This window comes from Mycobacterium sp. NGS56 (assembly GCF_059812425.1).
Genome location: NZ_JCALCQ010000017.1, coordinates 1 through 96181, shown reverse-complemented (window position 1 = coordinate 96181; position 96181 = coordinate 1). Strand labels below are relative to the sequence as shown.

The 96181-nt window shown below is 66.4% G+C and carries 75 protein-coding genes, 2 tRNA genes and 3 pseudogenes; 40 read left to right on the top strand and 40 right to left on the bottom strand.

Annotation, left to right across the window (positions count from 1 at the left end):
* Window positions 1-43: 43 nt before the first annotated feature.
* From AC5Y4F_RS25355 to dnaA, 9 genes are all read right to left on the bottom strand, one after another.
* Window positions 44-116: transfer RNA gene (locus tag AC5Y4F_RS25355), tRNA-Ala, on the bottom strand.
* A gap of 145 nt (window positions 117-261) precedes the next feature.
* A tRNA-Ile gene (locus AC5Y4F_RS25350) sits at window positions 262-338 on the bottom strand.
* A 71-nt stretch (window positions 339-409) separates the two neighbouring features.
* Complete coding sequence (locus AC5Y4F_RS25345; RefSeq protein WP_499999337.1) at window positions 410-1303, bottom strand: DUF3566 domain-containing protein; 894 nt, start codon at window positions 1301-1303, stop codon at window positions 410-412.
* A gap of 89 nt (window positions 1304-1392) precedes the next feature.
* Window positions 1393-3909 (bottom strand): DNA gyrase subunit A, encoded by a 2517-nt coding sequence (gene gyrA, locus AC5Y4F_RS25340; protein ID WP_067930760.1) that lies wholly within the window; start codon window positions 3907-3909, stop codon window positions 1393-1395.
* A gap of 42 nt (window positions 3910-3951) precedes the next feature.
* Window positions 3952-5985 carry a DNA topoisomerase (ATP-hydrolyzing) subunit B gene (gene gyrB, locus AC5Y4F_RS25335; RefSeq protein WP_067930757.1) on the bottom strand — a complete coding sequence of 678 codons (2034 nt, stop codon included), beginning with the start codon at window positions 5983-5985 and terminating at the stop codon, window positions 3952-3954.
* A gap of 257 nt (window positions 5986-6242) precedes the next feature.
* Window positions 6243-6800, bottom strand: a complete 558-nt coding sequence (locus AC5Y4F_RS25330) for a DUF721 family protein (RefSeq protein ID WP_499999333.1) — start codon at window positions 6798-6800, stop codon at window positions 6243-6245.
* The gene (gene recF / locus AC5Y4F_RS25325) at window positions 6797-7954 is read right to left on the bottom strand and encodes a DNA replication/repair protein RecF (RefSeq protein ID WP_499999331.1); all 1158 of its coding nucleotides are present in this window, start codon (window positions 7952-7954) and stop codon (window positions 6797-6799) included. The genes AC5Y4F_RS25330 and recF overlap by 4 nt, the downstream gene beginning before the upstream one ends.
* Window positions 7955-9154 (bottom strand): DNA polymerase III subunit beta, encoded by a 1200-nt coding sequence (dnaN, locus tag AC5Y4F_RS25320; RefSeq protein WP_499999328.1) that lies wholly within the window; start codon window positions 9152-9154, stop codon window positions 7955-7957.
* Between the two features lie 567 nt (window positions 9155-9721).
* On the bottom strand, window positions 9722-11257 hold the full coding sequence (dnaA, locus tag AC5Y4F_RS25315; RefSeq protein ID WP_499999326.1) for a chromosomal replication initiator protein DnaA: 1536 nt from the start codon (window positions 11255-11257) through the stop codon (window positions 9722-9724).
* A gap of 594 nt (window positions 11258-11851) precedes the next feature.
* On the opposite strand from dnaA, the gene rpmH reads away from it, so the two are divergent.
* The 9 genes from rpmH to AC5Y4F_RS25270 all read left to right on the top strand — a co-directional run bounded on the left by rpmH (window position 11852) and on the right by AC5Y4F_RS25270 (window position 18321).
* Window positions 11852-11995: a 50S ribosomal protein L34 gene (gene rpmH, locus AC5Y4F_RS25310; RefSeq protein WP_003874369.1), complete on the top strand. Its 144-nt coding sequence runs from the start codon at window positions 11852-11854 to the stop codon at window positions 11993-11995.
* 23 nt (window positions 11996-12018) lie between these two features.
* Window positions 12019-12378, top strand: a complete 360-nt coding sequence (rnpA, locus tag AC5Y4F_RS25305; RefSeq protein WP_499999324.1) for a ribonuclease P protein component — start codon at window positions 12019-12021, stop codon at window positions 12376-12378.
* 32 nt (window positions 12379-12410) lie between these two features.
* Window positions 12411-12722, top strand: a complete 312-nt coding sequence (gene yidD, locus AC5Y4F_RS25300) for a membrane protein insertion efficiency factor YidD (RefSeq protein ID WP_082947443.1) — start codon at window positions 12411-12413, stop codon at window positions 12720-12722.
* On the top strand, window positions 12706-13800 hold the full coding sequence (gene yidC / locus AC5Y4F_RS25295) for a membrane protein insertase YidC (RefSeq protein WP_156749912.1): 1095 nt from the start codon (window positions 12706-12708) through the stop codon (window positions 13798-13800). The genes yidD and yidC overlap by 17 nt, the downstream gene beginning before the upstream one ends.
* Window positions 13801-13879: 79 nt before the next feature.
* Window positions 13880-14437: a Jag family protein gene (locus AC5Y4F_RS25290; RefSeq protein ID WP_499999321.1), complete on the top strand. Its 558-nt coding sequence runs from the start codon at window positions 13880-13882 to the stop codon at window positions 14435-14437.
* A gap of 77 nt (window positions 14438-14514) precedes the next feature.
* Complete coding sequence (rsmG, locus tag AC5Y4F_RS25285; RefSeq protein WP_067930728.1) at window positions 14515-15252, top strand: 16S rRNA (guanine(527)-N(7))-methyltransferase RsmG; 738 nt, start codon at window positions 14515-14517, stop codon at window positions 15250-15252.
* A complete protein-coding gene (locus tag AC5Y4F_RS25280) occupies window positions 15249-16265 on the top strand; it encodes a ParA family protein (RefSeq protein WP_082947439.1) in 1017 nt (338 codons plus the stop codon). Before rsmG ends, AC5Y4F_RS25280 begins: the two co-directional genes overlap by 4 nt.
* A 23-nt stretch (window positions 16266-16288) precedes the next feature.
* Complete coding sequence (locus tag AC5Y4F_RS25275; protein ID WP_067930722.1) at window positions 16289-17275, top strand: ParB/RepB/Spo0J family partition protein; 987 nt, start codon at window positions 16289-16291, stop codon at window positions 17273-17275.
* Between the two features lie 266 nt (window positions 17276-17541).
* Window positions 17542-18321: an acetyltransferase gene (locus AC5Y4F_RS25270; protein ID WP_067930719.1), complete on the top strand. Its 780-nt coding sequence runs from the start codon at window positions 17542-17544 to the stop codon at window positions 18319-18321.
* Here the strand turns inward: AC5Y4F_RS25270 and AC5Y4F_RS25265 are convergent.
* From AC5Y4F_RS25265 to AC5Y4F_RS25215, 11 genes are all read right to left on the bottom strand, one after another.
* Complete coding sequence (locus AC5Y4F_RS25265) at window positions 18318-19538, bottom strand: N-acetylmuramoyl-L-alanine amidase (protein WP_499999316.1); 1221 nt, start codon at window positions 19536-19538, stop codon at window positions 18318-18320. The two genes, AC5Y4F_RS25270 and AC5Y4F_RS25265, sit on opposite strands and share 4 nt — an antisense overlap.
* 131 nt (window positions 19539-19669) lie before the next feature.
* Window positions 19670-20023, bottom strand: a complete 354-nt coding sequence (gene trxA / locus AC5Y4F_RS25260; protein WP_067930713.1) for a thioredoxin — start codon at window positions 20021-20023, stop codon at window positions 19670-19672.
* Window positions 20020-21030, bottom strand: a complete 1011-nt coding sequence (trxB, locus tag AC5Y4F_RS25255; RefSeq protein ID WP_499999314.1) for a thioredoxin-disulfide reductase — start codon at window positions 21028-21030, stop codon at window positions 20020-20022. The genes trxA and trxB overlap by 4 nt, the downstream gene beginning before the upstream one ends.
* 93 nt (window positions 21031-21123) lie before the next feature.
* Window positions 21124-21894 carry an RsmA family anti-sigma factor gene (locus tag AC5Y4F_RS25250; protein ID WP_499999312.1) on the bottom strand — a complete coding sequence of 257 codons (771 nt, stop codon included), beginning with the start codon at window positions 21892-21894 and terminating at the stop codon, window positions 21124-21126.
* 72 nt (window positions 21895-21966) lie between these two features.
* Complete coding sequence (gene sigM, locus AC5Y4F_RS25245) at window positions 21967-22554, bottom strand: RNA polymerase sigma factor SigM (protein WP_067930704.1); 588 nt, start codon at window positions 22552-22554, stop codon at window positions 21967-21969.
* A 79-nt stretch (window positions 22555-22633) separates the two neighbouring features.
* Window positions 22634-26278 (bottom strand): murein biosynthesis integral membrane protein MurJ, encoded by a 3645-nt coding sequence (locus AC5Y4F_RS25240; RefSeq protein ID WP_499999308.1) that lies wholly within the window; start codon window positions 26276-26278, stop codon window positions 22634-22636.
* On the bottom strand, window positions 26275-28674 hold the full coding sequence (locus AC5Y4F_RS25235; protein ID WP_499999306.1) for a hypothetical protein: 2400 nt from the start codon (window positions 28672-28674) through the stop codon (window positions 26275-26277). Before AC5Y4F_RS25235 ends, AC5Y4F_RS25240 begins: the two co-directional genes overlap by 4 nt.
* Window positions 28671-29405 (bottom strand): NUDIX hydrolase, encoded by a 735-nt coding sequence (locus AC5Y4F_RS25230; RefSeq protein ID WP_067930701.1) that lies wholly within the window; start codon window positions 29403-29405, stop codon window positions 28671-28673. The genes AC5Y4F_RS25235 and AC5Y4F_RS25230 overlap by 4 nt, the downstream gene beginning before the upstream one ends.
* 85 nt (window positions 29406-29490) lie before the next feature.
* Window positions 29491-29790 carry a hypothetical protein gene (locus AC5Y4F_RS25225; protein WP_197520458.1) on the bottom strand — a complete coding sequence of 100 codons (300 nt, stop codon included), beginning with the start codon at window positions 29788-29790 and terminating at the stop codon, window positions 29491-29493.
* 11 nt (window positions 29791-29801) lie between these two features.
* Entirely contained in the window at window positions 29802-30134 is a 333-nt protein-coding gene (locus AC5Y4F_RS25220) for a hypothetical protein (protein WP_231986262.1), read from the bottom strand.
* Window positions 30135-30160: 26 nt separating this feature from the next.
* A complete protein-coding gene (locus AC5Y4F_RS25215) occupies window positions 30161-31690 on the bottom strand; it encodes a putative alpha/beta hydrolase (RefSeq protein WP_499999302.1) in 1530 nt (509 codons plus the stop codon).
* Between the two features lie 132 nt (window positions 31691-31822).
* Here AC5Y4F_RS25215 and AC5Y4F_RS25210 point away from each other — a divergent pair, with 132 nt between their 5' ends.
* The 11 genes and pseudogenes from AC5Y4F_RS25210 to eccCa all read left to right on the top strand — a co-directional run bounded on the left by AC5Y4F_RS25210 (window position 31823) and on the right by eccCa (window position 47523).
* Window positions 31823-33265, top strand: coding sequence for a CCA tRNA nucleotidyltransferase (locus AC5Y4F_RS25210; protein ID WP_499999299.1), 1443 nt, complete (start codon window positions 31823-31825; stop codon window positions 33263-33265).
* 24 nt (window positions 33266-33289) lie between these two features.
* Complete coding sequence (locus tag AC5Y4F_RS25205) at window positions 33290-33802, top strand: pullulanase (RefSeq protein ID WP_499999297.1); 513 nt, start codon at window positions 33290-33292, stop codon at window positions 33800-33802.
* Between the two features lie 39 nt (window positions 33803-33841).
* The gene (locus AC5Y4F_RS25200; protein WP_499999295.1) at window positions 33842-35821 is read left to right on the top strand and encodes a putative alpha/beta hydrolase; all 1980 of its coding nucleotides are present in this window, start codon (window positions 33842-33844) and stop codon (window positions 35819-35821) included.
* 121 nt (window positions 35822-35942) lie between these two features.
* The gene (locus AC5Y4F_RS25195) at window positions 35943-36278 is read left to right on the top strand and encodes a DUF2563 family protein (protein ID WP_499999293.1); all 336 of its coding nucleotides are present in this window, start codon (window positions 35943-35945) and stop codon (window positions 36276-36278) included.
* Window positions 36279-36686: 408 nt separating this feature from the next.
* The gene (locus AC5Y4F_RS25190; protein ID WP_499999291.1) at window positions 36687-37100 is read left to right on the top strand and encodes a hypothetical protein; all 414 of its coding nucleotides are present in this window, start codon (window positions 36687-36689) and stop codon (window positions 37098-37100) included.
* Between the two features lie 411 nt (window positions 37101-37511).
* Window positions 37512-37614 (top strand): annotated as a pseudogene (locus AC5Y4F_RS25185) (hypothetical protein); the annotation flags it as partial.
* A 1346-nt stretch (window positions 37615-38960) separates the two neighbouring features.
* On the top strand, window positions 38961-39680 hold the full coding sequence (locus AC5Y4F_RS25180) for a DUF5631 domain-containing protein (RefSeq protein ID WP_499999341.1): 720 nt from the start codon (window positions 38961-38963) through the stop codon (window positions 39678-39680).
* Between the two features lie 92 nt (window positions 39681-39772).
* Complete coding sequence (locus AC5Y4F_RS25175; RefSeq protein WP_499999289.1) at window positions 39773-40681, top strand: hypothetical protein; 909 nt, start codon at window positions 39773-39775, stop codon at window positions 40679-40681.
* Window positions 40682-40966: 285 nt separating this feature from the next.
* The gene (locus AC5Y4F_RS25170) at window positions 40967-41815 is read left to right on the top strand and encodes a transglycosylase SLT domain-containing protein (protein WP_499999339.1); all 849 of its coding nucleotides are present in this window, start codon (window positions 40967-40969) and stop codon (window positions 41813-41815) included.
* A 2-nt stretch (window positions 41816-41817) separates the two neighbouring features.
* A complete protein-coding gene (eccB, locus tag AC5Y4F_RS25165) occupies window positions 41818-43305 on the top strand; it encodes a type VII secretion protein EccB (protein ID WP_499999287.1) in 1488 nt (495 codons plus the stop codon).
* 3 nt (window positions 43306-43308) lie between these two features.
* Window positions 43309-47523, top strand: a complete 4215-nt coding sequence (eccCa, locus tag AC5Y4F_RS25160) for a type VII secretion protein EccCa (RefSeq protein ID WP_499999285.1) — start codon at window positions 43309-43311, stop codon at window positions 47521-47523.
* Here eccCa and AC5Y4F_RS25155 read toward each other — a convergent pair.
* Window positions 47504-50359 (bottom strand): MMPL/RND family transporter, encoded by a 2856-nt coding sequence (locus AC5Y4F_RS25155; protein WP_499999284.1) that lies wholly within the window; start codon window positions 50357-50359, stop codon window positions 47504-47506. The genes eccCa and AC5Y4F_RS25155 overlap by 20 nt on opposite strands.
* Complete coding sequence (locus tag AC5Y4F_RS25150) at window positions 50352-50732, bottom strand: hypothetical protein (RefSeq protein ID WP_067930667.1); 381 nt, start codon at window positions 50730-50732, stop codon at window positions 50352-50354. The genes AC5Y4F_RS25155 and AC5Y4F_RS25150 overlap by 8 nt, the downstream gene beginning before the upstream one ends.
* Before the next feature lie 133 nt (window positions 50733-50865).
* Here AC5Y4F_RS25150 and AC5Y4F_RS25145 point away from each other — a divergent pair, with 133 nt between their 5' ends.
* A complete protein-coding gene (locus AC5Y4F_RS25145) occupies window positions 50866-52083 on the top strand; it encodes a sensor histidine kinase (protein ID WP_067930664.1) in 1218 nt (405 codons plus the stop codon).
* Window positions 52080-52736 carry a response regulator transcription factor gene (locus tag AC5Y4F_RS25140; RefSeq protein WP_067930769.1) on the top strand — a complete coding sequence of 219 codons (657 nt, stop codon included), beginning with the start codon at window positions 52080-52082 and terminating at the stop codon, window positions 52734-52736. Before AC5Y4F_RS25145 ends, AC5Y4F_RS25140 begins: the two co-directional genes overlap by 4 nt.
* A gap of 4 nt (window positions 52737-52740) precedes the next feature.
* Here the strand turns inward: AC5Y4F_RS25140 and AC5Y4F_RS25135 are convergent, their stop codons facing one another.
* Complete coding sequence (locus AC5Y4F_RS25135; RefSeq protein WP_067930661.1) at window positions 52741-52998, bottom strand: hypothetical protein; 258 nt, start codon at window positions 52996-52998, stop codon at window positions 52741-52743.
* Between the two features lie 553 nt (window positions 52999-53551).
* Between AC5Y4F_RS25135 and AC5Y4F_RS25130 the strand changes: the two genes are divergently transcribed.
* Window positions 53552-56836, top strand: a complete 3285-nt coding sequence (locus tag AC5Y4F_RS25130) for a helix-turn-helix transcriptional regulator (protein ID WP_499999283.1) — start codon at window positions 53552-53554, stop codon at window positions 56834-56836.
* Between the two features lie 147 nt (window positions 56837-56983).
* Complete coding sequence (locus AC5Y4F_RS25125) at window positions 56984-58240, top strand: HNH endonuclease signature motif containing protein (RefSeq protein ID WP_499999282.1); 1257 nt, start codon at window positions 56984-56986, stop codon at window positions 58238-58240.
* 137 nt (window positions 58241-58377) lie between these two features.
* Here the strand turns inward: AC5Y4F_RS25125 and AC5Y4F_RS25120 are convergent, their stop codons facing one another.
* From AC5Y4F_RS25120 to AC5Y4F_RS25100, 5 genes are all read right to left on the bottom strand, one after another.
* Window positions 58378-59706, bottom strand: a complete 1329-nt coding sequence (locus tag AC5Y4F_RS25120; RefSeq protein WP_067930791.1) for an aromatic ring-hydroxylating oxygenase subunit alpha — start codon at window positions 59704-59706, stop codon at window positions 58378-58380.
* Between the two features lie 10 nt (window positions 59707-59716).
* Window positions 59717-61477, bottom strand: a complete 1761-nt coding sequence (locus AC5Y4F_RS25115; RefSeq protein ID WP_499999280.1) for an N-acyl-D-amino-acid deacylase family protein — start codon at window positions 61475-61477, stop codon at window positions 59717-59719.
* Between the two features lie 129 nt (window positions 61478-61606).
* Complete coding sequence (locus AC5Y4F_RS25110) at window positions 61607-62743, bottom strand: phosphotransferase (RefSeq protein WP_499999277.1); 1137 nt, start codon at window positions 62741-62743, stop codon at window positions 61607-61609.
* A 216-nt stretch (window positions 62744-62959) separates the two neighbouring features.
* On the bottom strand, window positions 62960-63403 hold the full coding sequence (locus AC5Y4F_RS25105) for an ATP-binding protein (RefSeq protein ID WP_082947447.1): 444 nt from the start codon (window positions 63401-63403) through the stop codon (window positions 62960-62962).
* A gap of 59 nt (window positions 63404-63462) precedes the next feature.
* On the bottom strand, window positions 63463-63840 hold the full coding sequence (locus AC5Y4F_RS25100; protein ID WP_067930796.1) for an STAS domain-containing protein: 378 nt from the start codon (window positions 63838-63840) through the stop codon (window positions 63463-63465).
* A 354-nt stretch (window positions 63841-64194) separates the two neighbouring features.
* On the opposite strand from AC5Y4F_RS25100, the gene AC5Y4F_RS25095 reads away from it, so the two are divergent.
* The 3 genes from AC5Y4F_RS25095 to AC5Y4F_RS25085 all read left to right on the top strand — a co-directional run bounded on the left by AC5Y4F_RS25095 (window position 64195) and on the right by AC5Y4F_RS25085 (window position 66941).
* Window positions 64195-65346: a catalase family peroxidase gene (locus tag AC5Y4F_RS25095; protein WP_369829666.1), complete on the top strand. Its 1152-nt coding sequence runs from the start codon at window positions 64195-64197 to the stop codon at window positions 65344-65346.
* On the top strand, window positions 65343-65909 hold the full coding sequence (locus tag AC5Y4F_RS25090) for a cytochrome b (protein WP_067930802.1): 567 nt from the start codon (window positions 65343-65345) through the stop codon (window positions 65907-65909). Before AC5Y4F_RS25095 ends, AC5Y4F_RS25090 begins: the two co-directional genes overlap by 4 nt.
* A gap of 138 nt (window positions 65910-66047) precedes the next feature.
* Window positions 66048-66941, top strand: coding sequence for a fructose bisphosphate aldolase (locus tag AC5Y4F_RS25085; protein WP_067930889.1), 894 nt, complete (start codon window positions 66048-66050; stop codon window positions 66939-66941).
* Window position 66942: 1 nt separating this feature from the next.
* Here AC5Y4F_RS25085 and AC5Y4F_RS25080 read toward each other — a convergent pair whose 3' ends face one another.
* From AC5Y4F_RS25080 to AC5Y4F_RS25070, 3 genes and pseudogenes are all read right to left on the bottom strand, one after another.
* A complete protein-coding gene (locus tag AC5Y4F_RS25080) occupies window positions 66943-68016 on the bottom strand; it encodes a DUF190 domain-containing protein (RefSeq protein WP_499999273.1) in 1074 nt (357 codons plus the stop codon).
* Window positions 68017-68099: 83 nt separating this feature from the next.
* Window positions 68100-68282 (bottom strand): annotated as a pseudogene (locus AC5Y4F_RS25075) (sulfotransferase family protein); the annotation flags it as partial.
* 92 nt (window positions 68283-68374) lie between these two features.
* Window positions 68375-68971: a TetR/AcrR family transcriptional regulator gene (locus AC5Y4F_RS25070; RefSeq protein ID WP_499999268.1), complete on the bottom strand. Its 597-nt coding sequence runs from the start codon at window positions 68969-68971 to the stop codon at window positions 68375-68377.
* Between the two features lie 224 nt (window positions 68972-69195).
* On the opposite strand from AC5Y4F_RS25070, the gene AC5Y4F_RS25065 reads away from it, so the two are divergent.
* The 3 genes from AC5Y4F_RS25065 to AC5Y4F_RS25055 are packed head-to-tail and all read left to right on the top strand — an operon-like array spanning window position 69196 to window position 73061.
* Window positions 69196-71430, top strand: coding sequence for an acyl-CoA dehydrogenase family protein (locus AC5Y4F_RS25065; protein ID WP_499999266.1), 2235 nt, complete (start codon window positions 69196-69198; stop codon window positions 71428-71430).
* Between the two features lie 8 nt (window positions 71431-71438).
* On the top strand, window positions 71439-72647 hold the full coding sequence (locus AC5Y4F_RS25060) for a thiolase family protein (protein ID WP_067930815.1): 1209 nt from the start codon (window positions 71439-71441) through the stop codon (window positions 72645-72647).
* 3 nt (window positions 72648-72650) lie between these two features.
* Window positions 72651-73061, top strand: coding sequence for a Zn-ribbon domain-containing OB-fold protein (locus tag AC5Y4F_RS25055; protein ID WP_499999264.1), 411 nt, complete (start codon window positions 72651-72653; stop codon window positions 73059-73061).
* A 1-nt stretch (window position 73062) separates the two neighbouring features.
* Here AC5Y4F_RS25055 and AC5Y4F_RS25050 read toward each other — a convergent pair whose 3' ends face one another.
* Window positions 73063-74040, bottom strand: a complete 978-nt coding sequence (locus tag AC5Y4F_RS25050) for a LacI family DNA-binding transcriptional regulator (RefSeq protein ID WP_067930823.1) — start codon at window positions 74038-74040, stop codon at window positions 73063-73065.
* 294 nt (window positions 74041-74334) lie between these two features.
* On the opposite strand from AC5Y4F_RS25050, the gene AC5Y4F_RS25045 reads away from it, so the two are divergent.
* From AC5Y4F_RS25045 to AC5Y4F_RS25020, 6 genes are read left to right on the top strand one after another with little or no spacing between them, the layout of a single operon-like run.
* On the top strand, window positions 74335-75690 hold the full coding sequence (locus AC5Y4F_RS25045; protein WP_499999259.1) for an amidohydrolase family protein: 1356 nt from the start codon (window positions 74335-74337) through the stop codon (window positions 75688-75690).
* Window positions 75691-75692: 2 nt separating this feature from the next.
* Window positions 75693-78026 (top strand): CaiB/BaiF CoA-transferase family protein, encoded by a 2334-nt coding sequence (locus tag AC5Y4F_RS25040; protein WP_499999257.1) that lies wholly within the window; start codon window positions 75693-75695, stop codon window positions 78024-78026.
* 1 nt (window position 78027) lies between these two features.
* The gene (locus tag AC5Y4F_RS25035; protein WP_067930830.1) at window positions 78028-78369 is read left to right on the top strand and encodes a hypothetical protein; all 342 of its coding nucleotides are present in this window, start codon (window positions 78028-78030) and stop codon (window positions 78367-78369) included.
* Between the two features lie 19 nt (window positions 78370-78388).
* Window positions 78389-79555: a thiolase family protein gene (locus AC5Y4F_RS25030; RefSeq protein WP_067930833.1), complete on the top strand. Its 1167-nt coding sequence runs from the start codon at window positions 78389-78391 to the stop codon at window positions 79553-79555.
* Window positions 79552-79986, top strand: coding sequence for a Zn-ribbon domain-containing OB-fold protein (locus AC5Y4F_RS25025; protein ID WP_499999254.1), 435 nt, complete (start codon window positions 79552-79554; stop codon window positions 79984-79986). The genes AC5Y4F_RS25030 and AC5Y4F_RS25025 overlap by 4 nt, the downstream gene beginning before the upstream one ends.
* Window positions 79983-80633: a PadR family transcriptional regulator gene (locus AC5Y4F_RS25020; protein WP_067930838.1), complete on the top strand. Its 651-nt coding sequence runs from the start codon at window positions 79983-79985 to the stop codon at window positions 80631-80633. Before AC5Y4F_RS25025 ends, AC5Y4F_RS25020 begins: the two co-directional genes overlap by 4 nt.
* A 154-nt stretch (window positions 80634-80787) precedes the next feature.
* Here the strand turns inward: AC5Y4F_RS25020 and fadD1 are convergent.
* The 3 genes and pseudogenes from fadD1 to AC5Y4F_RS25005 all read right to left on the bottom strand — a co-directional run.
* Window positions 80788-82368 (bottom strand): annotated as a pseudogene (gene fadD1, locus AC5Y4F_RS25015) (fatty-acid--CoA ligase FadD1); the annotation flags it as partial.
* 435 nt (window positions 82369-82803) lie between these two features.
* The gene (locus AC5Y4F_RS25010) at window positions 82804-83574 is read right to left on the bottom strand and encodes an SDR family NAD(P)-dependent oxidoreductase (RefSeq protein ID WP_499999251.1); all 771 of its coding nucleotides are present in this window, start codon (window positions 83572-83574) and stop codon (window positions 82804-82806) included.
* A gap of 57 nt (window positions 83575-83631) precedes the next feature.
* Window positions 83632-84462, bottom strand: a complete 831-nt coding sequence (locus tag AC5Y4F_RS25005) for an alpha/beta fold hydrolase (protein ID WP_067930846.1) — start codon at window positions 84460-84462, stop codon at window positions 83632-83634.
* A 67-nt stretch (window positions 84463-84529) separates the two neighbouring features.
* Between AC5Y4F_RS25005 and AC5Y4F_RS25000 the strand changes: the two genes are divergently transcribed.
* Entirely contained in the window at window positions 84530-85138 is a 609-nt protein-coding gene (locus AC5Y4F_RS25000; RefSeq protein WP_067930849.1) for a TetR/AcrR family transcriptional regulator, read from the top strand.
* 135 nt (window positions 85139-85273) lie between these two features.
* Here AC5Y4F_RS25000 and AC5Y4F_RS24995 read toward each other — a convergent pair whose 3' ends face one another.
* On the bottom strand, window positions 85274-86221 hold the full coding sequence (locus AC5Y4F_RS24995) for an extracellular catalytic domain type 1 short-chain-length polyhydroxyalkanoate depolymerase (protein WP_499999246.1): 948 nt from the start codon (window positions 86219-86221) through the stop codon (window positions 85274-85276).
* A 74-nt stretch (window positions 86222-86295) separates the two neighbouring features.
* Here AC5Y4F_RS24995 and AC5Y4F_RS24990 point away from each other — a divergent pair, with 74 nt between their 5' ends.
* Both AC5Y4F_RS24990 and AC5Y4F_RS24985 read left to right on the top strand, forming a co-directional pair.
* The gene (locus tag AC5Y4F_RS24990) at window positions 86296-86754 is read left to right on the top strand and encodes a MarR family winged helix-turn-helix transcriptional regulator (protein ID WP_499999244.1); all 459 of its coding nucleotides are present in this window, start codon (window positions 86296-86298) and stop codon (window positions 86752-86754) included.
* 76 nt (window positions 86755-86830) lie between these two features.
* The gene (locus tag AC5Y4F_RS24985; protein WP_067930856.1) at window positions 86831-87100 is read left to right on the top strand and encodes a DUF4242 domain-containing protein; all 270 of its coding nucleotides are present in this window, start codon (window positions 86831-86833) and stop codon (window positions 87098-87100) included.
* A 7-nt stretch (window positions 87101-87107) separates the two neighbouring features.
* Here the strand turns inward: AC5Y4F_RS24985 and AC5Y4F_RS24980 are convergent, their stop codons facing one another.
* On the bottom strand, window positions 87108-90008 hold the full coding sequence (locus tag AC5Y4F_RS24980) for a helix-turn-helix transcriptional regulator (RefSeq protein ID WP_067930859.1): 2901 nt from the start codon (window positions 90006-90008) through the stop codon (window positions 87108-87110).
* A gap of 155 nt (window positions 90009-90163) precedes the next feature.
* On the opposite strand from AC5Y4F_RS24980, the gene AC5Y4F_RS24975 reads away from it, so the two are divergent.
* Window positions 90164-91540, top strand: a complete 1377-nt coding sequence (locus AC5Y4F_RS24975) for an FAD-binding oxidoreductase (protein WP_499999241.1) — start codon at window positions 90164-90166, stop codon at window positions 91538-91540.
* A 12-nt stretch (window positions 91541-91552) separates the two neighbouring features.
* Here AC5Y4F_RS24975 and AC5Y4F_RS24970 read toward each other — a convergent pair whose 3' ends face one another.
* From AC5Y4F_RS24970 to AC5Y4F_RS24960, 3 genes are all read right to left on the bottom strand, one after another.
* Window positions 91553-92362 carry a polysaccharide deacetylase family protein gene (locus AC5Y4F_RS24970; RefSeq protein WP_067930865.1) on the bottom strand — a complete coding sequence of 270 codons (810 nt, stop codon included), beginning with the start codon at window positions 92360-92362 and terminating at the stop codon, window positions 91553-91555.
* Window positions 92363-92614: 252 nt separating this feature from the next.
* Window positions 92615-94015, bottom strand: coding sequence for an alpha/beta hydrolase (locus AC5Y4F_RS24965; protein WP_499999234.1), 1401 nt, complete (start codon window positions 94013-94015; stop codon window positions 92615-92617).
* Between the two features lie 173 nt (window positions 94016-94188).
* Window positions 94189-96181: copper-translocating P-type ATPase (locus AC5Y4F_RS24960; RefSeq protein WP_499999232.1), on the bottom strand; the 1993-nt coding region annotated here is incomplete at its 5' end.

Genomic DNA, 96181 nt, shown 5'->3' with positions numbered 1-96181 from the left:
GACGCGACTCATCTGTCACCTATGACTCGACTCATCACATTTGTGGAGCCTAGGGGAATCGAACCCCTGACACCCGCCTTGCAAAGGCGGTGCTCTACCAACTGAGCTAAGGCCCCTCATCGTGATTGAGTGGCTGACCTTGGTCATCCACGGCCACGTGCCAGACCTCGACTCCACGTCGTGACCACACCACCGCTGCCAATCCGGCGATAAGTCCCAGCGGCAGTGCGAGTCTTACGCAACGTCTTGACGGGCACATGGTGGTGGGCCTAGGAGGACTCGAACCTCCGACCTCTTCGTTATCAGCGAAGCGCTCTAACCGCCTGAGCTATAGGCCCGTACTCGCGTACGGCCGAGCGACGAGATTACCGCAATCCCCGCCCGACTCCCAAAAATCGCAGCACCCACGCTAGTCGCGGTCCGCCAGCGTGACCTCGATGCCGCCGATCAGATCGGTCGTCAAGTTGTAGACGAACGCGGCGATGGTGGCCGCCGCGGTCAGCAGCACGATGTTCACCAAGCCGATCAGAACGGCACCGCCGAAAATCGTGCCGCTGGACACCAGTTCGCCGCTGCTGCCGCTGGTGTTGTTCAGCAGGTCACCGACGTTGCTGTTCAACTTCGACCACACGCCCATGCCGCCGAGCACCAGGTACAGAAACGCGACGGCGATCATCCAGACGAAGAACAGCGCCACGGAGAGCAGCAGCGACACCTTCAAGGTGCTCCACGGATCAATGCGGCGGATCTGCATGCTGGCACGCACCGGACCGCGCGTCCGGCGTGACACCTGCACCCGGTTGTCGCGATTTTCGCGGCCTTCCCGGCTTTCGGCGCTCGCCGGACGTCCGCCGGCCGATGAGGTCGACGACTCCGCCGGCCGCTCGGGGGCGGGCTTGCGATGCGGGCCGCGCGGCACCGGGCCAGACAGGTCCGGTAATTCGCTGGCGTAGGCCTCGGTCGGCGAAGTCTCACCACGGGAGGTCGCAGGCTCCGGCTCTTTGGCATGGGACGGGGCGCCGGCCCCTGGCGCCGCCGTGCCCGAGATGAAGCGGTTCAACCGCGCCTCGACGCCACCGGCCTGCCCCGATGGTCGTTTCTCGGGGAAAGGCTCGTTCTGTCGAGGCCCCGGGTCCTGTGGCCGGGGGCCACCGCGCTGCCAGGGTGGTCCCTCCCCACCCTCTTGGGCGCGGCCACCCTGTGCGGGCGGCACCCCGTGGCGCGCACCGGCGCGTTCGACCGAACCATCCCCATTGGGGCCATCCCCCTGCTTGGGGGCGCCCGGCTCGTTCGGTGAGGTCACCCCGACTCCTTAGGTCTCCTACCCTGGCCGCCCAAGCGGTGGCAGTCGCATTATGTCTGGTCGGGCTGAGTCTAGTGGCTCGGTTCCGACTAGCTGTCTGACTCCGCACCGTCGCTTTGTTCGGTGACTTCGTCCGCGTTTTCCTCGGCGTTGCGGGCAATGGCCAACAGCGTGTTCTCCTCACCCAGGTTCATCAGACGCACGCCCTTGGTCTGCCGTCCCGCCTTACGAACCTGGCGCGCTGCGGTCCGGATGACGCCGCCTCCCGAGGTGATTGCGTAGAGTTCGCTGTCCTCATCGACAATCAACGCACCAACCAGCCTGCCACGCCGACGGTCGTACATCACCGTCAGGACTCCCTTGCCGCCGCGTCCCTGCACCGGATACTCCTCGATCGCGGTCCGCTTCGCGTATCCGCCCGACGTCGCCACCAGCAGGTAGGTGTCTGCGCGGACGACGTTGAGTGACAACAGGTAGTCGTCGGCGTTGAACCGCATGCCCTGCACGCCGGAGGTCGCGCGGCCCATCGGGCGCAGCGCTTCGTCGGTCGCCGAGAACCGGATGGATTGGCCGTTGGCGGAGACCAGCAGCAGATCCTCGTCCGCGGAGCACAGCACCGCACCGACCAGCTCGTCGTTGTCGCGCAGGTTGATCGCCACGATGCCGCCCGACCGGTTGGAATCGAAATCAGTCAGCTTGGTCTTCTTCACCAAACCGTTGCGGGTAGCCAGGACCAGGTACGGGGCGTCCTCGTAGCTCTTGATCTGGATGACCTGGGCGATGCGCTCCTCCGGTTGGAACGCCAACAGGTTCGCGACGTGCTGACCGCGAGCGGTCCTCGAGGCCTCCGGCAGTTCGTAGGCCTTGGCCCGATACACCCGGCCCTGCGTGGTGAAGAACAGGATCCAATCGTGCGTGGAGCACACGAAGAAGTGCCGCACGATGTCGTCCTGTTTCAGGCCGGCACCCTGCACGCCCTTGCCGCCCCGTTTCTGACTGCGGTACAGGTCGGTTTTGGTGCGCTTGGCATATCCGGTTTCGGTGATCGTGACGACGACGTCCTCGCGCGCGATCAGGTCCTCATCGTTGACGTCGCCGTCTGCGGCGATGATCCGGGTACGACGCTCGTCGCCGTGCTTGTCGACGATCTCGGCGAGTTCGTCGTGCACGATCCGGCGTTGCCGCTCGGGCTTGGCCAGGATGTCTTCCAGGTCCGCGATCTCGGCTTCGATCTTGGCCAGGTCGTCGATGATGCGCTGGCGCTCGAGGGCCGCCAACCGGCGCAGCTGCATGTCCAGGATCGCCTGGGCCTGGATCTCGTCGATATCCAGCAGCTCGATCAGGCCGGCCCGCGCGATATCCACGGTCTCCGACGCGCGGATCAAGGCGATGACCTCGTCGAGCGCGTCGAGCGCTTTGACCAGACCGCGCAAGATGTGAGCGCGCTCGTTCGCCTTCCGCAACCGATAGGTGGTGCGCCGGACGATGACGTCGAGCTGATGCGCGACGTAGTGACGGATCATCTGGTCGAGGCGCAGCGTGCGCGGCACCCCGTCGACGATCGACAACATGTTCGCGCCGAAGCTGGTCTGCAGCTGGGTGTGCTTGTAGAGGTTGTTCAGCACCACCTTGGCCACGGCGTCGCGCTTGATCTCCACCACGATGCGCAGACCCACGCGGTCGCTCGACTGGTCTTCGATGTTCGAGATGCCGGCCAGCTTGCCATCGCGGACCTGCTCGGCGATCGAGGTGATGAAGTTGTCGTGGTTCACCTGGTACGGCAGCTCGGTGATCACCAGCGAGGTGCGCCCGCGTGAATCTTCTTCCACCTCAACGACTCCGCGCATCCGGATGGATCCACGGCCGGTGTTGTACGCGTCGTGGATGCCCTGGGATCCGACGATCAGACCGTGGGTGGGGAAGTCCGGGCCCTTGACCCGCTCGCAGACCGCGGCCAGCGTGGCCTCTTCATCGGCCTCGTGGTTGTCCAGGCACCAATAGACCGCTTCGGCCAACTCGCGCAGGTTGTGCGGCGGGATGTTGGTCGCCATGCCGACCGCGATACCGCCGGAGCCGTTGGCCAGCAGGTTGGGGAAGCGGCTGGGCAGCACGGTCGGCTCTTGGACGCGACCGTCATAATTGGGGGTGAAATCGACTGTCTCCTCGTCGATTTCGCGAAGCATCTCCATTGCGAGCGGGGTCAGCCGCGCTTCGGTGTACCGCATGGCGGCTGGCGGGTCATTACCCGGTGAACCGAAGTTGCCCTGTCCATCGACGAGTGGATAACGCAGCGACCATGGCTGCGCCATTCGCACCAGGGTGTCGTAGATCGACGCGTCGCCGTGGGGGTGGTAGTTACCCATCGTCTCGGCGACCGAGCGCGCCGACTTGGCGTGGCTGCGGTCTGGGCGGAACCCGGAGTCATACATCGCATAGAGCACCCGGCGGTGCACCGGCTTGAGGCCGTCGCGCACCTCGGGCAGGGCGCGGCCGACGATGACGCTCATCGCGTAATCGATGTAGCTGCGCTGCATCTCCTGCTGAATGTCCACCGGCTGGATCCGGTCGACAGAGTCGTCACCTGGCGGCAGCGTGGTGTCAGTCATGTATTCCTCGTTGGTTGGTCAACTCCTGGCGGGTCCGGTCTCTCAGACGTCCAGGAAGCGAACGTCCTTGGCGTTACGGGTGATAAAGCTGCGGCGCGCGTCGACATCCTCGCCCATCAGGATGGAGAACAGCTCGTCGGCGGCCGCGGCGTCGTCGAGCGTGACTTGACGCAGCACCCGGACGGTGGGATCCATTGTGGTCTCCCACAGTTCTTTGGCGTCCATCTCGCCGAGACCCTTGTAACGCTGGATGCCGTCGTCCTTGTTGATCTTCTTGCCCGCCTTCTGGCCGGCCTCGAGCAAGCCGTCGCGCTCGCGATCGGAGTAGGCGAATTCGGGATCGCTGCGCTGCCACTTCAGCTTGTACAGCGGCGGCTGCGCCAAGAACACATGCCCGTGTTCGATCAGCGGCCGCATGAACCGGAACAGCAGCGTGAGCAACAACGTCGAGATGTGCTGACCGTCAACGTCCGCATCGGCCATCAGCACGATCTTGTGATAGCGAAGCTTGGTGATGTCGAACTCGTCGTGAATGCCGGTGCCCAGCGCGGTGATGATCGCCTGGACTTCGGTGTTCTTCAGAACCCGGTCGATGCGGGCTTTCTCCACGTTGATGATCTTGCCGCGCAGCGGAAGGATGGCCTGGAACATCGAGTCGCGGCCGCTCTTGGCCGAGCCCCCGGCCGAATCGCCCTCCACCACATACAGTTCCGACTTGCGTGGGTCGGTGGAGCGGCAGTCGGCGAGCTTGCCGGGCAACCCGCCGAGGTCGGTGGCGCTCTTGCGACGCACCAGCTCTCGCGCTTTGCGCGCGGCGATTCTGGCCTGGGCAGACGACACCGCCTTGTTGACCACGACCTTGGCGTCCGCGGGGTTGGCTTCGAACCAGTGCGTGAGTTGTTCGTTGCAGACCTTCTGCACGAACGACTTGACTTCGGTGTTGCCCAGTTTGGTCTTGGTCTGGCCCTCGAATTGCGGTTCGCTGACCTTGACCGAGATCACCGCAGCCAGGCCCTCGCGGATGTCGTCACCGGTGAGGTTCGGATCCTTGTCCTTCAGCAGCTTCTTGTCTTTGGCGTACTTGTTGACCACCGTCGTCAGCGCGCTGCGGAAGCCTTCTTCGTGGGTACCACCCTCGTGGGTGTTGATGGTGTTGGCAAAGGTGTGCACCGATTCCGAGTAGCCGCCGTTCCATTGCATTGCGATTTCAACCTCGTGGCCGGGGCCCTTGCCGTCGAAGTCGATGATGCTCTGCTGAATGGGGCTTTTGGTGCGGTTGATGTGCTTGACGAAGTCGACGAGCCCACCCGGATAGTGGAAGGTGCGGTGTTTGACCTTATGTGGCGCAGTCGATTCCGCGGCTTTTTCTTCTGCCGACTTCGGGGCCTCCGCGGTGTCGCTGACGACCTCGTCAACGACCTCCTCGTTGCTCACCCGTTCGTCGGTGAGATTGATCGTCAACCCCTTGTTGAGAAAAGCCATCTCCTGCAACCGGCGCGCGACGGTCTCGAAGTCGTATTCGGTGGTCTCGAAGATCTCGGGATCGGCCCAGAATCGGATCGTGGTGCCGGTGCGCTTGGTGGCCTCACCCTGTTTGAGGGTGCCGGGCACGGCACGGTCGTAATACTGCGACCATTCGTGGCCGTCGCGGGCGATGTCCACCTCGAGACGGGTCGAGAGCGCGTTGACCACTGACACACCGACCCCGTGCAGGCCGCCGCTGACGTTGTAGCCACTGTTCTCCCCGCCGAACTTGCCGCCGGCATGCAGTTGCGTCATCACCACGTCGACGGTGGGGGCGCCGGTGGCGTGCATGGCCACCGGGATGCCCCGGCCGTTATCGGAAACTTCGACGCTGCCGTCGTCAAGAATGCGGACATCGACCCGGTCGGCGTAGCCGGCCATCGCTTCATCGACCGAGTTGTCGACCACCTCCCAGATGAGGTGGTGCAAGCCCCGCTCACCAGTGGACCCGATGTACATACCGGGACGTTTGCGGACGGCCTCGAGACCTTCCAGCACGGTGATCGCTGAAGCGCCGTATTCGTCTTGCGCCTTCTTCTTCTGGGCAGCCACGGTCGGAATGCTCTCCTTGGGGTTTCATGCGGGCGGTTCTAGTCACCGCAACAGTCGCATCCCACCAGTCTAGCCTGATCGGCCATCCGCACCGATATTCTGGCCGCGTTTCTACCCAGCTAACTGCGCCGTGCGCACGATTTCTTTATTCTGGCCGCGTCCCGACGTACGTCGAGGGGGTCCGCCTCGTCCTGGCGGATTTCAGGGGCCTGTGAACGAACTCCCGGCTAGGGATTCGTGGGCCGGTGTCAAACTCCCTAACCGTAGGTGTCGCGCGGACCCCTGCCAGCGATATGACGCGGCCCCTTGCGCCACGAGGGCGCGGCCGGTCCGGTGATCTTCAACGACGTCACTACCCCATTGCCGACGGCAGTGGCGATCTTGGCCAGTAACTGTGACTGGATCATCCGCAGCTGGGTGGCCCATGCCGTCGATTCGGCGGCCACGCTCAGCACACCCTCGTTCAGGGCGGTCGGCGCCGCGTGGTCGGCGATCTGTTGGCCGACGACCGTCGCCCAGTTGCCCAGCACAGTGCCCTCGGCGACTTGCGCCGACCAACCCCGTTTCTTCGCCAGATCGCGCGCCAGCCTGCCCAGGGGTTGCGGGTCGCGGGCATCGGGTCCTGGTCCCGACCAGTTCCGCCGGGCACCCGCCACCCGCCGCGGCGCAGGGCCCGCCGCTCGCCCGCGGCCGGCGTCTTTGCCGTGAGCCCGGGCCGCGGCTCGGGCTTCCTCGAGGGTGCGCCGCACCAAATCGAGCCCGCTCAGGGCATTTGGTGGCTCGATCGGCCGCGGACTCTCTTCGCTACCGGTCATGAGTGCATCTTCGATACCCGCCCGGCGTCGCCGTCGCGTAAGTCGACATGAACCTCACGGGCCGCCCAATCCGTCGGGATGTCGTCGAGCACTGCGGCCGTGACCAACACTTGTTCGGCCGATTCGGCCACGGTGGCGAGCGCGCGGCGACGGGCGGTGTCGAGTTCGGCGAACACGTCGTCGAGCAACAACACGGGTTCACTTTCTTGCGTTCGCAGTAATTCGTAGGCGGCCAGCCGCAGCGACAACGCGAACGACCACGACTCCCCGTGGCTGGCAAAGCCTTTCGCGGGCTGGTCTCCGAGCCACAATTCCAAGTCGTCGCGGTGTGGTCCGACGAGACACACGCCGCGTTCCAGCTCCGCGTCGCGGCGTGCCGACAATGCCGCCAGCAAGGCGGCTTCCAGGAACTCGCGGTCGGCGCCAGCGATATCCGCCGCCGCCTCGGCGCGCAGGCTGGATCGATAGCCGATGGAAGCGGCACGTGATCCGGGGGCCAACAACTGATAGGCCTTCTCCACCTCCGGTGCCAACTGATTCACCAAATCGACACGAGCGGCCATCAATTCGGCGCCGTGCTCAGCGAGACGACTGTCCCAGACGTCGAGCGTGTCCAGTGCGCTCTGGTCGCCGCGATAGCGGGCGCCGGACAGGGATTTCAACAGCGCCGTGCGTTGCCGCAAAACTTTCTCGTAGTCCGAGCGCACCGCGGCCACCGCCGGGCGGCGCACCGTCGCCAAATCGTCGAGGTAGCGGCGCCGGTCGGATGGATCGCCGCGGACCAGGGACAGATCTTCGGGAGCGAACAACACCGCTCGCAGGACACCGATGACCTCCCGTGTGCTGCGCACCGGTGATCGGTTCAGTCGTGCCTTGTTCGCCCGGCCGGCCGCGATTTCCAGATCGACCGCGCACTCCCTGCCCTCGTTGACCACGATCGTCGACACCACCGCTCGGTCGGCGCCCGCGCGTATCAACGGCGCGTCCGTTCCCACCCGATGGGATCCCAGGGTGCTCGAATACCACAGCGCCTCAAGGAGATTCGTCTTACCAAACCCGTTGGAGCCGATGAATACCGTCCGACCAGGCTGCAATTCGAGGTCGGCGTGTGCCCAGGACCGGAAGTCGCGCAGTCCTAAATGCCGGACGTACACCTAGCCAGGCAACCGGACGGGCATCAACAAGTAGACGTAATCGGTCGGTAGGGCGCTATAGGGGCCGGTGCCGGTCGGGTGGCTGTCATCATTCAACGCCGGACGCAGCAACGCCGGCTTGCCCGGGGTCGTGAAACCAAACGACACTCGCTCCGAGTGGACCGATCCCAGCCCGTCGGTCAAATAGGTCGGGTTGAAGGCGATCGTCAACGGCTGGCCGGCGAAGTCGACCGCCAGATCTTCCTCAGCCCGGCCCACGTCGTCGGCGCCCGCGGACAGCCGCAGCGATCCCTCGCTGAATTCCATCCGGACCTGGGCGCCCCGATCCGCTACCAGTGCCACCAGCTTGATGGCCTCGGTCAACTCCGCCACATCGATGGTGGCGACCGCCGTGTGCTCGGCCGGCAGCAACTGACGGAACTTCGGGAATTCGGCATCGAGCAGACGGGTGGTGCTGCGCTTGCCGTTACCGCTGATGCCCAGTAGTCCGTCTTTTCCGACGCCCGATCCCGCACCCAGGGACAACCGGACCTCGGAGCCGTCGGTGCCCGTGCGGGCGGCCTCCGCCAGCGTCTTGGCCGGTACCAGCACCGCGGCTTCGATATCGGGTGAGGCCGCCGACCAAGTCAGCTCACGGACTGCCAAGCGGAACCTGTCGGTGGCGGCCAAAACCACGGTGTCACCAGAAATCTCAACCCTGATTCCGGTCAGCATCGGCAACGTGTCGTCACGGCCGGCCGCAATCGCAACCTGGCTGATCGCCTCGGCAAACAGATCGGCGGGCAACGTACCGGTCTCTTCGGGCAACGCCGGCAGCGTCGGATAATCCTCAACCGCCATCGTCGGCAGCGAGAACCTGGCGTTTCCGCAGTGCAGTGCCACCCGGTTACCGTCGGCATAGAAGTCGATCGGTTTGTTGGGCAGTGCCCGCACGATGTCCGATAGCAACCGACCGGATACCAAAACGCTTCCCGGAGAAGCTATTTCGGCGGCCACCTGCGCTTCGGCGGAAACCTCGTAATCGAATCCCGAGATCGTCAGGCCCTCGTCGGTTCCTGACAGGAGCACACCGGAAAGCACCGGCACGGCAGGTCTGGACGGCAAGTTCTTCGCCACCCAGGACACTGCGTCTGCGAAAGATTCCCGCACCAAACGAAATTTCAAGTCGCTGAGCCCAGCCGTTGTCGTCGCCGCGTCCATAGCGTCCCTCCACCTACCCAGCGTTTTCGAGTCCATTGGCTAGCCACCGCCCGCTAGCTCGGGGCTCCGCCACGAACGCCGATGGCGGCTAATGCCAGCGACGACCGCAACGGCAGTCGAAGAACAACCGTAGATCCTTCGACGCCATCTTGAAAGCTAATCGCAAAGCCCGACAACCCCGGTCTGCGTCGGTTCAGACGACCGGTGTGCACCGTGCGTCCCCAAGCCTGTATTTCAAAGAAGAACCGATGTAGAGATCTCAGTACCAGTATTAAGGCCTGTGCATTCTGGGGACAGGATCATCTCGGCGCAGCTAGCGCCGTGATCGGGTTGTGCATCGTGGTGCAAACGCCTGTGGGCGATGTGTTGGGTGAGTGGGGACGAATGACAGTTGTGCACCGAAGCTCTGTCACTGCACCGGCGCGTAATTGCGTTGTGCACAACTCTGCGCACAAGTCCAGGGTGGGGCGGGTGTGACAGATGTGCGTGAAGTTTCTCGAAAAAAATTATCAACACGGGCAGCGAGCGCCCGAAAATCGGCGGTTCGGAGCTCTGGGAGAGGAGGATTCAGCGCTTGGAGCGCTGGCGGATGCGAGTGGTGAGTTCCTTGACATGATCAAAAACCTCACGCCGCTCGGCCATCTCGGACAGGATCTTGCGCTGCGCATACATAACCGTCGTGTGATCCCGGCCGAATGCCTGGCCGATCTTGGGCAGTGAGAGATCGGTGAGCTCACGGCACAGGTACATGGCGATTTGGCGCGACTGAGCCAGCGCTCGAGTCTTGCCGGGGCCGCGGAGCTCTTCCACGGTGGTGTCGAAGTATTCGGCGGTAGCCGCCATGATGGTGGCGGCGCTGATCTGCATGGTGCTGGCATCGGCGATCAGATCGCGCAACACGATCTCGGCTAGTGACTTGTCGATTGGCGTTTTGTTCAGCGAGGCGAACGCGGTCACCCGAATCAGCGCCCCTTCGAGTTCTCGAATGTTGCGCTCGATGCTGCTGGCGATCAGTTCCAGCACGTCGTCGGGGACCGCCAGCCGCTCCATCTGAGCCTTCTTACGCAAGATGGCGATTCGGGTTTCCAGCTCTGGGGGCTGAACATCGGTGATCAAGCCCCACTCGAACCGCGTCCTCAGCCGGTCTTCGAGGGTGGCGAGTTGCTTGGGCGGCCGGTCGGATGAGATGACGATCTGTTTGTTGGCGTTGTGCAGGGTGTTGAAGGTGTGGAAGAACTCCTCCTGGATACCTTCCTTGCCCTCGATGAACTGAATGTCATCGACCAGCAGCACGTCGACGTCGCGATAGCTGCGCTTGAATGCGACCTTGCGGTCGTCGCGAAGCGAATTGATGAAGTCGTTGGTGAATTCCTCGGTGGAGACGTATTTGACTCGCATCCCCGGGAAGAGCCGCTGTGCGTAGTTCCCGGCGGCGTGCAGCAGGTGGGTCTTGCCGAGACCGGACTCGCCCCAGATGAACAACGGGTTGTACGCCCGGGCAGGCGCCTCCGCGATCGCCAGGGCGGCGGCGTGAGCGAATCGGTTGGAGGCGCCGATGACGAAGGTGTCGAAGGTGTAGCGGCGGTTGAGGCTCGTTCCGGCGGCCACCGCCGGATCGATGGCGTGCGGCCGCTCGGTGAAGTAGTTGGGCCAGCCCTGCTGGTTGTCGTTGACCGTCTCGCTGTCTTCGAAGGCTTCCTCGGTGTCGACGACCGCAGTGTCGGCGGCAAAGGACGGGTCGGATCCAGGGAACGCGTCGGCCGGCCCGATGAGCGCATCGTCGACATCCTCGGGCGGGGGAGCGATGCGGACACCCAATTGGATCTGTTGCCCGAGCCGGCGGCTGAGCGCATCGGTGATGGGCGCCCGGAGATGTCTCTCGATTTCGTTTTGGACGAAGCTGCTCGGCACCGAGAGCAGAGCGAATCCCTCGACGATGGTCAGTGGGCGGACCAGATTCAGCCACGCCCGTTGCTGTGGAGTGAGGGGAGTGACAAGGGTCGTGCGGCTGGCGGGCATGCCGTCTGCGGCGGGTTCCCCGTTGAGTTCGGAAACGACGGCATTCCACACTGTCGTGAAACTGGAACCGGGGTCATCGGTCAACGACGCATCTCCCTGGTTCTCGAACGTCCCGACCCGAGTACACCACGCTTGGCGGCAAAACAACTGTCCACATAGTTATACACAGGTGTGGACAGGATGATCGTAGGCGAGCCACAGCCTACTGGCCGGCTCGCGATCTCCGCGCTGGAAGAGAACCTCGAAAGGTTGTCTAGGCAGCTAGTCGATCCACCATCCTCGCTTCGTTGCCGAGCGCTGCTTCAGTCTAAAACGACTTCGCAGAAGCTAACAGTTTTCTGTTCGGCTGCCAACAGTTCTGCTGCTTTCCAATCGGGTCATTTAGGGTACGCGGGGCTTGCTTCGGCTCGTTATGGTAGCGACGGCCGCGGCGAGTGTGACGGAAACGGAAATCTTTCTGTCGCCTGTGTGTGGGTTCGTTGTGGCAAGCCAGGTTTGACCAGGCGAAGCCTCGTCAGTACCCTCAAACAGTCGCCCGAAAGTCGGCGATACGGCTGCGACCCGAACCACATGGGGACCGCGCCGGCCAGCAACACCAAGACCACCTCCGGTCGAACCGCAGATGAGCCAGATGCGAAAGTCTGAGCGGCTGGATGGCAACACAACGAGGAGAACGTCGTGGCCAAGGGCAAGCGGACCTTCCAGCCGAATAACCGGCGCCGAGCCCGCGTGCATGGTTTCCGCCTGCGGATGCGCACTCGCGCCGGACGTGCGATCGTGTCCGGTCGGCGCCGCAAGGGTCGCCGCGCGCTCTCTGCCTGATCGCGGCTCCAGGTCGTTCAGCGGTGCTTCCGGCACGCAACCGCATGACGCGGTCAATTGACTTTGACGCGACGGTGAAGCACGGGATTCGCCTGGCACAGCCCGATATCGTCGTGCATCTTCGCCAGGGATCCGATCGGGACGAAATCGTCGCGCCGCGGGTCGGATTGGTGGTGGGCAAGGCCGTCGGATCCGCCGTGGATCGACACCGCGTGGCTCGCCGGCTGCGCCATGTGGCCCGCGCCCTGCTGGGCGAGCTCGGCCGGTCGGATCGATTGGTGATCCGTGCGCTGCCCAGCAGCCGGACGGCATCCTCGGCCCGACTCGAGGAGGAACTGCGCCGGTGTCTGCGACGCGCGTCGGCGGCAGGGAGCGAGTCGTGACGGCGTTGACCGGGTTGCGCGCGTTCGTCCGGATGGCCGGAACGGCGGCCGCGCGCGGAGTGATTTTTTTGATTCAGCTGTACCGGCATATGGTGTCGCCGCTGCGTCCGGCGACATGCCGCTTCGTTCCGACCTGCAGCCAGTACGCGGTCGATGCGCTGAACGAGTACGGCCTGATTCGGGGGAGCTGGTTGGCTGCGGCCAGACTCGCCAAGTGCGGACCATGGCATGAAGGCGGATGGGATCCGATACCGGACCGCCCGGAAAGTCACGTGAATTGCCAAGATGCCAGCGCCGTTCGGGTTGTCCGAGCGGCGCGAGGGGAGAGTGGATCCTTTGTTTGATTTCTTCAGCCTCGACTTCGTCTACTACCCGGTGTCGTGGATCATGTGGGTCTGGTACAAGTTGTTCGCCTCGATGCTGGGCCCGTCGAACTTCTTCGCCTGGGCGCTGTCGGTGATGTTCTTGGTCTTCAGCCTGCGCGCGTTGCTCTACAAGCCCTTCGTGCGGCAGATCCGCACCACGCGCCAGATGCAGGAGCTACAGCCGCAGATCAAGGCGCTGCAGAAGAAGTACGGCAAGGATCGCCAGCGCATGGCGCTCGAGATGCAGAAGCTCCAGCGCGAACACGGCTTCAACCCGATCCTGGGCTGCTTACCGATGCTGGCGCAGATCCCGGTGTTCATCGGTCTGTATCACGTGCTGCGCTCGTTCAACCGGACCACCGGCGGCTTCGGTCAGCCCCACTTGTCGGTGGCGCAGAACCGCATGACCGGAAACTACGTCTTCACCCCGACCGACGTGGGGCACTTCCTGGACGCCAATTTGTTCGGCGCCCCGATCGGCGCCTTCATGACGCAGCGCACTGGGCTGGATGCGTTCACCTTCTTCAGCCGGCCGGCTGTGATCGCGGTGGGCCTGCCGGTGATGATCCTGGCCGGCGTCGCGACCTACTTCAACAGCCGGGCGTCGGTGGCGCGCCAGAGCCCGGAGGCGGCGGCGAACCCGCAGACCGCGATGATGAACAAACTCGCGTTGTACGTGTTCCCACTCGGCGTGGTGGTCGGTGGGCCATTCCTTCCGCTCGCGATCATCCTGTACTGGTTCGCGAACAACATCTGGACCTTCGGGCAGCAGCACTACGTCTTCGGGATGATCGAGAAAGAGGACGAAGCGAAGAAGCAGGAAGCGATCCAGCGCCGGGCGGCGAACGCGCCGGCGCCGGGAGCCAAGCCGAAGCGGAACCCGAAGGCGGCGTCGTCGGGTGGCAACGGTTCGACGGCGGCCGACGGCGACGTCGATGCGCCCGGTTCCGCGACGACAGATTCCGACGGAGCCGACCGCCCGGCGTCCGGCGGGGGCGGGGGCCCGAGCAACCGCACGCCGAGGCCCGGGGCGCGACCGAAAAAACGCAAACGCTGATACGGGCGGAATAGCTATCGGGGCCGTCCGCACAGGGTGACCCCAATTGGGCCGGGGCCCACGGATTGAGGGAGAAGACATGACAGACGCCGAGACCACCGAGCGCGACGTTGACACGGAGCTTGACACACGGTCGGACGCCGAAGATGCCGTTGCAGAGGACACCGATGCTTTGGAGGAGCGGTTGGTCGCCGAGGGCGAGATCGCCGGCGACTATCTCGAAGAGCTGCTAGACCTGTTGGACTTCGACGGCGACATCGACCTGGACGTCGAGGGCAGCCGTGCCGTCGTGAGCATCGATGGCAGCGACGACTTGAACAAGTTGGTGGGTCGCGGCGGCGAGGTGCTTGACGCGCTGCAGGAACTCACCCGCTTGGCGGTGCACCAGAAGACCGGGGTGCGGAGCCGGTTGATGCTCGACATCGCGAGTTGGCGGCGGCGGCGGCGCGAGGAACTGGCGGCGCTGGGCGACAAGGTCGCGCGCCGAGTTCTCGATTCCGGCGAGCGCGAAGAGCTTGCGCCGATGACGCCGTTCGAACGCAAGATCGTCCACGACGCCGTGGCCGCGGTCTCCGGAGTGCACAGCGAGAGCGAGGGCGTCGAGCCGGCGCGCCGCGTGGTCGTCCTGCGCGACTGAGGGCCCAGAGTTACAGCCGTGTAGTTCCCGTCGCGACCGACCTCTGAAGGGTTGAAAGTGGGCGCTCCGACCCGAAGATGTTTCACGTGAAACATGACGGCCCGCAGAATGTCGCGGGCCGCTCGGGGGAGGATGCCGGGATCAGGAACGCGCCGGACTCCGCGGCCGCCATCTTCGCCGAGCGGCTTGGAACCGCACAACAGTACGCGGAAATCCTTGCGACCGCGGGCGTGCATCGGGGCCTGCTCGGCCCCCGAGAGGTCGACCGCATTTGGGACCGCCACATACTCAACAGCGTGTCCCTCGCCGAACTCCTCGACCGGGGCGAGCGGATCATCGACATTGGCAGTGGGGCGGGCCTGCCCGGGTTACCGCTGGCGATCGCTCGACCCGATCTCGAGGTTGTGTTGCTCGAACCCCTGCTGCGACGCAGCGAATTTCTCAACGAGGTCATCAACGAACTAGGGTTGGCCGTCGAAGTGGTCCGTGGCCGTGCGGAGGAACCGGGTGTGCGTAACCGGTTCGGGGAGAGGGATGCTGCGGTGTCGCGAGCGGTTGCATCGTTGGACAAGTTGACGAAGTGGAGCATGCCGTTACTACGCCCAGGCGGGCGGATGCTCGCCCTGAAGGGGGAGCGGGCTTCCGATGAAGTTGAACAATATCGGCGTGTGATGGCAGCATCGGGCGCCGCTGATGTCAGGGTGGTGACATGTGGCGCGACCTATTTGCGTCCCCCCGCAACCGTAGTTTCAGCGCGCCGCGGGAGGCCGCCACACCACAAACCGGCACGGACCGGGAAGGCCCGAACCCGATGACTTCTTCAGCAGATTGGCCGGCGGCTTCTCAAACGCCGGCAGACGTCGTCCCGGCGGGACCGCCCGTTTCGGCCGCGGCGGATCCGGACGCACCCGCACCGTCGGCGGCCGCCGCAACGGCGCCCGCGCCAGCGAATGTTTCACGTGAAACATCGGACGAATTCGACACCCCGATAGGGGCTGCCGCCGAGCGCGCGATGCGGGTGCTGCACACGACCTACCCGCCGCTGCGCCGACCGTCCCACCGCCGCGTGTTCACCGTCGCCAACCAGAAGGGCGGGGTGGGCAAGACGACTACCGCCGTAAACCTTGCGGCAGCGCTCGCACTGCAGGGACTCAAGACGCTCGTCATCGACCTCGACCCCCAGGGCAACGCGAGCACGGCACTTGGGATCACCGATCGGCAATCGGGCACACCCTCCTCATACGAAGTCCTACTCGGCGAGGTCGCCGTGCGCGACGCGCTCCGGCGAAGTCCGCACAATGAGCGCCTGTTCTGCATCCCGGCCACGATCGATCTGGCCGGCGCCGAAATCGAATTAGTCAGCATGGTGGCGCGCGAGAATCGGCTGCGCACCGCATTGGCCGACCTCGACAGCCTCGACTTCGATTGCGTCTTCATCGATTGCCCGCCATCGCTCGGATTGCTGACCATCAATGCGCTTGTCGCCGCGCCGGAGGTGATGATCCCGATTCAGTGCGAGTACTACGCACTCGAGGGCGTCTCGCAACTGATGCGCAACATCGAAATGGTGAAGGCGCACCTGAATCCGAAGCTCGAGGTGAGCACCGTGGTGCTGACGATGTACGACGGCCGCACCAAACTCGCGGACCAGGTTGCCGAAGAGGTACGCAGGTACTTCGGAAGCAAGGTGTTGCGCACGGTCATTCCGCGCAGCGTGAAGGTTTCCGAGGCGCCGGGCTACAGCATGACCATCATCGATTACGACCCCGGCTCACGCGGGGCGATGAGTTATCTAGATGCGAGTCGTGAACTCGCCGAGCGTGATTGACCACCATCCGCGAAGGGACGACCATGACGCAGCCGTTACGCAAGAAGGGAGGCCTCGGCCGAGGCCTGGCTTCGCTTATCCCGACCGGCCCCGCGGAGGGCGACGCTGGGCCGGCTACGCTCGGCCCGCGGATGGGCGACGCGGCCGCCGATGTCTTGATCGGGGGACCACCGCCGCAGGACGCATCGTCGGTGGGCGCGGTCTACCGCGAGATCGCACCCGCCGACATCGAACGCAACCCGCGTCAGCCCCGTCAGGTGTTCGACGAGGAAGCCCTGTCGGAGCTGGTGCACTCGATCCGCGAGTTCGGCCTCTTGCAGCCGATCGTGGTGCGGGCGATCAAAGATTCCGCAAGCGGTGCGCGTTACCAGATCGTGATGGGGGAGCGGCGCTGGCGCGCGGCCCAAGAGGCCGGCCTGGCGACCATCCCGGCGATCGTGCGCGAGACCGGCGACGACGATCTGCTGCGCGACGCCCTGCTGGAGAACATCCACCGGGTGCAGCTGAACCCGCTGGAAGAGGCGGCGGCCTACCAACAGCTGCTCGACGAGTTCGGCGTCACCCACGATGAACTGGCGGCGCGCATCGGCAGGTCGCGGCCATTGATCACGAACATGATCCGCCTGCTCAAGCTGCCGATCGCGGTGCAACGGCGGGTGGCCGCCGGAGTACTGTCCGCCGGTCACGCGCGCGCGCTGCTGTCGCTGGAGGCCGGGCCCGAAGCGCAGGAGGAGTTGGCCGCCCGGATCGTCGCCGAGGGACTCTCGGTGCGAGCCACCGAGGAAGCGGTCACCTTGGCCAACCGCAGTGGTGCGGCCACGCCGACCGCCCCGCGACGCAAGCCAATCCAGATGCCCGGCCTCCAAGACGTTGCTGACCGGCTGTCGACCGCCTTCGACACCCGCGTCACCGTTAGCCTCGGCAAACGCAAGGGCAAGATCGTGGTCGAGTTCGGTTCGGTGGACGATCTACAGCGCATCCTCGACGTTATGTCCCCGCCCAAGGCATGAACCAGGACACCGTGTAATTACGTCACTGTGACACCGCGGCGGCGTTGGTGCCAAATTCGCGTATACCAGGAACACCGGCTCAGCGAAACGGCATGCATATCAACAACTTTCGGCCCTGGAGGGGTGGAGGCTCCTTGATGCGGACCGGTCCGGGGGCGCCAAACTCGATGACCAGGCCAAAGCTGGCCCGATCACGGCCACCTCTCCTATCCTGGAGGGGTTGCCGGTGCAGATGGCTGCAGTACCGCACAGAAGCCAGGAGGCTAGTGTCCGCTCGAATCATGCCGCTAAGGCTCGAGGCATTCGAGCAGCTTCCCAAGCACGCACGCCGGTGCGTCTTCTGGGAAGTCGATCCTGCGACCCTCGGTAATCACGACCACCTCGCGGACCCGGAGTTCGAAAAAGAAGCGTGGTTGTCGATGGTGATGCTGGAGTGGGGATCGTGCGGGCAGGTCGCGACCGCGGTCCCGGACGAGCGAAGCCAGGCCGAGCCACCATGCCTGGGCTACGTGTTCTACGCGCCGCCACGGGCGGTGCCGCGGGCACAGCGGTTCCCGACGGGTCCGGTGTCGGCGGATGCGGTGTTGTTGACGTCAATGGGTATCGAACCGGGACCGGCGGCCGACGACCTGCCACACGGCTTGATCGCCCGGGTCATCGATGAACTGGTACGCCGTGGCGTCCGCGCGCTCGAAGCGTTCGGGCGCACCCCGGCGGCCTCGGAACTGCAGGATCCGCGCTTGGTCGGTCCCGACGTACGGCCCGTGCTGGAAGCCGTCGGCGATTGCTCGGTGGACCACTGCGTCATGGATGCAGATTTCTTACAAGACACGGGTTTCGTTGTGGTAGCCCCACATACGTACTTCCCTCGGCTGCGCCTCGAACTCGACAAAGGCCTCGGCTGGAAGGCGGAGGTGGAGGCTGCCTTGGAGCGCCTGCTGGAGAACGCACACCTGGAGCAGCCGGTGGGCGCCGGGTCCACGGCAGGGGGCACCGGATCCACGACAGCGAATGCGCGCGAAACCACCCTGGGTGGCTACGGTTAGGAACCGCCGAGTTGGCTGGTGCGTTCCACCGACAGTTCGTGGGCCAGCAGCTCGGCGAAAGTGAAAGTGCCAGTGGGGCGGTCGTTCTTGCCCAACAGGTACAGCCGCTTGACCGCGGCCAGGATTCCCTCGGCGATGGCGTCGCGAGTCTGCGTTGAGACCAGCATGGATCGGTCGCGGGGATTGGTGATGTAGCCGACGTCGACCTGTACGGTCGGCATCCGGGTCAGGCGCAGCAGGTCCCACGTCCGGCCGTGTGTGCGGCAGTCCCGTAAACCAGTGCGCGCCACCACTTCTCGTTGGATGAAGTCGGCCAGGTTGCGCCCGATGGTGGAGACCGAACCGTGCGAGTTGCCGAAATGGAAGGAAGCCACCCCGTTGGCGGCGGGGCTCGCCTGACTTTCGCAGCGCAGGCTGATCATCAGGTCTGCGCCGACATTGTTGGCGGTGGCGGCCCGTTCGGCATCGAGCGGACTGCGGTTGACCGGCCTCGACAGGAAGGTCTCCATGCCAATCGCGGCCATCCGCCCTTCCAGGCGGCTGGCCAAGTCCCACAACACATCTGCTTCGCTGACCGGTCCCGACGGGCCCTGCATGATCATGCCGTGGTCTGGGCCCCCGCGGCCCGGATCGATGATGATCCGCTTGCCCGACAACTTGGGACCGGATGAGCGAACCAACTCCTCTTCGCGTAGCGCGTGCGGAGATCCGCCGGTGACCCGCGAACTCAGGAAATGAAAGGAACGCAATGTTTCTGGCCCGCAGATCCCGTCGGCGGACAGGCCGTACTCGCGCTGATACGACATCAACGCGTTGTGGGTCTGCAACCCGAAGTATCCGTCGACCAGCCCGGTGTAAAAGCCCAGATCCTGCAAGCGAGCCTGCAGCGTGGCGACGTCGTCGCCGAACAGCGGGGCACCGAATTGGTGATACAGGGTGCGGGCACCGAGCCGGTACGACGCCTCTTTGAGCGCCCGGTAGGTGGCCTCGCCGACGATGCCGTCCACCAGCAGGCCACGATGCTGCTGAAAGGCACGAACCGCTTGGTCGAGTTCGGCGTCGAAGAGCTCGAGGGCCACGTGCCGGCCGGTGTTGAGATCGTCCTCGGAGCTATCCAGCAGGCCCAGCGTGGCCAGCGTCGCCCGGATCTCGGTCACTGCAGCGCTGTGATCACCACAGCGCAGCGCGTCGCCGTATTCGCGGCGCGGACTCGGCATACCAAGGGCCCTCCGGGACTAATTGACAAGCTCAGATGTGGGCAACAGCTAACGGTATTGTCGCAGACGCTTGGTAAATTCGGGAAAACCCCAGGCTATGCGCGGGGCGTGGTGCGACGAACTAAATGAAATCAGCTGAGGTCGGGAACCGCGTCGGACAGCTCACGCAGTAACGCCGCCTTGCCTTTCGCGCCGACGATCCGCTTCACCGGCTGCCCGTCTTTGAACAGGATCAGTGTGGGGATGGAGACCACCTGGAAGTTCTGTGCGGTTTCGGGGTTGGCATCCACGTCGAGCTTGGCGACCGTGAGTTGTTCGCCTCGCTCGCTGGCGATCTCCTCGAGAACCGGCGCCACCATCTTGCACGGGCCGCACCACGTTGCCCAAAAGTCAACCAGCACAGGCTTATTGCTGGACAGCACGTCAGTGGAGAACGACGCGTCAGAGACTTCTAGTGTGCCACCGGCTTTTTCGGCGTCGGTCATTGTGGTGCTCCAATCAATGTGTCGGTACTGCCCGGAAATTCGGTGGTGTCGCCTTGTGCGGCGGCGCTGGACTCTTCGTGGTCGGCGAGCCAGCGTTCGGCGTCGATGGCCGCCGAGCAGCCGCTGCCGGCGGCGGTGACGGCCTGGCGGTAGGTGCGATCCACCAAGTCCCCGGCGGCGAACACCCCGTCAATCGAGGTGGCCGTGGTACGCCCGCCCACCAGCACATAACCGTCGGGATCGGTGTCCACCACCTCCCGGACCAACTCCGAGCGCGGATCATGCCCGATCGCCACGAACACCCCGCTCACCGCCAACGTCGAGACCTCCCCGGTGACGGTGTCGCGCATCCGCAACCCGGTCACCGACTGCTCACCCTCGACCGCCTCGACCGCCTTATTGGTCACGATGGTGATCTTGTCATTGGCACGCGCGCGATCCAGCATGATCCGCGAGGCCCGAAACTCCTCGCGCCGGTGCACCACCGTCACGCTGCGGGCAAACCGGGTCAAAAACGTGGCCTCCTCCATCGCCGAGTCCCCGCCCCCGATCACCGCGATGTCTTGATCCTTGAAAAAGAACCCATCACAGGTCGCACACGAGCTCACCCCGCGGCCCAGCAACTCCTGCTCGCCGGGCACCCCCAGATACCGGGCGGCCGCGCCCATCGCCAAGATCACCGCCCGTGCGCGTACCGTCTGACCCTCGGCCGTGGTCACCGCTTTGACCGGGCCCTCCAGCGAGACCGATTCGACGTCTTCCATCCGCAGATCCGCCCCGAACCGCAACGCCTGCTCCCGCATCTGATCCATCAACTCCGGACCGGTGATCCCGTCGCGAAAACCGGGGAAATTCTCTACCTCGGTGGTCGTCATCAACGCCCCACCAAACGCCGTGCCCTCAAACACCACCGGCGCCAACTGCGCCCGCGCCGCATACAACGCCGCGGTATACCCAGCAGGACCCGAACCAACAACGATCACGTCATGCACTGTGTCGGCGGTCATGGAAACCTTTCAAGCGATTCGTCTCTGGACTTGTGTAAACGCCAGCGTAGGCAAGGCTGTTCCCCGGTGTGTCGCATCACCCATCGCACCACATTAGGGGCGGGGGACCTGGGTATTGGCCAGTAATCCGGTATCGGCGGCGCTGCAGTTGGGGGAGACCGCGAAGACAGCCAGCGTGTGTGGGCTGTCGCCGGCTATGACCAGAACGACGCCGGGACGGGCGTTGATCTCGACCGGACGCGCCCCCAGGACCTGCGTGGACGCCGGATAGCCGAGGCCGGTGATGCAAGAGGCGCGCCGCGCCGGGTCGTTGAGCGTTCCGTAGTCGGGGCTGCGGTCGAGCAGGCCGAGGATCTCGTTCCGTGAAAGCGGGACCTCCATCGGCGGCGTCGACAACGTGATGTGCTCGACGTCGCCAGGGGTGTCCGGGACGGGTTCGGGCGCATGCAGGAGCGCCACGGTCCCGAAGCCGATGGCGGAGAGCACCGCGCACAGGCCCGCGGCCGCCGCGACGGTCCGGGCCGGACGGATGTGTGGGCGGGCGGAGTGAACGGCCGGCCCGGTCGCATCGTCGGAAGCGGGCTCCGCCGAGCGCAGCGCCGCGGAAATTCGGCCGGTCATCTGCGGAGGCGGGTCAGGTGCGGAGCCTGGATCGGCGCCGACGGTGGCGAGGTCGCGGCGGACCCGATTCAAGGCACCCAACACGGCGGCGGCATCCGGGTCCGCGCGGACTCGACTGCGAACGCGGGCGGCGGCCTCGTCGTCGAGCATGCCGGCCTGCAGGTCGGCGAGCAGTTCGACGGTCAGCGGTGGGTCTGGTCCCGCGTCGCGGCCATCCGCCGCGTCGCTGTCCGCTGCATTCATCGGACCCAGTGTCCGTCATGCGCGCGCCGATGGCCACGCATAGCCCCGCGTGGGTGGCCGCCCGTCGACCGGTCAGGGCGGGCCGGCGGCGGCGTCGGGTAGAGCGTGGGCGCCGGTGTTGAGGTAGCCCAGCAGCTCGGCGAGCCGAACTCGGCCGCGGGCACAGCGGCTCTTGATCGTGCCTTCGGCGACGCCGAGGAGGCGGGCGGTGTCGGCCACGGAGTAACCCTGCATGTCGACGGCCACCACCGCGGCCCGCTGCTCGACGGGCAGCCGCATCAGAGCGCGCTGCACCGCCAGCGCGGTGTCGACCTGAGCCGTGCGATCGGCCACCGGATAGATGTCTTCCAGCGGCACGGTGGGGTGGGATTTGGTGCGGCGTAGCCGGTCCAGGCACGCGTTGACGACGATGCGGTGCAGCCAGCTGCCGACCGCGGCGTCATGACGGAATGCGCCGGCACCGCGGTGCGCGGAGAGCATGGCATCTTGCAGCGCGTCTTCCGCGTCCTCGGGGGTGCGCGTGGTCAGCCGGGCAAGCCGGTGCAGGTGCCGCCGGTGACGGTCAAAGAGCTCGCTGAACGCGTAACGGTCACCGGCCACGTGGGCTGCCAGCAGTTCGGCGTCACTACGCTCATGCTTTGCATTTCTCCCCAAGCCCACGGCCGGACAGTAACTAATCGCCCATGCCGCGGCACTTCACTCAGAACGGCTTATGTGAGTGCGGCAATTGGGCAGTAGATCAGGATGCCGCCTGCACGGTGATCTCCGAAAAGCCGGCTTGGCTCTTGCCATTGGTCGTTCCCAGCGTGGAGATCCACACCAGCAGGTTCGACGTCGGCGAGCCCGCCCTGACTGGGATCACGTTGTGGCCGGGCTTGAGCGTGAAGCCCTGGGCCAGCACGGTGGTGTCGTTGAGGCTCGACGGCGACGGTGAGGATGCCGCGCGGATCTCCACCTTCGTTCCGCTGCTCGGGGTGTCGATGGTGACTTGGCCGACCACGGTGGGGCCCGGCAGCTGCAGGATCAGCCCCTCGCCCTGCTTGAAACTAGGGAATGGGACGGCGTCGGTGTAGACCTCGGTCGCCCAGGCGGTCGAGGGATCGCCGTCGATGGCCTGCCCGGCGGTGCCCGCATTGTCGGCGTCGCCGTCGGGGGAGAAGACGGTCGCTTTGGTGGGTTTGACGACGCTGCCCGCCGCCGCGGGCGGGGCGCTCGACGAGGCCGACGCGGACGACGACGACGAGGGGCCGTTCAGTCCGAGCTCGTCCTTATTGAGGCCCCCGCCGACGTTGCCGAAGATCTTGCTCACGATCGACGCCAGCACCAGTAGGGCCACCACGATGACGGCGAGGCCGGCGCCGACCCCGATGAGCACGTTGCGTCGCCGACGGGCGAAGATCTCCTGGTCCTGACCGGGTGAGATCAAAGCCGTCGAAGGCGAGGGCGAATCGTCGATGGGACCTAGCACCTCGGTGCGGTCGGCGACTGCGGTGGCCTGCTGAAGCAGATTCAAAAGCGTTGAGGCGCTGCGTATTCCACCGTCCTCCTGGACCGCCCGCACGGCGACCGCGGAGATCTGAAAGGGGATATCGCGGTCGACCGTCATGGGCTCGACGGGGTTTCCGGAGGAGTCGCGTTGGGCGGCCGCGAGCCCGCTGCGCACCCCGCTCTCCACGATGGGCCATCGATTGACCAGTAGGGCGTAGAGCGCGGCGCCGATGCCGCGGATGTCGTCCTGCGGGTTGGCGTCGGGCATGGTGGCCGGGTAGGCCAGCACGACGTCGCCTTCGATACTGACCCGCACTCGGCTGGGGTGGTCGATCGACAGGGCGACGCCGGCGCGGTGGGCCGCATCGGCGGCCGCGGCCAGCGACTGCATGGCCCGCACAGCTCCCACCGGGGAGGGTGCGGTGTCGGCCACCTCCTGTAATGAGCCGCCCCGGATCCATTCGGAGACCACCAGGCCGCCGGAGCCGGTGTGCACCACGTCGAGGACGCGGGCGATACCGGGTTTGTCGATGCGGCTGAGCCGCAGGGTCCGCGACAAGATCTCCTGGAGGACCTCGTCGGGCAGGGCGCCGTCCGGGTCGACGAAGGTCAGTGCCACCTGCCGGTCCAGGGCGGTGTCCAGCGCCTGCCAGAACTGCAGTGGCGGGGCGCCGCCGTGGAACACCAGCAGTCGGTACCGGCCGCCGGCGATGCGGGCGCCGGGGACAAGGTGCACGTCGTCTCGTGTGGAATCCGCCGAATGTTCGCGCGGCGCTTCGAACGGGGTCTGTGCGTGCCGGGTACCGGGCAGCTCGGCGTTGGCCTGGTCGGACGGGCGCGCAGGGGGGGACCGCTTCGGCTCGTCGGCGGGGATGTCGGGTTGGAAGTCGTCGGCGACCGGCCGCGGCAGCGGAGTACCCGAGCCTGCACCAGGCCCAGAACTGGGGGCTGCGCTCTCCATCGGGCGTTCGGTCACCTCCGGTCCTTTCACTAGCCGGGCTCGGTTTGCCCGCTCCGGAGGCCTGCGCCGGATCGGCTCCTGGACCGCATTTACCCCAGGCGGGGACGAATTCCTCTGCTCAGGGTACGTGACCGGGCGCCGCTGAGACGATCGATCCTTGGCACTCGGTCTGCGCGGGCGCGGTCCGCGACCCGTGATGCGGTACCGCAGGGTGTCCCGCGCCGCCAGCGCCTCGGGGACCTGTGCGCTCAACATGACTGCGGCCGTGATCGGCAGCATGATCAGCCCCAGTACGAACAGCCGAAGCAGGGAACCGGCGCCGCCGTGCTCGGTGAGGGCTTCCAGCCCGGCCAGCCGGTCGACAACATGGGCGATCAATCCGGCCAGCATGGACGCGGTGAGTGTCACCAGGATCGTCCGGACTTCGCCCACGCCGATCAGGTGGCCGCCGGCCGGCAGCAGGGTGCGTCGCAGCAGGACGTAACCGATGATCGCGCCGGCGAGGAATCCGACGCCGTTGGCCAGTCCCAGAAAACCGGCCACCAGGTTGGGGTCGTCGGTGAGATGCGGCGCCAGCACCGAGCCGAGGATCTTGACGGCCGTGATGACCAGGATGATGACGATCGGCGTCCACGGCTGCTCGCGTGCGTAGAACACCCGCAGCTGCAGGAGCACCAGCCCGTAGGGGATCAGCGTGAAGGCCGAAAGGGTGATTGCGGCGCCCAGGTATCCCGCGTCGACGCTTCCGAAATGGCCGTAGGCGAACAGGGCGCTGCCAATCGCGGGGCCGCCGACGGTCATGAACGCCACGATCGGAATCAGCGTGATCAACGTCAGCCGGGTGGCCAACGACAGGTCTCCGAGGACGGCCTCGGTGTCGTCGGCTGCGGCGTTGCGGCTCAGCCGCGGCATCACCACGGTCAGTACCGTCACGCCGATCATGCCGAACGGCAGCATCAGGACCAGCCAGGTGTAGTTGTAGATCGCCGGGCCTGATGCCGCTGCGGTGCTTGCGATCTGGTTGCCGACCACCAGCCCGAGCTGGCTGATCAACACGTAGAGCACCATGGCTGCGGCCATCGTGCCGAAGCGCTTGAGTCGCTGGTCGATTCCCCACAGGGGGCGCAGGTCGACGCGCTGGCGGCGCAGTGCCACCCACAGCAGCCCGGTTTGGGCGAAGACGCCCAGCGTGGTGCCGACTGCGAGCACCAGCAACTTGGCGTTTCCCATCCGGACGGGATCGACGGACAACTCACCGGGAACCAGCGCGTAGACCGCCAGCGTCACAAGCGCGACGACGTTGTTGACGACCGGCGCCCAGGCGGTCGGCCCGAATACGTTGCGGGTGTTCAGGATCGCCATGAACACCGATGTCAGGCCGTAAGCGAGGACCTGCGGCAGCAGCAGGTAGGCGAAGGCGGTGGTCAATGGCTCGTTCACTTGCGGGTTGTGGCCGAGCATCAACCGCACCAACAGCGGGGCGGCCACCACCGACAGCGCCGTCGCGAAGATCAGCAGCGCCGTCGTCAAGGTGACCAGCCGCCGCACGAATGCCGCGCCGCCGTCGGGGTCGTTCTGCTCGGCGCGAGCCAGCACCGGCACGAAGATCGCCGTGAACGTCGCCTCCAGCACCAGCGCCGCCACCAGGTTGGGCAACTGGTTGGCCACCGAGAACGCGCTGGACAGCGCGGCGCCCAGGATCGCGGCCAGCAGCACCACCCGCGCGAAGCCGGTTAGCCGGCTGATCAACGTGGCGAAGGCCATCGCCCACGACCGTGATACCAGCGCGGCGTCAGAAAGCTCGGGACGCCGGCGATCGATCTCGGCGGCAACGGGCGGCAGCGGACCGGTCGGCGGTGAGCCCGGCACCCGGGAATGCCGCGCCGGCTCGGGCAGGCGATGGTGTGGCTGGGCCTGCCGATAGGTGGGGGTCATACTCGGTGCTCTTGTTCGACCTGGTTATCGGCTGCGTCGGATCCGGCGGCGTGCCGGGCATCGGGTGGGTCGGGGCGGTCCAGGTCGGCGCGGTCGGGTTGGCCACGGAAGCGGTGCCACAGGCGTCTGCCGGCCAGCAAGATCAGGACCGCCGCGGCGGACAGCGTGATGGCGAACAAGACCTTGCCGTAGGCGTTGGAATGCACCGACAACCGCACCGGCTCGCCCAGCCGCAGACCGTCCGGGGTCCGCAGCGTCGCGTCAACGGCGACCCGCTGCGTGAAGTTCACTTCGACCGGAATGCGCAGCGGAAGGTAACCCGGCGGCAGCTCGATCTGGCCGATGTCGGTGACGTTCATCCCCGGGGGCGCATCGACATGCAGGCGCACCCGGATCGGAACGGCCAGGCCGTTGTGCAATGCGAGTGGCAGCGGGCTGTGCTCGGTGGCCAGGGTGTAGGAGCCGCCCGGGTTGACGATCGTCACCGCTCCGAACAGGTCGTTGATCGTTTTGCCGACCACCGCCAGGCGTTGCTGGGCCAACCCGTTGCGGGTGTCGGGCGGTTCGGACTGGCTCAGCGCGCGCAGCATGTCCTCGCGCAGGGGCGCGGTGTACTGGAAGCCGGTCAGCCCGGTGCGATCGTCGGTCATCAGCGATGAGGTCAACCCCCACAGCCGGCCGACCTGCCCGGTGATGCCGGCGGTGACGTCATCGCTGAACTGGCCGGGTGCTGACGTGTAGGCGCCGAGCTCTTCGGGTGTTTCGGTGGGGGCTTGTGCAGCCTGGTTGGCGTCGGCGACCACGACGGGCAGCGGGCGAGGCACCGCAAGGCCGGAGCGGATGGTGGTGGTAAGCGCCGTCAGGATGACCTGGGCGTCGTCGGCCTGCAGATTCCAGGTCGACGGCGGAACCAAGATCTGGGTGCGCGGATCGTCGCGGTTGAGCGCACGCCAGAAGATCGAGCCCAGCGCGTCCTGTCGCCGTGCGGTCACCGAGTCGTGTCCCAGCCGAACCGTCAGGGACGAGTCCAGGTACGTCGGCGCTCCTGGGCTGGCACCTGCCCCGGCCAGCGCGGCGCCCACCGCGGGGTCGAACGGCGCGACCATGACCTGCGGGGACAGTCGCCGGGGTGCGGTGTCGACCCCGGCATCAGCGGAGCCCTGTGCCTCGGTCGCGGACAGGTCGGCGGCGGCGATCGCCACCGTGTTGTCGTTGGCGCCGAGCAGCTTGACCGCGCGGCTGGTCAGCGGGCCGTCGGGTACCAGCGTGGCGCCGCGGATGGACGAGACGTCGAGGATCTTGTCGATGATGCCGTTCGCATTGGTGGTGGCGATGGCGCTCAGTCCCGGATCGCTGACGCGCTGCACGGCATCCAGATCGGCTTGGGCGTACGGGAGTGGGGCCACACAGGTCCGGTGCGCCAGGGCGCGCAGGCGGTTCAGCCATTCGGTCGCGGTGGCCTGCCCCGCGCCGGGGTGGGTAGGGGTACCGGGCAGTTGTGCGGAGTCTTCGGTGGAGTTGGACACCACATAGCCGGCGGTCATCGCGTTGACCGTGACCAGCAGATCCGGGTCGATCGCCAGGCACAGCGCGCGGCCGACCGCGCCGTCGGGATCGACGTCGTGACTAGTGGCGACTTCGGCCGAGGACAGCAGAATGTCGAGCCGACCGCCGCTGGCCAACGAGGTGGCTAGCTCGTCGTCGACAAGCCGCACCGGGATGGTTCCGCCCGGGACGCCGGGCGCCAGCCTGGGCCGGTCGGCCAGCGGCCACAGCATGGTAATCATCACCGGTTTAGCGGTGTCGGGCGCGACGACGGAGCCCACGTCATCGGCTCGGTCCGCCGGCACTCCCACCACCGGTAGCAGGAATCGTGCGTTGTCCAGGCGGGCGGGTGCGCCGTAGTCGGGGGTGCCGTTGGCGTTGACCAGGACGGGGTATATGCCGGGCTTCTCCACTCCCAGCGACGGCTTGGTCAGGGCGCGCAGCGGGGCCGACAGGGTGAAGCCGACTTCTTGCCCGCGTTGCAGTTCGGGCGCCACCGTGAGGAAATCCGCGGCGGGTTGGTATCCGTCGGTGTCACCGTCCAGCGTGGTGCGCAAACCCGCGGAGGTGGTGACGGCGTCGGCGTGCTCGAGGCGGACCATCACGTCGCGGACCGGCCGGTCGCCGATGTTGGTCACCATGCCGCTGACGGTCACGACGGGTGGACTGGTCGTGGTGACCACGTCCGGGGTGACCTGATCGATGCGGACTCGGACAAACGGCGTCACCCCGGGCTCGCCCGCCGCCGCACGCGGCATGACCGGCGCGGTGAGCATCGCAAGTCCGGCCACGATGGCGAGCACGGCGGCGATGCGCACCAAACCGGCCCACCGGAGACGCGGAGCTGTCACGGCCCGGGTCCGTGGCCGTTCTTCCGGCCAGCGGCCGGTTTGTCCGAATGCCGGGTCCGCGAATGCGTCTGCGGTCGGCGCCGCGGCGAGCTGGGCGGCAGCGGGGGAAGCGACGCCGGACCGTCGCTCTGCAGCTTGTCGATCAGCTCGTTGGCCACGCGCGCCAGGCGGCGTTCGTCGGCGTAGGCCAGGCGCGACGGCAATTCGCCCATCGGCACCCAGGCCACCTCGGCGACCTCGAGATCCTCGTCGGAAAGCTCGCCGCCGGAGAAACGCATTAGGTAGTGGTGCACGGTCTTGTGCACCCGACGGCCATCGGTGACGAACCAGTAGTCGATGCGGCCCAGCGCGGCCAGCACGCTGCCCCGGATGCCGGTCTCTTCGGCCACTTCTCTGATAGCGGTCTGCTCGGCGGTCTCACCGAGTTCGATGTGCCCTTTTGGCAGCGACCACAGCATCCGCCCGCGCCGGTCGATACGCCCGATCAGGGCGGCGACCTGAGACTCCCGTGGTCCATCGAGACCGTCGATGACCAGCCCCCCGGCCGAGGTCTCGTGGACGGTCCGCAGCTGATCCGGTCCGCGGCGAGACGATCGGGATCGGCGGGATTTGGTGGCCGTCGAGTCGCCCGTCGCTCGACCGTTAGTGGGCTTTTCGGGCGAAGTCGCGGCGCCACGGCCCCGGCGCCGCCCCCGGCGCCGACGTGGTTTGCCTTGTTCGCCGTCCGACACCCAAGCGATAGTAGCTGGCACGGCATCTTCTCCTGGAGATGCTCGCCGCCGGGTGACTGCGCGAAGGTACGGCGCGGGCCGTTCGTCAGATCGGGCCTATTGCTGCGGCGATAGCCCACAGTGCGCCAAAGATAAGCAGCGAGATGGGCCCGGACAGGCTTCCGATGAGCATGCCGCGCCCGATCTGACCCATTGTCCCCGGAGCCAGCATTACCAGAGCCGAGATCGCCATGTATATCAGAACGACCGGCAGCACGAAGACGATTGAATACGGCATGAAAAGCCACGTGGCGAACTCGACGATGAAAATGTGAAGTACCGCCACCACGAAAGCGACCGGGCCATAACGCGACTTCGATACCGGTATCAGCGATTCGTCGGTCACCACAACACCTTTCAGCGCAAGACCAAGTACGCGTAAACAATTCCACCGATAAACACGGTCGCGGACGATCCCGCAATGCTCAGGGCAAGACCGCGATTGCGCGGCGACGACGACTGCGCGAGTGCGGCGGCGACCGCAAGAGACACCAGCGTGGTGATCGCGGCGGCGACGAACATCCAGCTACGTTCGGTGAGTCCGCGCTCGGTTGCGAAGGGTCCCTTGCCCAACCCCCACATCACGACAAGAAGCAACCCGACGACGATCTGGACGACGAACGGCGACGACAATGTTGCCGTGCGCCATGCACCCGCGTCCAGGTCACGAACTCGAGCAAAATACGACATGTCTTGCTGCTTTCAGTAATTCGCGGTCATGCGGGAACCGCGGTCCCGGTGGGCAGGGTAGGAACCGAGGGTATGTCGGTAACCAGGCCGAAGTCGATCGGGGGCAAAGGAGCCGGCACATCATATTTCGTGTTCCAGCCATTTGAATCGAACGGCGCGAACGCCTTGCCGCCGAGGGGGCCGACGTCGTGATGGCCGGGCAGGTTGAAAGCCGGTCCCCATGATCGGCCGGATTGAGCCGGGTCGATCAGTGCTGTGCGGGTGCCGCCGTTTTGCGAGTCTTGATACACCTCCAAGGAGGGGTAATCGGTGCGCGTCCCGTTGACCTGGACACCCCCTTGTCCGGGGGTGAAAACCAGGTCGCCGTTGACCGTTACTGTATGGCCCGCAAACGGCCCGGTGGGATCTCCGGTGACCCTTGGGGCGAAAGGGTTGCCTGCGTCGTACTTGATACGAACGGATCCATCGCAAAGTTGCGTCACGCTGCCTTTGGGTATGCCGACCTTGACCCGACCTGGCTCGCCGGTGGAGGTCTCCTCGACTGAAGGGTTCTGCCTTAAGACGATGAGCCCGTTTTCGTAGTCGATGTAAGTGGTGACCTTGGTGTCTTCAGGGTCGAAGTTGGGATTGGGTCCCCGGTTGTTCCCAAGGTCTCGCTTCCACGGCGGAAAGCTGGTGACGTCGCGTTGTTCAATCCATTGCGAGACACGGACGACGCCTTGCCCGGGCACCGGGCGAATCTTCACCACTCGGATCTGCGATTTAGCGCCCTTGAACATCGGGTCGTAAGTCTGCTGATCGAGAGCTGCCGCAGTCTCCCAGTCGGTGGCCGAAGTCGGTTCGCGGCCGAAGACTTGCCTGAAGGCCTCGATCTGGTTGTGCCGCCGCTCCTCATCTTGGACGTTCTGCGTAGGCCATTCCGGGATGTCGCCGTCCAGGGCTTGGATCGGTGGCTGATACCCGTCCTGGTTGTGCAGGTTGGCCAGCGAGGTGTGCAGCCGCCTAGAGTACCGACCGCGGACGCGCTTGAGGTTGCTCAGCGAAGCCTTGGTGTCGCCGACTGCATGCTTCTCGAGTCCATCGATGTAGTGCTCCAGCAGTCGCCTTTCGAAGACCGTCAGCGCCAGGTTGTTTTCCAGCTCGACCGCCTCACCGATCTGATCGTCGAGACCTTGGAGCGCGCCTTCGAGCGATGAAATCTCGCCCTTTCCCGATCGTTGGGCCTCGGCCAGTGCGGCTGCGATGTTTTCCAGATCGGCACCGATTTGGGGCAACTGAGCTGTCTGTACCCCGAGTGAGGTCGTAGCCCGCTGAACCTCGGCCGACTCGTTGATCGGATTCTCGCCGTTCTCCCGCGTCCAAGCTTTGTTGAAGCGAGTTCGCGCCAAGTTGAATGCTGCTTCCGCTTCCGCCGTGGCTCGACCGGCGTCATGAAACGCTTTCGCGAGGTTCGAGATCTGGGCCGGCCGCCCGCTCTGCAATGTGGCGTTGATCTTCCACGGGTCTCCACCCGCGAACGCGATCAGTGCGCCCTTGCTTATGAATCGGAGATGCACCGGACGGTCCCCCAGTTCGCCTTTCTTGTCGCAGTAACGCTACTGACGCTCCGCGCCGGGTCAATTCACCTTTGGTGACTGCGAGGCTCCTCACACGGGCTTTTCGCCCGCGGCCGACTAGGCTGATCGAACGTGCCCGACGCCGCCCAGGATGCCGACCTGTTGACCGCCGCCGCGGTCGCGCTGAATCGGCATGCGCCCATGCTGGCCGAACTCGGCTCAGCGTTCGGCGCCGCGGGGCATGAGCTTTATCTCGTAGGCGGTTCGGTACGGGATGCCTTACTGAGCAGGTTGAGCCCCGATCTGGATTTCACCACCGACGCACGCCCGGAGCAGGTGCAGCAAATCCTGCGGCGGTGGGCCGACAACCTATGGGACACCGGGATCGAATTCGGCACCGTCGGCGTCGGAAAGGGCGACCAGCGCCTGGAGATCACGACCTTTCGCGCCGACACCTATGACCAACAGTCCCGCCATCCCGAGGTGCGGTTCGGCGACCGCCTCGCGGACGATCTGGTGCGCCGCGATTTCACGGCCAACGCGATGGCCGTGCGCATCACCCCGGAGGGACCGGGCGAATTCCTAGACCCGCTAGGCGGTTTGGCGGCACTGCGCGCGCGGGTGCTGGACACACCTGCCGAGCCGGAGGTGTCCTTCGGCGACGACCCACTGCGGATGTTGCGCGCGGCGCGGTTCGTCTCGCAGCTCGGCTTCGGTGTTGCACCGCGTGTGCGAGAGGCGATCGATCAGATGGCCCCGCAGCTCGCGCGGATCAGCGCCGAAAGGGTCGCCACCGAACTGGACAAGCTGTTGCTCGGCGATGACCCGACGGCGGGCATCGATCTACTGGTGCAGACCGGCATGGGTGAGGTGGTGCTGCCCGAGGTCGGCGGCATGCAGATGGCCATCGATGAACATCACCAACACAAGGACGTATACCAGCACTCACTGACCGTCTTGCGCCAGGCGATCGCCTTGGAGGACGACGGCCCGGACTTGGTGTTGCGTTGGGCCGCGCTGCTGCACGACATCGGCAAGCCCGCGACTCGGCGCCACGAAGCCAACGGTGGCGTGAGCTTTCATCACCACGAGGTCGTCGGCGCCAAAATGGCCCGAAAGCGGTTGCGGGCCTTGAAGTATTCGAGGCAGATGGTCGAGGACGTCTCGCAACTGGTCTATCTGCATCTGCGGTTTCACGGCTACGGCGATGGGAAGTGGACCGATTCCGCCGTGCGCCGCTACGTCACCGATGCCGGCCCGCTGCTGCCTCGGCTGCACAAGCTGGTGCGAGCCGACTGCACGACCCGCAACAAGCGGCGGGCGGCGCGACTGCAGGCCAGTTACGACCGACTCGAGGCACGCATCGCCGAGCTGGCCGCCCAAGAGGATTTGGCGCGGGTGCGACCCGATTTGGACGGCAACCAGATCATGGAGCTCCTCGGCATCCCGGCCGGTCCCCAAGTCGGCGAGGCGTGGCGTTATCTGAAGGAGCTCCGGTTGGAGCGCGGACCGTTGGACCACGACGAGGCGACCGCGGAACTGTTGGCGTGGTGGCGGTCTCGTGGGAACGACTAGCGGCATCCGCGCGTCCGAATACGCATGGACTACTGCATAGCTGGCGATAACGGCGCTGCCGCCATTTGGCACGCGCAACCCGACCTCGACCTGGACGGCGACGGGCGGTTGGAATCGATCGGTATTGATTTCGACCACGACGGTCTGCGCGACGACGCACTCGCCGATCTCGACGGCGATGGCGTCGTCGATCACGCCGTGCTGGACATCGACAACGACGGCACCCCCGAGGCGTACTTCACCGACGACGGATCCGGAACATGGGCTGTGGCCATGGACGGGGGCGGCGGCCAGCTGCGCTGGTTCGGCCTCGATGGTGTCGAGCACACCGGCGGTCCTCTGGTCGACTTCGACGGGCACGGGCGCGCCGACGCTCGCCTCGTCGACACCGATGGCAATGGGCTGGCCGACCGTGTTCTGCGATCTGACGAACGCGGCGTGACCGGATACGTCGACACCGATGGCGATGGCAAGTGGAACGTCCGGCTGACCGACACCGACGGCGACGGTCTCGCCGATGGAGCGAGCGCGCTCTGACGGCAATTCGGTGCCTTAACGCGCTTCGTCGGGGACCCGATGCAACTGCGCCACCTGAACATTCCGTTTCTCGTTGCCGAGGCGGTCGGCGATCCCTGGTCGATCGACGCCAGTATGCAAGCCGGAGCCCCAGCGCAGATCTCGGCTCTAGCCAAAGCCTTTCGTGACGCCGGGGTAAGCACCGTGGAGGCCAGCTTCGCGTTTGAGGCTGCCCGTCGCCGGTTCGAGGCGTCGTGGAATCACCAGAATGGTGAGCATCCGATCAACGACGTCGACGAGGTACAGCGCGCGACCCGCTCTCTCGGCCTGCAGGCCGAGCGATTGCCGGAGATCGCAATCGCTTTGGAGAATATCGCCGCCGCGTTGGCCGAGGCGCAACGCGCCTCCGCGTGGTACCTCGCTGCGCTGGAGTACGACCTCGAGGACATCGACGCCGAGCTTTGCGACGCTTTCGCGGACGACGACCACTGCGCGGCCGACAACCTGCGCGGGGACGCTGTTACCGAGGTGAACGCAATAGTGCAGGTGCTTCGCCAGATTCGCGATCGGTATTCGGCCATGCTTGCAGCGGGGCTAAGGCATCTGCGTGCCGAGGGGGCCGATCCGGCGGAGGTTCAAGGTGTCGACAAGCTGTCGATTCCATGGCCGGGCAACAGCCCAGAAGAAGTCAAACGATGGTGGGACGCGTTGAGCGCAAACCAGCAGCGTCTGCTGATCGAGCAGCACCCTTACGAGTTGGGCAACCTCAACGGCGTACCGGCGGAGACGCGTGACTCGGTGAACCAGGCCGCGATGAAAGACAACCTGCGCAGGGTCGAAGACGCGGTCCGCCAGCGTGGGCTCGATCCCTCGACGCTCCGAGGCGACGCGCTCAACGACCGGAATGCGGACGTGTTCTCCAACCCAGGCGATTATGGGCTTTGCGCCACAGACATCGCCCGATACCAAAATGCGGTGAAAACAAACGACTTCCTCGAGCGCGACAAAGGGTCCGACGCATCTCGCGGTGTCCCTATTATGTTGTGGGCGTACGACCCGCTGGCGTTCAACGGCAAGGGCAGGGCAGCCATCGCGATCGGCAACCCGGACAAGTCCCGCAACACGGCGGTCATCGTCCCGGGCACCAACAGCAGTGTGCGGGGAGGGTGGATGTCCGACGGGACAGACGACGCCCTCAATCTTTATGAGCAGTCGATGAAGGCCGACCCTCGCCATACCACCGCTGTGGTGGCCTGGATGGGTTATGACGCACCAGAATTCGACCACCCGCACTGGCAGCAGGCCCTCACCGACCCATCGATGTTGGAACAGGTGGGCACCCCGTGGCGGGCACGCCAGGCGGGCGCGCTGCTGGCCGCCGATGTCAATGGCCTTGGCGCCACCCATGAGCCGTCGACTCCCGCACATGTAACGGTTCTCGGCCATTCCTACGGATCCACGACGGTGGCTGACGCATTCGCAAACAGCGGCATGCGGGCCAATGACGCCGTGCTAACCGGTTGTCCAGGAACAGATTTAGCGCACAGCGCCGGGGACTTTCATCTCGACGGTGGCCGATTGTATGTGGGTGCCGCTTCGACCGATGCGGTCAGCTGGATCGGCGATTCGGGTACCGGACTCCCGAATGGCTTGAACGCGACGCTGGACCAACCGCTGGGCCCATTGGCCGGGCTGGGCACCGATCCCGCTCATGCAGGTTTCGGGGAGGTGCGGTTTCACGCCGAAGTCGCGGGCTCGCGCAGCGTAGTGCCGTGGTTCACCGACCACTCGCACTATTACGACGTGGGCAGCGAATCGCTGCACAACATGACCGAGATCGTCACCGGGCACGGCGATCGCCTGTCCGGCGAAGGCATGCTGGCGCGTGATCGATCCGCAGCGCGCATCGCCCTTCCTTTCCAGTTGCATACCCGCTTGGGGACGGTTTCGCTGCCGCACGTCGGGATCCAGGTGCCCGTCACCGTCGATCCGGAATGGGATCGACCCGCGCGATCGGTCACCAATGGTCATGGGTTCTAGCGATGGCTCCCATTGGCGGGCGGTTCAGGTGAATTGACCACTCCCAAAGTGGCATTTAGCTTGATCAAATGGCGTACGCGGCCGGGAGGCTGTGCTCGAACCCATCGCGTGAACGGAAGGAGTGCCAGTGTTCGTCGATGCGGAGCTGTTGCGTTCCGGAGGCAACCAGTCGCACCGCGCAGGAGGTCACGCCCAGGACGGGGCGGATCAGTTGGCAGGCGGAACCGTGGCATCGGGAATGTTCGGTGACTTCGCGGCGGCCGACGCCTTCCACAGTGCGGTGTCGGCAGCGCACGGGCACCACGTGAAAACCCTGCAAGGCCACAGTGAGACGCTCACGGGAGTCGGCGCCAAGGCGCACCATGCGGCCAACGGGTTCACCAGCATGGACAAAAACAACGCCACCGAAATGCAAGCGCTGCGACCGAGTTCGGGTCCCTCGGCGTTGAACGTGTAGACAGTGGCCGTGGCGCAGGGCTCACCCTTCGCGTCCGGCTGTAGTGCCCCCTATGGGGCGCCGGTAGGGGAGTGGGCACTGAGCAATCGCGCCGCAGCCATGTTCAGCACGTAGCAGGCGATCACCTCTGGCGCAAAGGCAAGGATCCCGCCCACAAAACCCTGGTTACAGCGATCAGTCGATGGGAGATGCAATAGCTGGCCGGGTCGCTCAGGCCCATCCTCGGGATACTGTCTTGATAGCTACCTGGCGATTGAAGGAGGGTTTATGGTGGGGGATTTGCCTCCAGCTCCTGGGAGTGGACCGGCCGCAAGCGCTCCGAACCCAACGCAATGGCCAGTCGGATTTCCCAACCAACCGCAACCACGCGCGCGGACGTGGCCGTCGGTGCTCTTAGCGGGGGTAGCCATGATATTGGCGATCACTGCACTGATTGCAGCCATGACTCGACAAAGTGCTACGAGACCATCACCTGCGAGCGCTCCACCGACCTTCAGTGCGGCTGCAGCAACTGCCGCTCAACGCCAGTTGTGCGATACCTACAAGCTCGGCGCGCAGGCAGTACAAGCGGATACGAACGGCCACGATGTCGCGCTAGGCCGCATCGCACTTACCAATGCTGCGGCCATGCTCGATGACGCGGCCGGCAACCCAGCCCTCGGCGCAGCATATCGCGATCCCGCCCGCGCGTTAGCCGTGTCGTATCGCAAGGGGACGGCTATGGGAAGTAGGGACGTTGCTACCGATACACAGTTTCAAGCCGCACTTGACGACATCAACGCGAAAGATGCTGCGATGAAGCAGGTGTGCGGTGGCGGCTAACCCGGACGTGCGGATCCGGCTAATATCTCCGAGCGCCCCGTCCTTCGCTAGCCCTCCTAACGGCATTGTGCTGACCGCGTCAGCAGATCGATGGCTAAGCCTTCAACAGGGCAGAGCAGTGTAAGTCGAGCACTGCCAAGATGAGTGCCGTGGCATTCAGCCTTGCCTGTATAGAAAGGTGCCGGCAAGCTGCGTCAGATTCGAAAGCCGTTGAAGAAAATGCATTCCAAGTGAATTGCTGTCTTACGGTTGCCTGCCGCACCATTGACATTGAAGAGTGAATGGGGCCCGGGTCAACTGTCTCGTACAGGACGTCGTGACTAGTAAGGAGTATCTGTGCTACCGAGGCTGAATTTCAAGAGGGGGTCGGCGAGGTGAACGCCAAAGATGCTGCAGTGAAAAAGGTATGCGGTGGCGGTTGATCTCCCACCCGGTAAGTGGTCAGCTGCGCTCGTCGGTGCATGGTGGCCGGCTCCGTCAACGACTCTGCGGGCAGGCGCACAGCACTGGAGCCAGGCTTCGGCGAAGCAGCAGGGATACTCCCAACATCTGCGCAATAAGTGGACACACATCGCGGCCCATAACGAGGGTCACACGGCCGATGACCTCGTCTCCCGGTATCAGGAGGGCGAGAAGTTTCATCTAGATCTCGCGGAGAAATATCGGACGAAGACCTCGGCGTTCAACTCGGGCGCGGACGCCATCGATTATTTGCGCAGCCGCTTGTCTGAAATAGCGAATACTGGCAATAAGGAAATAGATGAAATCCTTGCCTCCAAGAAGCCGCCCCCCGAGCAATTAGCGGAAGTGCAAGCTGTCCAGGCGCGCTGCAACGCCGATGCGGCGAATGCGAGCCGAGACGCGGTCGACAAACTTATGGCCGCGACGCAGAAAATCCTCGATGCTGAAGGTGGCGGGGGAGACGCTCGGAGTTGGGCGAAGGCAAACGGATTCAATGTTGAGGACGTTTCGCCGCCGAAACCGATCAGCCAGCATGACTTGAATTCCGGGGGTGGCGGTGTTGGTGGCAGCGGGGTCCGTGGCGATGGAGGAGTGCCGCCGCCTGCCGGGTTAGCGGGGCAGGCACCGCATGCGGCCGCAGGTGGTGGCGGCGTACGCAGCGGTGGAGGCGGACACCCCGGCGGGTCATCGGGCGGGGCCGTTCCTGCATCAGTCAGCGGGGACGGTGTGCGCGGGGGTATCGCAGGCCCTAGTACTCCGGCTTCGCCCGCGGGTATCCAAACGCCCGGCGGTGGCGTACCCGCATCGCCGGGGATGCCCGGGGTGCATGGCGCGCCTGTTTCGGCGTCACCGGCTGGTCTAGGTCAGGGCCTGCAGCCTGGGTTGGGACAAGCCTTCACCTCCGGCTTGGCGACCGGCCAGACGACAGGGCCTGGTGGGCAAGCGTTTACGGCGGGGCCCCTACAAGCGATGGAGACCGGCAGCCCGCAAACTGCGCCGACTACGCCAGCAGTGACGCCGACCGTACCCGGTGGGGGAACTTTCATTCCGACAAGTACGCCGGTCGACGCGCCCCCGGCGCCGTCACCCGCGCCAGCGCCCACCAGCGGCGGCGCTTCAGTTGCGCCGGTCATTACCGGTGGCTCATGGTCGTCACCCGCGCCGACCCTAGGCGCAGCATCCATTCCCTCAGGACCGTTGCCCGCCTACGGTTCTGACCTGCGCCCGCCTGTCGTGGCGCCCCCGTCAGTGCCTGCTACGCCGGCCGGCCCCGTGTCGGGCGCGCCAGTGGCGTCTTCACCGGCATCATCTCCATCTGCGGGCGGGCCACTTGTCTCGCCAGTGGAGCGGACGGCGTCCGGGGCCGCGGCGAGCCAGGCCGGCGCGGGGTCATCGACCATGGCCGGTGCATCGGCAGCCTCCGCGGCGACGGGCGCGACGGCTGGCACGGTGTCGGCCAGGACGGCCGAACAACAACGGTTACAGCGCCTCGTCGACGCGGTGGCCCGCCAGGAACCGCGCCTGTCGTGGGCGGCAGGGCTGCGCGACGACGGCACCACGACGCTGCTGGTCACCGACCTTGCCGGAGGCTGGATTCCGCCGCACGTCCGGTTGCCAGCCCACGTAACACTGCTCGAGCCAACGACGCGACGCCGTGATGCAAACTTGGTGGATTTGCTAGGCGCCATCACGGCCGCAGCTGCCCATCACGCCAACACATATGTCGGCGAGCCGGGTCCCGACGAGCCCGCGCTCAGCGGTGACCGGCCCGCCCGCTCGGCGGCGCCTCAAGTCGATGAGCTCGGGCCCACCCTGGTCGATGCCGTGCGTCGCCGCGATGGTCTGCCACGTATCGCCCAGGCCGTCGCGGCGCCCGCGGTGCGGAAAACCGGCGTCCTGGAAAGCGAAACCGAGATGTTGCGCGTATGCGCCGCAGCAATTCAGCATTCGGTGCTAGCGGCCTATCCCAATCACGACCCAGAGGTGGTCGGAGATTGGATGCTCCTGGCGGCCATCGAGGCACTGATCGACGGCCATGAGTACCTCGCGAACTATCACTTGGCGTGGTTCGTCGCAATCAGTCATCGGAGTGGCCACATAGGCCGGATCTCGACCTGAATACCGATTACGTCGTGCTGTGACAAAATGTGCTAGATCCGACGCCGAGGGGCTTTGAGCACTTGTGGATCCGAATGGGGTGGAGGTGAATTATGGGCGGTCCAGGGCAGAACATTAAGCAGTCTCCGGGCTCGACGGTTGACGGAGTCCCGGTGCACTTGCCGGTCCCCGGTCCAACTCCACCAGGTGGCACCTCAGTCGCCGACGGTTGGCAGAGCGCCTTGGGCGGCGTCGGCAACGCTGGCGTCCCCAAAGATGCCGCGGACGCCGCAGCTGCAGACGCCGACCGTCGCGCCCATGCCGCCGATGCCGAAGCTAAGTTCCCGGCCAACGAGGCAAATGGGCAGCAGGAAATGCAGATGGTCCAGCAGACGCTGCAGGGCGTTACTGGTGCGATCGGCGGCGCGATCGGCGGCATCATGGGGCCGCTGACCCAGCTGCCGCAGCAGGCGATGCAGGCCGGCCAAAGCGCGTTCCAACCCTTGATGAGCGCGGTTCAGGGTGCCCATGGCGCCGCCCTCGCTGACAACGCGCATCTGGTCGACAGCGTCGGCAGTGGCGCGGGCTCCGGCCTGGGCGCCGGTTCCGCCGGCGGCGGTGGGGGCGGCCTCGGGGGTGGCGGCACCACTCCAGCCAGCTCGCTGGGCCCACCGCCGGTGCCAACGTCGTCCCCGCCAACCACGCCGGCGGCCGCGAAGGCGGCCATGATGCCGCCAACCGGAGGGATACCGGTCATGCCGGGCCAACCCGGCATGACCGGTATGCCGATGATGCCGCCTGGCGCGATGGGCGCCGGTGGCGAGGCCGGCACCAAAGACAAGCCGGCCGAGAAGCGGGTCATGGCACCGGGTGTGCCTAACGGCCAGCCGGTAAAGGGCCGCTTGACGATTCCCCCGAGCATCCCGGGCAGCAAATCCGGTGAGGCCAAGCCGACGGTGGTTACTAATAGGCCCAATCGCCGGATCGTGATCATGCCGTCCGAGGACGAGCCGAAGGAATAGGCCTCCTCCAGCCCAGGGGAAGGTGAGTGGTCGCGCAGTTCGCCCGGCAGTAAGGTCGCTACGTAATCGCGGCCGACCCAGCCCTGAGCGCGGGCCTGTTGGGTCGCCCGTTATTGACAGCAGAACTGTCGATACGTGCATGCTATTGAGCACGTCGGCAGCGACCGCGGATCACGCGGCCAGGAAGGGTGTGGGAGTACTAACGCGAGTGGCCGGCAAGGATGCGGCGCCCAGAGGGCGCGCAGGTGAATCACGGCGGGGAAGCCGGTGACAGATCCGCTGAAAATGCGAGCGATCACGGTGTTGGCTCGTGCCCACGATCTGTTCGCGGGAACCGCCACGGACCACGGCATCGGTGGCGCGCCGATAGAGACGCGGGCGCGCGCTGAGGCGATGACGCATTGTCCTGGTGGGCTGCCCGGCGCAGCGGCCGCGCGGTCGGGCTCCTCGATATCACGGTTGGCGCGCTCGGCACATTCAGACCGGACGCTCGGACAGATCATCACCGCGGCGCGGTCCGATCACACCCAGGGCCGTGCGGCGACGCGGACGGTGCTCGACGCCGCCTTAACCGACACGACGCCGGCCGCCGATACGCCGATGGGCCGACGCGAGGCGGTCGCCCGTATGGCGGACCGGCTGCGGACCCAACATCGGCACGTCGCCGGATCACGCCGGCGCGCAAAGCTGCTCGCGCTGAAACTGCGACGCTTGCACTACCTTCGAGGGCGGTCGATGCACAGAAACCAGGCCAGCGGACGCCCGGCGGTGCTGGCAGCCATCCGTAAAGCGTTGGACATCAAGGGTATTCATGACCCGGCTGCGCGCGCTCGTTGGGAACGCGGCATGGACCTGGTGGCTCGCCGCGAGTCCAATTACAACGCGACTGCAGTTAACGACTGGGATTCCAACGCGGCGCGGGGCACACCGAGTAAGGGTGCCTGGCAATTCATCGCGCCAACCTTCGCGGCGTACCGCCAGCCGGGGACCTCGCGCGACATCCACAATCTGGTAGCGCAGGCGTGCGCGTTCATCAATTACGCGATGGGCCGCTATGGGGTGGCCGCCGACGCATCGAATCTGGCCGATCGAATTCAGCAGGCCGATCCTCACCGAGCGCCCAAGGGGTACTGAGCATGCCGCTGAGTTTGTCTAACCGGGACCAGAACTCTGGGCACCTGTTCTATAACCGACGGTTGCGCGCCGCGACCACCCGTTTTTCGGTGCGCATGAAACACGATGACCGCAAGCAGACCGCCGCGCTGGTGTTGTCGGTACTGTTGGTGGCCATCGCGTCGGGATGGATGCTGCTGCTGAATGTTCTCAAACCCACTGGCATTGTCGGTGATTCGGCGATCATCGGCGACCGCGATTCCGGGGCCCTCTACGCCAGGATTGACGGCCGGCTGTACCCGGTGTTGAATTTGACGTCCGCCCGGCTGGCGACGGGGACGGCGAATCAGCCGACGTGGGTGAAACCGGCTGAGATAGCGAAGTATCCGACCGGACCGCTCGTTGGCATCCCTGGCGCGCCGGCAGCGATGCCGGTTCATCGAGGGGCGACGTCGGCGTGGGCGGTGTGCAACACGGCGGGGCGACCACGCAGCCCCGAGCGGCCGGTAGTGACCTCGATCGCGGGACAACTCGACGGCTTCGACCGCGCCACACCGCTGAGTGATGATGCCGGGGTGTTGGTCACGTTCGAGGGCAACACTTTTGTGATCTGGGGCGGCAAACGCTCGCAGATCGATCCGACGAACAGGGCTGTCACGCTGAGCTTGGGACTCGACCCGGGAGTGACGCTGCCGGTGGAGATTTCGCGGGCGCTCCACGACGCATTGCCGGCGACGGAACCGATCGGCGTGCCCGCGGTACCACTGGCGGGCACGCCTTCGACATGGGTCTCGGGCTCCCAGGTCGGCGCGGTGTTGCAGTCCCAAACGGCCAGCGGCGGCAAGCAGTTCTATGTGCTGTTGCCCGACGGGGTGCAAAAGATCACCAGCTTCGTTGCCGACCTTCTGCGCAGCGCCAACTCCTATGGCTCGACAGCGCCCCGCGTGGTTGCTCCCGACGTGCTGGTCAACATCCCCGAGGTGTCCTCGCTTGCGGTGGACTATTACCCGACCAAGCGTCTGAATTTCATTGATAGCGCAGCCAATCCGACTACCTGCGTGGGGTGGGAGAAGGGCTCGACGGATCCGCAGGCGCGTGTTGTGGTCTACAACGGCCGCGGACTTCCGACGCCGTCATACCTCGACAACCGCATCGTCCACCTGGTGCGTGACGACCGCGACCCGGCCTCGGTGGTCGCCAGCCAGGTGCTGGTGTTGCCGGGCGCCGCCAACTTCGTGACGTCGACCAGCGGTGTGGTCACCTCCGATTCGCGGGAATCGTTGTTTTGGGTTTCCGACAATGGGGTTCGGTTCGGCATCACCAATGACGACACGACGTTGCGCGCGCTGGGGCTGGACCCGGGATCGGCAGTCCAGGCCCCCTGGCCGCTGCTGCGGACCTTCGCGACGGGCCCGGAGTTATCAAGGGACGCAGCGCTGTTGGCGCGGGACACCGTCCCGGCGTTCGGCAAGGTGGCTGTGGTGACCACATCGGCGAAGCCCGGAGGCTAGAGAATGTCCAAAAAAGCATTCCCCATCAACCGTGTCAGGATCGAGCCGCCGAAACCGGTGCGGGTAGCACCCAGTGCGCCGATCGCGCTGCCGGAACGCGAGCCTCGCAACATTTGGGTGATGATCGGAGTGCCGGCGCTGATCGTCGCGCTCATCGGCACCATCGTCATGCTGTACGTCTCGGGTGTGCGCAGCCTGACCACCGGCTTCTTCCCCCTGATGGGCATCGGCGCCTTCAGCATGCTGGCATTCTCCGGCCGCTTCGGGCGTGCCCGCAAGATCACTTGGGGCGAAATGGAAAAGGGCCGCCGCCGCTATCTTCGTGAGCTTGACAGTAACCGCGATGAGATCCAGACCGCCGTGTGCGCGCAACGTGAATGGCAGAACTCCGTGCACTCCGATCCCCGCGGGCTCGGTGCCATCATCGGCGGCCCCAGGATGTGGGAACGCGGGCGCGCCGACGCGGACTTCCTGGAGGTGCGCCTAGGCACGGGTGTTCAACACGCACCCGACTCGGTACTGTCAGTGACATGGCCCGACATCGCCTCCGATGAGGAGCTAGAGCCCGTCACGGGGCAGGCCCTTCGCGATTTCATCCTGGAGCAGCGCAAGATTCGCGATATCGCCAAGGTGGTCAACCTACGCTCGGCGCCCGGATTCAGCTTCGTCGGTGCGGATCTGGATCGGCTGCGCTCGCTGATGCGCTCAGTGCTGTGCGCCCTGGCGGTGTTCCACAACCCGCGCGACGTCAAGCTGCTCGTGGTGACCCGTAACCCCGAGGTGTGGTCGTGGATCATCTGGCTGCCGCACAACCTGCACGATGAGCTGTTCGACGCGTGCGGGTTCCGGCGTCTGGTCTTCGCCACGCCCGAGGAACTCGAAGAAACGCTCGGTGCCCAGCTGCACATGAAGGGCAAACGCGGCGCATGGGCGCCGCTAGCCGCGGTCAGCCCCACCGCGATGGGCTCGACGCTGGAAACCGGCACGGACATGGTCGATCTTGGCCCGCACCTGGTGATCGTCGACGACAACACCGGCAGCCCCGATGCCTGGGAGAGCGTGGTCGGGCAGGTCGGTAAGGCGGGAATCACTTTGCTGCGCATCGCCTCCCGCATTGGTACCGGCGTGGGCTTCGCCAACGACCAGGTCTTCGATCTCAGCGAGCGCCACAGCGTGCCCAAGGGAGCGGTTAACGGTGATATAGCTCTGCACCGCGTCGGTTCCGACGCCGACGACGAGGACGACCGCCCGGCACCGCTGCTGCGGGTGCGTAACAAGTTTTTCGCCCACGCCGACCAGCTTTCCGTGCACCGCGCCTATCGGTATGCGCGGGCCATGGCCCGTTGGTCGCCGACGAGCCGCAGTGAGATCGCCGACTCGGTCAGCGGCGCAACCGAACTGCTGCGGGCCCTGGGAATCGGTGACCCACGCGACCTGGATGTCGACCGGTTATGGTCCGAGCGGCGGGGGCGCGGCGACGAGCGTTGGTGCGAGGTCCCGGTCGGTGCCAAACCCAACGGTGAGCTGCAGAACATCATCCTCCGTGCGAAAGACTTCGGCGGCTTCGGGTTCCACTCGGTGGTCATCGGCACCAGTGGCTCGGGTAAGTCGGAATTCTTCCTGTCGTTGGTCTACGGCATCGCGCTGACCCACTCGCCGGAGACGTTCAACGTCATTTTCGTCGACATGAAATTCGAATCGGCGGCGCAGGACATCTTGGGCATTCCCCATGTGGTGGCGGCGCTGTCGAACCTCGGCAAGGACGAACGGCACCTGGCCGAGCGGATGCGCAGGGTCATCGACGGTGAGATCAAGCAGCGCTACGAGCTGTTCACTTCGGTGGGCGCGCGCGACGCCAACGACTACGAAGAGATCCGGCTCGCCGGACGGGATCTGCCCCCGGTGCCGGTCCTGCTCGTCATCGTCGATGAGTACCTGGAACTGTTCGCCAACCACGAGAAGTGGATCAATCTCATCATCCACATCGGCCAGGAGGGCCGCGGCGCCAACGTGTTCTTCATGCTCGGTGGGCAGCGGCTGGACCTGTCGTCGCTGCAAAAGGTCAAGTCCAACATCGCGTTCCGCATCGCGCTGCGCGCCGAGTCCGGCGACGACAGCCGCGAGGTGATCGGCTCGGATGCCGCCTACCACCTACCGTCGAAGGAAAACGGTTTCGGCCTGCTGAAGGTGGGACCGCGTGATCTCGAACCATTCCGCTGCTTCTATCTTTCCGCCCCCTTTGTGGTGCCGAAGGCCAAGGAGGTGGCCACCACCGTCGACATGACCTTGACCAAGCCGCGGCTTTACAACTGGCAATTCCAGCCACTGGACGCCTCCGACGCCTCGGCGTTGGAAGCAGCCGCCGCCGTAGACGCCGAGCCCGACGAATTCCTCTACTACGAAGATGGTTTCAAGCGGAAGAAGATCGTCGACGTGCTGCGCGAGTCGTTGCACGACGTGCCCCACCGCTCACCGCGCCGACCTTGGCTGGAGCCATTGGAGGAGCCCGAGTCCATCGACGCCCTGGTCGCGGGATACCGCGGCAAACCCTGGCACGTCGACTACGGACACAACGCGGGGTTGATGTTCCCGGTCGGTGTCATGGACATCCCGGAAGAGTCCAAGCAGATCGTCCATGCGGTGGATGCGTTGCGCAGCAATGTGATCGTGGTGGGTGCCAAGCAGCGCGGCAAGACCACCACGCTGATGACGCTGATGTGCTCGGCGGCAACGATGTACAGCCCGTCGCGCGTGACGTTCTTCTGCATCGGCGGCGCCACCCTCGCCCAGGCCGCATCGTTGCCCCACGTCACCGATATCGTCTCGCCAAAGGACGCCGAGGGTATCGAGCGCATTTTAAGCAGCATGGACGCGTTGATCGACGCCCGCGAGGACTCGTTCCGGCGCCTCAAGATCGACCTCGACGGTTTCCGCGAGCGCCGATTCGGCCCGGGCAGCGACGGATTGGGCGGCACCGACGCCGGCGACCCGTTCGGCGATGTCTTCGTGGTGGTCGATGACTACGACGACCTGTACTCGAAAGACACCGTGCTGGGCGACCGCATCATCTCGCTGAGCAGCCGCGGCCCCGAATACGGGGTGTACCTGATGTGCAGCGCCGGCGGCTGGATTCACGGCCAGCGACAAAGCCTGCTGCAAAACGCCACCGCGCGCATCCAATTGCGGCTGGCCGACCCGAGCGAAAGTCAAATGGGCCACTCGTCGCTCGAGTCACGCGACGCGGCGCGGCGGACGCTGAACCGGCCCGGCTTCGGCCTGACCGACAGCTTGCACGAGCTACGGGTGGGTGTTCCGGCCCTGACCGATCCGAACACCGGCGCGGTAGTGAGCATCGTCGACGTCGGCGCACGCATCGCGGATGTCGCCGGAGTCACCAAGCACGCCACCCTGCAGCGCCTGCCGCAGCGGGTGGCGCTGAAGGCGATTCTGGACTACGAGGCCGCGCACCCCAGCGGCGATGACCTGTCGATCTCTTTCGCCATCGGCGAGCGTCACGAATTGGGCCCGGTTCCCATCAGGCTGCGCGAGAGCCCCGGTTTGATGATCTTGGGACGGCAAGGGTGCGGAAAAACCCTGTCGCTGGTCGCCATTGGTGAGGCGATCATGAACCGATTCAGCCCCGAGGAAGCGCAGCTGACGCTGATCGACCCCAAGACCGCACCGCACGGTCTACGGGATCTGCACGGACCGGGTTACGTGCGCGCATACGCCTACGACCAGGATGAGATCGACGAGGTGGTCACCGCACTGGCCCAGCAGGTCCTGCTGCCGCGGCTGCCCCCGAAAGGGCTGAGTCAGGAGGAGTTACGCGCACTCAAACCCTGGGAAGGACCGCGGCACTTTGTGCTCATCGACGACATCCAGGACCTGCGCCCGGATCAGAGCTACCCGCCCAAACCCCCGGTGGGCGCGGCGCTTTGGAAGCTGATGGAGCGTGCGCGGCAGATCGGGTTGCACGTCTTCACCACCCGCAACAGCGCGAACTGGGCTACGCTGCAAATGGATCCATGGATGCGCTTCCAGAACTCGGCGAAGGTCGCGCAGCTGTACATGGACAACGATCCGCAGAACCGGATCAACCGAAACGTCCGCGCGCAAACACTGCCGCCGGGGCGCGGACTGCTGGTCAGCGTCGACGGAGACGTCGAAGGCGTTCTGGTCGGGCTGCCCTCGTCGGTTACACCGCCACCGCAGTAACCAGCTGCGGCTCGGGCGTTTTCATCGACGACGGGACGGTGTGGCGGGGAAGCGGACTCGGCCACCAGAACCACCGGCCCAGTAGCGTCACGATCGACGGCACGATGAACGTCCGCACCACCAGCGTGTCCAGTAGCAATCCGACCGCGATCGTCGTGCCGATCTGGGCGATGCTGAGCACGCTGCTACTCAGCAGCGCCAGCATGGTCAGTCCGAAGATGACACCCGCTATCGTGACCACGCCGCCGGTACCGCCGAACGCCCGGATGATGCCGGTCTTCAGGCCCGCCGCCGCTTCCTGTTTGATGCGCAACGCCAGCAGCAGGTTGTAGTCCGCGCCGACGGCGGTCAGCGCGATGAAGGCGATCGGGGCCACGGCCCAGTGCAGGTCGTGATGGAGCAGGTGCTGCCAGATCAGCACGCTGGCACCGACGGCCGACGCGTAGGAGGTGACGACGGTCCCGACCACGACCAGTCCCGCGACCGGGCTGCGCAACATGGCCGTGACGATGAGGAAGATGAGAACCAGTGCGGCACACACCAGAAGCGTGGTGTCCCCGGCGACAAAACGCTGCAGATCGGCGGTTACCGGTCCAACTCCGGCGAGGTCGACCTCGGTCGGAGTCAGGGTGCCTTCCTTGGTGGCCTCCCTGATGGCGGCGCGCACCTGGCCCGCGCGCTCGACACCGTCGGCACCCCACTCCGACCCATCGCCATACACCAGCAGGTAAGCGGCACGGCCGTTCTCTGAGACCAGGTGGCCCAGCGCCGTGGTGTACCGGGGGTCGGTCAACGCCCGCTGCGGCATGTAGAAGTCCGCCGCTGCGCTGCCCTGAAACTGTGTGGCGATCTCGTTCAGGTAATCGGTCAGCCGGTGCATTTGGGGCCCGAGCGCGTCGGACAGACTCAACAAGTCGTGCGTGGCCGAACGCGCTTGCCCCAACGCATCTCGCATCGATGCCGCACTCTGCGGCAGGGTCGCCATCGCGGCGGCGGCCGTGCTCGATCCGCTGGTGAGCTTGGCCGCGCCCGAACCCAGGTCGGCGGATGTCTGCACCAGGCTATCGACGGGCTGGAGTACCCGGTCCACTGTCGAGCAGATCGGATTGGTGGCGCAGTCGGGGGTGCGCCCGACGAAGTCCCGCAGCGGGTCGAGGTAACCCGACACCGTAGTGACATTTTGCTGCAGTCCGTCCATCCCGGCTCGCATTTCTTGCGCGGCGCCGGACATGTCGGCCAATCCGGCACTGCCACCGCGCAATCCGCTGCCCAACCCGTCGACCGCAGCCTGGGTCTGCGCCAGCGCACTGTCCAGTTCGGAGACTCGCTTGAGGCGCTGCGTCAGCGAATCCATGGTTTCACCGAACTGACGGCCGAGCACACCGGCCTGATAGCTCAACGTCGCCTGTTCGGGCACCTTGCCATCGGGGCGGCTGGCGGATTGCACCGCACGCACCCCGGGCACGGCCATGATGTGGCGGGTGATTCGCTCGATGGCGATCAGGCCGGCTGGATTGCGTAGGTCGTGGTCGGCCTGGATTGCGATGACATCGGGCAGCAGTGCGTTGGCCGCGAAATGCCGGTCGGCGCTGGCATAACCACGGTTAGAGTCGGCGGACGACGGCGTGGCAGCGGGTTCGTTGAAGCCGACCCGCATGCCGACCAACGGCAACGCGACCAGCAGGGTCGACGCCAGCGCAGTGACCAGGATCGGTCCGGGCCACCGCGCCACGGCCGTTCCGACACGACGCCAGCGATGCGCCGTTTTCGACGGACGCGGCTCGAGATACCCCCGGCGTATCGCCAGGCTCATGAGCGCGGGCGTCAGGGTCAGTGCCGCGACCATGGTCGCCAGAATGCCGATCGCGCAGGGCAACCCGGCGCTGCGGAAGGCGCCCACCTTCGCGAAGACCAGGCACGCCAGTGCCACCGACACGGTGAGCGCCGATCCAATTACCACGGGCGCGATGGACCGGTAGGCCTGCGTCAACGCCTGGGTCGGAGCCACGCCGCGGCGCCGGCCTTCGTGGTAGCGGCCCACCAGGAAGATCGCGTAGTCGGTCCCCGCGCCCAATGTCATGGCGGCCATGAGCGCCACCGAAAAAAGCGACACCTCAACCACATTGGCCTGGCCTAGGGCGGCGACGACGGCGCGAGCCAGAGCCAGCGCGAGTCCGACCGAGATCAGCGGGATCGCGGCTGGGATGGGTGATCGGTAGACCACCAGCAGCAATAGCAGAATGAGCCCGATGGTGGCGCCGGTGATTTTGAGCATCTGCCGATCGATCGCGGAGAATTCGTCGACGATTGTGGCACCGGGACCCGTGACATGGACTACCAGGCCCGGCGGCGGTGAGAGCTTTTGGACGGCCCCGCGCACGGCGTTCACCGAATCACGCGCCTGCGCGGTGCCCAGCATCCCGGCCAGCCGCACCATCACGCTGACCGCCTTGCCGTCCGGGCTCTGCGCGCCGGCGGCGGTGGCCTGCTGCGACCACAGGTCGGTCACCGCATACACGTGGCGCCGATCCGAGCCGAGCGATGTCGTCAGCGCATCGTAGAACCGGCGATCCTGCGGCGCCAGCCGCTGATTGCGTTCCAGCACAACGTAAACGAAGTTATTGCTGGGCGTCTGGTTGAATAGCCGGGCGGCCCGGGCGGCGGCCACCGCGCTCGGCGCGCCGGTCGGCATGAAGGACCGGGCATGGGAGTCCACGACCCGCTCCAATTGCGGGACCGCCACATTAGCGATTCCCGCCGCCAGGACCCATAGGCCGGCGACGAGGACCGCGTACCGGCTGGTCAGACGCGCAAGGCTGCCCGTTCGGTCATGCAACGGTCTGCCGATCACTGGTGGGCCCGCCGAACAAGCCCACGGCCACATGCTCACCACGCGTGAGGGAGCGCACGCGCAGCGAGCAGCGGGTGCCGATCTTCACCAACGCGTGCAGCCCGGGATGGGCGGCTTCGAGATCGGCACGCACCTGTTCGGCCGAAGCGCCCTCGTAGGCCGCCTGATCCAGTTTGGCCACCAGCATCGTGATCCATCGGTGGCCGAGTGAAAGCATCAAGCCCTCCTTGTCGCCGAACAGCTCGGGCACCTCGGATGACTTGTCGATCAACGCAAGTGCCGCCTCGGGGTCCGTCTCGGCGGCTCGTATCACCTCGGCCATGAAGGCCATGCGGTCGTGCAGCAGTGTCCATGTCATGACTCGACGCTAGGAGAGCAGAGGGTCGGCGCGCGTCGTGCCGAAGTGCAGTCTTTGTCTCCTACCACGGGCGGAGACGCATGCCGACCGCAGGAGGATGTGATGAGGCGCCGAGCTCTTTTAGGATTGGACGATGTTGCATGCCGCAGCGAATTACCTGCGGGAACAGGTGCGTCGACGAAGCGAGCTGATTCCCGTCGGTATCACGTGGGCGGCCTTGATCGCCGTCGATGTCTCGCTTTTGCTCGGCGGCACGATCGGGACGCTGCAACGGCCCGCCGCCGATCTGCCCGTGGCGCTGACTGCGTTCGCCATAGCCCTGTCGCCCGAGGTGGCGTTTTTCGTGTTCAACACGAAGATCACCCCGTTGCCGTTGTGGGCAACCTGGTCGGCGTCCACCGCGCTGACGCTGTTCGGCACGTCCACGCCCATTCACGCCGATTTCGCACCGGCGCTCTTGGTGTTGATGGTCTTGGTGGTCTCGACGTTGGCATCAGTCTTGGGCGGCTTGCTGGCAACCATGTCGGCCGTCGCGATGTTGCTCACCGCGTCCGCCCTGCACCGCCTGGACGCTGTGGTGCTGTACCTGGGTTTCATCGGGACGGGCTGGCTGCTCGGTTACCTGATGCGCACCCAGCGGCTGCTGCTGGCGGAACAGATTGCGGCGCAGGACATGTTGGCCGAGCACGCCGCCGCCGACGAACGTCGCCGCATCGCGCGCGAAGTACACGATGTCATCGCCCATTCGCTGAGCATCACTCTGTTGCACGTGACCGGTGCGCGCCGCGCGCTGCAGCAGGACCGCGACGTCGATGACGCGGTCGACGCCCTGGAGCAGGCCGAGCGGCTGGGCCGCCAGGCGATGGCAGACATCCGACGTACCGTCGGACTGCTCGACAACTGGCCGGCCAAGACCGCGCAGACCGCTCCCGAACCCGGCATCGACGACATCTCGGTGCTGGTCGAGGGTTTCCAGCGGGCCGGTCTGTCCGTCTCGCTCTGCGTCGAAGGGCCTACCGATCACGTGTCCGCGGCAGCCGGCCTCGCGCTATACCGCATTACCCAGGAGTCACTGGCCAACATCGCCAAGCATGCTCCGGAATCGAAAGCCGGTGTCATGTTGGATATCTCGTCGGCCTCGGCGAGACTCGCCATCACCAACCGGCTTCCCGCGGCGGTGGTGGCCGCGCAATCGGTCGAGGGCCGCGGCGTGCGTGGCATGCGCCAGCGGGTCGAGCTGCTCGGCGGGGCCATCGACGTGGGCCCCACCGGCGACGGGTGGGCGGTGTGCGCCGAAATCCCGTTGCACGAAGGCGACGCCGCCTGGCGCCAATGGTGGTGCAAGGCATGATCGACGCAACGCCCGAGATCACCGTGCTGCTCGTCGACGACCAGGACTTGGTGCGCTCGGGCCTGCGCCGGATCCTGCGCCGCAAGGACGGTTTCGCCATCGTCGCGGAGTGCGCCGACGGTGACGAGGTGCCGGGCGCGGTGGCCGAGCACCGGCCCGACGTCGTCGTGATGGATCTGCGGATGCGCCGCGTCGACGGGATTGAGGCGACGCGCAGGCTGGGCGGCCGGCCGCCGGTACTCGCCCTGACGACCTTCAACGAGGACGAGCTGTTATCGGGAGCACTGCGTGCCGGCGCGGCCGGTTTCGTGCTCAAAGACTCGTCCGCCGAGGAACTGATCCGCGCGGTGCGGGCTGTTGCCAGGGGCGACAGCTATCTCGATCCCGCGGTCACCTCGCGCGTGCTCACCACGTACCGCGAGGCCGCTCCCGGTCCCCGCGGCGCCGCGATCGGGGAGCTGACCAGCCGCGAACTCGACGTCCTGACGTTGATCGGCCAGGGTCTGTCGAATACGGAGATCGCCGACAAATTGTGCATCTCAGGCGTCACGGTCAAAAGCCACGTCGGGCGGATCTTCGGAAAGCTCGATCTGCGGGACCGGGCCGCCGCGATCGTCTACGCCTACGACAACGGCATCGTCGCACCGCGCTGAAGCCCTACAAAGGCGCCGACTCCGCCAGGTTCAGCAACACGTAGGCCATGCACATCAAGAAGTTGAGCACCACCATGACCAGGCCCGCGAACAACAGCGAACGGGCGCCGCGCTTCTTCAACCGCTTGTAGCGCGCCGCGCGCGATTCGCGGTCGAGCCGGATCGCGATCAACGCGAAGTTCACGTTGATCATTTCGTGTGCCGCCAGCGGCGCGCCATCGAGCATTGCCCGCAGCCGCTCCGGTGCCGTCCGAACGCCCACCCGTTCGAAACTGTGGCACAAACGTCGCGCCCGCCGTTGGCGGAGCGTCTGATACGGCAGCCGAAGGTGCCGCGCAATTTGCCCTCGATCGCCCCCCCAGGGGTAAGACGGGGTCATCACAAGCGGGATTCTAGATCGCTCGGCGCCACTTTCGCGCAGTGAACGCGAATTATGTTGCGAGATATCACTTAGGCGTTCACCGGCCAGGTGCTCGGCCAGGGTGGATCCACGTAACTTTCGAGGTGGCGAAGTTTCCGGTGGCGCCACGGATAGCGCTCACACACGCGGCGGGGGCACTGCCGGTTCAGTGCTCGCTCGGAGCGCTGTTGATGATCACGGTCATGGCGGTCCTCCTCGGCCTGTGCGTCCGATTCGACTGTGCAATTTTCGGAGCGTCAGACTGGGGAGAACCCGTAACTGGGCGGCCGGCCGGTCGCGGATATGAGCGGGTTGGGCGGCTGGCGCGACGTTTCGTCGACGCGGGACCGCGGCCAGGGCCAGATACGGGATTTCCCCGATGTTTGCGGTTCACCGTCCCGAGATGCTGGCTAGCATGACCGAAACTGACCCGCGCGCGGAGTTGAACTGGAGCGACGTGCTGCCAACTGGAACGGTGACGCTGCTGCTCGCGGACGTCGAGGGCTCGACGCGGCTGTGGGAGAGCGAGCCCGAGGCGATGACGGCCGCGTTTGCTCGCCTGGACCGCACGCTGGCTGAGTTGCTCGACACGTATGGCGGGGTGCGGCCCGTCGAACAGGGGGAGGGCGACAGCTTCGTGGTTGCGTTCGCCCGCGCAACCGAGGCGGTCGCGTGCGCCTTGGCATTGCAACGGGCGCCGCTGGCCCCGATCCGATTGCGCATCGGCGTGCATACCGGCGAGGTGCAGTTGCGCGATGAAGGTAACTACGTGGGCTCCACGATCAATCGGACTGCGCGCCTACGAGACCTTGGCCACGGCGGCCAGACGTTGCTCTCGGGTACCACCGAGGATTTGGTGGCCGATGCGCTTCCGGCCAACGCGTGGCTGACCGATCTCGGCAGGCACGAACTGCGCGGCGTCGCCCGTCCCGAACGGGCGGTGCAGCTCTGTCATTCGGATATTCGCAACGACTTCCCGCCCCTTCGAACATCGAAATCCGTTGCCGCTGAGCATTTGCCGGTACCGCTGACGAGTTTCGTCGGCCGTGGCGCGGAGATCGACGATGTGCGGCAGAGCCTCGCCGCCAACCGGCTGGTGACCTTGACCGGCGCGGGCGGCGTGGGCAAAACCCGGCTGGCCATCCAGGTAGCGGGCCAGATGACCGGCGATTTCGATGACGGAGTCTGGTACGTCGACCTGGCGCCGATCGCCGACCCCGATCTGGTGCCGGTCGCGATGGCGGGTGCCCTCGGCCTGCAGGAACAACCGGGGCATTCCACAACCGCGACGCTGATCCGGTTCATTGCAGGCCGACGGATGTTGGTCGTTCTCGACAACTGCGAGCACCTGCTGGAGGGGGTTGCCGAGCTGACCACCGCGCTGTTGAGCGCCTGTCCCGGCTTGGCGCTATTGGCGACGAGTCGCGAGCCGATCGGCGTCGACGGCGAGGTCATTTGGCGGGTGCCGTCCCTCTCCGTGGACGACGAGGCGGTCGAGTTGTTCGCGGAACGGGCCCGCCGGGTGCGATCCGATTTCATGATGACCGATGAGAACCTGCACGCGGTGCAGGAGATCTGCCGTCGCCTCGACGGCATGCCGCTCGCCATCGAACTGGCGGCCGCACGGGTGCGGGCGCTGTCACTCGAGGAGATCGTGGACAGCTTGAACGACCGCTTCCGGCTGTTGACCGGCGGTCGGCGCACCGCGGTGCGCCGTCAGCAGACGTTGCGCGCCTCGGTGGATTGGTCCCACGCCCTGCTGACCGAGTCCGAGCGGGTGCTGTTTCGCCGGCTTGCGCCGTTCATGGGTGGCTTCGATCTCGCCGCGGCCCGTGCCGTGGCCGGCGGCACGGAAGTCGAGCGCTACCAGGTCCTCGATCAGCTCACCCTGCTGGTGGACAAATCGCTGGTGGTGGCGGACAACACCGGCGGCCGAACGCGGTACCGGCTGCTCGAAACCGTACGGCAGTACGCGCTGGAAAAGCTCGGCGAGTCCGGCGAAGCCGATGCCGTGCGGGCGCGTCACCGCGACTACTACACCGCGATGGCCGCCCTGCTCGACGCCCCAGCGGAGACCGGCCACCAGGGACGTGTCGAGCAGATAGAAGCCGAGATCGATAACCTGCGAGCGGCGTTCGCCTGGAGCCGCGAAAACCTCGACCTCGAGCTCGCGCTGCAGCTCGCTTCGTCGCTGCAGCCGCTGTGGCTCACGCGCGGCCGCCTACGCGAAGGGATGAGTTGGATCGACGAGGCGCTGGCCGACCTGAAGACCGTCGACGGGGAGGTGGCGCCGGCGGTACTGGCGCGGGCGCTGGCCGACGTGGCCCTGTTGGACGGGTGGGTGGGCATGCCGCAGCGGCAGGAACAGGCCGCCGAGGCGCTTGCGATCGCGCGCCAGCTCGACAACCCCTCCTTATTGGTCCGGGCCCTCACCGGCTGCGTGGGTACGGCCGCGTTCAAGCCCGATCAGGCGGCGACATACTTCGCCGAGGCCATCGAGTCGGCGCGCGCCCTGGGCGACAAATGGAGGCTGAGTCAGCTGCTGGGCTTCCAGGCGTACGCGACCATGATCGCTGGCCTGCCGATATCAGAGTGTGCGGCCGAAGAAGGGCGTGACCTTGCCGACGCGATCGGTGACCGGGTCGCCTCGGGTCAGTGCCGCCTATGGGGGATCGCCGGAGGTCGGGCGATGCGTGGCGACCTCCAAGGCGCCGAGGACGAATTCCGGGAGTTGATCGCCGACGCCGATGCTGCCGGCGACCAGTTGACCCGGTTCAACGCCCTGATGACGCAAAGCTTTGTCCTTGGGTGGCAGGGTAAGAGGACGGAGGCGCTCGCCGCCGCCGAAACGGCCATCGAGTCCGCCGCCGAGCTCGGCGCGGCGGTCGAGGGACTCGGCTATCTCGCGTTAGGTGCCGCACACCTGGCCGCGGGCGACGTCGCCGCAGCGAAGGACGCCCTCACACAGGGCTATAGCCGCCTACCTGGTGCCGATTTCAATATGACGAACATGCCGTGGCGAGCCGAAACCGAGCTTGCCGCAGGCGATGTCGTTGCGGCCCGGCTCTCGGCCGATCGAGCGGTGTCCTCAACCCGAGGGATGTTTCGGGTAATGGCGTTGAATGCCCGTGCCCGCGTTGCGCTCGTAGAGGACGAGGCAGAAGCGGCCGAGCGTGACGCGCACGACGCGCTGGCGTGCGCGGCCGACACAGGAGCACAGCTAGGCGTGCCCGACATCTTCGACTGTCTAGCTCGTCTGGCCGCGCGAGCCGAGAGTTATTTCGAGGCAGCCCGGCTCTTCGGTGCGGCGGAGGGCGTCCGGCGGCGCACCGGCGAGGTGCGGTACGCGGTACGCGAAGCCGACTACGAAGCGTCGGTCACGGCGCTGCGAGATGCCATGGACCCGAACGACTTCGACGCCGCCTGGGCCGAGGGCGCCGCGTTGTCCACCGAGGAGGCGATCGCCTACGCGCGGCGCGGCCGCGGCGAACGCAAGCGCCCGTCCACCGGCTGGGCGTCGCTCACTCCGGCGGAACTCGACGTCGTCCGGCTCGTCAGCGAGGGCTTGGGCAACAAGGACATCGCCACAAGGCTCTTCATCTCACCGCGCACGGTCGAGACCCACCTCACTCACATCTACACCAAGCTTGGCCTGGCTTCGCGCGTCCAGCTTGCCCAAGAGGCCACGCGCCACGCCTGAGCGCTCGCCCGCATGAGCAGACGCAAAACCGCACGCAAACGGATCGCGCGCACGCGATTTTGTGTCTGCTCGCGAGAACCTGAATTGGCGCATTCAGCGCGGGTCTCACGGTCCGGTTTTGTCGGTGGTGGCTGCGATGATGTGGTCATGTCGTTGACCGCATCTGCTGACGCCGTGGGGGTGACCGCGAGCGAGCGTCTTGAGGTGTTGTTCGGGGAGTTGGCGGAGTTGTGCGGTCACCGCAACGCGATTGATGGGCGCATCGTGGAGATCGTGGCCGAGATTGATCGCGACGAGCTCGGTGGTGTTACCGGTGCGCGGTCGGTGCCGGCGTTGGTGGCCTGGAAGACGGGCTGCTCGCCGGCCAATGCCCACACGATCACCACCGTCGCGCGCCGGGTGCAGGAGTTTCCACGCTGCGCCCAAGGTATGCGGGAGGGCCGGCTGTCGCTGGATCAGGTCGGGGTGATCGCGGCGCGTGCCGGTCAGGGATCTGATGCGCACTACGCGCAGCTGGCCGCGGTGGCAACCGTCACTCAGCTGCGTACCGCGGTGAAGCTGGAACCGCGACCCGAACCCGAGCCTCGGCCCGAGGCCGAGCCCGAGCTCGAGCGGTCGATCACCACGACCACCAACGAGCAGGGCAGCTGCTATCGGATCACCTTGCCGCACCTGGATGCGGCGAAGTTCGACGCCGCGTTGGCGTCTCATCGGGATGCGCTGATCGCCCAGTGGAGGCGCGATCACGGCGAGGGCGTCAGCGATCAGGCGCCGCCGTTGCCGAGCACTGGTGAGGCGTTTATGCGCCTCATCGAGGCCGGGTGGGACGCCGAGGCGACCCGCCGCCCCCATGGGCAGCACACCACTGTGGTGGTACACCTCGACGTCGAGCAGCGCGTTGGCGCCTTGCATCTGGGTCCGCTGCTGTCCGACGCCGAACGTCGTTACCTGACCTGTGATGCCACCTGTGAAGTGTGGTTCGAACGCCACGGCGAGGTCATCGGTGCCGGGCGGGCGACCCGGCTGATCAACCGGCGGCTGCGCCGCGCACTCGAGTATCGCGACCGCAGCTGTGTGGTGCCCGGCTGTGGCGCCACCCGCGGTCTGCACGCCCATCACCTCGAGCATTGGGAAGACGGCGGCCCCACGGAATTGGCCAACCTGGTGCTGCTCTGCCCATATCATCACCGATTGCATCATCGTGGTGTCATCACGATTACCGGACCCGTCGGCGCACTCCTCGTCAGCGACGACGTCGGCCGACCACTGAGCCCGGGGTCACTGGCGCGCCCACCAACCAAACCCCTGCCGGCGGTGGCGCCCTGCCCGGGGCCCACCGGCGAGCGCGCCGACTGGTGGTGGTACACACCCTTCCAACCCCAACCACCGCCGACCAACAACTGATGTCGTTACCAAGACCGGCCGCTGCCGGCAATGCCTTGAAGCTCAAACACGCGGGGGCATAAGAGGGTTCGTTCGCGCTATCCGGCTGGCGACCGCGTCGTGGACATCGCGGCCGGCGACCCGCTACCCCGAGACCCTCAGCAACACCCGCCGCCGGTCATGCGCTCGGACTCGGGCAGGTCGAGGTAGCGCTCCAGGTTGCGGTGCATGTTGATCACGCGCCGCTCCTCGCCGGAGAGCACCAGGTGGGTGAAACCTGGTTGGTGCAGCCCGCGCTGCAAGCCTGCGAGCAGCTGGATGTCCTGGGTAAGCACCAGGCCCGGTTCGGCCTCCCCGGCGGTCGTTCGCATATCCGTCGGCTTGTTGTGCGGCGCACCGGGTGGCATCCGCATCATCAGAAACATGACCATCTCGCCGTGATCGGGATCCGGTCCGGGCCGCGAGCACATGATCGTCAGGTGGTCGGCGTTGGTCAGAAACGTCATGTTCGGGAACACGTTGTACTGGTGCAGCCGGGTGATGCGATCGGTATCGGCCCAGGCGAGATCGACGCCGCGCTCGGCCGCGAATGCCCTTGTGCGCGTGGCGATTAGGTCCTGAACGGTCTGGCCGGACTCCCGCGCCTGGAACGGCGTGCCTTCGGCGACGCCCATCAGCGCGCCCTGGGTCTCAACGTAAGCATTCCAGACCTCTTCGTCGCTCAGCGCGCCGTCAAAGCGTGGGCTTTGCACACCGTACGGCTGATCGGATTTCCCGGTGTGGCCCCAAATCTGTTGCGGCGCATGAATATCGTCGACACAGCGCAGCAGTTCGGGATGCAGGGTCTGGATATGGTACGTCTCGCTGTACCCGTCGGCGATGGTTTTCCAATTGGCGTCGACCTCGACGGTCAGCGTGGCGTAGCAGCGGAAATCCTCCAGGTGGCACCAGGCGATGTCGTCGGGCACCGCCTCCAGGTATTCGGACAACGAGACCGCGCCCGGGTCGAGGTTGACGAAGACGAGCCCGGCCCAGGTCTCGACGCGGGCCGATATCAATGGAAAATCGGACATCCGCAACGCGCCGAAGCCCTTGCGGTCGGGCACCCGTTTGAGAGCGCCGCCCAGGTCCCAGGTCCAACCGTGATAGCCGCATTTGAGTTCGCGCAGAGCCGAACCGGATCCGGTGCACAGCGAATTGCCGCGATGCCGGCAGACGTTCTGGAACGCGCGCAGCGTCCCGTTGTCGTCACGAACGATCAGCACCCCATACGGGCCGCACCGGTACTCGAAGTAGTCGCCGGCCGCGGCGACGTGGTCCACCATGCAAGCCAGTTGCCAGACCCGCGGCCACATCCGTTGCGCCTCGAGCGCGGCGAACGCGGGGGAGTAGTAGCGCTCGGCGGGCACCAGCGTCGGGCCTTCCGGCGGGGTGCCGATGGCATCCTCGTCTCGGGTTCGCGCCGGATTGCCGGCCTTCGTGGCCATCGAGGAGTTCTTAACGCGCTCCGCGGACCAGTCGGCCGGGCCGCGCGCCGGTGTCGACGTCGTTGCGCCGCGTCACCGTTCCGCTGACGATGGTCGCCGCATAGCCGCTGGCGCCCTGCAGGATTCGGTTGCCACCCGCGGGCAGGTCGAATGCCATCACCGCCGGGTGCAGGGTCAGAGCATCCATGTCGATGACGTTGAGGTCGGCCTTCTTGCCCGGCTCGATGGTGCCGCGGTCGGTCAGGCCGAACAGGTGAGCGGTGTCGCGAGATTGCTTGCGGATCACATACTCCAGCGACAGTTTCTCGCCCCGGTGCCGGTCCCGCGCCCAGTGGGTGAGCAGGAACGTCGGATACGAGGCGTCGCAGATCATCCCGCAGTGGGCGCCGCCGTCGGACAGTCCGAGCACGCCGGCGGGGTGCAACATCATCTCGCGGATCGCGTCATGATTGCCGTCGGCGTAGTTGAACAGCGGCAGCATCAGCATGGACGTCGCGTTGGACTCCAGCATGAGGTCGTACAGCGTGGACAACGGATCCTCGCCGCGAGCCTTGGCGATGGCCGCGACGGTGCGGTCCGGCCTGGGCTCGTAGTCCGGCGGATTGCCGAGCGCGTACAGCCTTCCCAGCGAGTGCTGCACCAGTGCGAACATCCCATCGAACAACAGCGTGGGGTCGGGCGGCAGGTCGTCCTCGGAGAGGATCGCCGCCTTCACGGCGGGGTCGGCCAACCGGTGCGCGAGCTCGTCGCGGCTGGACTCGGCCTTCAGCCGGCGATAGGTGGGCCGATGACTGAAACCGTGATGCCCCTGGAAGCCGATCATCATGCCGAACGGACGAGCCGCGATCTGCGGGTACAGTCGGGCGCCCGCGGCGTGCGCGTCCGCCGAAAGGTCCAGCATCTCGCGCCACAATTTCGGATCGGCATCCACCTGGATGAGCGCGAAGGACACCGGGCGGTCGATCTCGCCACTGAGCCGACGCATCCAGTCCAGTTCTTTCTTTGGCCCGATGATGTCCTCGCCCGCCGCCCCTTGGGGGGCCAGCTCGAACACCGCCTGACCGCCGGCGGCCATGGCGCGGCCGAGGCCGAACAGTTCCTCCTCGGCGGCGAACGTGCCGGGAACCGGTTCGCCGTCCATAGCGCGGTGGCCCATCGTGCGCGAGGTGGAAAACCCGAGCGCCCCGGCCTCGATCGCCTCGCGAACCAGCCGGCCCATCGCCTCGATGTCGTCGGGGGTGGCCGGTTCGTTGCGGGCGCCGCGCTCGCCCATGGCGTAGGCGCGGATCGCGCCGTGCGCGACCTGGCTGCCCACGTCGACGGCGTAGTTGTGCTTCCCGATCGCATCGAGGTACTCGGGGTACGTTTCCCAGCCCCAGGTGATGCCCTCGGTCAGCGCGGTGCCGGGGATGTCCTCAACGCCCTCCATCAACTCGATCAGCCACTGTTCGCTGCCGGGCCGCACGGGGGCGAAGCCGACGCCGCAGTTGCCGGTCACGATCGTGGTCACACCGTGGCCGCTGGACGGCTCGAGCAGGCTGTCCCAGCTCACCTGGCCGTCGTAGTGGGTATGGATGTCGACGAAGCCGGGGGCCACCACATGGCCTGTCGCATCGATGGTTTCGGCCGCCTCCCCGCTCATCGCGGGGCCGTCGGCGGAGCGGCGGAGGATGTCGGCGATCTTGCCGTCCTTGATGCCGATGTCGGCCTGATAGCGTTCCGCGCCCGTGCCGTCGACGACCGTTCCACCGATGATCTTCAGGTCGAACATGAGACTCCTCTTCGCCGCCGTGGGCTGTCTCCGGAGGGCTGAGCACTGAGACGCGCAGCATTTCGATACGGTACGTAGCGTAACTCTTGGCGCGACGATGGCAATAGCCTCAGCCGAATTGGTTCGGTCCTACAGCGAGCGCTTCAGGGCGGCGACGGTCTCCAGATCGTCGAGCGCAGCGACTCCGCGTCGCACGCCTTCCATCGCGATGTTCTCCGCCTGCATTCCGCCCATGCCCGCGGTGATCAAGGGGGCGACGTACGCGTACAGCGCGCCCTGGCGAAACCGCAGCCACAGGTCGTCGCGGTCCAACTCGGGGCCGCCGGCCGCGATCAGTGCCCGCCGGTAGGCGTCGAGAAGTTCGCGCTGGTTGGTCCGCCGATCCTCCGGCGTCAGGCTGGTGATCAGGGTATAGGCCAATTCGCGCGACGGGTGTCCCCGGCGCACCGCCTGCCAGTCCAGCAGCCCGGCCTTGCCGCCCTGGAAGTAGATGTTTCCCGGGTGGGCATCACCGTGCATGACGGTGTGCGGCGGAGTGTCGATGAGTGCGGCGACGGCCCGGTAGTTGTCGGCGATGAAGCCGCCGTCGGCGACCGGAATACTAATGCGCTCGGCGAGACGCTTGATCGAGGAGTGCATGAGCGAACCGGTCAACAACGAAGTGGCATCGCCGGACGGCGTGTACAGCCAGCCCATCGGGCCGCGCCCGTCGCGCGGCAGCCGGCCCCAAAAGGTGGCGTGCAGGTCGGCCAGCAGTTCGATGACCAGGCTGGCCTGATCGGCCGACAACGGATGCAAGGTGTCCGGGAACTCACACGACTCGGCCGGCAGGTTTTCCAGGACCAGCAGATAGCGGCCGGTCCAGGCGTCGAACGCCGCGCCGTGGCAGTAGGGGACGCCGACGACCTGCGGCGCGAGGTCGCGGTAGAACCGCACCTCGGTGTGTCCCAGACGTCCGAGTTCGCCGATCAGCCGGGTGGCCGCGCTCTGCGCCGCGAGCTTGACGAACACCGAATCGGGCACGTTCTTGCCGGTCAGCACCAGCCGGCCCCGCGAGGAGGTCCCCGCGTCCCGGCTCAGGACGCGGACCGACCGAACCCTAGTTCCCATCACCCGGGACAGGACCGCGGGGTCGATGCCTTCGATCGTCCGCGGCAGGCCGAATCGAGAACCCACTACCGCGTCGGTGGCCACCCGGCCCGCACCGCGGCCGAGGTGGGCGGCCAGACCCAGGATAGAAAAGGCTTGCGCCAGCGAAGTTTTCATGGCCATCCATCCTGACTTGCGGGCCGGCCGCGGCGCCGCGCGCTTCACACCGGCGGCTCGGTTGCATGCCGGCGATGGTACGGGCCGCGATGTGCGGCTTGGGTGTCGGACGCGAGCAGAGTGCGCCTTGCCCGTTTCAGCGATGAATCCCATTGCAGCACAAGGCCAACTGGGCATCGACGAATCTCCCGGCGGGCACCGGCGGGGCAGTGCTGATCAAGCCTTACAGGTGGGACGCGCCAGGCCGGTCCACGTCAACGTGACACGGGTGCCCTGCTGGGTGCGGTCGATGATGACGTCGTCGGCGAGCGCTTCCATCAGCGGGATGCCGCGGCCGCGCATCTGCTGTTGATATAGCCGCGGCTTTTTCTGTCGCCATCGACCGCGGTCGTCGACCGAGACCGACAGGGTGTCCGAATCGCCGTCGTAGGCTGCCCGGACGGCGACCGTCCCGCGCTTTGCGGCGTCGACGTAGGCGAACTCCGCGGCATTGGCGATCGCCTCGTTCACCGCCAGCAGCAGATCACTGAAGCGGTCGTCGTCGAGCGAGAAATAACGTTCCAGCCACACCGCGAACTCGGCGCGGGTCCGGGCGGCGCTGCGCGCGTCGGAGGCTACTCGCGTCCGGACGAAGCGCGATCGGTCATCGACATTGGACACGTTCTGCGGCTGGTCGGAGCGGCCCATCGTCCCCAGTTGCGTCGTCACTGCGTCGAGGCTCACTCACCAGCGATACCGCTCAGCGCAGCGTCAAGGCTGCTGTAGAGCGAGAGGACGCTGTCGATTCCCATCAGTTTGATCGGCCGGCTGGTGGCCGAGCCGTTGGCGACCACCGCGAACTTGGTTGGCGGCTCGATCTCCGCCTGCGCGGTCACCAGGACGGTCATCCCCGCCGAGGCCAGAAAACCGACCTTGGACAGATCGACGATCAGTGCTGCGGGCTTGGTGGCCACCGCGGTCTGAATCGCATCGGCCAGCAGCGGCGAGCTGAGCATGTCGACTTCGCCCGAGACGGTGAGCACAACCGCCTGATCTACCTGGTGTTTGCCCACTTCAAAAGCGGTCGGATCGACAAAATCGCCGGATTGTTCACCCATGCTCTATCACTCACATTCGGTCCCGTGCGGGACACCGCTAGCTTTAACCGCCACTGCCATATCCGGGGGCTGTGGATTCAACCCCTCGGGAACACGCTTGCCTAGCGAGGAGACGCACCCCGTCGATCTGCGCTACTAAATGGAGAACGGTTACAAGTGTTTAGTCAATGGTAGGCCACGCGGTGTACCACGCTCAAAACGCTGAACCATTTCGGGCGCCCCGACGTAGTCCGGATGTGCGCAACGGGTCACGCAAAAGTTGCACGGGCCGCTGGCCCGTGCGTGAACTGCTGTCACCGGCTTCGTCTCCTCGTTGTGTGGCCTGGCCTGCGCAAACGGTAAGGGCGGTGGGCTGTGGGGCCCGGTGATCGCGCCAGCGGGCAATACGCGGGCGAGCCGCCCGGCGGCCCCCCTGGGACCGCGCCGACCGGGTCGCAATTCGGTGCGCTGAATCGCCGGCGTGCGCTACTGGGCATGGGCGCGGTAGCCGGAGTCGCCGCGGCCGACGTGGGCGGCTTCGGGTACGCCGGCGGCTGGTTGCGCCCCGGCGCTCTGACGCCGCCCCGGTTCGCGGATCGTTTCGAACACGTCTACGGCCGCCATGACGGATTCCGGCGAAACCATGCCAAGGGGCTGAGCGCCACCGGGACGTTCGTCAGCAACGGGGCGGCGGCGGCGGTCTGCCGGGCCGCGGTCTTCGGGCGCGGCAGCGTTCCCGTGATCGGCCGGTTCTCGCTGTCCGGTGGGCTGCCCGACCAGGCCGACAAGCTCGACACCGTCCGCGGGCTGGGCTTGCTGTTCGACGGGCCCATGGGCCAGCAGTGGCGCACCGCGATGGTCAACATCCCAGTCTTTCCGGACAGCACGCCTCAGGGTTTCTACGACCGGTTGCTCGCATCCAAAACGGTCCCGGACACGGGCAAGCCCGACCCGCAACAGATGGCCGCCTTCCTGCGGCGTCATCCGGAGACCGCGGCGGCCATGCGCTTGATCAAGCAGGCACCGCCGAGCACGGGGTTCGCCGACAGCGCGTTTCACGCGTTGAACGCCTTCCACGTCACCAACGCCGCCGGCGCGACGGTGCCGGTGCGCTGGTCGGCGATTCCCCAGCAAGGCGTTGACGTGGCGGTCCCGCCATCCGGGCCGCCGGCCAAGGATTACCTGTTCGACGCCCTCATCCATGCGCTGGCACACACGCCGTTGAACTGGCGGCTGGTCCTCACCATCGGCGAGCCGGGCGACGCGACCAATGACGCCACCAAACCCTGGCCCGCGGAGCGGCGCACCATCGATGCCGGCACCATCACCATCTCTGCGGTCCAGACGGAAGACGCCGGAAACGCCCGCGACGTCAACTTCGACCCGCTGGTGCTACCAGACGGCATAGCCGCCTCCGACGACCCGCTGCTCGCTGCGCGATCCGCCGTTTATGCCCGCTCGTTCACGCGCCGCGCCGAGGAGCCCAAAACAGCCAGCGCGGTCGACGTCGAGGCGGTCCTCCGATGACGCTTGCGACCGCCCCGGCCGGATTCACCCTGCCGTCGCGCATTCTGCACTGGCTGATGGCGCCGATGGTCATCGCGCAATTGCTCATCGGCGTGACCATGATCGCCGCGCTGACTTACTACCCGCTCCTGCTGGCGATCCATCGGCCGCTGGGGCTGCTGATTCTCGTGTTCGCGCTGGTCCGGCTGGCGAACCGGCTCAGGCACCGGCCACCGGCTTTCCTGGCCACCATGAGCCCGGCCGAACGCCGCATCGCGACGTGGTCGGAATACCTGCTCTACGGCCTGTTGCTGGTGCAGCCGGTGACGGGGTGGGCCATGATTTCTGCTTCGCGATTCCCGCTCACGCTGCTCGGGCCCGTCGCGCTACCCCGCATCGCGCCCCGCAACATCGACTTTTTCGCGGTGCTCCGGGAGTGTCACAGCGCCTTCGCGCTGCTGCTCTTCCTCGCGTTTACCGCGCACGTGACGGCGGTACTCTTCCACACGCTCGTATTGCGTGACCGCCTCCTCGACCGCATGGCGCTCTGGCGCACCAAAGCTCGCCAGCCAGACCGGCGCTGAGGAAGAAATCGCAGTCTGACGGCCTGTCTGCCCGGGCTCGAGGTGGCCGAATATGATCGGCACGATTCAGACTTGAGTGCGCGGGCATTGGCCGGGCGCGCGGTGCCCGTGAGGGCCATGAGGAACCGGGAGAGTTCAATGTCGAACCAGCAGCAAGCGGAACGGATGACGTCGGGGAAGGGATTCATCGCGGCGCTCGACCAGAGCGGCGGTTCGACCCCCAAGGCGCTGCGCCTCTACGGCATCGAGGACAACGCATACTCCTCCGAGGAGGAGATGTTCGACCTCATCCACCAGATGCGCTCGCGGATCATCACGTCTCCGGCGTTCACCGGTGACCGCGTGCTGGCCGCGATTCTGTTCGAGCAGACGATGGATCGTGACATCGCGGGCAAGCCGTCGACCACCTACCTGTGGGAGACCAAGGGCGTGGTGCCCTTCCTCAAGATCGACAAGGGTCTGGCGGAGGCGTCCGACGACGTCCAGCTGATGAAGCCGATCCCGGGACTCGATGAGCTGCTGGACCGGGCCGCCGGGCTGGGTGTCTTCGGCACCAAGGAGCGGTCGGTGATCGGCGGCGCCAACCCCAAGGGCATCGCGGCCGTCGTCGCCCAGCAGTTCGAGCTGGCCCACCAGGTGCTCTCGCACGGCCTGGTGCCCATCATCGAACCCGAGGTCACCATCTCGATCTCGGACAAGGCCGAGGCCGAGGGCATCCTGCGCGACGAGATCACCAAGCAGCTCGACTCCGTGCCCGAGGGCCAGCGCGTCATGCTCAAGCTGAGCCTGCCCACCGAGGTCAATTTCTACCGTCCCCTCATCGAGCACCCGAAGGTGATGCGGGTGGTTGCCCTTTCCGGTGGCTACTCCCGTGAGGAAGCCAACGAGTTGTTGGCGAAGAACACCGGTTTGATCGCCAGCTTCAGCCGGGCTCTGACCGAGGGCCTCACCGTCGACCAGTCCGACGAGCAGTTCAACGCCACCCTGGACCAGGCGATCCAGTCGATCTACGACGCCTCCGTCGCCGGCTGATCTAGTAACGGTGCCGGGCCATGCGCGGCGGCCCGGGATCGCCTTCGTCAGAGACCAGAGCGGGCACCATTTCACTGGTCACCAGGCCCTCGTGTTGGGTCGATTCGTCGATGATGGCAAAGGATTCGGCGATGTTGGCCGGCGTGTCGATCACGATGGTGACGACGGGCACCCGGCGCGTCAGCGAGAACAGTCCGTCACCGTGGGGCGGGTGGTCGCCGTGAAAACCCCAGACGCCGCGTAGCACAGTCGCACCGTCGGCGGTCTTGGTCTGCCGCAGCCGCTGCACAATCGCGCGGTGGATCGGCACACCGCGATGGTGTGCCGACTCGGACGTGTAGATCGTCACTTGCTGGAAAAGCGGCAGGCCGCGCTCGTCGACGCCGGGCAGAGCGTGCGGCCGCTCCAGGAACCGGCCGTCGCGCTTGCACACCTGAACCCGTTCGAGGGTGAACAGGGGCCTGCGCAGCAGTTCGCCGATATCCGGTAGCACGCGACCGATCCGTTCACCGGATCCGACCACGACGATCATCATCGGGACGTCGGCGTTGCGTCCAAAAAAGCTGGCGCGCTGGCGTTCTCCGTGCGCGACGCCGTCGACGCCGAGCAGCACCGTGGCGCCGGCAAGGCCGCGCCGGTGCATCAAATCGCACAGGGCGATGTAGGCGGGTGAGCCGTTGACGCGTTGCTTGCGCCCAACGTAGATCGTCAACTTGACGGCGCCGCTCAGATCCTGGGCCTGCGTCGGCGCCCCGATGTTTTCGTGGAGCAGCCGAGCGCGTTCCAGGGTCACCAAACCGCGCTGCTTGATGGTCAGCACCGGGTCGAGCAGGGCCTCGATCTTCCTTCTCGTGTCCACCGCGATGATCGCGACCGGGGGATCCTCGGACAGCGTCAGGGACTCGTCGGTACGCAGATGGTGACCGGTGCCGAACCCGCCGATGCCGCGTAGCAGGACACCGCAAGCGATCCGATGCTGTGCGTACAAGCCGAGCAGAACATCGGAGACAAAGCTGTTCCCGGTCCGCCTGCGCTCTGTCAAATAGGTGGTGAGCTTCAGGCAATCGTCGTCCATCGCCGCTCCCGTCGCCTTGTCGGCGAGCCTACTCCGCTCGCAGACATCAAGCGCCGCAGCGGTGTTCGACGCGGGCCGAATCTGCGCAGCTGTTCGGTCGACACCCCGTACCGGTCCTGGTAGGCGCTCCCCGGCTCGCGTACCTCCGCGGCGGCCAGCCCCGGGTCCGACCTGGTGTACCGGTTGCGCCCCCCGTCCGAGGGGTGAGAGGCGAGGAAATGGCCCAACTTCTGCCCGGCGTCGGCGCGCGGCCCGCGGTCGAATCGCCATAGATGCGGCTTCACCGAGGTCGAAACCGAAATCCGCGAATTAGCCACGCCGGCAAGCTCATCGATACGCTGCGGATGAACCGTGACCGTCAGGTCCCGGTGAGGGCTTCGACGATGAGCCGGGTGGTCCGTTCGGCGCGCCGTCGTGAATATGGTTGCGCTCCGGACAGAATCGGGTAGACCACGCCGCCGACGATCGCGTCCGCCGCCGATTCGGCGATGGCCTCGTTGATGCCGTCGGCCAGCAGCCGGGCCCGCACGCTGCCGTGCAGCGGGGCACTGAATCCGGCGCGCAGTTTGACGGCGGTGTCCTCATGTTCCATGCAGGCGACGGTCAGCGTTCGAAGCATGGCCGAACCCCGCGGCGTCGTCAGGCTTGCGAACAGTTTGCCGACCCACCCGACCAGGTCGGTGCTGAGGTCGCCGCTGTGGTGGACCGATGCGAGCAGCTTGTCGGCATCTTCCAGCATGACGTCGGCGACCAGCGCGGGGCGGGTTGGCCACCAGCGGTAGATGGTCTGCTTGCCCACACCGGCGCGGGCGGCGACGGCCTCGATGGTCAGCCCGTCGAAGCCGCGCTCGAGGAGCAGTTCCCGGGTGGCGGTGACGATCGCCGTGCGGGACTTTTCGCTGCGCCTCCTGGGCGAACCCGCTTGCGCGTTCACGCCGCTCAGATCGGTTGGCATCCCGTGGTCCTCGCTTCCGCGAACTCAGATCGAAAGCCGGTGATCGTGTGCGCTTTACATATCCTGACTCGCGCCGGTAGTCTTCCGCAAGACGAGACGGTCCGTCTTGTGACGCGGCAATCGCAAGCGACGGCCCCAAGGGCCGGGCGCGGCGGGTCGCCGCCATCGGACGCGAAAGGATGGCAGCTCGTGCGGCCAGCGCCAGTCATCTCTCGGCTGCCGTCGTGACCCTGGGACTGAGCCCGGAGCAGCAGGAGCTCAGCGACGCCGTGGCGCAATTCGCAGCCCGCAACGCTCCGATCGCCGCCACGCGCAACAGCTTCGACGACCTTGCGGCCGGACGAATACCCCCATGGTGGGATGCATTCGTCGCCAATGGCTTTCATGCGGTGCATCTGCCCGAAGATCTCGGCGGCCAGGGTGGACGGCCTATCGATGCCGCATGCGTCCTTGAATCGGCCGGCAAGTCACTACTGCCGGGACCGCTGTTGGCGACGGTGGCCGCCGGCGCGGTCGCTTTACTCGCCGATCCGACGCCGGGCGCACGGGCATTCCTGCGTGACCTCGCGTCCGGCATCACCTCGGCGGTCGTGTTACCCGACGACGATGACGGCGCCGGCCTGCGGGCACGAACCGAGGACGGGCACTGGCTGATCAGTGGCACGTCACAGGTCACCCCGGGGGTGTGCGCGGCGCGGGTCATCGTGGTGGGAGCCCGGACCCAGGACTCCGAAGTCATCTGGGCTCTCGTCGACCGCGAAAATCCCACGGCCACAGTCGAAGCCATCGCCGGCACCGACCTCGTCGCCGACGCCGGGACGCTTCGCCTCGGCGACTGCCGGGCGGGCGACGACGACGTGCTCAGCGGCATCGACGCGGAGCGCGCCCGCTGTGTGGTCGCCGGGTTCGTCGCCAGCATGACCGCCGGCATCGTCCAGTGGTGTGTGCAGGCCGTCACCGCGCACCTGCGCATCCGCGAGCAATTCGGCAAGGTGATCGGCACCTTCCAGGCGCTGCAGCACAGCGCGGCAATGCTATTGGTCAACAGCGAACTGGCCACCGCGGCCGCCTGGGACGCGATACGCGCCGCGGACGAACCACTCGACCAGCACCGAATCGCCGCCGCCGGCGCGGCTGTCATCGCGATCTCGCCGATCCCGGACCTGGTGCTCGACGCCCTGACGATGCTCGGCGCCATCGGCTTCACCTGGGAACACGACGTGCACCTGTACTGGCGGCGGGCGATCAGCCTGGCGGGATCCATAGGTCCGGCGAATCGCTGGGCGCGACGGCTGGGGCGGCTCACGTGCACCCAGACGCGCGACATGTCGGTCGACCTCGGCGACGCGGAATCGGAATTCCGCTCGTGGGTGGCCGAGACGCTGGATGCGGCCATGCAGTTACGCAACGACAAACCCGCACCGCACGGCAATTACGAGCACCTCGCCACCGGGCCGCAACGCACGTTGATCGCCGACGCCGGTCTCATGGCGCCGCACTGGCCGGCGCCGTGGGGTGTCGATGCGGATCCGTTGAAACAGCTCATCATCGACGAGGAGTTCGCCAAGCGACCCGGGCTGGTTCGGCCATCGTTGAACATCGCCGAATGGATCCTGCCCTCGGTGTTGGCGGCCGCGCCAAAAGAACTGCAGGAGCGGTTGATTCCGGCGACGCAACGCGGCGACATCCTGTGGTGCCAGCTGTTCAGTGAGCCGGGAGCGGGCTCCGACCTCGCGTCGCTGACCACCCGGGCCACCAAGGTCGATGGCGGCTGGCGGATCAACGGCCACAAGATTTGGACGTCGCTGGCGCAGTACGCCGACCTGGGTGCGCTTCTCGCGCGCACCGACCCCGAAGCCAGCAGGCACCGCGGCATCGGGTATTTCATCCTCGACATGCGATCTCCCGGGGTTCAGATCCAACCGATCAAGACCGCGACCGGGCAGGCGCACTTCAACGAAGTCTTCCTCGACGACGTCTTTGTTCCCGACGAGATGCTGCTGGGCGGGCCGACCGATGGTTGGGGCCTCGCCATCGCCACGATGGCCGAGGAGCGTTCGGCCATCAGCGGATACGTGAAGTTCGACCGGGCGGTCGCGCTGCGGCGGCTCGCCGCTGAGGCCGGACCCGATCGTGACGACGCGTTGCGCGCGCTCGGCGAACTCGACGCCTACACCAACGCGATCAGAGCGCTCGGGGTGCGGGAAACCATCCGACTGCTCGACGGCCAGGCGTCCGGTCCGGCGTCCAGCATCGCCAAGGTCGCGATGAACGTGTTGCTGCGGCGCACCTTCCAGGCGACGCTGCAGTTGACCGGGCAAGTCGCGATGGTCGACGACCCCGACGCTGCGGTCGTGGAGCCCTATTTGCATCTGCCGGCCGAGTTGATCGGCGGTGGAACGAGAGAGATCCAGTTGAACATCATCGCACAGATGATTCTCGGCCTACCCCGAAAGTAAGGCACGGCATGGGATTACGTGGCGAAGCCGCAATCGTTGGATACGTCGAGCTGCCGCCGGAGCGGCTCAACAACGCCGCGCCCGCGCCGTTCGTCCTCGAACAATGGGCGGAACTGGGCGCCGCCGCGCTCGATGATGCGGGTCTGCCGGGCGACGTCGTCAACGGGATCGCCGCGTCACACTTGGCCGAGTCTGAGATCTTCGTCCCCTCGACGATCGCCGAATACCTCGGTGTCGGTGCGCGCTTCGCCGAGCATGTGGATCTGGGGGGTGCCAGCGCCGCCGCCATGGTGTGGCGCGCCGCCGCGGCCATCGAATTGGGGATCTGCGACGCCGTCCTGTGCGCGCTGCCCGCGCGCTACATCACGCCGATGTCCAGTAAGAAGCCCAAAGCCTATGGCGACGCATTGTATTTCGGCTCGTCGAGCAACCAATACGGCTCTCCCCAAGCGGAATTCGAGATCCCCTACGGCAACCTCGGCCAGAACGGGCCATACGGTCAGGTGGCGCAGCGCTACGCCGCTGTTTATGGCTACGACGAGCGCGCGATGGCCAAGATCGTCGTCGACCAGCGGGTGAATGCCAACCATACCGACGGCGCGATCTGGAGGTACAAGTCGCTAGGCGTCGACGACGTGCTGGCCAGCCCGGTGATCGCGGACCCGCTGCACATGCTGGAGATCGTCATGCCCTGCGTCGGCGGCGCGGCCGTCGTCGTCGCAAGCGCGGACGTCGCCAAGCGGTCGCGCAATCGTCCGGTGTGGATCAAGGGATTCGGCGAACACGTCCCGTTCAAGACCCCGACGTATGCCGAGGATCTGCTCAACACCCCGATCGCCGCAGCGGCGGACACCGCGTTCGCCATGACCGATCTGACCCGTCAACAGATGGACATGGTCTCCATCTATGACTGCTATACCATCACCGTCCTGCTATCGCTGGAAGACGCCGGCTTCTGCGAGAAAGGCAAGGGCATGGAATTCGTCGCCAACCACGACATGACCTTCCGCGGTGACTTCCCGCTCAACACGGCCGGCGGGCAATTGGGCTTCGGGCAAGCGGGTTTGGCCGGCGGCATGCATCACGTGTGCGATGCCGCTCGCCAGATCATGGGCCGCGCGGGTGCCGCGCAGGTCGCCGACTGTAACCGGGCTTTCGTGTCCGGCAACGGCGGCATCCTGTCCGAGCAGACCACGCTGATTCTGCAGGGGGACTGACAGATGAAGTTCGAACGGCCGATGCCGGTGAAAACGCCTACCAGCGCACCGTTTTGGGATGCACTGAGCGAGCATCGCATCGTCGTCCAATACTCGCCGTCGCTGCAGGCCTACGTGTTCTACCCACGGGTGCGCGCGCCCCGGACCCTGGCCGACGACCTGGAGTGGCGCGAGATCTCCGGAACGGGCACGCTGTACTCCTACACGGTGGCCCACCGGCCGGTCAGCCCGCACTTCGCCGATGCCGTGCCCCAGTTGCTCGCCATCGTCGAATGGGACGAAGGCCCAAGGTTTTCCACCGAGATGGTTAACGTCCACCCATCCCGCCTCAAGGTGGGGATGCGGGTGAAGCCCGTGTTTTGCGACTACCCGGAGCACGAGGTCACGCTGCTTCGCTACGAGCCCGCTGACTGAACTAGGTCGACGACCGCACCACCAGATTGGCGATGTCGGTCAGCTCGGGAGACGCCTGCGCGGGGTGACCGAGCCGCTCGAAGACTTCGGCAAGCGCGGCGTCGGCGACTGCGCAGGGATCGAATTGCACGGTAGTCAATGGCGGTGTGCTCACCATGCCCATCGGGCTGGCGTCGACGCCCATCACCGCGAGGTCGCCGGGGCACCGGAGCCGGGCCTGGTGAATGCCGTACAGGACAAGGCAGGCGATTTCGTCGCTTTGCGCGCACACGGCGGTCACCCCGTCGCCCACCCAGCCGGTCACCACCTCGGCGGCGTTGTCCAGGGTGACCTCGGCGACCCGCGGCGTCGGCAGCCGGCGCAACCGCGCCGCGCGCGAAATCCCCTCGAACCAGTAGTCGCCCAGCGGGCGCCATCGGGGAATTCCGGTGTAGGCGAACGCGATTCGGCGATGTCCGCGCTCGATGAGGTGATCGACACGCATCTCGCCCACCGACAGATGTGGATCCTTGAGCGCGGGCAATGTTCCGATCTCGATATGGGGGATGCCCGCCGTGGTCACCGCTTGGCGGGCGGCGGCGCTCAACGGGAACAGGCTGGTGATCGCGACGGGGTCGAGATTCTCGATCGCATCGACCACGTGCTGGTCGTCGTCGGTCTCGAAAATCTGTACTTGCAGAAAGCCCTCGCGGGCCAGCGCGGTGGTCATCCGGCTGCCGGCCTGCATCGGCATCTCGCCGACGGCCACATGGGGCACCACGTAGAGCACCACACCGCTTTTGCCGCGAGCCAGGTTACGGGCGGCGAGGTTGGGCCGGTAACCCAAGAGCTTTGCCGCGCGGTACACCGCGTCCCGGGTTCCCGGGGAGATGCGGCGGCCCTGCGCGTTGTTAAGCACATAACTGACCGTGGCGGTCGACACCCCGGCCAATCGGGCCACGTCGGCGGTGGTCGGACGCGCGGCTTTATTGATGCTCAACTTCCGCTACCTTCCGGGCCCGGTCATGCCCCATGGTGGCACGCAATAGTGATTGGTATCGAGACATATCGCGCCGAGAGTTCGCACCAGGCGCGATCAGTTTGACTAATAGTCCGTATATACATGCCGCCCGAGAGATCCGTTTTGGCGCGACGATGGATCTGCGCGGGGCCTGCGCGATTGTGTCCCAGCGTAATAACGGTCGAGTGGCGTCGCCGATGCGCGGAGTCCTGGTTGACACTGTGATGCGTACCATTATCTACTAGTCGCGGACTGTCGACCGAGGAGCGCGGCATGAACAAGGACGATCTGATCCTGATCAGCGTGGACGATCACATCGCCGAGCCCGCCGACATGTTCGACGCACACGTTCCCGCCGCATATAAGGACCGCGCCCCCCGGGTGGTGCTCGAGCCCGACGGCGTCCAGCAGTGGTACTACGGCGAGATCCGCGGACGCAACATGGGCCTGAATGCGGTCGCGGGAAAACCGCGCGAGATGTATAACATCGACGCCTCACGCTATGACGAGATGCGGCCGGGCTGCTTCAATGTGGACGAGCGGGTGCGGGACATGAACGCCGGTGGCCAGTTGGCGGGGTTGAACTTCCCGAACTTCACCGGGTTCTCAGGTCAGGTACTCAACCAGGGCCCCGACCGCGAGACGAACCTGGTGATGATCAAGGCCTACAACGATTGGCATGTCGACGAATGGTGTGGCGCGTACCCGGGCCGATTCATCCCGTGCGGCATCCTGCCGTTGTTCGACGTGGCCGAGGCCGCCAAGGAAGTGAAACGACTCGCCGACAAGGGCTGTCACGCCGTCACGTTCTCCGAAAATCCAGAGGCCTTGGCGATGCCCAGCATTCACACCGAGTACTGGTACCCGCTCTTCGAGGCCGTCTGCGAAAGCAACACGGTGCTGTGCACCCATGTCGGATCGGCGTCGCGGTCTCCGCAGGTGTCGACCGATGCGCCGCCCAGTGTGCAGATGACCGCCTCGTCGATGATGAGCATGTTCACGTTCACCGAGCTCATTTGGGCCCAGTTCTGGGCCGACTTTCCGCAATTGAAGTTCTCGCTGACCGAGGGTGACGTCGGCTGGATCCCGTACTTCCTCTGGCGGGCCGAGCACGTCTACAACCGGCACTCGGGCTGGACGCTGGCGACCTTCCCGCCCGGCTACGACGGGCCCACCGATGTATTCAAGCGGCACTTCTACACCTGCTTCATCAGCGACAAAGTCGGTGTGCGAAACATGAATTGGTTCAACGAGGACATGCTGTGCTGGGAGTCCGACTTTCCGCACTCCGACAGCAACTGGCCCTTCGCACCGGAGGACATCGTCGCCACCATGGGCCACCTCGACGACTCGGTCATCGACAAGATCACACATCGAAATGCCATGGCCGCATACTCATTCGACCCGTTCCAGCACATCCCGAAGGAGCAAGCACGGGCCGGTTACCTGCGCGCGCAGGCCACCGACGTCGACGTGGTCACTCATGTCGGCCGCCAGGCCAGCCAGCGCGATCGTGACGCGTGGACGCGGATGACCCAGTTCGCCCTGCAAGCACAGGTCTTGGCGCAGTCGCCGGGAACGGTTGAGGCGTCCGGTATCGCGGGCCGCGCCACCACTCTGGGCAACTGAGCGTGGCAGCCGAGGCGCCCTTCGCAGACTGGCGCGTGCTGGAGTTGTGCAACGGCCTGGCGGCGTCATACTGCGGCAAGATGTTCGCCGACGCCGGTGCCGACGTGGTCAAAGTCGAGTCCTCCCTAGGAGACGCGGTGCGCGGCTGGTCGGCCGGCGGACCGCCCGGCGCGTTGTTCGGCTATCTGGCTGCGGGTAAGAAGTCCGTCGTGAATCATGGTCAGGCCGAAATCGGCTCGCTGCTGGCCGGCGCCGACCTGATAGTCACCGACCTCACCGACGGATGGACGCTCGATGCCATCACGGCACACACCGCCGGGTCGGCCGTGGTGGTTGCCGTCACGCCATTTGGCACCACCGGTCCCTACGTCGAAAATCAGGTTGTTGCCAACGAATTCATCCTCCAAGCGTTGTGCGGATCGATCGCCGGCCGCGGTTGGCCGGACGACGAGCCCGTCCAGGCGGGCGGCCGGCTCGGCGAATGGCTGGCAGGTACGTTCGCGGCCGCGGTGGCTGCCGCGACAGCCCGGCATGCCGCCCGAAGCGGTCGCGGCGAGGTCATCGACGTCTCGACATACGAGGCCATGGCGATCGCCATGGGCGGCCTGTCCGCCATGTCGGCCAGCGTGCTCGGCGCCGATTCGCTGCTGCACGAGCGTAGTTTGGAGCTGCCGTCGATCGTCCCGACGGCCGACGGTATGGTCGGCTTCTGCACCATCACCGCGCAACAGTTTCAGGATTTTCTGGTGATGATCGACCGCGCCGATCTGGTTGACGACGCCGAATTGGCATCTTTCGCCGGGCGGGTCGAGCGCCGCGACGAGTTCCTGGGCATGGTCACCGAATGGACCGGCTGCCGGACGACCCAAGAGATCGTCGATCTCGCCGTGGCCTTCCGGATTCCGGTGGCCCCCATCGCGACTCCGGAGATGCTCCCCAAGATCGACCACTTCGTCGAACGCGGGGTGTTCGTCGAATCGCCGGCCGGGGTGCTGGCGCCGCGGGTGCCGTATCGCAGCGACGCGATAAAGACCGGGGTGCCGGCCGAAGCGCCGCAACTCGGTGCCGATAACGGGCGCGTGCGATGGCCCGCGCGTCCCGAGTCGCCGCACGCTGACAGCGCCGACGCACTGCCGTTGTCCGGCGTCCGGGTCACCGACTTCACCGCCTTCTGGGCCGGCCCGGTCGCCACCCAACTTTTGGGCGCCCTTGGCGCGGACGTCATCAAGATCGAGGGCGTGCGCCGCCCTGACGGCATGAGGTTCTCCGCCGGTCGCCCGCTCGACTGGGACCAATGGTGGGAATGGGGCCCGGTGTTCTTGTGCAGCAACAACAACAAGCGCGGCGTCAGCATCGAACTGGGTATCGATGCCGGACGAAAGCTCGCGCTCGAGCTCATCGCCGCGAGTGATCTCGTCATCGAGAACTTCTCCCCTCGAGTGATGGCGAACTTCGGCCTGGAATGGGATGCGGTGCGTTCGGCCAACCCGCGCGCGATCATGGTGCGGATGCCCGCATTCGGCCTCGATGGCCCCTGGCGTGATCGGGTCGGCTTCGCCCAGACGATGGAACAGGCAACCGGCATGGCGTGGATGACCGGACACGCCGACGGCCCCCCGGTGATCCCGCGCGGTGTGTGCGACCCGATCGCCGGCCTGCACGCCGCCTTCGCCGCAGTCGCGGCGCTGGTGATCCGCGACCGCGGGGGCAGCGGAATGCAGGTGGAGTCGACGATGGTCGAGGCCGCGTTGAACGTGGCGGCCGAAATGCTGGTCGAGTATTCCCGCAACGGAATTACGATGCGCCGCAGTGGGAACCGCGGTCCGGGGGCGTGCCCCCAAGGGGTCTACCGTTGCCGCGGTGAGAACGAGTGGGTCGCGCTGGCCGCGATTGATGACGTCGCCCGCGCATCGCTGGCCGGCCTTCTCGGGCAACCCGGGCTGCACGAAACCGGCTGGGCGGAGCGGGCGGACGACGTCGACAAACTGATCGGCGCCTGGGCCGCAGGGCAGTCGGTGGCCGAGGCCGTCGATGCGCTGCGAACCGCCGGGGTGGCCGCCGCGCGCGTCACACCGGCCGCGGCGCTGCTGACCGATCCGCAGCTGCGAGACCGCGGCTTCTGGGAGACGGTCGACCATCCCGTTGCGGGCTCCTTTCTGTGCACCGGAATGCCTTTCGCATTCCTCGGCAGGCCGCGGCGCTGGATCCGGCGGATACCGCCGCTTTACGGCCAACACACGGAGGAAGTGCTGACCGAGGTCCTGGGGCACAGCCGGGCCGACCTTTCCGCGTTGCGGGAATCCGGAACTGTCAGCGCCCGGCCGGCGGGTTTGTGACATGGCGGTCAGCCTGTGCGTGCCGCCCCGGGCCGGAGAGCTGTGTGCGCCAGTGCGGTTTTTGCTGCGCCAGGACTCCGTGGTGATGGAGTTGACCGCCCGCCACCGCATCACCAGCGTCGAATGGGACGACGACGAGCGCGCGGTCGCGATGGTCGTCGAGATCACCGATCCACAGACGGCACGGCCGGTGGACGTGCGCATCGATGTCGTGGGAACCGGTTCGGTGGCCGGCGTTGGAAAGGGTGACGCGCGCGCCACGACGATAGGCACCATCACCCGCGACGGGCGTCGATACGAAGTCCGCGGCACGTATTTGGGTGTCGTCGCGGACGAAAATTGAAGGGCTGGAACGGAATGGGATGTCAGTGACGGCGGCGAAGCGCACCGCGGCGATCGTCGGAGTACACAACACCCGGCAGGGGCGCCGCCTGGAGGGCGAAACCTCGCGCGGCCTGGCGATCAAGGCGATCTTGGGCGCACTCGATGATGCGGGCCTGACTCTCGACGACGTCGACGGCATCAGCGCCAGCCCGCAGTCGACGTCGTTGGTCTACGACCTGCGTATCGGACCGGCCTGGCAGGGCCTGGCCTTCGGTGTCGGCATGATCACCGAAGCGGTCACCGCCATCGAGCACGGCATGGCCGACGTGGTGGTGTTGGTCGCGGCCCAGGCCGGCGAGTACCGGGACCACGAGGCCACCGCCCCCTGGACCCGGCCCGAAAACGAATTCGTCGCTCCCTGGGGCATGTTCACCGCCGCTGAGTTCGCGCTCATCGCTCGGCGGCACATGCATGTCTACGGCACGACGCGCGAACAACTTTCGATGGTGGCAGCGACCATCCGCAACAACGGCTCCCGCAATCCCGAAGCCGTCTATTACGACCGGGGGCCGTTCGGCCCGGACGACATCACCGCGTCGCGGCCCGTCGCCGATCCGTTCCATCTCTTGGATTGCGCCACCACCTCCGAAGGAGGGTGCGCCCTCGTCGTCGCGAACGTCGATGCAGTCGACGTTGCGGGCCGACCCATCTATGTGCTGGGCAGTGGGGCGGATTTCCACGGCCCGTCCTACCAGCACCCACCGGCATATGACCTTTCGGGCCGGCGCGGCGATCACGTCAACGGTGTGGTGGGTCGGCGCGCCGCGGAGTGCGCGTTCAACCACGCCGGGTTGCGCCGCGACGACGTCGACGTGCTAGAACTCTACGACCCGTTCTCGTTCGAAATCATCCGCCAACTCGAGGCTTTCGGCTTCTGCGGCGACGGCGAGGGCGGCCCGTTCGTCGCCGACGGCCACATCGCGATCGACGGCAGTCATCCGATCACCACCGACGGGGGAACCATGTCGTTCAGCCATGCGGGGGCCAATCCGCAAATGATGCAGAGGGCGATCCGCGCGGTGCAGCAGCTGCGCGGTCAGGCCGGCGGCCTGCAGGTCCCCGATGCCCATATCGCGTTGTGCAGCAACGGGGGAGCGGGGGCCCTGTTCACGACGGTCCTGATTCTGGGAGATGAACCACGGTGACTTCAGATCCGTTGCGGCCCCAGAACGGGCCTGTCCCGCACGCGAGCAGCCACGTCAGCGGCCCGTTCTGGGAAGGATGTCGATCACACGAGCTGCGCTACCAGCGTTGCGCGGCCTGCGGATCGGCGAACTTCCCGCCGACCGAGCATTGCCGGCAATGCCTTTCGGAGGACATCAGCTGGCGGCAGGGCAGCGGCCGCGGCGAGATCTACAGCTGGACAGTCGTTTATCGGCCGGTGACGGCGGAATTCGAATCGCCCTATGCCCCGGCGATCATCAACCTGGACGAGGGCTATCAGATGCTGACCAATGTAGTCGGCGTGACACCCGAAGACCTCGATATCGGTATGCGGGTGCGCGTTGAGTTCCACGGCGTCGGCCCCGGCGTGACCCTTCCGTACTTCACCTCCGCGGAAACGGACAGTTCGTGAACCCCAGAACCAGCAACGGCCTGCCGGTCACCGCCTACCTGGTCCTGGGCGTGCTGGCGGCCAACGACGAACAACTCACCGCCGGTGAAATCAAGATGCGCGCCGAACTGTCGGTCGGCCACTTCTACTGGTCACCGTCGGTCAGTCACGTGCGGCGGGAGCTGACCCGCCTGCTGGCGCGGGGCATGGTCAGCGAGACCGGCGCACAATCCGGCAAGCGAGCCATCACCTTGTACGAGACCACCGATACCGGCCTCGACGCGCTGCGCCGCTGGGTCCAGCACTTCCCGGGTCAGGACCGGGTGGTCATCAAACACCCCGTCATCCTCAAAACGTGGTTGGCCCGCGGCCAGGACCCCGAACATGTCCTCGACGTCCTGGACCGGCACCTCGACGCGACCCGGGCCCGGTTGGACGAGGCGCTGTGGTCGCGCCAGCGCTCGATCGATCTCGGCATCACCGATGACCCCGCGCAGCGCTACTCCTTCGCGGTATTGGACTATGCGATCCGCGGGCTGTACGCGGAGATCTCCAACATCTCGCAGCTGCGCGACGAGATCGCCGGCGGCACCACCCGAGACCCCGTCAAGCGGGTGCGGCGGTCGAAGGGTCAGATCCGGCGCCGGGTACCGAGGAGCCGCGCGTAGCTGCTGGTAGCGACCCGCTGCGCCCGGCTGTGCCGCCCTTGCGATCGCTACTAGCCGTTGGTAGCGACCCGCTGCGCCCGGCTGCGCCGCCCTTGCGATCGCTACTAGCCGTTGGTAGCGACCCGCTGCGCCCGGCTGTGCCGCCCTTGCGATCGCTACTAGCCGTGTAAGCCGTCCCCCGAGGTTCGCGCTCCCACAACGTCTCTCCCGCCCCGACCTCGGTTCCCCGCGCGATCAACTCGCGCTTGAGTATCTTGTGCGTCGCGGTGCTGGGCAGGTCGGCCGCGATGCGGACGAAGCGCGGGCGGGCTTTGGGGGACAGGTCGGGTTGCGCGTCCAGGAACGCCGCGAATTCTTCCGGCGCGAGGCTGTGGTCGTCGTTGAGCACGATCGCGGCCATCACCTGATCACCGACGTGACCGTCCGGGACGGCGTAGACCGCGGCCCGGCTGATGGCGCTGTGGCGCAACAGAATTCGCTCGATCGGCGCCGCGGTCAGGTTCTCGCCGTCCACCCGCATCCAATCCGCCGTGCGTCCGGCCAGGTAGATCCAGCCGTCGGCGTCGCGGTAGGCCAGGTCGCCGGACCAGTACATGCCGTGGCGCAGACGCTCGGCGTTGGCGTCCGGGTCGTTGTAGTAGCCGGTGAAAAAACCCGAACCCGCCGTGTTGACCAACTCGCCGACCGCTTCGTCAGCGTTGACGAGCGCGCCGTCGGCGTCGAACCGGGCCACCGCACATTCGGTGACGGTGTCGCTGTTGTAGATCGAGATCCCATCCATACCCTTGCCGATCGAACCCTTGGGGGTGCCTTCCTCGCGGATGACGATGACCGCATTCTCGGTGGAGCCGAAGCCGTCCTCGACCTGAACACCGAAGCGGCGGCCGAACTCGTCGATGTCCTTGTCGTTGGCCTCGTTACCGAAGGCCACCCGCAGGGGATTGTCGGCGTCATCGTCGCGTTCCGCGGTGGCGAGGACGTAGGCCAGCGGCTTCCCGACGTAGTTCATGTAGGTGGCGCCGTAGCGGCGGATGTCGTCGAGGAAACCGCTCGCCGAGAACTTCGCGGGCACCATGGCGGCACCGGAGCAGACCGCGGGCGCCCATCCGGCGACGACCGCGTTGGAGTGAAACAGCGGCATCGAGACGTAGCAGGTGTCGTGTTCGGTGAGGGCGAAGCGCTGAACCAGGTTGAGGCCGGCGACCGTCGCCATGAGGTGTGATACTTGCACAGCCTTGGGATTTCCGCTCGTCCCCGAGGTGAAGATCAAAATGAAGGGATCCATCGCGGTGACCTCGCGGTGAGGTTTCAGCTCCCCTGCGGCGCCGAGGAATTCGCTCCATTGCGGTGTCGAGGAGTCGAGGATCTGGGTCGGCCCGAGATCCAAGCCGTCCAGTAGCGGCCGATGTTCGGCGTCGGTGACGACAAACTGGCAGTCCGCGCGCCGGACGTCGGCGGCCAGCGCCGCACCGCGCCGCGTGGTGTTCAGGCCGCACAGGACGTATCCGCCGAGCCCGGCCGCCGCCATCTGGCTGACCATCTCGGGGGTGTTCCCCAGGAGGGCGCCGATGTGCATCGGCCGTTGTGGGTCGGCGGCGGCCAGCAGGGCGGCGGCCCGCGTCGTGGCGCCTGCCAGATACTCACGCCAAGTCCACTGCAGGTCACGGTATTTCACCGCGACTCCAGGATCCGATAAACGCTTGCGCAGCAGCGCTTGAATCGTGTCGTCAGCCATCCGTCGGATTCATCCTCACTTCACCGCGCCCTACGAGACGAGACGGTCCGTCTTATGCTACCGGGCGGCCGAGCTCCGACCTCGTGCCCGCCGACGAAACCGCGACTGCCCGGGCCGCGGCCGTACGCCGTGCACCCCCTCGTGTTGTGGAAACTTCCCTCCTGTGTCGCCCAGGATTCCCGATCGAGGACCGCGCGTATAGCCATCCTGTTCGCATTCAACCGCCATCATTGCCCCATGCTTTTTGAGTTGCACAGGTCGCTGATCCTGCTTCGGAACCGGGCGCGTGGATATCGGCGCGCGGTCTCACGGTCACGGTCGATCCGCATCCCCGGTCGCCGGCGTCGCGGCGGTCAGCCGGCCAAGTCGAAGGATAGCGATTAAAGCTATTGTCGTTCAGTGTGATTGGCCATCATGGCCAAGGCCGTGGGCTGCCTATCCCCCCACCATCATCAGGCCGCCGTCCACCGCCAGTAGTTGACCGGTGATGAACCCTGACCCGGGTCCGGCCAGGAACGCCAGCATCGGACCGAGGTCGCGGGCGGGATCGCCCAAGGTGCCGCCGAGCGGGATCATCATTTGCATCTGCTGGTCGATCAGGGCCGCGGCGTCAGGTCCGAGGAAATCGCGCAGCCGGTCGGCACCCGGCGTCTGCACCGCGGGCGCAAGGGCGTTGACGGTGATGTTGTCGGAAGCCCAGGTCTTGGCGGCCGACCGCGTCCACGCCTGCACCGCTCCCTTGGTCGCGGCGTAGACGGCCGAGATCGGGCTGCCCATCACGGCTTCCGATGACCCGAAGTTGATGATGCGACCGCCCTTGGGTCGTTGGTCCTTCATCACCGCATAGGCAGCCTGGTTGGTGAGGATTGTCGCCTTGACGTTGGTGTCCAACAGGAACGAGATCTCGTCGGCGCCGATGTAGCCGGGAATCCCCGCTTGCCACAACCCCGCGGCGTTCACCAGCACATCGAGTCCACCGAGGCGTCGCGCTGCCTCACCAACCATCGCCGAGACGGCCTCGGCCTCGCGCACGTCGCACTGCAACCACTCGGCGGCGAGGCCGTCCGGTGGTGGTGTCTTGTGATGAGTCGCCGCGACCTTGGCTCCCGCCGCCGCGAGGACTCCGACGGCGGCAGCGCCGATGCCGGTGGCGCCGCCGGTGACCAGGATCCGCCTGTTAAGAAGGGGAGACGTCGAATCTGACATGGCCAGAACGCTACCGCGATCGGTGGGAACCGCCGCGGTAGCGTTGCGGGCGCTCGGTCAGGTGCGCACCGCGACAGTCGAGAGCAGATCGGCGAGGCGGTCGGGCTGATCGACCATGGAAAAGGTCCTGGCCCCTGAGATGACTTCAAGGCGGGCGTTGGGGATGGCCGCGGCCAGCCGCGGCCCGTCTTCCTGCTCGAAGAACAGGTCGTCGGCCGACCAGGCAATAAGCGCCGGCTTGTCGAAGTCGTGCAGCCGGGCCGCTACCGTCGTCGTCACCTCGGTGCGCATCGAAAGCGTGAACTGCCGCAGGTCCTCGGCGACCGCCGGAAGCGACAACGCCGGGCGCACCCAGAGTTTGGTGAGGTCATCGATGTTGCTATGTGCCAGGCCGTTGAACGCCCGTGCCCGCACGACCGGCGCGCGTACCGCCTGAATCGCGCTGCGGAACAACGTCTTCGACTTGGCGGCCAGGAGCAGCGGCCGCAGGATCGGCGGCGGGAAATGTTCGAACGCATCGCAACTCGTGAGCACGAGCGCACCCAGCCGCTCGCGATGGTGCACAGCCACCAGCTGGGTGACAACCCCGCCGGTGTCGTTGCCGACCAGCACCACGTCCTGCAGGTCGAGAGCGGCGAGCACCTCGGCGACCATGCCGGCCACACCGGTGATGGTCTTGTCGGCGCCGCGGCGCAGCGGCTCCGGATGCGCGCCCAAGGGCCAGGTCGGGGCGATGCAGCGCAAACCGCGAGCGGCCAGGCGTTCGCTGACCTGGCGCCACAACTGCCCGCCCATCATGTATCCGTGCACGAAGACCACCGGCCTGCCATCCACGGGTCCGGTTGCTTCGTAATGGATGGTTCCAGCACTAATGTCGATCGTCGACATAACAAACTCCTAATTCAGCGGTACACTTACAAACAGGCTGCCTGTTCGTAAGTTACCAACAGGTTGTATGGAAATCAAGAGACGGACCCAGGAAGAGCGCTCCGCGGCGACCCGCGACGCGCTGATCGCCGCTGCCCGCCGGCTGTGGGGGCAGCGTGGTTACGCCGAGGTGGGGACGCCGGAGATCGCCGCCGCCGCCGGGGTGACCCGAGGTGCGATGTACCACCAATTCGCCGACAAGGCAGCGCTATTCCGCGAGGTCGTCGAGGTTGTCGAGCAGGACGTGATGGCGCGGATGGCCGTTGTGGTGGCCGAGTCCGGAGCCACCACGCCGGCGGAGGCGGTCCGGGCCGCGGTCGACGCATGGCTCGACGTCTCCGGCGATCCCGAAGTACGCCAGTTGATCCTGCTGGATGCGCCCAGCGTGCTCGGCTGGGCCGAATTCCGCGATGTCGCCCAGCGTTACAGCCTGGGCATGACCGAGCAGATGCTCACCGAGGCGATCCGGGCCGGCCAACTGGCCGAGCAGCCGGTCCGTCCGTTGGCGCACGTGCTGATCGGCGCGCTCGACGAGGCGGCCATGGTCATCGCGACCGCTGACGACCCGAAACGGACCCGCCGGGAAACCGGACAGGTGCTACACCGGCTCATCGGCGCAATGTTCGACGCGCGGTAAGGTTCGGCGGCGGCCGCCGACCGAAACCCTCGGGCCGCGTGGGCGCGGCGTGCATCAATGGAGCGCGGGTCCGGAAACGGAACGACGTGGTGACCGGGCGCGCCGGCATGGTCTCGATCTCGGAGATGGCTTGGGCTACCGATGTTTCTGGCTGAAGAATCGCCAGATGGTGTCCGTTGCATCGAGCGCCGTCGACGGCGCCGGAATTCCGGCGACCTTTTCAGCCAGGGGACTCGGCTCGCCGCCGGGCCATTGATGGCCGGCCCCGGCCACCGAAATCAGCTCCACCGTACGCTCGTCGGCACAGTCCGCCGTCTGCGTTGTCACGGCGCCCGAGGTGGTTGAGTTCGGCGCTCGGCATCCGTCGATGGCGCGCCAGGTGGCGTTGACGGATTCTGCCGATGGCCCGTCGACGCGCGGAGATCCGTTGGCCGCGACGGCTTTTCCAGCGCCGCCGTCATACGGGACTCTGTCGTCGGCGGTGCCGTGGATCTGTAGAACCGATGCCGGCCGTGCCCCAGAGCAGTCCGTCAGCAGGGTGCCGGCCACCGGGGCGATCGCCGCGAAAGTATCAGACTGACAGCCCATTCGAAGTGCCATCATGGCGCCGTTCGACATACCGGTGACATAGATACGCGCGCGATCGACCGGGATTTCCTTTCCGATGGCGCCGACCATGGCGTTGATGAAGCCGACATCGTCGGTGTTGAGGTAACCGGGTTCGCCACAACAGGTTCCGGCGTTCCATGCCCGGTTGAGGCCGTCGGGGTAGGCGACCAGGAAATGCCCGTTATCGGCCTCGGCGTCCCAGTGGTAGTAGCGCTCGGCCTGCGCGCCGTTACCAAAGCCGCCGTGCAGCATGACCACCACCGGCACGGCGTCGGCCAACCCCGGGGGTCGGTACAGGTGGAAGGCCCGGCTGATGCCGCCCGACTGGATTCTGTGTGTAGATTGCCCGACCGGGATCGATTGCGAGTCAGGCGTGCCGAGTGCGTGGCCGCCGCAGCCAAGGCTTACGCCGAGCACGGCAGCCAGGACGGCGATGAGGCTGACGCTGACGGCCCGGCCATGAAGCGATCGCATGCCGTCATCGTGGCAGCCGATGTTGCATTTGACAAGTAACTTGTCAATCTCCGTCGGGATGGCACACTCGTTTCATGCGACGCCCTCTGCAGCCCGATTGGCAGCCCACCGTGCCCGCACTGGTGAATCTGCTGGCCGCGTCGGGGGGGCCGCGATTGCGGGCGGCGTTTGCCGCGACGGGACTTGACGGGATCCGCCCGGCGCAAGCGGGCGCGCTCGTGCCGCTGGCTGCCGGCGGGCTGCACGCATCGGAGCTCGCCGATCGACTCCAAGTGACCCGGCAGGCGGTCGCCCAGGCGATCGCCGGGCTGGAGCGGCATGGCTACGTCACCCGAGTGCCCAATCCCCTAGACGCGCGAGCCCGAATCATCGAGCTGACACCGAGGGGCCGACAGGCCCTGCGTGTAATGCGTTCGAACGCGGTCGCTTTGGAGCGGCGATGGGAACGGGTCCTGGGTCGGCAGCGAATGGGTGAACTGCGCGAGACCTTACAGATGTTGCTCGCCGATCCCGGCGAGGCGGCTCGGGAGTGACACCCGCGGGAATTTCTATGTCGCGATTGACGCTGAGACCTTAGGCTCGACCCAACACAGTGAACAGGAGTCCGCCGTGCCCATCTTCATGGTCGAGCGCAACTTCGCCGAGGAACTAGAACCGGACCTCGAAGTTGCCGACGGTATCAACCGGATCAACGACGAAGCGGGCGTTCGCTGGATGTACTCGTTCCTGTCGGCGGACAAACGAAAGACCTACTGCCTGTATGAGGCGCCGTCACCGGAGGCCATCAGATTGGCGGCCGCACGCGCAGGCCTACCTGCCGACTCCGTCGTCGAAGTAAAAGAGCGGTTGACGCCGGACGGGGCCCTGTCCGAAATCTGAGGACACGCTACCCGAGAAGCTCGTGATCTGAGGCGTACATCGCCGCCTGCGTGCGGTTCGCCGCCCCCGTCTTGATCAGGATGTTGCGTACATGGTTTGCGGCGGTGTTGGTGCTGATGAAAAGGCGTTCGCCGATCGCCCGGTTGCTCAACCCCTCAGCTAGTAGCCGCAGCACCTCAACCTCCCGCTCGGTGAGGCCGTCCGGACCAGTTGTCCGCAGCGAATCCACCAGTTCGACGACCCGGGTCTGGCCGATTGCACCGGCGATTGCGCGCGTCTCGTCGGCCAGGCGGCGGGCGTCCTCGGTGCGACCGCACGCCGCCTCGAACATCGTCTGCCGGGCAAGGGTCTCGGCGATATGCACCACCGATCCCATCCGGCGATCCATCTCGATCGCGGCGGCGAAGTGCCGCTCGGCCGCGGCGACGTCCCCGCAGAGCGCCGCCATCCGGGCCAGATATCGGTCGGCGCTGCCGAACAGCGCGACGAACTGGCCCGCCACCAAATTCTTTCCGGCATAACGCGCGACGAATGGGCGCAGCGCGTGGACCGCTTCACGGTGCGACAGCTCCAAGGCCGCCTCGACCATGAACACCAGTTCCATCGGCCACTGCGCGTCCTCGAGGCGGTCGCCGAGGTTGCGGTTGAGCAGTTGGTTGAGCGCACGGGTCATCCCCCGTTCGCAGTTGAGCTCGGTATATAAGGCAAGCAGGCCGGGCACCCAGCGGCCGGTGAACGTCTCACTGCCGTCAATGAACCTGCCGAACTTCTTCAGGTCGCCGGTCTCACGGCGAATCATGAACATCTGCACCCCGTTCGAGCCTTCGGTGTCGTCGGCGCCGAATAAATCGCCTGTGTGCAAAGCGATGTCGGCCCAGCGTTCGGCGCCGGTGAAGTCGCCGCGCAGGTAGGCCAGCGCCTGCTCCATGCAGGCGCCGACAAACCCGAAAGCCGGTTGCCCGCACGCCTGGGCCGCGCGCCGCATGTCGGCCGTCGCAGCGGCAAGGCCGTCGGGGCGGCCGGCCAGGTAGCTGACCAGGGCGTGGAAATGTGACGCCGCGCCCAATGACTCGTAATCGCGACGCGACAACGCCATCTTGGAGACCTCGGCCGAGCGCCGCTCCTGGATTTCGCTCATCTCGGGCGTGAGGCCTTGCCACAGGCTAGTTTTCAGCGTATGCAGGAGCACTGCGCCGTCGTTGACGGCCCGTGCCCGCGCGATCGCGTCGGCGCCGACCTCGCGGGCTCGCGCCGCTTCGCCGGCGAAGGCCAGCGCTCGCCCGAAGCTGGCGAGCGCCTGCACGTAGCGCGGGTCGTCGGCTTGCAGTCCGCAGGATTCCAGCGCCGCCGCGAGCAAGTCGGCCGCCTTCGAATTCGCCTGCGCTGGCCGCCAATTAGCTTCCTCGTAGCCTACGGCGGCCTCCAGCCGCATCAGTGGATCGTCCATCGCGCCGATGCGTTCGTAGATGACCCGTGCCCGCGCGAACGAGCCGCCGCGCACGTGGTTGGCGGCGGCGTCAAGGTGCAAGCGGGCGCGTTCGGTGAGATTGAGCTCCGGCAGCGACGCTGCCCGCTCGAACCACTTCGCCGCGTCCTCGTAGGCCAAACTCTGCTCGGCCATCCGGGCCGCCCGGCGCGCGTACCGCAGCGCCTGCTCGTGATAGCCCAGCACGTGCGCGGTCAGGAAGTGATGGGCCAGGCGCGGAACGAGCGACGGGTCGGCGCGGCCCTCGAGCGCCTCGGCGGCGCGCGCGTGCATGACCCGCAGCCGCGAGGCCGCCATCCCGCCGAGAACCGACTCACGGGTCAGCGCGTGGACGAACGCGAATTCACCGTCGGAGTCGTGAACCGCGCGGACCAGCCCGACGGCCTCGGCTGAATCGATCGCCGCCAGTGTCGCGCCGACCTCCGTGTCACACGTCGAGATGAGCGCCGGGAGGTCGAACGTCTGGCCCAGCACGGCCGCCTGCTCGATGACCGCGCGCACGCCGGTACCTAGTCCGGCAAGGCGGCGGGCGATCGCGTCGCCGATCGAGGCGGGGACCGTCTGCTGCGTGCTCAATGTGGCCAGGCCGCCGCGGATTTCAAGGTCGTTGACCAGTTCGGTCAAGAAGAACGGATTGCCGCCGGTTCTCTCCCGCAGCATCGCGGCGGCCGTGCGTGCCGACGCCGGGGCCAGCTGCTGGGTCCGCGCCACGAACTCGGCGATCGCCTCGGTGTCGAGGCCCGCAAGGTCCAGGCGCCGCACCCCGTCGAACCGGTGCAGCTCGGCCAGCCGGGCCGCGAGATCATCGGACCGGTCGGGCTCGGTCGTGCGGAACGTGACCACCACCAGGACCCGCACATCGGAGCAGCCGATCAGCACGTGCTCGAGCAGCGCGAGCGTAGGCAGCTGCGCCCAGTGCAGGTCGTCGAGTATCAACGCGACCGGGCGATCGACCGCCAGCCGGCGCAGAAAGCCGGTGAACGCGTCGAACAGAGCCTGCCGTTGCACCCCGACATCGGGCGCCGGGCCGACGTCGGGCAAGTGCCGCCCCACCAGCGCTGACAGCCGCCGCAGCTGCGGCCCTACGTCGTCCAGTAGCTCGGCCATCGAACCCGGCGGACCAGCGATCAGCAGCCGATCGAGCGCCTCGGCGAAGGGCGCGTAGGGCAGATCCTCATCCGCGGTCGAACCTCCCACCAGCACCGCGACGCCGTGGTCGAACAGCGACCCGGCCACCTCCGCGGCCAGGCGCGTCTTGCCGGCCCCGGGTTCACCGCCGATGAAGACCGCCTGGCGGTTGCCCCGCTCCACCCGTTCCCAGGCCTGCTCGAACACCGCGAGTTCCGCGGCGCGACCCACGAGTGGGCCACGGCGGCGAGCGATCAGTTCGGCCGGGAGCGGCGGCGGCACCCACAGCGCCATGCAAACAACGTAACCGCAGCGATCGGGTGGGTCGATAGTCAGATGTGACTATCGTGGAAAGCCTCGGAAATGCTCGGTTGTGGTCATGACGCGGGCTCACCGGCCTCGTAGCGTCGCGGCATCGACACTTGCGAGCAAACAAGGAGGTGTGGGCGATGAGCCTCACAACCGCAACCGATGAACTACGGGCCAGGCTCGGCTCGCAGGTAATCCTGCCCGACGACCCGGGATACGACGAGGCGCGCGCCGTGCACAACGGCATGATCGACAAGCGGCCGGCGGTGATCGCGCGCTGCGGATCTGCCGCGGATGTCACCGCCGCCATAGAATTCGCGCGCGCCCGCAACCTGGATGTCGCCGTGCGCGGGGGCGGCCACAACGGGCCGGGGTTCGGCACCGTCGATGGCGGGCTGGTTATCGACCTGTCGCCGATGAACCGGGTCGACGTGGACGCCGACAGGCGCACCGCCCGGGTCGAAGGTGGCGCAACGTGGGCTCAAGTGGACGGGGCGACGCACGCACACGGTTTGGCGGCTCCTTCGGGCATCATCTCGAGCACCGGGGTTGGGGGCCTGACCCTCGGCGGCGGTCATGGTTACCTGTCTCGCAAACATGGCTTGACCATCGACAACCTGGTGGAGGCCGAGCTGGTGCTGGCAGACGGTCGCGTGGTGCGGGCGTCCGAATCCGAGCACCCCGACCTGTTCTGGGCGCTGCGCGGGGGCGGCGGAAACTTCGGCGTGGCTACGTCTTTCACGTTCCGGCTCCATCCCGTGCACACAGTGATCTGTGGTCCCACCGCCTGGCCCGCATCGGCCACCGCTGACATCCTCAATTGGTACCGCGAGTTCATCCCGGCACAGGACGATGATCTCTACGGATTCTTCGCGGCGATGACCGTCCCTCCCGTGGCGCCGTTCCCGGAGGCGTTCCACTTGCAGAAGGCCTGTGCCGTGGTCTGGTGCTACACGGGTGATCCCGCGGCCGCCGAGGAGGTGTTCGCGCCGGTGCGCCAAATGGAACCAGCCTTCGACGGTCTCGGTGCCGCGCCCTTCCCCGCGCTGCAGTCCACCTTCGATGGCCTGTATCCCAAAGGGCTGCAATGGTATTGGCGAGGAGACTTTTTCCGGACGATCGCCGACGGCGCGGTTGCCGCCCACGCCCGCTTCACGGAGGAATTGCCGACCATGCACTCCACGATGCACCTGTACCCCATCGACGGCGCGGTCCACCGGGTCGGCCAGACAGACACGGCATGGGCCTACCGGGACGTGAACTTTTCGCAAGTCATCGCCGGAGTGGACCCCGATCCCGCGAACGCCGAACTGTTGAAACACTGGGCCGTCGACTACTGGGACGCCACCCACCCGTACTCGGCCGGCGGTGCCTATGTGAACTTCATGATGGACGAGGGACAAGAGCGGGTCCGGGCGACCTACGGTCCGAATTACCAGCGGCTTACCGAAATCAAGGCGCAATACGATCCCGGCAACCTCTTCCACATCAACCAGAACATCCGTCCGGCCCGATGAATTGCGCAGGGTCTACGGCGTTTTGAGGAAGACGTCGTTGAGGGTGACGGTGCGCAGGTTGCGCTCGCGGATGGTGTCGACGAGTTGCGGATAGACATGCGTCACCGGCAGATGATTGAGGTGGCCGATGACGATGGCCTGCGGCGTGAAGTACTGATCGGCCATCTGCACGATGTACTCCTCGGTGATCAACGTTGAATCCGACAGCGAGCCCGACCACAGGGTGGGGACCTTGTAGCCGAGGTCGGCGGCGACCGCGTCCACGGCGGCGTTGCGCTTCGCGTAGGGCGGCCGCCAATACGGTTTCGCGCCGATGCCGTACGTGTTCTTCAGGAACGCATCATTGCGCGAGAGCTGTTCGGCGACTTGCTCTTTCGGCAGGGTGGTCATATCCGGATGCGACCAGGTGTGGTTGCCGAGTTGGATCTGCCCGCTGTCGACCAATGGTCGAAGCAGGTCGAGGTTTTCGGTCCACGAGTCGTAAATCCCGTTGACGAAATAGGTCAGCCGTACGCCGGTGTCCTTGGCGAACTGCGTGTAGGCCCGCACCACCTCGCCGTTGACGCCGTCGTCGACGGTGAGCGCGAGCAGATCACCCTCGCCGGGGATTTTCGTCAGGGCCCCGCCGCCGGGCAGCGGGATGCGGGCACTGAGCGGCGGGGGCGGCAACAGGGCCTGTGGGGCGGTCGGGCCGGAAGTCGCTATGTCGGCCGCCGCGCTTTGGGCAAACGTGCGGGGCTGCGGATCGACGATGAGCCGCGCAGCGCCTACGCCGGCGACGACTGACGCGGCGAGCGATCCCAGGAACTGGCGGCGGTTCATGACTGACAAGCGAGTGCGTCGATCACATGATCACGCGGTGACAGAAATAGCGAATTCAGCCCGAGTATTCGCCCGCTCATCGTGGCAGGCGCACCAGACGGGTCCCCGCAGGAACCGCCACCGGTGCAAAACATCAAGGCCACAGCCGCGAACCGTACCACTCGCCGTGCCCAGATGTCGGCTTCGTCACGGGAGGGTCAGCTGTGAATATTGCCGAGCTCGATTGTCACCGATGCAAGCCGACCGGCGAAATCAACGCGGTTCGGCAACCGTCCGTTGCGGCAGCTGCACCGGTTCGGCATTCGGCGTGCCCAGCGTCGAGGCCAGCCAGGGCAGTGCCGTGGCAAACGCTTGCGCCGCGAACGGCCAGTCGTGCTTGCCCGGCTGGGTGATCACCGCGCAGGCGATGCCGTTGGCGGCGCCGACGGCGCACAGCGTGTGCGCCGCGACATCCTGTCCTTCCGGGTTGGCCGCCGGATCACTGCTGGACGCAATGAGGGCGGGATTGCCTTCCGGCGCGACGTCGTGTGCACCGTCGGACCCAGGCACGTCGAACCATCCCGACAGGTCGTCGTAGTGACCGTGCTTCGTCATCACCGTGACCGGGTCGAAGGCGGCCCAGGCGTCGTGATTGCCGCCGAACAAGCGGGCCACGGTTTGATCCGCTGAGCCGCCGTTGGGCCCGCGATCGCCCGCGATGTCCACGAACGCCCTGAACAGCTCCGGGTGCATGACGGCCAGGTCTACGGCGCAGGTACCGCCCATTGACCATCCGGCGACGCCCCAGTTGGCCCGGTCGGCGCTGACGCCGAAGTTCGACACCATGAAGGGCTTGATGTCCTTCGTCAGATGATCGGCGGCATTGCCCCGGGTGCCGTTGACGCATTCGGTGTCGTTGTCGAAGGAACCGGTGGGATCGACGAACACCAGCACCGGGGAGAACCCGTGGTGCGCGGCGGCGAAGTTGTCGATGGCGGTGAAGGCGCCGCCGGGGCCCAGCCAGTCGGCCGGGGTGTTGAAGGCGGAGCTGACCATCATGACCGCCGGCAGCCGCGGTGGCGGGTTGCTGTTGAACCATGCGGGAGGCAGATACACCAATTCTCGGCGGTGAGCGAAGTGGGAGCCAGAAGGGCCGTTGCCGTCGATGTCCACCGGCACCACCACGCCCTTGGTCGGCCTGGTCCCGGCGACCTGCATCTCGGTGACCCGGAGTCGGTCTATTTGGTCGGGCAGCGGCACGGACGTCAGTTGGTTCCACGCGGCGAGTGCCGTGGGGAAGTAGCCGACCCAGCCGTTGAGCGCCATGCCCGCGCACAGGACGCACAGCGGTATCGCCAGCACCGCCACCGCCCGCCGCCACCAGCGAATTCCCCGCCAGCCCACCAAAAACACCGCGGCGGCCAGGCCGCTCATCGCGATCCAGAGCCACAGCGTCGTCGGTGCCGGGTCGCCGGCCACCCCGAGCGAGGTGATGTACCACCGGGCCAGCATGGTCACCGCGACGGCCGCCATCACCGCCACCGGCAGTACCCGCTTGAGCCAGCTCGGTGAGCGCCATTGGATCGCGACAACCACGACGAGCAGAGCCAGGCCCTGCACGGCGGGCGGAAACCAGCCGTGCAACAGGGACAGTTTTCCGAAGAACTGCTCCAACGGTCGTGACCTTCGCTATATCGATCGCTGCGCGCGGGTGAGGTGAGTTTCGAGGGGCCGGTCGGCGTCACCGAAGGCGGCGGCCGGACCAACTATCCCATACGATCGCGGCCCGCCCCCCGACCGTTTCCGCGTGTGGGCCCACCAGATCCGCGTGGCCCGCGTTCTCCATTTCACGCGTCTGCGGTGACGCTGGTGAACGAGCGCAGCCGCAGGCTGTTTGCGACGACCAGAAGGCTCGAGGCCGCCATCGCGGCGCCGGCGAACATCGGGTTGAGCATGCCGAGCGCGGCCACGGGGATCGCGGCGACGTTGTACCCAAACGCCCACAGCAAGTTGGTTTTGATGGTGGCCAGCGTTTGCCGAGAGAGCCGGATGGCGTCGACGGCGGCGCGCAGGTCACCACGGATGACCGTGAGGTCGGCGGCCTGGATCGCCACGTCGGTGCCGGTGCCCATGGCCAGGCCCAGGTCGGCGGCGGCCAGCGCCGCGGCGTCGTTGACGCCGTCACCGACCATGGCGACCACCTTGCCCTCGGATTGCAGGCGTTCGACGGCGGCCACCTTATCGGCGGGCGTCGCATCGGCGATGACCTGCGCGATGCCGAGTTCGCCGGCGATGCGGGCGGCGACGGTGGCGTTGTCCCCCGTCAGCAACACCGGCGTCAGGCCCAGGCCGGTGAACCGCCGCACCGCCTCGGCGCTCGACGGTTTGACGGTGTCGGCGATCACCAGGATGCCCCGGGTCAGGCCGTCCCAGCCGACGGCCACCGCGGTCTTGCCCTCGCTCTCGGCGCGGGCCTTGGCCGCGGACAGGCTGGCGTCGAGGGGCATTCCGCATTCGGTCAACAGGCTCTCGCGCCCGACGACGACGTGGCGACCGTCGACGGTGCCCCGCACGCCCCTGCCGTTGACGCCGGTGAAGTCGGTGGGTGACGGTAGCGCGCCGAGTTGCGCTGCGGCACCGCGCGCGATTGCTTGCGCGACGGGATGCTCGGAGGCGTCTTCCAGGGCGCCGGCGTAGCGCAGCAGAGCGGCGCGGTCGGTGTCGGCGCCGGCGATCAGGTCGACCAGGGTCATCTTGCCGGTGGTGACGGTGCCGGTCTTGTCGAGCACGATCGTGTCGACCTTGCGGGTCGACTCCAACACCTCGGGCCCGTTGATGAGCACGCCGAGCTGCGCGGCGCGGCCGGTGCCGACCAGCAACGCGGTCGGAGTCGCCAGCCCCAGCGCGCACGGGCAGGCGATGATCAGCACCGCGACGGCCGCCGTCAGCGCGGTCGTGAGCGCGAAGCCCGCCGCGAGCCAGCCGGCCAGGGTCGCCACGGCCAGCGCGATGACGACGGGCACGAACACCCGCGAGACGCGGTCGGCGAGGCGCTGTACCGGCGCCTTGCCGGATTGAGCCTGCTCGACGAGCTTGGCCATCTGCGCGAGCCGCGTGTCGTCGCCGACCCCGGTGGCGCGGACGACGAGCCGGCCGCCCGCGTTGACGGTGGCGCCGGTGACGGCGTCACCCTCGCCGACCTCGACCGGGAAGGACTCGCCGGTCAGCATGGAGGCGTCCACCGCCGACGAACCCGCGACGACGATCCCGTCAGTGGCGATCCGCTCCCCGGGACGCACGACGAACTCGTCGCCGATCGCGAGGTGTTCGATCGGAACACGGGCCTCGACCCCGTTGCGCAGCACGGCGACGTCCTTGGCGCCCAGTGTCATGAGCGTGCGCAGCGCGGCACCCGCCGTCCGCTTGGAACGCTTCTCGAAGTAGCGGCCGGCGAGGACGAACAGCGTTACACCCGCGGCGACTTCGAAGTAGACATGGCACGGGGCGTCGTCGCGCCCGACGGTCAGCTCGAAGGCATGCTGCATGCCCGGTTGGCCCGCCGTTCCGAAAAGCAGGGCGTAAATCGACCACAGGAATGCCGCCAGGGTGCCGAGCGAGACGAGGGTGTCCATGGTGGCCACCCCGTGTTTGAGGTTGTTCCAGGCGGCCGCGTGGAACGTCCGGCCGCACCATACGACGACCGGAGCGGTCAGGGCCAGCGAGACCCAATGCCAGTGCGGGAATTGCAGCGCGGGGAACATGGCCATGGCAATGACCGGGCCGGCCAGGACGACGGCGGTGATCAGACGCCGGCGCAGCGAGGTCAGCTCGGGATCATCC

Coding starts and splice junctions, on each gene's coding strand:
- eccCa (WP_499999285.1), top strand. CDS start 43,309: ATGTCCAAAAAAGCATTCCCCATCAACCGTGTCAGGATCGAGCCGCCG.
- AC5Y4F_RS25085 (WP_067930889.1), top strand. CDS start 66,048: ATGTCGAACCAGCAGCAAGCGGAACGGATGACGTCGGGGAAGGGATTC.
- AC5Y4F_RS24990 (WP_499999244.1), top strand. CDS start 86,296: ATGCGACGCCCTCTGCAGCCCGATTGGCAGCCCACCGTGCCCGCACTG.
- AC5Y4F_RS25250 (WP_499999312.1), bottom strand. CDS start 21,894: ATGAATGCAGCGGACAGCGACGCGGCGGATGGCCGCGACGCGGGACCA.
- AC5Y4F_RS25220 (WP_231986262.1), bottom strand. CDS start 30,134: ATGTCGTATTTTGCTCGAGTTCGTGACCTGGACGCGGGTGCATGGCGC.
- dnaN (WP_499999328.1), bottom strand. CDS start 9,154: ATGGACGCGGCGACGACAACGGCTGGGCTCAGCGACTTGAAATTTCGT.
- AC5Y4F_RS25090 (WP_067930802.1), top strand. CDS start 65,343: ATGACGCTTGCGACCGCCCCGGCCGGATTCACCCTGCCGTCGCGCATT.
- AC5Y4F_RS24970 (WP_067930865.1), bottom strand. CDS start 92,362: ATGAACCGCCGCCAGTTCCTGGGATCGCTCGCCGCGTCAGTCGTCGCC.
- AC5Y4F_RS25055 (WP_499999264.1), top strand. CDS start 72,651: ATGAAGTTCGAACGGCCGATGCCGGTGAAAACGCCTACCAGCGCACCG.
- AC5Y4F_RS25330 (WP_499999333.1), bottom strand. CDS start 6,800: ATGACCGGTAGCGAAGAGAGTCCGCGGCCGATCGAGCCACCAAATGCC.
- AC5Y4F_RS25280 (WP_082947439.1), top strand. CDS start 15,249: ATGACTTCTTCAGCAGATTGGCCGGCGGCTTCTCAAACGCCGGCAGAC.
- AC5Y4F_RS25290 (WP_499999321.1), top strand. CDS start 13,880: ATGACAGACGCCGAGACCACCGAGCGCGACGTTGACACGGAGCTTGAC.
- AC5Y4F_RS25080 (WP_499999273.1), bottom strand. CDS start 68,016: ATGGACGACGATTGCCTGAAGCTCACCACCTATTTGACAGAGCGCAGG.
- AC5Y4F_RS25240 (WP_499999308.1), bottom strand. CDS start 26,278: ATGACCCCCACCTATCGGCAGGCCCAGCCACACCATCGCCTGCCCGAG.
- AC5Y4F_RS25130 (WP_499999283.1), top strand. CDS start 53,552: ATGACCGAAACTGACCCGCGCGCGGAGTTGAACTGGAGCGACGTGCTG.
- gyrA (WP_067930760.1), bottom strand. CDS start 3,909: ATGACTGACACCACGCTGCCGCCAGGTGACGACTCTGTCGACCGGATC.
- AC5Y4F_RS25265 (WP_499999316.1), bottom strand. CDS start 19,538: ATGCCGAGTCCGCGCCGCGAATACGGCGACGCGCTGCGCTGTGGTGAT.
- AC5Y4F_RS25120 (WP_067930791.1), bottom strand. CDS start 59,706: ATGGCCACGAAGGCCGGCAATCCGGCGCGAACCCGAGACGAGGATGCC.
- AC5Y4F_RS25190 (WP_499999291.1), top strand. CDS start 36,687: ATGATATTGGCGATCACTGCACTGATTGCAGCCATGACTCGACAAAGT.
- trxB (WP_499999314.1), bottom strand. CDS start 21,030: ATGACCGCCGACACAGTGCATGACGTGATCGTTGTTGGTTCGGGTCCT.
- AC5Y4F_RS25145 (WP_067930664.1), top strand. CDS start 50,866: ATGTTGCATGCCGCAGCGAATTACCTGCGGGAACAGGTGCGTCGACGA.
- AC5Y4F_RS24980 (WP_067930859.1), bottom strand. CDS start 90,008: ATGGCGCTGTGGGTGCCGCCGCCGCTCCCGGCCGAACTGATCGCTCGC.
- trxA (WP_067930713.1), bottom strand. CDS start 20,023: ATGACCGACGCCGAAAAAGCCGGTGGCACACTAGAAGTCTCTGACGCG.
- AC5Y4F_RS25180 (WP_499999341.1), top strand. CDS start 38,961: ATGGCCGGTGCATCGGCAGCCTCCGCGGCGACGGGCGCGACGGCTGGC.
- AC5Y4F_RS25170 (WP_499999339.1), top strand. CDS start 40,967: ATGCGAGCGATCACGGTGTTGGCTCGTGCCCACGATCTGTTCGCGGGA.
- AC5Y4F_RS25115 (WP_499999280.1), bottom strand. CDS start 61,477: ATGTTCGACCTGAAGATCATCGGTGGAACGGTCGTCGACGGCACGGGC.
- yidD (WP_082947443.1), top strand. CDS start 12,411: ATGGCCGGAACGGCGGCCGCGCGCGGAGTGATTTTTTTGATTCAGCTG.
- AC5Y4F_RS25010 (WP_499999251.1), bottom strand. CDS start 83,574: ATGTCAGATTCGACGTCTCCCCTTCTTAACAGGCGGATCCTGGTCACC.
- AC5Y4F_RS25175 (WP_499999289.1), top strand. CDS start 39,773: ATGGGCGGTCCAGGGCAGAACATTAAGCAGTCTCCGGGCTCGACGGTT.
- AC5Y4F_RS25205 (WP_499999297.1), top strand. CDS start 33,290: ATGGACTACTGCATAGCTGGCGATAACGGCGCTGCCGCCATTTGGCAC.
- AC5Y4F_RS25125 (WP_499999282.1), top strand. CDS start 56,984: ATGTCGTTGACCGCATCTGCTGACGCCGTGGGGGTGACCGCGAGCGAG.
- rsmG (WP_067930728.1), top strand. CDS start 14,515: ATGTTTCACGTGAAACATGACGGCCCGCAGAATGTCGCGGGCCGCTCG.
- AC5Y4F_RS25200 (WP_499999295.1), top strand. CDS start 33,842: ATGCAACTGCGCCACCTGAACATTCCGTTTCTCGTTGCCGAGGCGGTC.
- AC5Y4F_RS25045 (WP_499999259.1), top strand. CDS start 74,335: ATGAACAAGGACGATCTGATCCTGATCAGCGTGGACGATCACATCGCC.
- AC5Y4F_RS24995 (WP_499999246.1), bottom strand. CDS start 86,221: ATGCGATCGCTTCATGGCCGGGCCGTCAGCGTCAGCCTCATCGCCGTC.
- eccB (WP_499999287.1), top strand. CDS start 41,818: ATGCCGCTGAGTTTGTCTAACCGGGACCAGAACTCTGGGCACCTGTTC.
- AC5Y4F_RS25070 (WP_499999268.1), bottom strand. CDS start 68,971: ATGCCAACCGATCTGAGCGGCGTGAACGCGCAAGCGGGTTCGCCCAGG.
- AC5Y4F_RS25000 (WP_067930849.1), top strand. CDS start 84,530: ATGGAAATCAAGAGACGGACCCAGGAAGAGCGCTCCGCGGCGACCCGC.
- AC5Y4F_RS25110 (WP_499999277.1), bottom strand. CDS start 62,743: ATGAAAACTTCGCTGGCGCAAGCCTTTTCTATCCTGGGTCTGGCCGCC.
- AC5Y4F_RS25150 (WP_067930667.1), bottom strand. CDS start 50,732: ATGACATGGACACTGCTGCACGACCGCATGGCCTTCATGGCCGAGGTG.
- AC5Y4F_RS25005 (WP_067930846.1), bottom strand. CDS start 84,462: ATGTCGACGATCGACATTAGTGCTGGAACCATCCATTACGAAGCAACC.
- AC5Y4F_RS25275 (WP_067930722.1), top strand. CDS start 16,289: ATGACGCAGCCGTTACGCAAGAAGGGAGGCCTCGGCCGAGGCCTGGCT.
- AC5Y4F_RS25035 (WP_067930830.1), top strand. CDS start 78,028: ATGGCGGTCAGCCTGTGCGTGCCGCCCCGGGCCGGAGAGCTGTGTGCG.
- AC5Y4F_RS25140 (WP_067930769.1), top strand. CDS start 52,080: ATGATCGACGCAACGCCCGAGATCACCGTGCTGCTCGTCGACGACCAG.
- AC5Y4F_RS25030 (WP_067930833.1), top strand. CDS start 78,389: ATGTCAGTGACGGCGGCGAAGCGCACCGCGGCGATCGTCGGAGTACAC.
- AC5Y4F_RS25060 (WP_067930815.1), top strand. CDS start 71,439: ATGGGATTACGTGGCGAAGCCGCAATCGTTGGATACGTCGAGCTGCCG.
- AC5Y4F_RS24975 (WP_499999241.1), top strand. CDS start 90,164: ATGAGCCTCACAACCGCAACCGATGAACTACGGGCCAGGCTCGGCTCG.
- AC5Y4F_RS25100 (WP_067930796.1), bottom strand. CDS start 63,840: ATGGGTGAACAATCCGGCGATTTTGTCGATCCGACCGCTTTTGAAGTG.